The organism is Curtobacterium sp. MCPF17_021, from assembly GCF_003234605.2.
Classification (GTDB): Bacteria; Actinomycetota; Actinomycetes; order Actinomycetales; family Microbacteriaceae; genus Curtobacterium; species Curtobacterium flaccumfaciens.
The window spans coordinates 1-114,954 of sequence record NZ_CP126252.1 but is presented as its reverse complement, the minus strand read 5'-3'; the positions used below and the strand labels follow the sequence as shown (position 1 = coordinate 114,954).

99 protein-coding genes, 3 tRNA genes and 1 pseudogene (1 of these 103 only partly in view) are annotated in these 114,954 nt (G+C 70.3%); 44 read left to right on the top strand and 59 right to left on the bottom strand.

Annotated features, from left to right (window positions below; genetic code table 11):
* From DEJ29_RS00515 to DEJ29_RS00505, 3 genes are all read right to left on the bottom strand, one after another.
* Nucleotides 1–323, bottom strand: the 5' end (the start) of a protein-coding gene (locus DEJ29_RS00515; protein WP_258375991.1) for an S-methyl thiohydantoin desulfurase family protein. 838 nt of this gene lie to the left of the window's left edge; the window shows 323 of its 1,161 coding nt (coding positions 1–323); its start codon is at nt 321–323; the stop codon falls past the left edge of the window.
* Entirely contained in the window at nt 320–1,876 is a 1,557-nt protein-coding gene (locus DEJ29_RS00510) for a hydantoinase/oxoprolinase N-terminal domain-containing protein (protein ID WP_042538007.1), read from the bottom strand. The genes DEJ29_RS00515 and DEJ29_RS00510 overlap by 4 nt, the downstream gene beginning before the upstream one ends.
* A 164-nt stretch (nt 1,877–2,040) precedes the next feature.
* On the bottom strand, nt 2,041–3,438 hold the full coding sequence (locus DEJ29_RS00505; RefSeq protein WP_111094182.1) for a purine-cytosine permease family protein: 1,398 nt from the start codon (nt 3,436–3,438) through the stop codon (nt 2,041–2,043).
* Nucleotides 3,439–3,613: 175 nt separating this feature from the next.
* Here DEJ29_RS00505 and nucS point away from each other — a divergent pair, with 175 nt between their 5' ends.
* From nucS to DEJ29_RS00485, 4 genes and pseudogenes are all read left to right on the top strand, one after another.
* Nucleotides 3,614–4,309: an endonuclease NucS gene (gene nucS, locus DEJ29_RS00500; RefSeq protein WP_017887754.1), complete on the top strand. Its 696-nt coding sequence runs from the start codon at nt 3,614–3,616 to the stop codon at nt 4,307–4,309.
* Nucleotides 4,310–4,410: 101 nt separating this feature from the next.
* Nucleotides 4,411–5,085: an HAD hydrolase-like protein gene (locus tag DEJ29_RS00495; protein ID WP_111094181.1), complete on the top strand. Its 675-nt coding sequence runs from the start codon at nt 4,411–4,413 to the stop codon at nt 5,083–5,085.
* Nucleotides 5,082–6,362: an MFS transporter gene (locus DEJ29_RS00490; RefSeq protein WP_111094180.1), complete on the top strand. Its 1,281-nt coding sequence runs from the start codon at nt 5,082–5,084 to the stop codon at nt 6,360–6,362. The genes DEJ29_RS00495 and DEJ29_RS00490 overlap by 4 nt, the downstream gene beginning before the upstream one ends.
* A 314-nt stretch (nt 6,363–6,676) precedes the next feature.
* Nucleotides 6,677–7,222 (top strand): annotated as a pseudogene (locus DEJ29_RS00485) (ArnT family glycosyltransferase); the annotation flags it as partial.
* Between the two features lie 1,353 nt (nt 7,223–8,575).
* Here DEJ29_RS00485 and DEJ29_RS00480 read toward each other — a convergent pair.
* Nucleotides 8,576–9,409 carry an SDR family oxidoreductase gene (locus tag DEJ29_RS00480; protein ID WP_111094178.1) on the bottom strand — a complete coding sequence of 278 codons (834 nt, stop codon included), beginning with the start codon at nt 9,407–9,409 and terminating at the stop codon, nt 8,576–8,578.
* A gap of 77 nt (nt 9,410–9,486) precedes the next feature.
* The gene (locus DEJ29_RS00475) at nt 9,487–10,128 is read right to left on the bottom strand and encodes a nucleoside/nucleotide kinase family protein (protein WP_111094177.1); all 642 of its coding nucleotides are present in this window, start codon (nt 10,126–10,128) and stop codon (nt 9,487–9,489) included.
* 54 nt (nt 10,129–10,182) lie between these two features.
* Here DEJ29_RS00475 and DEJ29_RS00470 point away from each other — a divergent pair, with 54 nt between their 5' ends.
* Nucleotides 10,183–10,551, top strand: coding sequence for a VOC family protein (locus tag DEJ29_RS00470; RefSeq protein ID WP_071404443.1), 369 nt, complete (start codon nt 10,183–10,185; stop codon nt 10,549–10,551).
* A gap of 39 nt (nt 10,552–10,590) precedes the next feature.
* Here the strand turns inward: DEJ29_RS00470 and DEJ29_RS00465 are convergent, their stop codons facing one another.
* From DEJ29_RS00465 to DEJ29_RS00450, 4 genes are all read right to left on the bottom strand, one after another.
* Nucleotides 10,591–11,031, bottom strand: coding sequence for an NUDIX hydrolase (locus DEJ29_RS00465; RefSeq protein ID WP_027466986.1), 441 nt, complete (start codon nt 11,029–11,031; stop codon nt 10,591–10,593).
* Nucleotides 11,032–11,452: 421 nt separating this feature from the next.
* The gene (locus tag DEJ29_RS00460) at nt 11,453–12,043 is read right to left on the bottom strand and encodes a TetR/AcrR family transcriptional regulator (RefSeq protein ID WP_111094176.1); all 591 of its coding nucleotides are present in this window, start codon (nt 12,041–12,043) and stop codon (nt 11,453–11,455) included.
* A 77-nt stretch (nt 12,044–12,120) separates the two neighbouring features.
* Nucleotides 12,121–13,443, bottom strand: a complete 1,323-nt coding sequence (locus DEJ29_RS00455) for a carboxylesterase family protein (protein ID WP_111094175.1) — start codon at nt 13,441–13,443, stop codon at nt 12,121–12,123.
* 116 nt (nt 13,444–13,559) lie between these two features.
* Entirely contained in the window at nt 13,560–13,871 is a 312-nt protein-coding gene (locus tag DEJ29_RS00450; protein WP_071404437.1) for a hypothetical protein, read from the bottom strand.
* 152 nt (nt 13,872–14,023) lie between these two features.
* Here DEJ29_RS00450 and DEJ29_RS00445 point away from each other — a divergent pair, with 152 nt between their 5' ends.
* Nucleotides 14,024–14,539, top strand: a complete 516-nt coding sequence (locus tag DEJ29_RS00445) for a MarR family winged helix-turn-helix transcriptional regulator (RefSeq protein WP_181438111.1) — start codon at nt 14,024–14,026, stop codon at nt 14,537–14,539.
* 124 nt (nt 14,540–14,663) lie between these two features.
* Here the strand turns inward: DEJ29_RS00445 and DEJ29_RS00440 are convergent, their stop codons facing one another.
* Nucleotides 14,664–15,962: an MFS transporter gene (locus tag DEJ29_RS00440; protein WP_111094173.1), complete on the bottom strand. Its 1,299-nt coding sequence runs from the start codon at nt 15,960–15,962 to the stop codon at nt 14,664–14,666.
* 250 nt (nt 15,963–16,212) lie between these two features.
* On the opposite strand from DEJ29_RS00440, the gene DEJ29_RS00435 reads away from it, so the two are divergent.
* The 3 genes from DEJ29_RS00435 to DEJ29_RS00425 all read left to right on the top strand — a co-directional run bounded on the left by DEJ29_RS00435 (nt 16,213) and on the right by DEJ29_RS00425 (nt 19,511).
* Nucleotides 16,213–17,013 carry a sugar phosphate isomerase/epimerase family protein gene (locus DEJ29_RS00435; RefSeq protein WP_171907779.1) on the top strand — a complete coding sequence of 267 codons (801 nt, stop codon included), beginning with the start codon at nt 16,213–16,215 and terminating at the stop codon, nt 17,011–17,013.
* Nucleotides 17,010–18,125 carry a Gfo/Idh/MocA family protein gene (locus tag DEJ29_RS00430; protein ID WP_111094172.1) on the top strand — a complete coding sequence of 372 codons (1,116 nt, stop codon included), beginning with the start codon at nt 17,010–17,012 and terminating at the stop codon, nt 18,123–18,125. The genes DEJ29_RS00435 and DEJ29_RS00430 overlap by 4 nt, the downstream gene beginning before the upstream one ends.
* Before the next feature lie 192 nt (nt 18,126–18,317).
* Nucleotides 18,318–19,511 carry a carboxylate-amine ligase gene (locus tag DEJ29_RS00425; RefSeq protein ID WP_181438110.1) on the top strand — a complete coding sequence of 398 codons (1,194 nt, stop codon included), beginning with the start codon at nt 18,318–18,320 and terminating at the stop codon, nt 19,509–19,511.
* Here DEJ29_RS00425 and DEJ29_RS00420 read toward each other — a convergent pair.
* On the bottom strand, nt 19,492–19,782 hold the full coding sequence (locus tag DEJ29_RS00420; protein ID WP_146248281.1) for a hypothetical protein: 291 nt from the start codon (nt 19,780–19,782) through the stop codon (nt 19,492–19,494). The genes DEJ29_RS00425 and DEJ29_RS00420 overlap by 20 nt on opposite strands.
* A 186-nt stretch (nt 19,783–19,968) precedes the next feature.
* Here DEJ29_RS00420 and ctaD point away from each other — a divergent pair, with 186 nt between their 5' ends.
* Entirely contained in the window at nt 19,969–21,666 is a 1,698-nt protein-coding gene (ctaD, locus tag DEJ29_RS00415; protein WP_258369935.1) for an aa3-type cytochrome oxidase subunit I, read from the top strand.
* A gap of 118 nt (nt 21,667–21,784) precedes the next feature.
* Here the strand turns inward: ctaD and glgX are convergent, their stop codons facing one another.
* From glgX to DEJ29_RS00390, 5 genes are all read right to left on the bottom strand, one after another.
* Entirely contained in the window at nt 21,785–23,803 is a 2,019-nt protein-coding gene (gene glgX / locus DEJ29_RS00410) for a glycogen debranching protein GlgX (protein WP_111094169.1), read from the bottom strand.
* Nucleotides 23,804–23,862: 59 nt separating this feature from the next.
* On the bottom strand, nt 23,863–24,477 hold the full coding sequence (locus DEJ29_RS00405) for a TetR/AcrR family transcriptional regulator (protein ID WP_027466979.1): 615 nt from the start codon (nt 24,475–24,477) through the stop codon (nt 23,863–23,865).
* A gap of 134 nt (nt 24,478–24,611) precedes the next feature.
* Nucleotides 24,612–25,148: a MarR family winged helix-turn-helix transcriptional regulator gene (locus DEJ29_RS00400; protein ID WP_111094168.1), complete on the bottom strand. Its 537-nt coding sequence runs from the start codon at nt 25,146–25,148 to the stop codon at nt 24,612–24,614.
* A 19-nt stretch (nt 25,149–25,167) separates the two neighbouring features.
* Nucleotides 25,168–25,350, bottom strand: coding sequence for a hypothetical protein (locus tag DEJ29_RS00395; protein ID WP_111094167.1), 183 nt, complete (start codon nt 25,348–25,350; stop codon nt 25,168–25,170).
* Between the two features lie 70 nt (nt 25,351–25,420).
* The gene (locus DEJ29_RS00390; protein WP_111094166.1) at nt 25,421–25,882 is read right to left on the bottom strand and encodes a MarR family winged helix-turn-helix transcriptional regulator; all 462 of its coding nucleotides are present in this window, start codon (nt 25,880–25,882) and stop codon (nt 25,421–25,423) included.
* Between the two features lie 50 nt (nt 25,883–25,932).
* Between DEJ29_RS00390 and DEJ29_RS00385 the strand changes: the two genes are divergently transcribed.
* A complete protein-coding gene (locus tag DEJ29_RS00385; RefSeq protein WP_111094165.1) occupies nt 25,933–26,667 on the top strand; it encodes an alpha/beta fold hydrolase in 735 nt (244 codons plus the stop codon).
* A 42-nt stretch (nt 26,668–26,709) separates the two neighbouring features.
* On the opposite strand, the gene DEJ29_RS00380 is transcribed toward DEJ29_RS00385, so the two are convergent.
* The 3 genes from DEJ29_RS00380 to DEJ29_RS00370 are packed head-to-tail and all read right to left on the bottom strand — an operon-like array spanning nt 26,710 to nt 30,848.
* Nucleotides 26,710–27,270 (bottom strand): hypothetical protein, encoded by a 561-nt coding sequence (locus DEJ29_RS00380; RefSeq protein WP_111094164.1) that lies wholly within the window; start codon nt 27,268–27,270, stop codon nt 26,710–26,712.
* Nucleotide 27,271: 1 nt separating this feature from the next.
* Nucleotides 27,272–29,305: a primary-amine oxidase gene (locus tag DEJ29_RS00375; RefSeq protein WP_111094163.1), complete on the bottom strand. Its 2,034-nt coding sequence runs from the start codon at nt 29,303–29,305 to the stop codon at nt 27,272–27,274.
* A 49-nt stretch (nt 29,306–29,354) separates the two neighbouring features.
* Entirely contained in the window at nt 29,355–30,848 is a 1,494-nt protein-coding gene (locus tag DEJ29_RS00370; protein ID WP_111094162.1) for an APC family permease, read from the bottom strand.
* A 193-nt stretch (nt 30,849–31,041) separates the two neighbouring features.
* On the opposite strand from DEJ29_RS00370, the gene DEJ29_RS00365 reads away from it, so the two are divergent.
* The 4 genes from DEJ29_RS00365 to DEJ29_RS00350 all read left to right on the top strand — a co-directional run bounded on the left by DEJ29_RS00365 (nt 31,042) and on the right by DEJ29_RS00350 (nt 34,115).
* On the top strand, nt 31,042–32,559 hold the full coding sequence (locus tag DEJ29_RS00365) for an APC family permease (protein WP_111094161.1): 1,518 nt from the start codon (nt 31,042–31,044) through the stop codon (nt 32,557–32,559).
* Nucleotides 32,556–33,209 carry a helix-turn-helix domain-containing protein gene (locus DEJ29_RS00360; protein ID WP_258375880.1) on the top strand — a complete coding sequence of 218 codons (654 nt, stop codon included), beginning with the start codon at nt 32,556–32,558 and terminating at the stop codon, nt 33,207–33,209. Before DEJ29_RS00365 ends, DEJ29_RS00360 begins: the two co-directional genes overlap by 4 nt.
* Before the next feature lie 109 nt (nt 33,210–33,318).
* Nucleotides 33,319–33,777, top strand: coding sequence for an Hsp20/alpha crystallin family protein (locus tag DEJ29_RS00355; RefSeq protein ID WP_071404425.1), 459 nt, complete (start codon nt 33,319–33,321; stop codon nt 33,775–33,777).
* Between the two features lie 11 nt (nt 33,778–33,788).
* Entirely contained in the window at nt 33,789–34,115 is a 327-nt protein-coding gene (locus DEJ29_RS00350; protein ID WP_071248763.1) for a hypothetical protein, read from the top strand.
* A gap of 78 nt (nt 34,116–34,193) precedes the next feature.
* Here DEJ29_RS00350 and DEJ29_RS00345 read toward each other — a convergent pair whose 3' ends face one another.
* Complete coding sequence (locus DEJ29_RS00345) at nt 34,194–35,075, bottom strand: manganese catalase (RefSeq protein WP_111094160.1); 882 nt, start codon at nt 35,073–35,075, stop codon at nt 34,194–34,196.
* A gap of 341 nt (nt 35,076–35,416) precedes the next feature.
* Between DEJ29_RS00345 and DEJ29_RS00340 the strand changes: the two genes are divergently transcribed.
* The gene (locus tag DEJ29_RS00340) at nt 35,417–36,628 is read left to right on the top strand and encodes a sensor histidine kinase (protein WP_258375879.1); all 1,212 of its coding nucleotides are present in this window, start codon (nt 35,417–35,419) and stop codon (nt 36,626–36,628) included.
* Complete coding sequence (locus DEJ29_RS00335) at nt 36,625–37,299, top strand: response regulator (protein WP_111094159.1); 675 nt, start codon at nt 36,625–36,627, stop codon at nt 37,297–37,299. Before DEJ29_RS00340 ends, DEJ29_RS00335 begins: the two co-directional genes overlap by 4 nt.
* On the opposite strand, the gene DEJ29_RS00330 is transcribed toward DEJ29_RS00335, so the two are convergent.
* From DEJ29_RS00330 to DEJ29_RS00295, 8 genes are all read right to left on the bottom strand, one after another.
* The gene (locus DEJ29_RS00330; protein WP_111094158.1) at nt 37,296–38,054 is read right to left on the bottom strand and encodes a triose-phosphate isomerase family protein; all 759 of its coding nucleotides are present in this window, start codon (nt 38,052–38,054) and stop codon (nt 37,296–37,298) included. The genes DEJ29_RS00335 and DEJ29_RS00330 overlap by 4 nt on opposite strands.
* On the bottom strand, nt 38,051–39,757 hold the full coding sequence (locus tag DEJ29_RS00325) for a dihydroxyacetone kinase family protein (protein WP_111094157.1): 1,707 nt from the start codon (nt 39,755–39,757) through the stop codon (nt 38,051–38,053). Before DEJ29_RS00325 ends, DEJ29_RS00330 begins: the two co-directional genes overlap by 4 nt.
* On the bottom strand, nt 39,754–41,145 hold the full coding sequence (locus tag DEJ29_RS00320) for an MFS transporter (RefSeq protein ID WP_111094156.1): 1,392 nt from the start codon (nt 41,143–41,145) through the stop codon (nt 39,754–39,756). The genes DEJ29_RS00325 and DEJ29_RS00320 overlap by 4 nt, the downstream gene beginning before the upstream one ends.
* A 120-nt stretch (nt 41,146–41,265) precedes the next feature.
* Nucleotides 41,266–42,051, bottom strand: a complete 786-nt coding sequence (locus DEJ29_RS00315; protein ID WP_111094155.1) for an SDR family NAD(P)-dependent oxidoreductase — start codon at nt 42,049–42,051, stop codon at nt 41,266–41,268.
* Nucleotides 42,052–42,067: 16 nt separating this feature from the next.
* Entirely contained in the window at nt 42,068–43,021 is a 954-nt protein-coding gene (locus DEJ29_RS00310; RefSeq protein WP_111094154.1) for a 3-hydroxyacyl-CoA dehydrogenase family protein, read from the bottom strand.
* Nucleotides 43,018–44,040 (bottom strand): sugar phosphate isomerase/epimerase family protein, encoded by a 1,023-nt coding sequence (locus tag DEJ29_RS00305; RefSeq protein ID WP_111094153.1) that lies wholly within the window; start codon nt 44,038–44,040, stop codon nt 43,018–43,020. Before DEJ29_RS00305 ends, DEJ29_RS00310 begins: the two co-directional genes overlap by 4 nt.
* A 93-nt stretch (nt 44,041–44,133) precedes the next feature.
* Complete coding sequence (locus DEJ29_RS00300; RefSeq protein ID WP_017887786.1) at nt 44,134–44,850, bottom strand: GntR family transcriptional regulator; 717 nt, start codon at nt 44,848–44,850, stop codon at nt 44,134–44,136.
* A 766-nt stretch (nt 44,851–45,616) separates the two neighbouring features.
* Complete coding sequence (locus DEJ29_RS00295; RefSeq protein ID WP_111094152.1) at nt 45,617–45,934, bottom strand: ArsR/SmtB family transcription factor; 318 nt, start codon at nt 45,932–45,934, stop codon at nt 45,617–45,619.
* A gap of 86 nt (nt 45,935–46,020) precedes the next feature.
* On the opposite strand from DEJ29_RS00295, the gene DEJ29_RS00290 reads away from it, so the two are divergent.
* A complete protein-coding gene (locus DEJ29_RS00290; protein WP_284173948.1) occupies nt 46,021–47,184 on the top strand; it encodes an MFS transporter in 1,164 nt (387 codons plus the stop codon).
* A gap of 145 nt (nt 47,185–47,329) precedes the next feature.
* Here DEJ29_RS00290 and DEJ29_RS00285 read toward each other — a convergent pair whose 3' ends face one another.
* Both DEJ29_RS00285 and DEJ29_RS00280 read right to left on the bottom strand, forming a co-directional pair.
* Entirely contained in the window at nt 47,330–47,506 is a 177-nt protein-coding gene (locus tag DEJ29_RS00285; RefSeq protein WP_181438109.1) for a hypothetical protein, read from the bottom strand.
* A 1,194-nt stretch (nt 47,507–48,700) separates the two neighbouring features.
* Nucleotides 48,701–52,498: a beta strand repeat-containing protein gene (locus DEJ29_RS00280; protein ID WP_284173947.1), complete on the bottom strand. Its 3,798-nt coding sequence runs from the start codon at nt 52,496–52,498 to the stop codon at nt 48,701–48,703.
* Nucleotides 52,499–52,956: 458 nt separating this feature from the next.
* On the opposite strand from DEJ29_RS00280, the gene DEJ29_RS00275 reads away from it, so the two are divergent.
* Nucleotides 52,957–53,793 carry a helix-turn-helix domain-containing protein gene (locus DEJ29_RS00275; RefSeq protein ID WP_111094149.1) on the top strand — a complete coding sequence of 279 codons (837 nt, stop codon included), beginning with the start codon at nt 52,957–52,959 and terminating at the stop codon, nt 53,791–53,793.
* A 33-nt stretch (nt 53,794–53,826) separates the two neighbouring features.
* On the opposite strand, the gene DEJ29_RS00270 is transcribed toward DEJ29_RS00275, so the two are convergent.
* Nucleotides 53,827–54,402: a DUF6941 family protein gene (locus DEJ29_RS00270; RefSeq protein ID WP_111094148.1), complete on the bottom strand. Its 576-nt coding sequence runs from the start codon at nt 54,400–54,402 to the stop codon at nt 53,827–53,829.
* 54 nt (nt 54,403–54,456) lie between these two features.
* Here DEJ29_RS00270 and DEJ29_RS00265 point away from each other — a divergent pair, with 54 nt between their 5' ends.
* Both DEJ29_RS00265 and DEJ29_RS00260 read left to right on the top strand, forming a co-directional pair.
* Nucleotides 54,457–54,630: a hypothetical protein gene (locus DEJ29_RS00265; protein WP_181438108.1), complete on the top strand. Its 174-nt coding sequence runs from the start codon at nt 54,457–54,459 to the stop codon at nt 54,628–54,630.
* A 102-nt stretch (nt 54,631–54,732) separates the two neighbouring features.
* Nucleotides 54,733–55,587: an aminoglycoside phosphotransferase family protein gene (locus DEJ29_RS00260; protein ID WP_111094147.1), complete on the top strand. Its 855-nt coding sequence runs from the start codon at nt 54,733–54,735 to the stop codon at nt 55,585–55,587.
* Nucleotides 55,588–55,608: 21 nt separating this feature from the next.
* Here the strand turns inward: DEJ29_RS00260 and DEJ29_RS00255 are convergent, their stop codons facing one another.
* The 4 genes from DEJ29_RS00255 to DEJ29_RS00240 form a co-directional block, all read right to left on the bottom strand.
* Nucleotides 55,609–56,526, bottom strand: coding sequence for a GNAT family N-acetyltransferase (locus DEJ29_RS00255; protein ID WP_220037313.1), 918 nt, complete (start codon nt 56,524–56,526; stop codon nt 55,609–55,611).
* Nucleotides 56,527–56,691: 165 nt separating this feature from the next.
* Nucleotides 56,692–58,638: a S9 family peptidase gene (locus tag DEJ29_RS00250; protein ID WP_111094146.1), complete on the bottom strand. Its 1,947-nt coding sequence runs from the start codon at nt 58,636–58,638 to the stop codon at nt 56,692–56,694.
* Nucleotides 58,635–60,455, bottom strand: coding sequence for an N-acetylglutaminylglutamine amidotransferase (locus DEJ29_RS00245; protein ID WP_111094145.1), 1,821 nt, complete (start codon nt 60,453–60,455; stop codon nt 58,635–58,637). Before DEJ29_RS00245 ends, DEJ29_RS00250 begins: the two co-directional genes overlap by 4 nt.
* Nucleotides 60,455–63,019 (bottom strand): carboxylate--amine ligase/circularly permuted type 2 ATP-grasp protein, encoded by a 2,565-nt coding sequence (locus tag DEJ29_RS00240; RefSeq protein WP_111094144.1) that lies wholly within the window; start codon nt 63,017–63,019, stop codon nt 60,455–60,457. The genes DEJ29_RS00245 and DEJ29_RS00240 overlap by 1 nt, the downstream gene beginning before the upstream one ends.
* A gap of 86 nt (nt 63,020–63,105) precedes the next feature.
* Here DEJ29_RS00240 and DEJ29_RS00235 point away from each other — a divergent pair, with 86 nt between their 5' ends.
* Together DEJ29_RS00235 and DEJ29_RS00230 are read left to right on the top strand one after the other, a co-directional pair.
* On the top strand, nt 63,106–63,822 hold the full coding sequence (locus DEJ29_RS00235; RefSeq protein WP_111094143.1) for an ABC transporter ATP-binding protein: 717 nt from the start codon (nt 63,106–63,108) through the stop codon (nt 63,820–63,822).
* Nucleotides 63,819–65,108 (top strand): ABC transporter permease family protein, encoded by a 1,290-nt coding sequence (locus DEJ29_RS00230; RefSeq protein WP_111094142.1) that lies wholly within the window; start codon nt 63,819–63,821, stop codon nt 65,106–65,108. Before DEJ29_RS00235 ends, DEJ29_RS00230 begins: the two co-directional genes overlap by 4 nt.
* Before the next feature lie 317 nt (nt 65,109–65,425).
* On the opposite strand, the gene DEJ29_RS00225 is transcribed toward DEJ29_RS00230, so the two are convergent.
* The 5 genes from DEJ29_RS00225 to DEJ29_RS00205 are packed head-to-tail and all read right to left on the bottom strand — an operon-like array spanning nt 65,426 to nt 71,122.
* On the bottom strand, nt 65,426–66,304 hold the full coding sequence (locus tag DEJ29_RS00225) for an ABC transporter permease (protein ID WP_111094141.1): 879 nt from the start codon (nt 66,302–66,304) through the stop codon (nt 65,426–65,428).
* On the bottom strand, nt 66,301–67,242 hold the full coding sequence (locus DEJ29_RS00220) for an ABC transporter permease (RefSeq protein WP_146237652.1): 942 nt from the start codon (nt 67,240–67,242) through the stop codon (nt 66,301–66,303). Before DEJ29_RS00220 ends, DEJ29_RS00225 begins: the two co-directional genes overlap by 4 nt.
* Complete coding sequence (locus DEJ29_RS00215) at nt 67,239–68,459, bottom strand: ABC transporter substrate-binding protein (RefSeq protein ID WP_220034107.1); 1,221 nt, start codon at nt 68,457–68,459, stop codon at nt 67,239–67,241. The genes DEJ29_RS00220 and DEJ29_RS00215 overlap by 4 nt, the downstream gene beginning before the upstream one ends.
* A complete protein-coding gene (locus DEJ29_RS00210; protein ID WP_502866884.1) occupies nt 68,456–69,637 on the bottom strand; it encodes an ABC transporter ATP-binding protein in 1,182 nt (393 codons plus the stop codon). The genes DEJ29_RS00215 and DEJ29_RS00210 overlap by 4 nt, the downstream gene beginning before the upstream one ends.
* Before the next feature lie 30 nt (nt 69,638–69,667).
* Complete coding sequence (locus DEJ29_RS00205) at nt 69,668–71,122, bottom strand: aminobutyraldehyde dehydrogenase (protein ID WP_111094139.1); 1,455 nt, start codon at nt 71,120–71,122, stop codon at nt 69,668–69,670.
* A gap of 133 nt (nt 71,123–71,255) precedes the next feature.
* Here DEJ29_RS00205 and DEJ29_RS00200 point away from each other — a divergent pair, with 133 nt between their 5' ends.
* From DEJ29_RS00200 to DEJ29_RS00160, 9 genes are all read left to right on the top strand, one after another.
* Entirely contained in the window at nt 71,256–71,738 is a 483-nt protein-coding gene (locus tag DEJ29_RS00200) for an Lrp/AsnC family transcriptional regulator (protein WP_035809531.1), read from the top strand.
* Nucleotides 71,735–73,192 (top strand): aspartate aminotransferase family protein, encoded by a 1,458-nt coding sequence (locus DEJ29_RS00195; protein WP_084740608.1) that lies wholly within the window; start codon nt 71,735–71,737, stop codon nt 73,190–73,192. Before DEJ29_RS00200 ends, DEJ29_RS00195 begins: the two co-directional genes overlap by 4 nt.
* Nucleotides 73,193–73,194: 2 nt before the next feature.
* On the top strand, nt 73,195–74,559 hold the full coding sequence (locus tag DEJ29_RS00190) for an NAD(P)/FAD-dependent oxidoreductase (RefSeq protein WP_111094138.1): 1,365 nt from the start codon (nt 73,195–73,197) through the stop codon (nt 74,557–74,559).
* Nucleotides 74,559–75,902 carry a flavin monoamine oxidase family protein gene (locus tag DEJ29_RS00185; protein WP_111094137.1) on the top strand — a complete coding sequence of 448 codons (1,344 nt, stop codon included), beginning with the start codon at nt 74,559–74,561 and terminating at the stop codon, nt 75,900–75,902. Before DEJ29_RS00190 ends, DEJ29_RS00185 begins: the two co-directional genes overlap by 1 nt.
* 43 nt (nt 75,903–75,945) lie before the next feature.
* Nucleotides 75,946–76,599 carry a DUF1345 domain-containing protein gene (locus tag DEJ29_RS00180; protein ID WP_111094136.1) on the top strand — a complete coding sequence of 218 codons (654 nt, stop codon included), beginning with the start codon at nt 75,946–75,948 and terminating at the stop codon, nt 76,597–76,599.
* A 39-nt stretch (nt 76,600–76,638) separates the two neighbouring features.
* Complete coding sequence (locus tag DEJ29_RS00175) at nt 76,639–77,673, top strand: nitrilase-related carbon-nitrogen hydrolase (protein WP_111094135.1); 1,035 nt, start codon at nt 76,639–76,641, stop codon at nt 77,671–77,673.
* Entirely contained in the window at nt 77,670–78,680 is a 1,011-nt protein-coding gene (locus DEJ29_RS00170; RefSeq protein ID WP_111094134.1) for an agmatine deiminase family protein, read from the top strand. The genes DEJ29_RS00175 and DEJ29_RS00170 overlap by 4 nt, the downstream gene beginning before the upstream one ends.
* A 133-nt stretch (nt 78,681–78,813) precedes the next feature.
* Nucleotides 78,814–80,226, top strand: coding sequence for an APC family permease (locus DEJ29_RS00165; RefSeq protein ID WP_110863667.1), 1,413 nt, complete (start codon nt 78,814–78,816; stop codon nt 80,224–80,226).
* 22 nt (nt 80,227–80,248) lie between these two features.
* Nucleotides 80,249–81,613: an NAD-dependent succinate-semialdehyde dehydrogenase gene (locus tag DEJ29_RS00160; protein WP_111094133.1), complete on the top strand. Its 1,365-nt coding sequence runs from the start codon at nt 80,249–80,251 to the stop codon at nt 81,611–81,613.
* 325 nt (nt 81,614–81,938) lie between these two features.
* On the opposite strand, the gene DEJ29_RS00155 is transcribed toward DEJ29_RS00160, so the two are convergent.
* The 4 genes from DEJ29_RS00155 to gabT all read right to left on the bottom strand — a co-directional run bounded on the left by DEJ29_RS00155 (nt 81,939) and on the right by gabT (nt 86,458).
* On the bottom strand, nt 81,939–82,097 hold the full coding sequence (locus DEJ29_RS00155; RefSeq protein WP_155896911.1) for a hypothetical protein: 159 nt from the start codon (nt 82,095–82,097) through the stop codon (nt 81,939–81,941).
* Nucleotides 82,098–82,173: 76 nt separating this feature from the next.
* Nucleotides 82,174–83,544, bottom strand: a complete 1,371-nt coding sequence (locus DEJ29_RS00150) for a flavin monoamine oxidase family protein (protein WP_111094132.1) — start codon at nt 83,542–83,544, stop codon at nt 82,174–82,176.
* On the bottom strand, nt 83,541–85,028 hold the full coding sequence (locus DEJ29_RS00145; RefSeq protein ID WP_111094190.1) for an NAD-dependent succinate-semialdehyde dehydrogenase: 1,488 nt from the start codon (nt 85,026–85,028) through the stop codon (nt 83,541–83,543). Before DEJ29_RS00145 ends, DEJ29_RS00150 begins: the two co-directional genes overlap by 4 nt.
* 68 nt (nt 85,029–85,096) lie before the next feature.
* A complete protein-coding gene (gene gabT, locus DEJ29_RS00140) occupies nt 85,097–86,458 on the bottom strand; it encodes a 4-aminobutyrate--2-oxoglutarate transaminase (RefSeq protein WP_111028827.1) in 1,362 nt (453 codons plus the stop codon).
* Between the two features lie 92 nt (nt 86,459–86,550).
* Between gabT and DEJ29_RS00135 the strand changes: the two genes are divergently transcribed.
* Nucleotides 86,551–88,086, top strand: coding sequence for a PucR family transcriptional regulator (locus DEJ29_RS00135; RefSeq protein ID WP_111094131.1), 1,536 nt, complete (start codon nt 86,551–86,553; stop codon nt 88,084–88,086).
* Between the two features lie 20 nt (nt 88,087–88,106).
* On the top strand, nt 88,107–88,724 hold the full coding sequence (locus tag DEJ29_RS00130; RefSeq protein ID WP_111094130.1) for a TetR/AcrR family transcriptional regulator: 618 nt from the start codon (nt 88,107–88,109) through the stop codon (nt 88,722–88,724).
* Here DEJ29_RS00130 and DEJ29_RS00125 read toward each other — a convergent pair.
* Nucleotides 88,707–89,393, bottom strand: a complete 687-nt coding sequence (locus DEJ29_RS00125) for an NUDIX domain-containing protein (protein ID WP_111094189.1) — start codon at nt 89,391–89,393, stop codon at nt 88,707–88,709. The genes DEJ29_RS00130 and DEJ29_RS00125 overlap by 18 nt on opposite strands.
* 90 nt (nt 89,394–89,483) lie before the next feature.
* On the opposite strand from DEJ29_RS00125, the gene DEJ29_RS00120 reads away from it, so the two are divergent.
* Nucleotides 89,484–89,963, top strand: coding sequence for a hypothetical protein (locus DEJ29_RS00120; protein ID WP_071404146.1), 480 nt, complete (start codon nt 89,484–89,486; stop codon nt 89,961–89,963).
* An 85-nt stretch (nt 89,964–90,048) separates the two neighbouring features.
* Here the strand turns inward: DEJ29_RS00120 and DEJ29_RS00115 are convergent.
* A tRNA-Leu gene (locus tag DEJ29_RS00115) sits at nt 90,049–90,135 on the bottom strand.
* Nucleotides 90,136–90,221: 86 nt separating this feature from the next.
* Here DEJ29_RS00115 and DEJ29_RS00110 point away from each other — a divergent pair.
* The 7 genes from DEJ29_RS00110 to pknB all read left to right on the top strand — a co-directional run bounded on the left by DEJ29_RS00110 (nt 90,222) and on the right by pknB (nt 99,407).
* Entirely contained in the window at nt 90,222–90,902 is a 681-nt protein-coding gene (locus DEJ29_RS00110; RefSeq protein WP_111094129.1) for an FHA domain-containing protein, read from the top strand.
* Nucleotides 90,899–91,450 (top strand): FHA domain-containing protein FhaB/FipA, encoded by a 552-nt coding sequence (locus DEJ29_RS00105; RefSeq protein ID WP_111094128.1) that lies wholly within the window; start codon nt 90,899–90,901, stop codon nt 91,448–91,450. The genes DEJ29_RS00110 and DEJ29_RS00105 overlap by 4 nt, the downstream gene beginning before the upstream one ends.
* 6 nt (nt 91,451–91,456) lie before the next feature.
* The gene (locus tag DEJ29_RS00100; protein WP_071404143.1) at nt 91,457–92,809 is read left to right on the top strand and encodes a Stp1/IreP family PP2C-type Ser/Thr phosphatase; all 1,353 of its coding nucleotides are present in this window, start codon (nt 91,457–91,459) and stop codon (nt 92,807–92,809) included.
* Nucleotides 92,806–94,251, top strand: coding sequence for an FtsW/RodA/SpoVE family cell cycle protein (locus DEJ29_RS00095; protein WP_071404142.1), 1,446 nt, complete (start codon nt 92,806–92,808; stop codon nt 94,249–94,251). The genes DEJ29_RS00100 and DEJ29_RS00095 overlap by 4 nt, the downstream gene beginning before the upstream one ends.
* Complete coding sequence (locus tag DEJ29_RS00090) at nt 94,248–95,702, top strand: peptidoglycan D,D-transpeptidase FtsI family protein (RefSeq protein ID WP_110863675.1); 1,455 nt, start codon at nt 94,248–94,250, stop codon at nt 95,700–95,702. The genes DEJ29_RS00095 and DEJ29_RS00090 overlap by 4 nt, the downstream gene beginning before the upstream one ends.
* Entirely contained in the window at nt 95,699–97,465 is a 1,767-nt protein-coding gene (locus DEJ29_RS00085; RefSeq protein WP_111094127.1) for a serine/threonine-protein kinase, read from the top strand. Before DEJ29_RS00090 ends, DEJ29_RS00085 begins: the two co-directional genes overlap by 4 nt.
* Before the next feature lie 121 nt (nt 97,466–97,586).
* On the top strand, nt 97,587–99,407 hold the full coding sequence (gene pknB / locus DEJ29_RS00080; protein ID WP_258375877.1) for a Stk1 family PASTA domain-containing Ser/Thr kinase: 1,821 nt from the start codon (nt 97,587–97,589) through the stop codon (nt 99,405–99,407).
* Between the two features lie 272 nt (nt 99,408–99,679).
* On the opposite strand, the gene DEJ29_RS00075 is transcribed toward pknB, so the two are convergent.
* Nucleotides 99,680–100,324 carry an anthranilate synthase component II gene (locus tag DEJ29_RS00075; protein WP_111094125.1) on the bottom strand — a complete coding sequence of 215 codons (645 nt, stop codon included), beginning with the start codon at nt 100,322–100,324 and terminating at the stop codon, nt 99,680–99,682.
* 81 nt (nt 100,325–100,405) lie between these two features.
* On the opposite strand from DEJ29_RS00075, the gene DEJ29_RS00070 reads away from it, so the two are divergent.
* The gene (locus DEJ29_RS00070) at nt 100,406–100,660 is read left to right on the top strand and encodes a cell division protein CrgA (RefSeq protein ID WP_071404137.1); all 255 of its coding nucleotides are present in this window, start codon (nt 100,406–100,408) and stop codon (nt 100,658–100,660) included.
* A gap of 349 nt (nt 100,661–101,009) precedes the next feature.
* Here DEJ29_RS00070 and DEJ29_RS00065 read toward each other — a convergent pair whose 3' ends face one another.
* Together DEJ29_RS00065 and DEJ29_RS00060 are read right to left on the bottom strand one after the other, a co-directional pair.
* Nucleotides 101,010–101,864, bottom strand: a complete 855-nt coding sequence (locus DEJ29_RS00065; RefSeq protein WP_111094124.1) for a rhomboid family intramembrane serine protease — start codon at nt 101,862–101,864, stop codon at nt 101,010–101,012.
* A gap of 7 nt (nt 101,865–101,871) precedes the next feature.
* Nucleotides 101,872–102,411: a peptidylprolyl isomerase gene (locus DEJ29_RS00060; protein WP_027466924.1), complete on the bottom strand. Its 540-nt coding sequence runs from the start codon at nt 102,409–102,411 to the stop codon at nt 101,872–101,874.
* 115 nt (nt 102,412–102,526) lie between these two features.
* On the opposite strand from DEJ29_RS00060, the gene DEJ29_RS00055 reads away from it, so the two are divergent.
* The gene (locus DEJ29_RS00055; RefSeq protein ID WP_051597033.1) at nt 102,527–103,102 is read left to right on the top strand and encodes a hypothetical protein; all 576 of its coding nucleotides are present in this window, start codon (nt 102,527–102,529) and stop codon (nt 103,100–103,102) included.
* A 459-nt stretch (nt 103,103–103,561) separates the two neighbouring features.
* On the opposite strand, the gene DEJ29_RS00050 is transcribed toward DEJ29_RS00055, so the two are convergent.
* From DEJ29_RS00050 to dnaA, 10 genes are all read right to left on the bottom strand, one after another.
* Nucleotides 103,562–103,634 (bottom strand) — tRNA-Ala (locus DEJ29_RS00050).
* A 56-nt stretch (nt 103,635–103,690) separates the two neighbouring features.
* Nucleotides 103,691–103,767 (bottom strand) — tRNA-Ile (locus DEJ29_RS00045).
* Nucleotides 103,768–103,842: 75 nt separating this feature from the next.
* The gene (locus DEJ29_RS00040; protein ID WP_027466922.1) at nt 103,843–104,250 is read right to left on the bottom strand and encodes a DUF3566 domain-containing protein; all 408 of its coding nucleotides are present in this window, start codon (nt 104,248–104,250) and stop codon (nt 103,843–103,845) included.
* Complete coding sequence (gene gyrA, locus DEJ29_RS00035; protein ID WP_071404135.1) at nt 104,243–106,900, bottom strand: DNA gyrase subunit A; 2,658 nt, start codon at nt 106,898–106,900, stop codon at nt 104,243–104,245. Before gyrA ends, DEJ29_RS00040 begins: the two co-directional genes overlap by 8 nt.
* A 114-nt stretch (nt 106,901–107,014) precedes the next feature.
* Nucleotides 107,015–109,018: a DNA topoisomerase (ATP-hydrolyzing) subunit B gene (gene gyrB, locus DEJ29_RS00030; protein WP_071404134.1), complete on the bottom strand. Its 2,004-nt coding sequence runs from the start codon at nt 109,016–109,018 to the stop codon at nt 107,015–107,017.
* A gap of 133 nt (nt 109,019–109,151) precedes the next feature.
* A complete protein-coding gene (locus tag DEJ29_RS00025) occupies nt 109,152–109,652 on the bottom strand; it encodes a DciA family protein (RefSeq protein WP_027466919.1) in 501 nt (166 codons plus the stop codon).
* The gene (recF, locus tag DEJ29_RS00020; protein WP_111094123.1) at nt 109,652–110,956 is read right to left on the bottom strand and encodes a DNA replication/repair protein RecF; all 1,305 of its coding nucleotides are present in this window, start codon (nt 110,954–110,956) and stop codon (nt 109,652–109,654) included. The genes DEJ29_RS00025 and recF overlap by 1 nt, the downstream gene beginning before the upstream one ends.
* Before the next feature lie 31 nt (nt 110,957–110,987).
* Nucleotides 110,988–111,875, bottom strand: a complete 888-nt coding sequence (gene gnd, locus DEJ29_RS00015) for a phosphogluconate dehydrogenase (NAD(+)-dependent, decarboxylating) (protein WP_110863683.1) — start codon at nt 111,873–111,875, stop codon at nt 110,988–110,990.
* Between the two features lie 71 nt (nt 111,876–111,946).
* A complete protein-coding gene (gene dnaN, locus DEJ29_RS00010; RefSeq protein WP_111094122.1) occupies nt 111,947–113,092 on the bottom strand; it encodes a DNA polymerase III subunit beta in 1,146 nt (381 codons plus the stop codon).
* Between the two features lie 407 nt (nt 113,093–113,499).
* A complete protein-coding gene (gene dnaA, locus DEJ29_RS00005) occupies nt 113,500–114,954 on the bottom strand; it encodes a chromosomal replication initiator protein DnaA (RefSeq protein WP_071404155.1) in 1,455 nt (484 codons plus the stop codon).

Below are 114,954 nucleotides of genomic sequence, written 5' to 3'. Positions count from 1 at the left end.
AGGAACGCCGACAGGCTGCGGATGGCCTCGGCGAACTGGCCGGCGGACGGCAGCTTCTCGACCATCACCGTGGGAGCGCCGATCATCGCGACCGAGAGCACCACGGCGTCGTCGGGCAGGTCCTCGACCTGGACGATCTCGACCGGGCCGTGGGCGCGGACGGCGGCCTCGGCGAGCAGGCGGCCGATGTAGGGGTCACCGCCGCCGCCGGTGCCGAGGATCGCGGCGCCGCGGGCGAGGGCGGAGCAGTCGGCGCCGATGGCGGTGAGGGGTGCGGCGGCCGGCGTTGTGGCGGCGCGGGGCGCTGCTTGCGTGGCGCTCATCGGACCAGCGCCCCGAGTGCCAGGTCACCGACGGCCTTGGCGCGGATCCGCGTCGCGTTGCCCGGCAGGTACGGGATCGGCACCTCGTCGAAGTCCACGATGTCCACCGAGCCGGGGTCGGCCCCGGCAGCGATCGCACGGTCGACGGCCTCCTGACGGGCTTCGTCCACGACGGCGGACCGGCGGCCGTCGCTGATCGCGTAGACCTTGTCGACCTCACCGCTCACCTGCGCGATCGCCGCACCGATGGCGTTGGCGACCGAGTAGTGCTCCGGGCGGTGCACGGTGCCGAGTCCGGGCAGGGTGTCCGGCAACAGCACCGAGCCGCCGCCGACCGCCACGACGGGCAGCGGATCGGACGAGGTGCGCATCCGCTCGACGATGTCGGCGACGCGCTCCGCGATGACGTCGAGGGCGCGTGCGGCGACCTCGGCGGGCACCCCGGCGACGAGCGACGGGTCCCCGATCGCGCCGCGGCCACCGCGGACGGCCACGTCCGTGGCGGTCAGGGTGGTGCCGCCGAAGACCAGGCCCTCCTCGGTCAGGCGGTACCCGACGGAGTCCGGCCCGACGACGCTGCCGTCCTCGCGGATGCGGGAGCCGCCGCCGATGCCGACGGACAGGACGTCGGGCATCCGGAAGTTCGTTCGGATGCCGGCGACGGCGACCTCGCCCGTGGCCTCACGCGGGAAGCCCGCGGTCAGGACGCCGACGTCGCTCGTCGTGCCGCCGACGTCGACGACCGCGCAGGTGTCGAAGCCGGACAGCACCGCTGCGCCGCGCATCGAGTTCGTCGGGCCAGAGGCGAACGTCGCGACCGGGTAGCGACGGGCGTACTCGACGTCCATCAGCGTGCCGTCGTTCTGGCTCAGGAAGAGCGGTGCGTCGATGCCGCTGCCCGTGACGGACCCGGACAGGCCGTCGACGATGCGGTCGGCGAGCTCACGGAGCGCCGCGTTGATGATCGTCGCGTTCTCGCGCTCGAGCAGGCCGATGCGACCGATCTCGGACGACAGCGAGAACGCCACGTCCGGCCCGAGCTCGGCGGCCATGATCTCCTGCGCACGCTGCTCGAACTCGTCGTTGATCGGGGAGAACACCGACGAGATCGCGACGGAGCGGATGCCCGCGGCCGCGATGGCACCGGCGTGCCGCTTCAGTTCCTCGGGGTCGAGCTCCGAGATGACGCGGCCGTCGAACTCGTGGCCGCCGTGGGCCAGGAACGGCTGCGCGTGCACGGCCGACACCAGGTGCGCGGGCCAGTCCGTGAACGGCGGCAGCGACGCCGTCGCCGGCAGGCCCAGGCGGACCGCGGCCGTCGGGGCGAGGCCGCGTGCCTCCACCAGGGCGTTGATGAAGTGGGTGGTGCCGATCATCACGCCGTCGATGTCCGTGGGGCCGAAGGCGTGCTGTTCGCGCAGACCGTCGAGCGCGGCGACGATGCCCGAGGTGACGTCGGGGGTGGTGGACCGCTTGACCGCCGCACGGACGGTGCTGCCGTCCATCAGGACGGCGTCCGTGTTGGTGCCGCCGACGTCGATGCCGATGCGCATGGGGGTTCCCTTCGGTGGTGCGGGTGCGGGTGCGGTGGTGCGGGTGCGGGGTGTTCGCGGGGTGGTGCTGGGTCGTGGGGTGGTGCTTCTTGGGGGGGACCGGCCGCGCCGTCGCGCGGATCAGGGGTGCGGCGATGCGACCGGCCGTTCGGGGAGCGCCCGGGTCAGGCGGCGGGGGTGGCCGGTGCGGCGGGGGCTGCGGCGACCGGGGCGGACGTGGCAGCCGGCACGGCCTCGGTCCGACTGACCCCGACGCCGCGGATCAGCCCGACCTTGCCGGTGACCACGTAGAGCACGAAGGCGATGACCACGGAGTTGATCGACGGGATGCCGACGGCGACGAAGTACCCGATGAGCGAGGCGACCGCCCAGATGACCAGGGTGGCCGGCACCCAGGTGGGCGAGGTCGCCGGGATGTTCTCGGCGTCGCTCAGCTCGCGGCGCCAGCGCTTCACGACGAAGTACTCCGCCACCATGATCCCGGCGATCGGCGGGAAGACGACCCCGAGCACGGACAGGAACGGTGTGAGGGCCCCGAGGAACCCGACCGCGGCGAGCACCGAGCCGACGACGCCCATCACGAGCGTCACGAGCCCGCGGTTCACCTGCTTGCCGAACACCGCGTCGATGAAGTTCGTGACGCCGAGGCTCGAGCTGTAGATGTTCCAGTCGTTGATCTTGAACGTGCCGAGCAGGATCACGAGGATGCCGACCCAGCCGACGCTCGACGTGATCACGCGGGTGATGTCCGCGGAGCCGACGGCGTGTGCGAGCAGGACCCCGGCCAGGCCGATGACGTACTCGCCGAGCGTCACGCCGAGCAGCGTCTGCTTCACGACGTCGCCGACCGACCGGTTGAAGCGCGTCATGTCCGGCGTGATCACCGCACCGACGATGAATCCGCCGGCCACCAGGGTGGTGCCGGCCACGAAGCTCAGCTCCGGACCGGCCGGGGCACGCGCGGCGAGCTCGGCGATCGAGTGGCGGCTCAGCTCGACGATGACCGCCCAGCCGACGAGCACCAGGAACAGCGGCACGGTGACGTTCGCCAGCCACTGCATCGAGTGGAACCCGCGCAGGACGATCGCGGTGACGAGCAGCCCGAACACGAGCGACCACGCCCAGGCGGGCAGGATCGGCAGGATCGAGACCAGTCCGGCCGCCGAGACGCCCGACTGGATGCCGAACCAGCCGATGAGGCTCAGCCCGATCGCCAGCCCGACCAGCGCGGAACCCGCCTTGCCGAACCCGGTCCAGCGGGCGATGACCGAGGTGTTCAGGCCCTCCTTGACGCCGATGACGCCGACGAGCACCGAGACGATCTCCAGGATCACGGCGCCGAGGGTGATCGCCCAGAAGGCGTCCCAGAAGCTCATGCCGAAGCCGAGCGTCGCACCGAGCAGGAACTGGGACAGCGCCGAGATCTGCCCGAAGCGCTGCACGGCGACCTGGAACCAGCCGTAGCGCGCGGACATCGGGACTCGGCTGAGCGAGTAGTCGTCGACGGCGACCGACTCGGAACGGGGGGTTCGTGGTGCTGACACTGCGGTCTCGCTGGCCATCGTGGCTCCTCGGGGAGGGGTGTCGGCGTGGGCCGATCGGGGTGTCAGCCACGGTAGGACGGCATCGGATTGCGGTACATGTGCAGAACGTCGTTACGGGCGTGTGAATCCGTGCGCGCTGCACAGGCCGCGCGCCTCGTCCGGTCGGCGACACCGCGCCGGTTAGGCTTCCGGGGTGCGTCTCGTCATCGCCCGGTGCTCCGTCGACTACGCGGGCCGGCTCTCAGCCCACCTGCCGCTCGCGACCCGCCTGCTCATGCTGAAGGCGGACGGCTCCCTGCTCGTGCACTCCGACGGTGGCAGCTACAAGCCGCTGAACTGGATGAGCCCGCCCTGCTCGATCGAGATCACCGAGCCGGACGAGGAACAGTCGGTCGCCGGCATCACGCAGGTGTGGACGGTGACGCAGAAGAAGACGCAGGACAAGCTCATCGTCTCCCTGTACGAGGTCGTTTCCGACGAGACCCACGACCTGGGCGTCGACCCGGGCCTGGTGAAGGACGGGGTCGAGGCGCACCTGCAGCAGCTCCTGGCCGAGCAGATCGAGCTCCTCGGTGACGGCCACACCCTGGTCCGTCGCGAGTACATGACGGCGATCGGGCCGGTCGACATCCTGGCGCGTGACGACGCAGGGGCGAGCGTCGCGGTCGAGATGAAGCGCAACGCCAACATCGACGCGGTCGAGCAGCTCACCCGGTACCTCGAGCTCATGAACCGCGACCCGCACCTGCGTCCGGTGCAGGGCGTGCTCGCCGCGCAGACGGTGGCACCGCAGGCACGCACCCTCGCCGAGGACCGCGGCATCCGCGTCCTCGTGCTCGACTACGACGCGATGCGCGGCATCGAGGGCGGCCACACCCGCCTGTTCTGAGCCGCGTCGGGCCGTCCGGCCTGGAGGCACGGCGCACCCCCGCCCCGCCGCCGACGGATCCCGGATGGTCGCCGCCACGGCCCGGCTAGGGTGGACAGGACATGACCAGCCCGTTCTCCGCCATCCTGTTCGACCTCGACGGCACCATCAGCGACTCCGCTCCGGGCATCCTCGAGAGCCTGACGCACACCTTCCGCACCGTCGGCGTCCCGGTGCCGGACCACGACACCCTGATGTCGTTCGTGGGCCCGCCGATCATGGACACGTTCCGGATCGCGATGGGCATGGACGACGAACTGGCCGACCGCACCCTCGCCGTCTACCGCGAGCACTACTTCTCGCACGGGGCGCTCGACTCCGCGATGTTCCCGGACATCGACGTCGTGCTGCACACCCTGCACCAGGCGGGGCTGCCGATCTCGACGGCGACGAGCAAGCCGGAGACCCCGGCGACCTACATCCTCGAGCACTACGGGCTCACCGGGGACATCGACATCATCACGGGCGCGAGCGACGACGAGGTGCGGTCGAGCAAGGCCGACGTCGTCGAAGAGGCACTGCGACGCCTCGAGGCCCACGGCTTCGACACCAGCCGCCCGGTGCTGATCGGCGACCGGAAGCACGACGTCGAGGGCGCGACCGTGCACGGCGTCCCGGTCGTCTTCGCCGAGTGGGGCTACGGCTCCCCCGACGAGGCCGAGGGCACCATCGCCCGTGCCGCCACCCCGCTCGACCTGCTGCCGATCCTGCTGCCGTCCGCGACGCCGTCCGCATGAGCGGCGACGTCGCACGTCGGGGCCTCCGCGGCGCCGCCTGGCTGCTGCCGGCGGCCATCGTCCTGATCGCGCTGAACTTCCGCGGTCCGATCGTCGCGACCGCCCCGGTCATCGGGGACGTCCGCGCCGACCTCGGCCTGACCGCGACGATCGCCGGGCTGCTGACGACGATCCCGGTGCTGTGCTTCGCCCTCGCGACGCCGTTCGCCAGCTGGGTCATCGCGAAGGCCGACCCCGAGCGCGCGGTCTCGCTGTCGCTCGTCATCGTGCTCGCGGGCACCGTCGTGCGCTCGATGCCCTCGTCGGCGGCGCTGCTGATCGGCACCGCGGTCATCGGCATCGGCATCACGATCGGCAACGTGGTGATCCCGGTGGTCATCCGGCGGGACACCTCACCGGAACGCGTCGGCCTGGTCACCGGCGTGTACACGTCGGCGCTCAACGTCGGGTCGATGATCACGTCGCTCGGCACCGCTCCCCTGGCCGCCCTGTGGGGGTGGCCGGTCGCCATCGCGATCTGGGCGGTCTTCGCACTCATCGCCGCCGCTGCCTGGACCTACACGGTCGGTGCTCGCGCCGCCTGGCGACGCCCGCTGCCCTCCGAGCGGGACGAACCGCTGCCCGTCACCGGCCCGATCGACCAGGTGCTCGACACCGGGGCGATCCGGACCGCCCGCGCCGCCGAGGCCGCACGGGTCGCCGTCGCCGAGCCGATCCGGCCGGCACGACGGCTCATCACCTGGGGCCTGACACTCGCCTTCGGTGGTCAGGCGTTCTCGTACTACGCCCTCACCGCGTGGATCCCGACGCTGCTGCACGACGAGATCGGGTTCTCGAAGGCGTCGTCGGGTGCGAGTTCGTCGGTGTTCCAGATCCTGGCCGTCGTCGGGGCGCTCGGTGTCCCGCTGCTCGCGACCCGGTGGCGTCCGGCGGCGATCATCGCCCTGGTCGGCACCCTGTGGCTGGCGATGCCGCTCGGGCTGCTGTTCGCCCCGCAGCTCTGGTTGCTGTGGTCGGTGCTCGGCGGTGCGGCCCAGGGCGGCGGCATCACCGTGATCTTCATCGTCATCGTGCGGATCGTCTCGAGCGACGCCGACGCCCGCCGGATGTCCGCGTTCGTGCAGGGCGGCGGGTACCTGCTCGGGTCGGCCGGGCCGCTCGTCGCCGGCGCGCTGCACGGTGCGACGGGGAACTGGACGGCGCCGCTGCTCGTCGTACTCGTCGCGGTGCTCACCCTCGGCGTCGTCGGGACGTTCGCCGCGCGACGGGTGTCCTGACCCCGAACCCGAACGCCGGCTGAGACCCCGCTCCGGCTCGACCCCCGAGGCGCTGACCGACGGGGCCCGCACCCACACGACCCCTCAGCGCGCGGACCGGCTTCGCGGCCAGCTGGCGGCACGGTCCCGGCCGGTCGTCATCCCGGACGGCCAAGGTCCGGAGAGTGGACATCCGACGACCCGCCCGGTGGCGGGACCAGCCGCTCGCAGCACGGCTCACCCTGCTCGTGATCGCGGCCGGCACGACCGTGCTGCTCGCCTGGAACCTGGGCCGTGGCGGGGACTTCAGCTTCTACCAGGCGTCGGCGCGGTCGATGTCCGAGTCGTGGCCAGCGCTGTTCTCGGGCGCATTCGACCCCTCCGCGACGGTGACGCTCGACAAGCTCAGCGGCTTCACCGTCCCGCAGGCGCTGAGCATCCGGCTGTTCGGGCACTCCACCGCCGCGCTCGCGTTCCCGCAGGTCGTCGAGGGGCTCGTCACCCTGTGGGCCTGCTCCCTGGTCGGACTCCGCTGGGCCGGCGTCGGGACGGGCCTCGTCGCTGCCGCAGCAGCGGGGTCGACGCCGGTCTTCGTGTCGATGTTCGCGCACCCGATGGAGGACGGCATGGTCACCGCCGCGCTGGCCGTCGCCCTGCTGTGCTGGCAGCACGCGGCACTGACCGGGCGCTGGTGGCCGCTCGTCACCGCGGGCCTGGCCGTCGGTGTCGGGTTCCAGGCGAAGATGGTGCAGGCCTGGTTCGTCCTGCCGGCGCTGCTGCTCGGCACGCTGCTGGCCTCGGCCCGGCACGACGGCCGTCCCTTCCGCTTCGGCACCCGGGTGGTCCGCGCCGGGGTACTCGGGATCGTCGCAGTCCTGGCGTCGGTGTCGTGGGTCACCGCGCTGGCACTCACCCCGTCGGGTTCGCGGCCGTGGGCGGACGGCTCCACCGACGACAGTCCGCTCGCGATGGTGTTCGGGTACAACGGCATCGACCGGTTCCTGCCCGGCGCGGTGCCCGGGTCCGTCCGGTCGTTCACGGTGCCGTTCGGTCCGCACACCTGGCGCGGTGGTCCGGCCGGGTTCGGCAAGCTGCTCGGACCGCACCTGGCGTCACAGGTGGCCTGGCTCCTGCCCGCGGCGGTGTTCGGCGTGGTGGTTGCGGCCGTGGTGCTCGTCCGCCGCCGTGCGGAGCGCCCCGGCACCCTCGGCTCCCCGTTCGGGAACGCGTTCGACACCCGTGCCAGCGCCGCCACCCTGGCCGTCCTGGTGGTCTGGTTCGGCACCGCGGCGGCCGTGCTCTCGGTGGCCGCCGTGCCGCACACCGCCTACGTCGCCGCGATCGGCGTGCAGCTGGCCCTGCTCGCAGCCCTCGGGTGGCGCGGTGCGGTCGGGCTCGTCCGGGCGCAGGCTCGAGGGCTCCGGGCGCTCCCGGTCGTCCTCGCCGCGGCGCAGCTCGGCTGGGTGGTGTTCCTCGCCCGGGGCACCGCGATGCCGAGCGTGCTCGCCGTGCCCGCTATCACCGTCTCGACGGTCGCCGTCGTCGCGACGCTGGTGGCGGTGTGGTGGCGACCCCGCTGGGAGGCGACGCGCGGGCCGGACCGGCACCGGGCCTCCAGGACGGTCATCGCGCTGGCAGCCGGGCTCGCGCTCGTCGCCGGCCCCGCCGCGTTCTCACTGCAGGCCCTCGACGCGACCCGCGACGGCAGCGGCGTCGACGCGTCGGTCGGGCCGTGGCCCGCGCGCTGGCCGATCCCGGTCGGCAGTCCGGACGTCTTCCACGTGTCGCGCCCGGACCCGTGGGGCGGGTCGACGCCCTACCCGCGTGCCCTCAGCCGGCTCGTCGCGACCGCGCGACGCCTGGAGGGGTACCGGCACGACGAACCGCTCTTCATGACGGACACGTGGCACATCTCCGCACCCGTCATCGACGCGACCGGACTCCCCGTGCTGACGGACGGCGGGTTCTCGGGCACCGTGCCCGTCTTCACGACGAACCAGATCCGCCGGAGGATCGCCGACGGCCTGCGCGTCCTCGTCGTCGAGGCCCACGCGCCCCGCACGGACCCGGTCCTGCGCGCCGCACTGGTCGGGGGCTGCCGAGCACTCACCAGCGGCACCCGGCACGCACGCCTGCCGATGCAGCCGCGCCGGGCGGACGGCATCGCCTGGACCGTCTGGCACTGCGGGCTGCCCGGGCCGTCCGTCGGACCCGGTGCGCACCGCCACCACGGGTCAGCTCGCGGCGAGCACCTCGCGCAGGGACATCGGCGGACGCCCGGTGATGCGTTCGACGTCGCCGGACACGTGCGCGAGCGCCCCCTCGGCGATGGCCGTGTAGGTGCTCACCCAGGCGTCGGCCTGCCACGGCTCCGGGTTCCACTGCGCACGTGATGCGTACGCCTCGTCGAGGGTCTCCGGGTGGTAGCTGACCGTCCGGCCGCGGACCTCGGACACGATCGCCGCCGCCTGGGCGAGGGTGATCGCCTCGGGGCCGGTCAGCTCGTACGTCTGGTCGCGGTGGGCGTCCGGGTCGCGCAGCACCGCGGTCGCGACGCGAGCGACGTCGGCACGGGCCACCGCGGCCATGGCGCCGTCGCCGGCCGGCCCGCGGATCACGCCGTCCTCGCCGACCAGGTCCTCGACGAAGTCCAGGTAGAAGCTGTCGCGCAGGAACGTGAAGGCCATCCCGCTCTCGCGGATCGCCTGCTCCGTCGCCCAGTGGTCGCGGCCGAGCGTGAAGGTCGCGTCGGGAGCCGCGCCGAGGAACGACGTGTAGACGACGTGCCGCACGCCCGCGTCGGCCGCCGCGGCGACGAACGCCCGGTGCTGGTCGAGGCGGTCCTGGGCCTCGGCCGCCGAGACCATGAGCAGTACCTCGACGCCCTGCAGGGCGGTCCGGCTCGCGTCGGCGTCGGCGAAGGTCGCGACGGCGACCTCGGTGCCCGGGAGCTCCGGCGCACGCGAGGCGTCGCGCACGAGCATCCGGAACGACACGGCGTCCGCGGCGAGCGCCGCGCTCACGGCGCCCCCGATGTTGCCGGTCGCTCCGGTGATGGCGATGGTCATGGTCGCTCCTCGTGTCGGTGTCGGTGTCGGTGTCGGTGTCGGTGTCGGTGTCGATTTCGCGTCGCGTTGGTCGGTGGTCACGTCCACACCGTCGTGGAGGCCCGGATCACCGTGGGCGCGACCCTCGCGGCGTTCACGCCGTCCACCTCCACCGCCCACGCGCGGGCGGCGTCGTGGTCGCGGCCGTGCCGCATGTGCCGTCCGACCAGGCGGTCGAGCCGCACGTCGTCGGCGACGGCGCAGAACCAGGTCTCGGTGAAGAGCGTCGGCAGCGTCGACCACGGTGCGGTGTCGTCGAGCAGGTAGTTGCCCTCGGACACCACGAGGCGGGCGGCGCGGGGTACCGCGATGCTGCCGGCGACGGGTTCGTCCACGCGACGGTCGAAGTCCGGCGCCCACACCACGTCCTCGTCGGCGGCGACGAGTCGGCGGACGAGCGCGACGTACCCGTCGGCGTCGAAGGTGTCCGCCGCGCCCTTGCGGTCGTGCCGGCCGAGGGCGTCGAGCGCCGCGTTCGACAGGTGGAAGCCGTCCATCGGGACCTGCACCGCCGTGCCTGCACCCAGGCGATCGTCGACGGCGGTGACGATGCGACGGGCGAGCGTGGACTTGCCGGCGCCCGGTGCTCCGGCGATCCCGAGCACCGTGCGCTCGCTCGAACGGGCCAGTTCGACGGCGCGTTCGACGGCCTGGTCGACGGTCGTGCCGGAGTCGCTCACGGCTTCATCCTCGCAGAGCGCACCGACGCCGGGCCGCGGTGGTTCACTTGCCGCATGGTCGATGCGACGAAGGCGTTCAGCGGGTTCTCGGTGCGCGACGTGCCCGAGGCGAAGGCGTTCTACCAGGACGTCCTGGGCGTCGAGGTCACCGAGGACCACGGCATGCTCTTCCTGCAGCTCGGCGGTGGACACCAGGTGCTCGTCTACCCGAAGGGCCCGGGTCACGAACCGGCGGCCTTCACGGTGCTGAACTTCCCGGTGCCGGACATCGACGCCGCGGTCGACGAGCTCACCGCGAAGGGCGTCGTGTTCCTGCAGTACGAGGGGATGACCGACGACCGGGGTGTGAACCGGAAGGGCGGCCCGCTCATCGCCTGGTTCACCGACCCGTCGGGCAACGTCCTCAGCGTCATCGAGGAGTGAACGTGTTGTGTTCCGGAAGCTGACCGCCGGGTGATGCGATCAGCGGGACAGGGCACCCGCCCAGCCGAGGGCGATCGGCACGAGCAGGCCGTGGCGGTGGTGGGGGAGCTCGGCGACGGGGATCCACCGCGACTCGTCGGTCGAGCCGTCGAGCTCGTGCCGCAGGGCTCCCCCGGTGATGGTCGCCCGGAACACGACCTGCACGGCCTTCATCGGGCGACCGTTGGCGTGGATGCGACGTTCGGCGGGGACGATGTGGTGTCTGACCCCGAGCAGGGCACCGGCCTGGGCCTCGTACCCGGTCTCCTCGCGGATCTCGCGCACGACGGCCTGCTCGACGGTCTCGTCGAACTCGACCCCGCCGCCCGGTAACGTCCACGTGCCCGCGTCGGGGTGACGCAGCTTCGCCAGGAGCACGCGGTCACCGTCCGTGATCACGCCGTAGGCGGCGAGCCGGGTGTCGTAGTCCGTGTACTCCATGGGCCGACCATGCCAGGTGGGTGCACCCACGTCTGCCAGCCGCGCCGGGCCTCCAGGCCGTGGACCGGGGTGGTGCGGACGCTCACCAGCCCGCCGACCGGTCACGACCCCCCGCGGCCCGCACGCCGAGCGGTCACAGACCGTCGGCACCGCCGCCCGCAAACGACAGAACGCGACCACGCGACGCAGCCCGTGCGGGGAGTCGTGACCACCCCGCGTCCACGCCGGACGGCCGGCGCGCGCGGTCAGGACACCCCGATGGCTGCCCGCCGAGCGGTCACAAACCGTTGCTTGCGGCACCGCCAGACGACTGAACGTGACCACGCGACGCTGCACGCGCGGGGAGTCATGACCGCTCGCCGCTCGAGGACCCGGACCCGGGGTGGTGCGGACCGGACCCGACGTGCGCGCCCGACCCGGATCAGGCGTTCACGCGTGCCGCTGCCCAGCCCACGCGCATCCGAGCGACCGCCCGGTCGAAGGCGCTGAGCGGTTCCCCGTCGTCTCGGATCACGGACTGCAGCTGGAGCCCCTCGTACAGCGCCATGAGCTGCTCGGCTGCGTGCCGGGGCGATGCGCCGCGGGGTTCTCTGCCAGCGACGACGTCGCGGACCAGGGCGAGGGTGACATCCTCGAACGCCCGCGTGTACTGCGTGCGGAACCATCCGGCGGCGGGGTGGTCGGGGTTCGAGGCGGCACTGAGCACGGCGACCCGGAGTCGCACGAGGGCCGGGTCCTTGACGCCCGCGGCGAGCCGGGCTCGCAGGTAGGCGACCGTGCCGTCCCGCTCCGCGATCGGCCAGAGCTGGCGCCGGCTGCCGTTGTTCCACTTGTCCATGACCGCGACCACCAGGAGTTCCCACATCGGGTACGCCCGGTGGAACTCGTCGGCCGTGACCCCGGCGTGCTCGGCGACCTCGTCGGGCCCGACACGGTGGAAGTCCGCGGCTCGGTAGGCACTGATCGCCCCGGCGACGATGCGTGCGCGGAGGTCGACATCGGTCGTGGGCATGCTGACGATTGTGCGGGGCCGGTCAGCGGCCCGCGACCGCCAGTTCAGGGGGCGCGGCCACCGTCGCCGGCTCTGGGTCAGCCGCGGTCGAACGTCAGCGTCTCGTCATCGGGGGCCCGGACCTCGCCGGTGCGGGCGAAGTCGGCCCAGATCGCCCGGAATGCCCGGCCGCGGCGCTCGACCTCGGGCCAGTCGCGTTCGGGGACGAACCGGGTGCCGGCCCAGGCCTCGCGGCCGCCGAGCAGCAGCGGCAGGTCGCTCATGTGCACGGCTCCGGTCGGGGCGCTCGTGACACCGCGGTGCAGTCGGTACGAGGTCGCGCGGCCGCCTGCGCGTCGGTGCCGTTCGGTGAACCGTCGGGCATCGCGCCCGTAGATGACGTCGGACAGCGGACGCACGACCCACCACCGCAGGGCCGACCGCAGCACCCGTGACCGGGTGACCCGACGCAGGCCCGGCACGAGCGGCACGTACATGCCGGCCTCGTCGGAACCAGACCCGATCAGCACGTCGACGTCGGGGGCGACCCGGCTCCACGCGGCGTCGAGGTCGCGCTCGGCGGGCAGCGGCGCGAACCCGTACTGGGTGCCGAACGGCATGCCGGCGGCGAGTCCGTACGGCGCGGCGGCACGGGTTCCGAGTGCCTGACGGTCGAGCAGGTCCTCGAGCGGGGTGTCCGCGTGCACCGTGCCGACCGCCCGGACCATCGCGCGGTTCATCCGTGCCCGACCGCGGGACAGCCCGAGCGGAGCGCTCTGGATGATCGCGCGGCGGAAGAGCCCTTCGGCGTCGGCACTGATCATCAGGTGCGCGGCCGCGTCCCCGCCGGCCGACTGCCCGAAGACGGTGACCAGGTCGGGGTCGCCGCCGAACGCAGCGATGTTCGCGCGCACCCAGCGCAGCGACTCGACCAGGTCGAGGAGCCCGAGGTTGGCCGGGATCGTCTCGCCGTCACCGAGGAACCCGAGCACGCCGAGCCGGAACGTGACCGACACCACGATCACGCGCTGCTCGGTCACCAGGTCGCGGGCGTCGTAGATCGGCAGGTCGCCGCCGCCGATGACGTACGAGCCACCGTGGATCCAGACCATCACGGGCAGCTGCTCGCCTGGACGGACGTCGGCGGGCAGCGTGATCGAGAGCCGCTGGCAGTGCTCGTCGACCTCGATGCCCTGGATCGGGTTGAGCAGCAGGTCGACGAACTCCTCGTGCGGCTGCGGTGCGACCGGCGACGGGGTCGACGCGTGCAGCTCGCCATCGAACGGTGGCATCGGCTGCGGCGGGGCGAACCGTTCGGCCCGCGCGTACGGGATCCCGAGCACCCGGACCACGTCGCCGTCGACCGTCCCGACGATGCGGCCGGCGGGGGTGTCGAACGGGGCAGGCGTGGCGTCGAGCATGGGGTTCACGGTATCGGTGCGGCGACGACACGAGCGGACGTGACGAGAGGCCGTCCCGATGTGATCGGGACGGCCTCGCTCCGGCTGTGGGAGCCGAGTGCACGTGGTGCTCGGCGTCAGTTCGAACGGCCGTTGACGTCGCGTCGGTCGTCGTCGTTCCAGTCGGGCTTGCGCACGCCGGACTTCGCGATGCCGCGGCTGACGACGTAGGCGGCCGTCACGATCGCGACGTACAGCCAGGCCTGGTCGGCGCCGAAGCCGGTGTGGCCCTCGTCCGCGTTGTCCACGACGGCCGACGCGACGAGGATCGCGATGGACACGACCAGCCAGGCGTAGAACTCCGTGGTCTTCAGCGCGGACTTGGTCTCGTTCCAGGTGGCACGCACGACCGAGTCGTTCCGTGCGGGACGTCCTGCAGTGTTCGACATGGTCTCTCCTTCTGATCTCCGCCACCGGGCTTCGGTGGCGCCGTGTGGAGAGATTTGTCTCGCTCGGCTGATTACTCGCTCAGTTTGGGTTCTCAGGCAGGGGGTGGAACATGGCGTTTGTCCACAGAACGACAGGACCGGACGGGGCGACGATGCACGACGAGGACCACCCGCAGCGCGGATCCGATGTGTTCGAGCGGCAGCCGCGCACCACGGAGGGCGCCGCTGCGATCGCGAGCCTGCAGGCGCTCAGTGACAGCGTCCACGAGGCCGACGAGCAGGCGCTCCGCACCCTGGGGATGTTGCCCGTCGACGCACTCGCGCTGCGGCACCTCGTGCTCGCGGACCGAGACGGACGGCTGGTGAACCCGACGCAGCTCGCGCGGGCGTTGCGGCTCTCCACCGCCGGGATCACGAAGCTCATCGACCGCCTGGTGCGTGACGGGCGGGCGGAGCGGCGGGCGAACCCCGAGGACCGCCGCGGCGTCATCATCACGGCGACCGGCTCCGCCGAGCAGGACCTCGCACGTGCCTACGGGCACATCCACGCGCCACTCATCGAGACCATCGACGCGCTGAGCGTCGACGAGGCGACGGCGGTCCGCCGGTTCGCCTCCCGCCTCGCCGAGGCGCTTCGGCAGGAGCTGCCCTCCCCCGGCGCCCCCTGACGCCGGCCCGGCGCGGTGGGTCGGTGGCTGCGACGGACGGGAGGCCCGTGACGGCGTCGCCACGGGCCTCCAGTCCGTCCTCTTGTCGCGTTGCGCGACGGGTGGTCGCGTTGCGCGACGGGCGCTACCGCACCCGCTTGATGGGGATCACGACGAGTGCGCCGATGATGGCGATCGCGCCGGCGGCCCAGCACATGAGCGTGTAGTTGTCGGCGGCGTCCCCGGACCCGATCTTCAGGAAGAACAGGGCGACGGCCGGGGCGAGCGACTGCGGCAGGGCGTTGGCGATGTTGATGACGCCGAGGTCCTTGCCGGGACGGTCCGCGTTCGGCAGGACGTCGACGACGAGTGCGGTGTCGATCGCGGAGTAGATGCCGTAGGCGAAGCCCATGATGACCTCGGCGACGTAGAAGCCGTTCACCGTGTCGGCGTGCGCCAGCACGATGAGTCCGACCGCGAACATCGCCGTGGAGCCACCGACGAACACCTTGCGGCGACCGAGCTTGTCCGACGCCCAGCCGGACAGCGCCGCACTGACCAGCAGCGCGATCGTGTAGAGCAGGACGCCGAAGGCGACGGCGGCCGTCGCCTCCTTCGCGCTCTCGATGCCGAGGTGCTGCTCCATGTAGAGCAGGCGGTACGTCGTGAACATGAAGGTCGCGAAGATGATGAGGAAGCGCGACCACCACGCGAACGCGAAGTCCGGGTTCTTGACCGGGTTCGTCCAGAACGACGCGATGAGGTTCAGGAACGTGAACTTCTTGAGCTTGTACGTGGGCAGGTCGTCCCGCGCGACGACGGCGTACACGGCGACCAGGATGATCGCCAGGATGCCGGGCGCGATGAACAGCACCGGCAGGTTCGCGACGAAGAAGACCGACAGGTAGGTGCCGGCGAGCACGGCGATGTTCTGCGCGAGCGCGATGATGCTCGAGGACCGGCCGCGCTGCAGCTGCGGCACGTTGTCGGCGAAGCTCGCGAGCAGGGTGGCGAGCGTGGCGTTCGCGGCGAGCTGGGCGAGCAGCCAGGCCAGCGTCAGGTTGAGGACGTCGGGCGAGTAGGCGATCCAGGCGAGGGCGATCGTGAAGACCACGACACCGCTGAGCAGCCAGGGGCGACGACGGCCCCAGCGCGTGCGGGTGCGGTCGGACAGGGCACCCGCGAGGGGGTTCATGATGAGCGCACCGAACGCGCCGATCGGCAGCACCGAGCCGATGACGTTCGCAGCGTCGTCGCCGACCAGGGCCTGCGCCTTGAGCTGCATGCTCACGTAGACGGGCGCCATGAGCGCGACGAAGAGGCCGAACTGCCCGAGGAACAGGGCGATCTGGTAGCCGACGCCCACCTTGACCGTGCTGACGGGCTGGGTGATGCCCTCTTCCGGGTTGAGCAGTGCCGGGCTGCCGGGTTCGGGTGTGCTCATGACGCCTCCTTGAGTCGATGAAAACCTTGCCTGACAAGGTTTTTCCGACGCGAGCATACATCGACACGTGTTGTCTGCAACACCGGTCGCGTCGAGAGCCGTGACGCGCGGGGCATCCGGGCCGCGTCACACGGGGCAGCAAAAACTACACACCGGGTGGTTTTTGGGGTAGCGTCGTCATCGATCTCGCCGCGGAGCATCGCTCCTCGACGGGCCGCGACACCCAGACAGGATCGAAGGAGCCTCTGCAATGCCCACCACTTCTGTGCAGCTGTACTCGCTGCGCGACGCCATCGCCGAAGACCTCGACAAGGCCATCGCCCGTGTCGCCGAGATCGGGTACGAGAACGTCGAGCCCTACGCGTTCGTCGAGCGCGCCACCGACCTCGAGCGTGCGTTCGCGGCCACCGGCCTCAAGGCTCCGTCCGGCCACGTCGCCGTGATCGACGCCGAGGACACCGCGCCGATCTGGGACGCCGCCGAGCGCCTCGGCATCCGCACCGTCATCGACCCGTTCATCCCGACCGACCGCTGGCAGACCGCCGACGACGTCGCGAAGATCGCCGAGCGCGTCAACGAGCTGACCGCCGAGGCCGCCGGCCGTGGCCTGCAGTTCGGATACCACAACCACCAGTGGGAGTTCACGAACAAGGTCGACGGCCGCACCGTCTACGACCTGTTCGTGTCGCAGCTGTCGCCGGAGACGGTCCTCGAGGTCGACACCTTCTGGGCGACCGTCGGTGGCGCCGACGCCCCCGCCGTGCTCAAGGGCCTGGGCGACCGCGTCGTCGCGATCCACGTCAAGGACGGCAAGGTCGACGGAGACATCCGCACTGCGCTGCCCTCGTCCGAGAGCGCGCTCATCGTGCCCGAGGCGCTGCAGCGCGCCTTCGAGAACCAGACGCCGGCCGGTCAGGGCGACGTCGACGTGACCGCGATCCTCGCCGCCGCACCGCAGGCGATCCGCGTGGTCGAGTTCGACGCCTACAAGGGCGACGTCTTCGAGGGCATCACCGAGTCCCTCACCTGGCTCAAGGACAACGACAAGTGAGCCGTGTCGGGATCGGCATCATCGGTGCCGGCAACATCTCCACCCAGTACCTCGAGAACCTGACCAAGTTCGCCGACGTCGAGGTCCGCTTCGTCGCCGACGTGCTGCTCGAGCGTGCCGCTGAGCAGGCGGCTGCGTACGGCGTCGCCTCGTCGGGATCGGTCGAGGAGCTCCTCGCCCGCGACGACATCTCGATCGTGATCAACCTGACGATCCCGGCCGCGCACGCCGAGGTCGACCAGCAGATCATCGACGCCGGCAAGCACGTCTGGAGCGAGAAGCCGATCGCGACCGACCACGCGTCGGCCGCCGCGGTGCTCGAGTCGGCGAAGGCCAAGGGCCTGCGCGTCGCGACCGCTCCGGACACCGTGCTCGGCGCGGGCATCCAGACGGCGCTGCGGGCCATCGCCCGCGGTGACATCGGCGAGCCGCTGTCCGCGACGACGCTGTTCCACGTCCCCGGACCCGAGGCGTGGCACCCGAACCCGCACTTCCTGTTCGCCACCGGTGCCGGGCCCCTGTTCGACATGGGCCCCTACTACGTGACGACCCTGGTGCACGCGTTCGGCACCGCCTCGCGCGTGCAGGCAGTCTCGTCGAAGTCGCTCGACCGTCGCACGATCGCGTCCGGCCCCCGCGCCGGCGAGACGTTCCCGGTCGAGGTCCCGACGCACCACGCGGCCCTGATCGAGTTCGCCGGCGGCCAGTCCGCCCAGTCGACGTTCTCGTTCCAGCACGCCCTGCCGCGCATGGGCTTCGTCGAGATCAACGGCACGCTCGGCACCATCTCGCTGCCCGACCCGAACACGTTCGAGGGCTCGTCGCAGCTCTGGCGCTACGGGCAGGACGAGCCCGAGACGCTCGAGGCGGTCGGCTCCACCTGGGGTCGTGGCACCGGTGTCGTCGAGCTCGCCCGCGCCATCGCCGAGGAGCGCCCGGAGCGTGCCTCCGGCGCCGTCGCGCTGCACGTGCTCGACGTGCTGCTCGGCATCCGTGACGCCGCCGAGTCGGGGTCCGCCGTCGACATCACGTCGACCGTGGACGCGATCCCGCCGCTGCCCGAGGACTTCGACCCCGCGGCAGCCGTGCTGACCGCGGGCGCGAACGCCTAGGAGCGCCGCGCGCACCACTTCGTGAGCAGGAATGGTCGGGTCCCGAACGGGGACCCGACCTTTTCTGCTCACAGGAACCCGTGACCCGCTCCGTTCTGCGCTCCGTGGACCGGATCGCGCCCTTCGGCCAGCACATCCGCGCTCGTCGGCCATCTGGAACGGTCCGCAGTCGCACCCTCCTTCACTCGGGTGATGAGAACAATGGGCGTTGAAGAGGAGTTGCTCCTCATCGACCGGTCGACGGGTGCCCCCGTGCCGGTCGCGGACGGTGTGCTGGCCGGCGCGATGGCGACGCGCGTGCCGGACCCCGGCGGCGTCGTCGGCGAGATGCAGCGCGAGATGATCGAGGTCACCACCCGCCCGCACACCTCGCTGGCGGCGCTCGGCGGGCAGGTGCTCGACAACCGGGCACTCGTCGAACAGGTCGCGAACGGGTTCGGCGCGCACGCGGCCCCGCTCGCTGCGTCGCCGACCCCGGTCACACCGCACGTCAGCGACAGCGCCCGGTACCACCGGATGCTGGAGCGGTACGGGTGCATCCCTCGGGAGAGCCTGACGTGCGGTCTGCACGTCCACGTCGCCATCGACTCGCCGGCAGAGGGCGTCGCAGTGCTCGACCGGATCCGGACGTGGACGCCGGTGCTCCTCGCGTTGAGCGCCAACTCCCCCTTCCACGGTGGGGTCGACACCGGGCATGCGAGTTTCCGATCGATCGCTTGGAACCAGTGGCCCTCCGCCGGTCCGATGGAGCGGTTCGGCTCCGAGGAGCGCTACCGCACCGTCATCCAGAGCATGCTCCGGACCGGTGCCCTGCTCGACGAGGGGATGCTCTACCTGGACGCGCGACTGTCAAGGAACCACCCCACCGTCGAGGTCCGGGTGGCGGACGTGCCGCTCGACCCCGGCGTGACGGTCACGATCGCCGGCCTGGTCCGCGCCCTCGTCGACACCGCCGCCGAGGAGTGGCGATCGGGGTCGATGGAACGGGACACCCCCGCGTGCACCATCCGACTGGCCAATTGGCGTGCCGCCCTCGAGGGCCTCGAGGGCGAGCTGGTGGACCCCCTGACCGGCCGCGCGGCACCCGCACGCGAGGTCGTCATGCTCCTCCTCGCCCACGTGCTGCCGGCGCTGACGGCGAACGGCGACGACCAGCTGGTCGAGCGCGGACTGGCCGACCTGTTCGCACGCGGAACGGGCGCGGCACGACAGCGTGCCGCCTTCGCCGAGACGGGTGACCTCGGTCGGGTCGCCCTGGCGGCGGCGATGACGAACCTGCGCGCCCGGACCGGTCGTGCCACCGCCGGTGTGGGATCGGATGTCGGGACGGGACCCGTCCTCGCCGGCGGGTCGGTCCCCCGCGACGTCACCGGGGCGGCCGGCTGATGGGGTCCAGGCGGCAGCCGACCCCGCGGATCGCCCGTCGGCACCGCGGTGTCATCGCGGTCGTGAACTCGATCTCGAACGCCTCGGCCCAGCCGGTGTTCGCGGACTCGACGTCGAGCAGGAACTCGACAGGCGTCCACTCCGGGTCGTCGCAGCCTGCCGGACGCACCGGCAGGACGCGGGTGGAGAAGCCCGCGATCCACGCCCGGCGCAGCACACCCGGCAGGCTCCGCGCCAGGACCTCGCGGGGCAACACGACCCGTATCCACATCTCGCTGCCTTCCACCCGTTCCTTCGGACACTTTGCGCACCCGATGGACAGAATCAACGCGACCGCACCTCACGGTCAGATCAGCCTCGCGCTTTCCGAACGATCCGATGGGAGCACCCCGTGACCGACCTCGAGAACCCGCCCGTCCTCGGCGAACACCCGGCGGACGTCGGCCCCGGACGTCCGGTGAAGCTCGGCGCGCGATTCGTGCACTGGCACACCACCACCGACCACAAGACGATCGGCAACCTGTACCTGGTGACGTCGTTCGGGTACTTCTGCCTGGCGGGGGTGATGGCGGTGGTGATGCGGACGGAGCTCTTCACACCGGCGCTCGATGTGCTCGAGACCCGCGAGGAGTACAACCAGCTGCTCACGATGCACGGCACCGTCATGCTGCTGCTGTTCGCGACCCCGCTGTTCTCCGGTTTCGCGAACGCGATCATGCCGCTGCAGATCGGTGCCCCCGACGTCGCGTTCCCCCGGCTCAACGCGTTCTCGTACTGGCTCTACGCGATGGGCAGCCTGGTGACGATGGGCGGGTTCCTGACACCGGGCGGAGCCGCTGCGTTCGGGTGGACGGCCTACGCACCGCTGTCGGACACCACCTTCGAACCGGGCATCGGCGGGCACCTCTGGGTCGCCGGCCTGAGCATGACCGGCTTCAGCACGATCCTCGGCGCCGTGAACTTCATCACGACCGTCATCACCATGCGTGCCCCGGGCATGACGATGTTCCGGATGCCGATCTTCACGTGGAACGTGCTGATCACGTCGATCCTCGTGCTGATGGCGTTCCCGGTGCTGGCGGTGGCGCTGTTCGGCCTGCTGCTCGACCGGGTCTTCGACGCGCAGATCTTCAACCCGGCCAACGGTGGGCCCCTGCTGTGGCAGCACCTGTTCTGGTTCTTCGGCCACCCCGAGGTCTACGTGATCGCCCTGCCGTTCTTCGGCATCGTGTCCGAGGTGTTCCCGGCCTTCAGCCGGAAGCCGATCTTCGGCTACAAGACGCTCGTGTACGCCACGATCTCGATCGCGGCGCTGTCCGTGTCGGTGTGGGCGCACCACATGTTCGCGACGGGTGGCGTCCTGCTGCCGTGGTTCTCGCTCATGACGATGCTGATCGCCGTGCCCACCGGCGTGAAGATCTTCAACTGGGTGGGCACGATGTGGCGCGGGTCGGTGACCTTCGAGACGCCGATCCTGTGGGCGATCGGGTTCCTCGTGACCTTCACGTTCGGCGGGCTGACCGGCGTGATCCTGGCGTCGCCGCCGCTCGACTTCCACGTCCACGACACCTACTTCGTCGTAGCGCACTTCCACTACGTGGTCTTCGGGACCGTCGTCTTCGCGATGTTCTCGGGGTTCTTCTTCTGGTGGCCGAAGTTCACCGGCAAGATGCTCGACGAGCGACTCGGCAAGGTGCAGTTCTGGATGCTCTTCATCGGGTTCCACATGACGTTCCTGATCCAGCACTGGCTCGGTGTGATCGCCATGCCCCGCCGGTACGCGAGCTACCTGCCGGAGGACGACATCACCTGGCTGCACCAGGTCTCGACGGTCGGTGCTGTCCTGACGGCGGCGTCGATGATCCCGTTCTTCCTGAACATCGTGCAGACGATGCGGAAGGGCCAGAAGGTGCTCGTCAACGACCCGTGGGGCTACGGCCGGTCACTCGAGTGGGCGACCAGCTGCCCGCCGCCCCGGCACAACTTCACGTCGGTACCGCGGATCCGGTCGGAGTCGCCGGCGTTCGACCTGAACCACCCCGAGGCCGGCGTCCCGGTCGGGGTGGGTCCGGCGATGGACGCCCCGGACGCAGCCACCCACGACCAGGCGACGGGCAAGACCCGGCACCCGAAGGAGACCGACCAGAAGTTCTGACGGCACCACTTCGTGAGCAGCGATGGTCGGGTCCCGAACAGGGACCCGACCATTGCTGCTCACCAAGCGAAGCAGCGCGACACGAACAGCGTGACGCGAACCGCAGCCCCCGAACCCGTCAGACCAGCGCGGTGAAGGACGCGTCGCGCACGAGCAGCGTCGCCGCGTCGCCCACCACGGCCTGGTCGGGGTCGCTCGACAGCCCGAGGGACCAGCTGCCCCCGCCCGGACGCTCCGGCAGCGTGAACTCCACCGTGGTGTCCGACGCGTTCAGCAGCACGGCCACGGTGTCGTCCCCCTGGTGCAGCACGAGCGTCACGGCCCGGTTGCCGCCGTCCGCCCAGTCGCCGTCCTCGAACCCGGCGGCGTCGGCACGGAGCAGGGTCACCGTCGACTCCGAGTCGCCGGGCGCGGTGCGGAACCACTCCGGACGCAGCGCCTGGTGCGCTCGGCGGAACGCGATCGCCGCCGTCGTGAAGGCGAGCAGGTCCTGGTCGGCGGCGGCCCAGTCGAACCACGAGATCTCGTCGTCCTGGCAGTACGCGTTGTTGTTGCCGCCCTGCGACCGGGCGAGCTCGTCGCCGCCGAGGATCATCGGGACGCCGGCGGAGAGCAGCAGGGTGCCGAGGAAGTTGCGGCGCTGCCGGTCGCGGTAGTCGTTCACCGCCCCGTCGTCGGTCGGCCCCTCGATCCCGCCGTTGAACGAGGTGTTGTCGCTCTCGCCGTCGTTGTTGTCCTCGCCGTTCGCCTCGTTGTGCTTCTCGGCGTACATCGTCAGGTCGGCGAGGGTGAACCCGTCGTGGGCGGTCACGAAGTCGATCGAGCAGAGCGGGGAGCGCCGCGAGCCCTCGTAGACGTCCGGGCTGCCGAGGACCCGCTGGACGGCGTCGCCGAGGGCGCCCTCGTCGCCGCGCCAGAACGCGCGCAGGTCGTCGCGGTACTTGCCGTTCCACTCGGACCAGTCGGCCGGGAATCCGCCGACCTGGTAGCCGGCGGTGTCCCACGGCTCGGCGATCATCTTGACCTCGCGCAGCACGGGGTCCTGGTGGATGATGTCGAGGAACGCGGAGTGCTTCTCGGCCTCGCCGTCCTGGCGGGTGAGCGTCGTGGCCAGGTCGAACCGGAAGCCGTCGACGTGCATCTCCTCGACCCAGTAGCGGAGCGAGTCCATGATGAGTCCGAGGGCCGCCGGGTGCCCGACGTTCAGGCTGTTGCCGGTGCCGGTGGTGTCGAAGTAGTTCGCCTCGTCACCCTCGACCAGCCGGTAGTACGACTGGTTGTCGATCCCCTTGAACGACAGCGTCGGGCCCATGTGGTTGCCCTCGGCGGTGTGGTTGTAGACGACGTCCATGATGACCTCGAGCCCCGCGGCGTGTAGGGCCTTCACCATCTCCTTGAACTCGGCGACCTGCTGCCCGGCGGTGCCGGAGGACGAGTACTCGTCGTGCGGCGCGAAGAAGCCGATGCTGTTGTAGCCCCAGTAGTTGCGGAGGCCCTTGTCGAGGAGCGTCGAGTCCTGCACGAACTGGTGCGTCGGCAGCAGCTCGACCGCGGTGACCCCGAGGTCGGTGAGGTGCTTGATGGCTGCCGGGTGGGCCATGCCGGCGTAGGTGCCGCGGATCTCCTCGGGGACGTCCGGGTGCTGCTTCGTGAAGCCCTTGACGTGCACCTCGTACACGACGGTGTCGGCGAGCGGGGTCCGCAGCAGGGTGTCACCGTCCCAGTCGAAGGACCGGTCGGCGACGACGGACTTGGGCATCGCGCTGGCCGAGTCGGTCTCGTCGATCTGCTCGGGCTCGTTCATGTCGTGGCCGAACAGGGCCTGGCCCCACTCGTAGGTGCCGTCGACGGCGGTGGCGTAGGGGTCGAGCAGGAGCTTCGCGCCGTTGTGCCGCAGGCCGTTCGCCGGGTCCCACGCACCGTGCACGCGGAAGCCGTAGCGGGTGCCGACGGTCACGCCGGGGACGACGTCGTGGAAGGTGTAGCCGGTGCGGTTGCGGAGCTCGGTGCGGTGCTCGGTGCCGTCGTCGTCGAAGGTGCAGAACTCGACCCGCTCGGCGGTGCTCGAGAACAGGGCGACGTTGGCGCCCCCGTCGACGAGCGTGACGCCGAGCGGGGTGCGCGTGGAAGTGGTCATGCTGCCCTTCTACCGGCCGGTCGCTGTGCCACCGGCGGTCTGGGCGTACCCCTGGCCGCTCAGCGCACCGGCGGGACGAGCTGCTCGAGCAGCCGCAGCACCCGCTCGCCGTCGACGGCGTCGGGGTCCAGCAGCCACTGGACCTGCAGTCCGTCGGATGCCGCGATGCTCAGGCTCGCCAGGTCGACCGGGTCCAGGTCTGCGCGGATCCGGCCACTCGCCTGGTCCGCCTCGATCAGTTCGGCGAGTTCGGCACGCAGGCGGGCGAAGCGTTCGCGCATGAAGTCGCGTGTGGCCGGGTGGCCCTCCTGCACGGCGTCGGCCGCGAGGGTCGTGTACAGCTGCACCAGCCCCGGCACGGCCCGGTTGCGCGATGCGCTCTCGCGCATGTCGCCGATCGCCGACTTCATCCGGTCGGGCGCGCCCTGCTCGCGGACCTCGTGCTCCCGGTAGACGGCGAGCAGCAGTTCGTCACGGCTCGGGAAGTAGTGGCGCAGTGCCGCGTGCGTGATCCCGAGGGCCTCGGCCACCGAGCGGAGCGACGATGCGTCGACCCCCTGCTCCGCGACCATGCGGATCATCTCGTCGAGGATCTGCGTTCGCCGCTCGGCGCCCTTGCGGTACCCGCCGCGGCGCGGCTGGGCCGCGTCGGCGTCGTCCGCGGGGTGGGTCATGCACCCAACTTACCGCTGGAAGGTTTTCTCGCCACCGTCCGGACTGGAGGCCCGTGGCGGGCGCACCACGGGCCTCCAGTCCGTATCGGGGTCGCGTCGCACCCGCCGGGTCGCGTCAGCCGGGCGCGCTCGCGTCAGTCCTGGTCGTCGACCGTGTACTCGTCAATCGGCGCGGGCGTGCCCGCGGCGAGCGCGTCGACGATCTTCGTGAGCGAGTCGGCGAGGACGGCGTTGTCCGCGTCCGGCAGTTGCTCGAGCACCTCGACGACGGCCGCGTGGAAGCGCGCGTACGAGTCGTCGATCTTCTCGACGGCCTGGTCCGTCGGGGCGAGCACCTGCGCCCGCCGGTCGGTGGGGTGCGCCGTGCGGGACAGCAGTCCCTTCTGCACGAGCCCGTCGACGATCTTGGTGACCGAGGCGTTCGAGACGGCGAGCATCACGGCGAGGTCCTTCGGGCCCATCGTCCGGCCGTCGCGGTGCGCCTGGAGCATGTAGCGGACGGCGAGGAACTCGTTCTTCGACAGCCCGCTCTCGATGCGGGCGGACTCGATCTGCTGGTCCTCGGCGTGCTGCAGGCGCAGCAGCGCGTCGACGGCGGTCTTCGCGACCCGGGACTCGGGTTCGCGGGCGTAGAGGTGGACGTGCTCTCGACGGACGACGGTCAACGGCATGGGGTCGTGCGCTCCTTGCTCAGTACCCGGGCGTGGTGAAGAAGTCCGCGTAGGACGGCTCGGTCCGGCCGGCGAGCAGTGAGGGGTCCTGGATGCGACGCTCGACGTAGGCGTCGATGATCGCCGGGTCGGTGAGACCGACGCGCGTGTGGCTCCCGCCGATCCGCGCCGTCCGAGGCATCCCGGAGTACGTGCTGTGCATGTCGTGTCCCGCCCTTCGTGCTTGCCGTGTGTCCCCTGCGGACGGCTGAACTCTTTCACAAAGTGAACGGTCAGCTCAACGAACTATTCGCACTGTGTACGTTTTGCGCGCCGAACGGTTCGGAGTCGTCGGTGAGGGTCGTGAGGAGCTGCAGGAGCGCCGCTCGTCGCGGATCGTCGAGCGGCGCGAACAGTGCGTCCAGCACCCCCGTGGCGACGCGGTTGCCCTCGTCGAGCACGCGGCGACCGTTGTTGGTGATCGCGTGCTCGAGCCGCCGACCCCGGCCGGCGGTCCGGGTGATGAGCCCGCGGTCGACCAGCCGGCTGGCGAGGGTGCCGAAGGCCTGGTCACTCTGGAACGTCGCGACGGCGAGGTCGTGCCCGGAGGCGCGGGGCATCCGGTCGATCGCGCGCAGGGCGTCCCACTGCACCAGCGTCACGCCGAGGTCGCGCAGGGCGGCGTCCATCGTCCGGTGGTTGCGGTACTGCGCCCGCTTGACGGCGTGGCCCAGGGCTTCGAGGTCGGTCGGCATGGTGCTACGGTATCAACACTCGTACATAAACCTGTTGATACGGAGCATCCATGACCGACACCCGCACCCGCACCGCGCTCGTCCTGCACGGTGGCGGCGGCCCCCGGACCGTCGCACCGATCGTCGCGCACCTCGCACCCGCCTTCCACGTCGTCGCTCCGACGCACCCCGGATGGGACGGCACCCCGCGCCCGGACGGCATCGACTCCATCCCGGCCCTGGCGACCGCGTACCTCGAGCAGCTCCTCGCCGCCGGGGAGCAGGACGTCGTGCTCGTGGGGTCCTCCATCGGCGGTTGGATCGCCCTCGAGATGGCCGTGCAGGCTGCTGCCGACGACCGGTTCGCCGGGGTCGTCGGTGCCGTCGTCGACATCGACGGCGTGGGTGCGGTGGTCGAGGGCGAACCGATCGCCGACTTCTTCGCCCTCGATGCCCGCGGGCTGGCCGAGGTCGCCTGGCACGATCCCGCGCGGGGGTACCAGGACCCGGCGTCCGTCACCGAGGAACAACGGGCGGTGCAGCGGTCGAACGGGCAGACCATGGTGGTCGTCGCCGGGCGGTCGATGAGCGACCCGACGTTGCTCGATCGACTCAGGGCCGTGCGGGTGCCGACGCTCGTGGTGTTCGGCGCGAGCGACCGGGTCGTGACCCCGGCCTACGGTCGCGCGGTGGCCGCGGCCGTGCCGGGTGCGGTGTTCGCCGAGGTCCCGGCGGCTGGGCACCTGCCCCACCTCGAGGCCCCCGACGCGACGTGGGCGGTCATCGACCCGTTCCTCGCGCGCTGAGCAGGACGGACCACCACCGGCACGCGGCAGGCGGCAGGCGCCTCAGACCATCGCCGCGGACATCACCGCGACCGCGACCCCCATCGCCAGGGTCTCGACCAGCGGCAGCGGACGCGAACGTCGCCGGACGCCGTCACGGAGCATGTGGACGGTGAGCACCAGGTACCCGAGGGTCAACCCGCCGAGCACCACCTGCCACGTCACCGCGACCACCCCGAGGTGCTGGTGCATCCCCGCGGCGCCGGCGTCGTGCGCCATGCCGACACCCATCGCGCCCATCACGAGCAGGCCCAGGGCAGCGTGCAGTCGCCCGTACTGGCCGTGTGCGGAGGCCGCGCCCGGCGGCTGAGCCGGCCCGCGCCTCCAAGCGGACGTGGACTGCAACCGGTGCACCCCGGCGACCACCACGGCGAGGAACGCCAGCACCAGGAACCAGAGGACACCCGGCAGGACCCGGGGTCCGAACGCCCCGTCGACCATCGCCGCCACCATCGCGACCGCGGCGACCACGTCGACCGCACGGCCGGGGCGCCACGCCCCGACCGTGCAGCAGGCCCCGGCCGACGCCGGCACGATGGCCGCGAGCCCGAGCAGATCGGTCACGTCAGTGCCCGTCCCCGTGGTCGTGCCCGTGGTCGTGCTGGTGCTCGGCTGCGTCGTGTGCGGCCTCGACGGCGCCGGAGACGTGGTGCGAGCAGTGCGACCCGGCCGACGCCCCGATCGACGCCGGCACGTTCAGGGCCGGGTTCCGCGGGAAGAACCCGTACGGCTTGAGCGTGAACTTGGCGTAATCGACCGGCATGACGGGCCAGTCCTCGGGCCGGGGGAAGTGCGTGGGACCGAAGGTGTGCCACAGCACGATGTCCTCGCCGTCGAGCGGACGGTCACCCTGCACGTACCGGGCGACACCGTCCCCGCCGGGGTTCTGGTGCACGAAGTCACCGGCGGCGAAGCGCTCGGCCGGGTCGTACTGCGTCACATAGAGGTGCTTCCGTGCGAACTCGGCGCGTGCGGCCACCGACGACGAGTCGTCCGCGAGCAGCACCGGGGCGTCCTGCGGGTACAGCACGTACCCGGTGGGGCGGTCGAGGTGGTTGCGCTCCTCGGTGTTCGAGATGAACCACGTCCGGGCCTTCGACGCGTCGGCGAGACGGCCGGAGGACGACTCGGACGACAGCCGGGTGACCGACTTCGTGAACGCGTTGCCGTGCTCGTTGCCCGGGCCGACGGGGACCCGGACAGCGTCGACCTCGTCCACCGCGTTCGACAGCCCGTCGACCATCATGTCCAGCCGCGCCGAGAACAGGTGCTGGTGGTACGGGGCGCCGAGTCCGGGCGCGACCTCGGAGGCGTACGGGTAGTCCGCACCGGACTCAGTCCGACCCGGGTACGACGAGGTGAAGAGGACACCGGTGAGCTTCGCCTCGCACTCGATCGTGCCGTCGAGGTACAGGTACCAGTAGAACCCGTAGTCGTAGTTGCCGACGGTGGTGAAGAACGAGATCACCAGCCGACGGGAGCGCCGGACCTCCTGCGACCCGGTGTAGATGTCCCCGTGCTTCCACAGCGTGCCGAAGTCCTCCTCGTGCATGCAGATGCCGTTCCGGATGGTCTGCGGGTTGCCGAGCTCGTCGGCCAGGACGGCGTCGAAGTACTTGATCTCGCCGACGCAGTCGCAGCCGAGCTCGAGCGAGTTGGTGAAGCGTCCGAACAGGTACTCGCCGGTGTCGAAGTAGTTCTGCCAGAACCGCACCGGCGACGGGTCGCCGTAGGGCACGAGCATCTCGTCGATCGAGGCCCGGTAGACGATCGGCCGCAGCCGCGCACCGTCCTGCCACGACAGCTGCCGGAGCACGAGCCCCTCGCGGGCGTCGAACCCGACCTGGAACCGCCAGTTCGCCCACTCGACGAACTCGCCGTCGACCGAGAACGACGGCCCCTCGGGCTGCGTGATGACGATCGGCTTGAGGTCGAGCGGTTCGCCCTGCACCGCCGGGTCGTCGAAGTTGCCGGACGTGGCGGGCACGGGCATCTCCGCGACGTCCACGATGCGGGTCACCGCGCGGTTGGCGGCGTCGACGTACACGGACAAGCCGTCCACGGGGTGCGCCCAGACGTGGTCGGCGGGGTGGTCCTGGCGGAAGGCGAGCACGCGGAGGATCCGGCGCCCCTCCTCCTCGGGGTAGTCGTAGTACCCGGCCGACAGCGGGACGCACTTCACCTCGTCCGGCGTCAGGCCGCGCTTCGCCAGGGCGGCGACCCAGCGCTCGTCCGCGTTCGCGATCTCGCCGACGGCGTCGAACTCCTCGATGAGGACGGGCAGCTGTCCACGGGACCCGTCGAGCACGTCGGTGGACAGGACGATCCGGTCGGTGATCGAGACGACGCCGTCCGTGGAACGTCCGGTCGCCATGTCGAGGAGCATCACGCGGGCACGGCGGTCCGGCAGGGGACCGTCGCCGGCCTGCCAGGCCAGGACCTGCTGCTTGTGCGGCTCCTCGAGGCCGACGTAGACGAAGCGCGTGGTGTCGGTCAAGTCCGGCTGCGCCGTGACGACGTCGCGGACCGCGGTGAACTCGTCGGGGCTCAGGTTCGCGAGCGGGTGGGTGGTGGCGGTGACGGGATCGGTGAGGGTCATGCTGGTGGTTCCTTCGGTTCGGTCTGGAGGCGCGGGTCGGGTGGGTCGGTCAGCCGTCGCTGGCGAGACGGTCGAGCATCTGGTCGTAGCGGCGGCGGTCGCGCCGGCGCAGCACCACGGCCTGCAGGACGCCGACGGCGGGCACGACCACGACGAGGCCGGTGAGCACGGTGCTGACGACACCGAAGACGCTCGCTCCGGAACCGTCGACGTCACCGACGAGCGTCGGGAAGTTCGCCCAGATCAGGACGGCCGAGGCGACGAGCCCGACGAACCCAAGGACCGGGGCGATGACGGTGTTCCAGATGCGGCGGTCGGCGCGGTTCCGGCGGAAGTAGACGATGACGGCGAGGCTCGTCGCGGCCATCAGGATCGCCACGCCCAGGGTGGCGACGCCGGCGAACCAGCTGAAGACCTGCAGGACCGGGTCGAGGCCGAGGACGGCGAACAGGACCATGAGCACGGCGGCGGTGACGGTCTGCACGACGCTCGAGGTGTGCGGTGACTCGTGCTTGCGGTGCACCGTGCCGAGACGACCGGGCAGGAGCGAGGCGTTCGCCATCGAGTGCTGGTACCGGGTGATGACGTTGTGGAAGGACAGGACGCAGGCGAACATGCTCGTGAGCAGCAGCACGTTCATGACGGCCTCGCCCGCGGTACCGATGTACTGCGCCGCCGTGGTGAGGATGAGCGCGCCCGGGTCCTTCGCGGCCTCGGCGAGCACGCCGTCCGGACCCCAGGCCATCACGAGTCCCCACGACGCCAGCGTGTAGAACACGCCGATGCCGATGACGGCGGTGTAGGTGGCCCGCGGGATCGTGCGCTCCGGGTCCTTCGCCTCGTCGCGGAAGATCGCGGTGGCCTCGAACCCGATGAACGCCGCGATGGCGAACATGAGGCCGACGCCGGGCGAGCCGGACATGACGTGGATCGGTTCGAACGGTGCGAGCGAGAGCCCGTCGGCACCGCCGCGGAACACGATCGCGGCCACCAGGACGAGCACGATCCCGACCTCGCCGACGAGCAGGACGCCGAGGACCTTGCTCGACAGGTCGATGTGCCGGTAGCCGAGCACCCCGACGAGCGCCACGACGACCAGGGACCACACGTACCAGGGGATGTCCGGCCCACCGAGGCCCGTGACGGTCACCCCGAGCAGGTACCCGATGTAGCCGTGCACGCTGACCTGGATCGTCGTGTAGGTCAGCAGCGCCAGGGTGGCCGCCCCCGCACCGGCCGGACGACCGAGCCCGTGGCCCACGAACGTGAAGAAGGCGCCGGGTCGTGGCAGGTGCCGGGTCATCGCCGCCAGCCCCACCGAGAACAGGAGCAGGATCACGGCGGACGCGGCGTAGAGCGACGGGAACCCGACGCCGTTGCCGAGCAGCATGCCGAGCGGGGCGGCACCGCCGACGACGGTGAGCGGGGCGGCGGCCGCGACGACCATGAACACGATCGCGGTGACGCCGAGCGAGCCGCGCATCGTCCGCTGGGGTGCGGGTACGGCTCCGAGTGACGCGGGGTCCTTCGTGATGCTGGACATCGTGGCCTTCCGGTTCGGGTGACGGGGTCGGGGTGGGACCACGGTCCCGCGCTGCCGTTGCGCCCCCGTTCCACGGGTGTGAAACCCGCACGCACCCGAATGGGACGGCCCGGACGAGGCGTCTCATTTGCCCGAGACCACCGCGAAACACGACCGAGACACCGGGGCAACGCAGCCCCCGTACCGTTGCCGCATGACCGCGCTCGACCGTGCCATCGCCGACCCGCCACGGGTGCCGGGCATCGGCACGCGCTCCCCCGTCGACGGGCTGTCCCGGCGGAGCATCGGCCCGGTCGACGTGCTGGCGCAGTCGGTGTCCGCGGTCGCACCGTCGGCGGCGGCCACCACGATCCCGGTGCTCGTCGCGACCGTCGCCGGGCAGGGCGCGACGTGGTCCCTGCTCGCCGCGATGGCGCTGTCGTTCCTGGTCGGACGCACCGTGAACCAGTTCGTCCGACGCGTGGCGGGCACCGGCTCGCTCTACACCTACGTCTCGCTCGGCCTGGGGCCGGCGGCCGGTGTGGTCGCGGGCGCTGCTCTGCTGCTCGGCTACGGGTTCATCGCGATGTTCTCGCTCACCGGCAGCGGCTACTACCTCGACTACCTGCTGTCCCGGTTCGTCCCGTTGGCCGGCACCGGCTCCCTGGTCACGGTCGTGGTGATCACCGTCATGGGCGCCGCGGTGTTCGCCGTCATCGCCCTCGGGGTCCGGTTGTCGACGCGCCTCACCCTGCTCGTCGAGACCCTGTCCGTCGCCGTCATCGTCGTGCTGATCGTCGCCCTGGTCGCACGGCTGCACCCCGTCGACACGTCCGCCCTCGCGCTCGGTCCGACTGCACCGGCACCCTTCGCGGTGGGCACGGCGCTCGCGGTCACCGCCTTCGTCGGGTTCGAGAGCGCGTCGGTGCTCGGCGTGGAGGCCCGGCGTCCGTTCCAGGCGATCCCCCGCGCGATCTCGTGGACCGTCCTGGTCGCGGGCGTGCTCTACGTCGTGAGCGCTGCCGCCCAGCAGACCGGGTTCGCCGCGATCGGCGCCGACCTCGCCACGAGCGCGTCGCCGGTCAACGAGCTCGCCACGGCCTTCGGCATGCAGTGGGTCGGGTGGGCGCTCGACCTCGGGATCGCCGCCTCGTTCGCCGCGTGCGCGATCGCCTCGACGACGGCGCTCGTCCGGGTGCTGTTCGCGATGGGCCGTGAAGGGGTGCTGCCCGCAGCGCTCGGGCGGGCGTCGCCACGGTTCCGGACACCCTTCGTCGCGGGCGTGCTGGCGTGCTCGGTGCTGACCGCGCTGCCGGTCCTCGGGCTCCTCACCGGCATCCCGACCTGGTCCCTGATGGAGGCCGAACTGGTCGTCGCGGCACTCGGGTACCTGACGGCGTACGCGATGACGTGTTTCGCGGCCCCGGTGTTCCTGCGCCGCATCGATGAGTTGACGACCGGGGTGGCGACCACCGCGGTGACGACCGGCGTCCTGCTCACCGCCGTGCTGCTCACCTACGCCGGGGTCGAGGCCGCATCGCCCCGGTGGCCGGCCGTCGTCCTCGCCGTCGGGACGGTCACCGCGGTCGTCGTCGCGTTCCTGGTGGCGACCCGTCGGCGACCCTGGCGACGGGGTCGGAGCCGGGCGGTGTACGACGTGCCGGTCGAGGCGGACCTGCTGGGCGCCTCCCGGCCGTCCGCCGGACCCGGCCACGGGACGGGGGTGCGGTGAGCGAACCCGGTCTCCGCGCGCGGCAGCCGAAGGCGATCCAGAACGCCCTCGCGGTGCTCGAGGCGGTCGCGCACGCCGGGCCCGGCGTCACCGCCCAGCAGATCTCGGACGCGCTCGGGATGCCGCGGGCGACCACCTACCGGCTCATCACGCTGCTCGTGGAGGACGAGTACCTGGTGCGGCTGCCGGACCTGCGCGGCTTCGCACTGGGGCACAAGGTCTCGGAGCTCGCCGGCGTCGCCCCGGCCGCGGCCCCGTCGGTCCCACCACTCCCCCGAGCCGTCCGGTCCGTGCTGTCCGACGTGCGCTCGGCGGTCCGCGCCGGGGTGCACCTGGCCCGGTACGACGCCGACGGGATCTGCGACGTCGACGTCGACCCGGACTTCCCGCTCCTCGACGCGACCGCCCTGCGATCGGCACCTGGGTCGAGCGCGATGGGGCGGCTGCACGCGGCCGGCGGTGCCTCGGCGTCGCAGGTCGGTGCCTTCGTGCGGGGTTTCGGGTGCCTGGCCCTGCCCGTCCGCGGCGAGCGCGGTGAGCTCGTGGCGGGGCTGACGTTGTCCGCGCCCGCGGCCCGGGTGGAGTCTCCTGGCCAGGCCCTGGTGCACCTGCGGGCGGCGGTCGCGCGGCTCGAGCCCCTGCTCGGCTGAGTTCTCGGCGTCCTCCGAGCGATCTTTTGGCACTCACCAGGGTCGAGTGCTAAAACGGTGGCAGTTGAGTCGAGGGGACTCAACGAGAACCACGAAGGAGTTGATTTCGATGACGATGAACTTCGATCCGTTCCGCGAGCTCGACCGACTCGCGGGTTCGCTCCTCGGCACCGCCGCCGGCCCGCGCTCGATGCCGATGGACCTGTACCGCACCGGGGACCACTACGTCCTCGACGTCGACCTGCCCGGCATCGACCCGGGCTCGGTCGACATCGACGTGGACGGTTCCGTCCTGACCATCCGCGCCGAGCGCACCCTCGGCGCACCCGAGGGCTCGCAGTGGCTCACCCGTGAGCGCCAGCCCGGCACGTTCGTCCGGCAGCTGACGCTCGGCGACGGCCTGGACGCCGAGCGCATCACCGCCGGGTACGACAACGGTGTGCTGAGCGTCACGATCCCCGTCAAGGAGTCCGCGAAGCCGCGCAAGATCGCCGTCACCGTCGGTGGCGCGTCCGAGCAGCTCGCGGTCGGCTCCGGCGCCGCCGGTTCCGGCGCCGCCGCAGAGTGAGGAGCTGAGCGATGACGTCCGTCCTGCTGAACGCGGTGGTCGCGGTCCTCGTCGTCACCGCGGCGCTCGCGCTGACGAGCCTGGACCGGCGCACCGCCGTGCTCCTCGGGGCGACCGGCAGCCTGACCGGCACGTTCCTGACCTGGGTCGCCGCGCCCCGGCTGTTCGAGCAGTCGCTCCTGGCGCCCTGGGTCGCGGCGGTCCTCGGCACGGCCCTGCTGATCGCGGGGTGGAGCGCGGTGCGCGCCTACTCCGGCATCTTCGAGGCACCGCGCGACGAAGAACCCGAGACGGGGGCACTGATGACCGTGGGCGGGTCCGCCCCGTCGGTGCGGTGACCCCCTGACGGACAGGAGGCCCGGTGCACGTCGTGCGCCGGGCCTCCTGTCGTTCGGTCGCGCCGGCGACCGTCCGGACTACTCCTTGTTCAGCTTGTCCTGCACCAGGCCGGCCGTCTTCTCGACGACGTTCGGGATCTCGGTGGTGCCGTAGAGCCGGACGTCGGGGTGCGTGGGCGGCGGGTACGCGGCCGAGGTGGTGGGGCCGTCGTGGTACGAGTACTCGCCCTTGCCGTCGAACGACGGGCCGGACGCCCACGAGCCGTTCTTCGCCTCGGCGCCGTCGGAGAAGTTGAGGTACTGGTAGTGGACCTCCTGGTTCTCCTTCGACTGCGGGAAGTTGCTCGGCACGGGGAAGCCCTCGACGCCCTGCTCGCGCAGCTCGGCCGCGGCGGTCGCCCACATGTTCTGGTGCATCGTGTCGCGGGCGATGAGGAACGACAGCAGGTCACGGACGCCGTGGTCGTCGGTCATGTGGTAGAGCCGCGCGGCCTGCACACGACCCTGCATCTCGGCGTTCTCGTTCGCCGTGAAGTCGGCGAGCAGGTTGCCGCTGGCGGTGATGTACGAGCCCTGCCAGGGGTTGCCGTTGCTGTCCACCGGACGGGCGCCCGCACCGGCGACGATCGCGTGCTGGACGTCGGTGCCACCGACCACCGCGGCGACCGTGGGGTCGTCCTGCAGGGCGTCCTCGGTGATGCCGAGCGGGGACTTCTCGAGCAGCTGCGCGATCATCGTCGCGAGCATCTCGACGTGGCCCATCTCCTCGGCACCGATGCCGAACACCATGTCGCGGTACTTGCCGGGGATGTGCATGTTCCACGCCTGGAACTGGTACTGCAGCGCGACGGAGATCTCTCCGTACTGGCCGCCGAGCACCTCCTGCAGCTTGCGGGCGTAGATCGCGTCGGGCTTGTCGGGCGTTGCCTTGAACTGGAGTTCCTGCTTGTGGAAGTACAAATCGTGCTCCTTCGTCTCGATCGAGCGATTGCACGGCCGATGGTTCGCCGGGGGCACTGAGCGGCCGTCCAAGGTGGCCGGATCACGCAGAGGGTGTCCCGGATGCGCCGTTCCACGGTTCCGGGTCCACCGTCGGCTTCACCCGGCAGGACGAGGCCCTTCGGTCGGCCGCCCGATGCCCTCGGCCGTCCGGCTGCGCAGGCTGGGAGCATGCAGACCTCGACCAAGCACACGATCGCCACCCTGCTGCTCTGCGCGGCGATCGTGGTCGCCACCGTCATCGCACTGATGGCCATGGCCCCGCCCGCGTGACGCCGGTACGGCATGGGAGGATCGCTCTCGTGACCGAACGGGGCAGGTTCCTCCGGCCGCTCGCCACCCGGTCGATCGTCATCGACGTGGCCTGGGCGGTCCTGGCGGCGTTCGTCTTCCTGCTGCCCATCGACCTCGAGCTCGAGCACGCGAGCCTCGCCGCGGTCCTGTCGGCCTCGGTGGCGATCGCCCTGCGTCGCATCTCCCCGTCCGCCGCGATGGCCATGGTCGTCGTCCTCGGGGTGATCCAGGTCGGCGGCGGCGAGCGCCCGTCGCTGGTGGACCTCGCGCTCTTCGTCGTGATCGGCACCGCCGCCGTCGTGGGCACCCGCACCGAGGTCGTCGTCTCGGGCGTGCTCGCGGTCGTCGCCGGGGCGGGTGCCACGGTCTACCTGGCGTCGACCGGCTTCCGGTTCCTCGTGCTCATCAACGGCCCGCGCGACCAGGCCTTCCTGGCGATGGCCGCCCCGGTGACCGCGCTGCTCGGGGTCTGGGCGGGCGGCGTCGCTGTCCGGGCCTTCCGCTCCCGCGACCGCGAGTCGGAGCGCCGTGCCGATGCCGAGGCCGCAGCCTCACGTGCCGAGGCCGTCGCCACCGAGGCCGAGGCCACCGCCACCCGCGCGATCGACGTCGCCGAGTCCGAACGCATCCGCGCGGACATCGCCCGCGACGTGCACGACGTCGTCGGCCACTCGCTCGCGGTCATCATCGCGCAGGCCGACTCGGTGCCGTTCCTCGACGACGAGGCGCGCATCCGAGCGGTCAGCGCCACCATCGCGAGCACCGCCCGGAGCTCCCTGGTCGAGGTCCGACAGGTCCTCGGGCACATCGACGGCTCCGCCGAGGCGACCGGCCCGGGCTCGCTCGAGGAGATCGTGCAGGGCATCCGCGACGCCGGGGTCGACGTCGACCGCACGGTGCGCGGGGTCCCACTGGCCCTGCGCCCGGACACCGGCACGGCCGCCCGCCGCGTGCTGCAGGAGATGCTCACGAACGCCCTGCGCCACGGCGCCCCGGGCAACCCGGTGGTCGTGCGGGAGACCTGGCGGAGCGCCGACCTGGTGCTCGAGGTCGAGAACGTCGCCGGCGACGGCACCACCGCCGGCTCGGGCCGCGGGATCGACGGCATGGACTCGCGCCTCGGCGCCCTCGGTGGGTCGTTCGACGCCGCCGTGCTGGACGACGTGTTCACGGCACGCGCCCGCATCCCGTTCGACGTCCAAGGGGGACCCGTCCGATGACCGAACCGATCAGGATCCTGCTCACCGATGACCAGGCGCTGTTCCGCGCCGGGCTCCGGGTGGTGCTCGACGCCCAGGACGACATGCGCGTGGTCGGTGAGGCCTCCGACGGCGCCGAAGCGCTCGCGCTCATCCCCGAGGTGCGCCCCGACGTGGTGCTGCTCGACATGCGGATGGCCGGCATGGACGGCGTGGAGACCGTCCGCCAGCTCTACTCCGGCGTCGTCCCGGGCCCGCTGCCCCGCGTCGTCGTGCTCACCACCTTCGGGCTCGACCCGGCGGCGGCGACCGCGATCCGGCTCGGCGCCAGCGGGTTCCTGCTCAAGGACACCACGCCGCCGTTCCTGTTCGCCGCGGTGCGGGCCGTGCACGAGGGCAGCTCGGTCATCGCACCGAACGACCTCGCGCAGCTGTTCGGCACCGACGTGGCGCGGGCCCCCGCACCGCAGCCGCCGGAGTTCGCGACCCTGACCGAGCGGGAGCGCGTCGTGTTCGGGTGGGCGTCCCGTGGGCTCTCGAACGCCGAGATCGCCACCAGGGAGTACGTCACCGAGTCGACGGTGAAGACCCAGATCTCGAGCATCCTCGGCAAGTTGTCACTGCGCGACCGGGTGCAGCTCGTCGTCTACGCACACGACCACGGGCTGGCGGGCGCCCGCGAGGGGTCCTAGCCCGCTGCGACCTCGTCGAGGATCGCCTCGACCGCTGCGGGGTCGTGGGCGAACCGTCCGAGGAACAGCCCGCCGATCCGCCCCTGCCCCCGGGTGAGCAGGCCGGGTCCGGCACTGCCCCCGTAGAGCACGGTGCTGCCGTGCAGCTCGGGCCGGGTGGCGAGGTGCTGCTCGATCCCGTCGAGCACCGTGACGATGTGCTCGTCGGGTGCGGGCGCCGGGGCGCCGATCGCCCACACCGGTTCGTAGGCGACGGTCAGGGGTCCGGCGAGCCCGTCCGCGACGGCGGCCGAGACGGCCCGGTCGAGCTGCGCGGTCACCGCCGCCATGGCCTCGGTCGGATCGGAGGCCCGGTCCGGCTCCCCGACGCAGACCAGCGGACGCAGGTGGTTGCGGAAGGCCGCGTGCACCTTCCCCGCGATCGTCGCGTCGTCCTCGTGGAACAGGGAACGCCGTTCGGCGTGCCCGATCTCGACCAGGTCGACGCCGATCTCCCGCAATTCGGCGCCGGAGACCTCGCCGGTGAACGCGCCCGCGTCGGCCCACGACAGGTCCTGCGCAGCGAGCTGCACCCCGGTGCCGGCGAGCAGGTCGCGCACCGGGACGAGGGCCGGGAACGTCGGCGCCACGAACAGCGTCGCCGCTCCCGAGCGCACCGCGGGGTGCCGCCGGGCGATGTCGGCGACCTCGGCCGCCCACTCCAGCGTCCGGGCGTGCGAGAAGTACGTCTTCAGCGACACCCCGACGGTGATCACGGCGCGACCGTCTCCACGACGAGGGCGAAGGACAGCGCGCCGGGGTCCGCGGTGCCGACCGCCTGGTCGGCGTGCGTCCGCGCCCGGCCCATCTTCGGCACCAGGGACTCCGTGGCGTCGGCCGCTTCGCGGGCGGCACGGACGGCGTCACCCCAGGCCTCGGCGAGCGCCGCACCGGCGTCGAGCCGGGTGCGGAGCACCTCGTCGAACGGCACCAGGGCGTCCACCATCGTCTTGTCGCCGACGGTGGCGCCGAACGCGAGCACGGCCTCGGTGGCCGCGCGGACCCCCTGCGCGACGGTGGCACCCGACGGACGCGAGTCGTCCCCGACCACGCGACCCAGTGCCTCCAGGGCGGCACCCCAGATCGCACCGGACGTGCCGCCGGCCTTGTCGGACCACGCATCCGCGGCGATCAGCAGGACGGTGCCGGCACCGGCACCGCGGCTGACCGCGTCGGCGGCTGCGACGTCGGCGGCGTGCGATCCGCGCTGCATCCCGATGCCGTGGTCGCCGTCACCGGCCACGGCGTCGATGCGTCCGAGTTCGTCGGCGTGCTCGTCGAGGACGGCGCGGACCGCGGCGAACCCGGCGGCGACCTGCTCGGCGACCGCACGGGACTCGTCGGTCGCCGGGCCGATGCCGACGCCCTCGGCGTCCGCCGCCACGGTGGACGGGTCGACCCGCTGTTCGGCGACCGCACCGCCCTTGCGGTAGGCGGGCGTGTCCGCGGGTGCTGCCCAGAGTTCCTCGAGCTCGTCGTCGAGCCAGAACAGCGTCAGGGAGACCCCGGCCATGTCGAAGCTCGTGACGAGTTCGCCGACCTCGGGCTCCACGATGACGACCCCGGCGTCCGCCAGGCGCCGCTGCACCGAGCGGTAGACGACGAAGAGCTCCTCGTACTTGACCGAGCCCAGGCCGTTCAGGATCGGGACCACCCGCTGGCCCTCGAGCGTCACGCCGTCGGGCAGTTCGTCGAGCAGCCGGGACACCAGCAGCTCGGCCAGACCGTCGGCCGACGGCACGTCCGTCTCGTCGATGCCACGCTCGCCGTGGATGCCCATGCCGACCGCCATCCGGCCCTCGGGCACCGTGAACAGGGGTTCCTCGGCGCCCGGCAGCGAGCACCCGGAGAACGCGACGCCGAAGCTGCGCGTCCGGTCGTTCGCCCGTTCGGCGACGGCGGTGACCGTGTCGAGGTCGTCCCCGCGCTCGGCGGCGGCGCCGGCGACCTTGAAGACGCAGAGGTCACCCGCGATGCCGCGGCGCTTCGCGCGCTCGTCGGCCGGGGCGCTCGTCACGTCGTCGGTGACGCGGACCGTCCGGACCGGGATGCCGTCGGCCTCGAGCGTGCGCGCCGCGGCGTCGAAGTTCAGGACGTCACCGGCGTAGTTGCCGTAGCTGAGCAGCACCCCGCCACCGTGCTCCGCGGCCTTCGCGACCCCGGTGACCTGCTGGGCGCTGGGGCTGGCGAACAGGTTGCCCATCGCGGCACCCGCGGCCAGTCCGTGTCCGACCAGTCCGCCGAACGCGGGGTAGTGGCCCGAGCCCCCGCCGATCACGACCGCGACCGTGCCGTCGGGGCTCGTGGTGGAGCGGGCGACCCCGCCGTGCACCCCGCGCACCCACCGCTCGTTCGCGGCGACGAAGCCGTCGGTCGCCTCGTCGGCGAAGTCCGCCGGGTCGTTGAACAGTCTGGTCATCGCTTGCTGCCCTTCGGGTCGGTGGTGCGGACGTGCGAGGTGTCGAGCAGTTCGTCGGCCTTGGCCCCGCGGAAGAACTTGGTGCAGAAGATCATCACCGCGGCGACGAACGCCAGGACGCCGAGCGAGACGATGCCGAACGCACCGCTGTCGGTGGGCACCACCTCGTTGATCGCGGTGCGCATGATCGGGGCGACGAACCCGCCGAGGTTGCCGAGCGAGTTGATCAGGCCGATGCCCGCTGCGGCTGCGGCACCGGTCAGGAACGCCGTCGGGTACGCCCAGGTGATCGGGCCGACGGCCAGGAAGCTCGCGACGGCCAGGGTGATGAACAGGATGCCGAGCACCGGCTGCCCGTTCGCACCCGCCCACGCCGAGCCGAGGATCGACAGGCCGGTCGTGACGTAGAACAGGGTGCCCCAGCGACGACGGCGTCCGACGGAGTCCGCACGCGACCCGATCAGGTAGCAGGCGACGAGTCCGACGAGCCACGGGATCGCGGACACCAGACCGACCTGCCAGCCGACGTCCTGCCCGAGCAGCGAGGACACCTGCTGCGGCAGGTAGAACGTCGTGCCGTACACCGCGACCTGCAGGCAGAAGTAGATGATCGTGAAGTACCAGACACGCCCGCTGCCCATCGCGCGCCAGATGCCCTTCGGGCCGTCCTCGCTGCGGGCGGTGTCCTCGCGCTCCATGGCCGCGGTGAGCGACGCCTTCTCGCCCGGTTCGAGCCACTTCGCCTGCTGCGGACTGTTCGTCAGGAACACCAGGGCCGCGATGCCCGCCAGCACCGCGAGGATCCCCTCGCCAGCGAACATGACCTGCCAGCCGTGGAACGGCGTGACCTGGTCACCGACGCTGATGAGGCCGCCGGACAGCGGGGCGCCGATCATCTGCGAGAACGGCTGCGCCAGGTAGAAGATCGCGAACATGCGCACGCGCACCTTGTTCGGGAACCACTCGGACAGGTACATGATCACGCCCGGGAACAGCCCGGCCTCGGTCACGCCCAGGATGAACCGCAGGATGATGAACATCGTGTCGTTCGTCGTGAAGGCGAACAGTGCGGCGACGATGCCCCACGTGACGGCGATCCGGGCGAGCCAGAAGCGCGCACCGAACCGCTTGAGCAGCAGGTTCGACGGGATCTCGAAGATCGCGTAGCCGATGAAGAAGATGCCGGCGCCCAGGGCGAAGGCGGCGTCGGAGATGCCGCGGTCGACGCGCAGGGCCTCTTCGGCGAAGCCGACGTTCGTGCGGTCGAGGAACGCGACGAAGTACAGGATGACGAGCATCGGCATGAGGTGCTTCGTCGCCTTGCCGATGGCGGACTTGAGGCCGGGGTCGTTCGTCGACCCGAGCGCGGGGGCAGGGGGTAGTGACACGGGTTCGCTCCTTTGCGAGCACGGTGCGGTCGTTCTGGCGTCCGGCGGTCGGTTCGGTCGTCCGGACGGGAGGCACGGATCGCGTCGCCCGGTCGGCGCGCGTTCCGTGGGCGGCTGGCCCTAGTGCATGTACAGGCCGCCGTCGACGTTGAGCGTCTGGCCCGTGACGAACCCGGCGTCCTCGCTGATCAGGTACGCGATGGCGGCAGCGATGTCCCGCGGGGTGCCGATGCGCGGCAGGACGCCGTCGGCGGCCATCTCGGTCTTCCGTTCCTCGGACAGGGTGCCGCCCATGATGTCGGTGTCGATCGGACCGGGGGCGATGGCGTTGACCGTGATGCCGCGCGGGCCGAGCTCGCGCGCCAGGCCACGGGTCAGGCCGATCACGCCGGCCTTCGCCACCGTGTACGGGGTCTTGCTGAAGGTGCCGCCGCCGCGCTGGGCGGAGACCGACGACAGGTTCACGATGCGCCCGTAGCCGGACCGCACCATCGACTCCGCCGCCCGCAAGCTGGCGAAGTGCACACCGTCGAGGTTGATCGACAGCACGCGGTGCCACTCCCCCTCGGGCAGGTCGAGGTAGGCGTGCGCGGAGGAGACCCCGGCCAGGTTCACGAGCGCGGTGATCGGCCGGAGTTCAGCCTCGATCGTGTCGAAGGCGGCACGGACGGCGGACTCGTCGGCGACGTTCGCACCGACACCGACGGCCCGCACGTCGTGCTGCTCACGGATCTCGGCGGCGACCTGCTCGCTCGCCGTCTGGTCGAGGTCGATGATCCCGACGTCCCACCCGGCCTCGGCCAGGTGGTGGGCGGTGGCGCGGCCGATGCCCCGCGGCGAGGCGGCCCCGGTGAGGACGACGGTGCGGTCCTGGTGCTGGCCGGCTGACTGGTTCTGCGTGCTCATGGTTCGTGCTCCGGGCTCAGTGGATCGGTGCCGGGCCGAGCTCGTCGAGGAGCTTCTGCATCGCCACGTACGCCTTGTTCCGGTAGGCCACGAGCTCGGGCGTGCGGTCGGCCGGCACGTCGAGGTACCCGGCGCCGGACTTCGTGCCGAGCTCACCGGCGTCGACGTGCTGCTGCAGCGACGGCGGGGTGGCGAAGCGCTCGGGCCAGCGGGTCTGCAGCGACTCGAAGCAGAACGCGTAGACGTCGAGCCCGGCCATGTCGGCGATCGCGAACGGGCCGAAGAACGGCAGGCGGAACCCGAACGTGGTCCGCACGATGGTGTCGATGTCGTCGGGGCTCGCGATGCCCTCGTCGGCGATCTTCGTGGCCTCCTCGAACAGCGCGTACTGCAGGCGGTTCAGGACGAACCCCGTCGAGTCCTTCACCCGCGCCGACTGCTTGCCGGTCGCGGCGACGACGGTCTCGCCGACCCCGATCGCGTGCTCGTTCGTGGTCGGGTGCGGGATGAGCTCGACGCCGGGGATGAACGGTGCCGGGTTCGAGAAGTGCACGCCGAGGAACCGCTCCGGGCCCACGACCGCCTCGGCCAGCGACTCGATCAGGATCGTCGAGGTGTTCGAGCCGATCACGGCGTCGGGGCGAGCGGCCTCGCTGATGCGGCGCAGCGTCGCGTGCTTGATCTCGAGCTTCTCCGGCACGGCCTCCTCGATGAAGTCCGCGTCGGCGACGGCGGCCTCGATCGACTCGGCAGCGCTCAGGTGTGCGCGGACCCGTTCGACGGCGTCCTCGGGGAACAGCCCGTCGGCGACGAACTGCGCGGTCTCGCCGAGCAGCCGCTCCAGGTTCTGCTCGGCGATCTCGGCCGAGACGTCGGCGATCCGGACGGTGTGGCCGGCGAGGGCGAGGACCTGGGCGATCCCGCCGCCCATGTAGCCGGACCCGACGACGGCGATGTCGAGGGTGCTCATCGGATTGCTCCTTCGTTGCTGGTTGCTGCAGTCGGGGTCGCCGTCGCATCGAGCTTCGTCGTCGCGAGGACGGATCGGATGTACTGCTGGTTGGTGGCGCAGACGCCGAGGCTGTCCCCGCCGTACTGCTCGGTCATGACGATCCCGCGGAACCCGTCGGCGACGGCGTCGCGCAGGACCTGGCGGTAGTTGATGAAGCCCGTCTCCATCGTGCTCGGCGCACTCGTCGCCCAGCTGCCGTCGCCGGCCTCGTCACGCGTGTAGTTCTTCACGTGCAGGTAGTTGGTGTGCGGCATGGTCTTCGCGAACAGCTCCCGCCAGTCCTCGACGGGACGGTGCAGGCGGATGAGGTTCGCGACGTCCGCGTTCAGGCCGACGTTGTCGAGCCCGATCTCCTCGACCAGGCGGACCGCGCTGTCGGCGGTGCCGAGGTACGTGTCCTCGTACAGCTCGAGCGCCATCGGCAGCCCGACGCTCGCAGCGTGCTCGCCGAGCTCCCGCAGTCGCTTGACCGCAGCGGCCCAGATCTCCGGGTCGTCCGGGTCCTTCGGGCCCGGCGCCGTCCAGAACCACAGCGCCCGCTTCTGAGCGTCGGTGAACGGCTGGTGCAGCCCGGTCGAGAAGACCTGCATGCCCCACTCGGCCGCCGCGTCGATGGTGCGGTGGGCGTAGGCGAGGTTCTCCTCCTCGTGCCCGGGCTGGATGACGCTCTTGCGCTGCAGGTGCACCGAGGGAATCCCGATGCCGTGCGACTTCGCGACGGCGAACAGCTCGTCGCGGCGCGAGGCTTCGAGGTCAGCGGGCCGGATGTGGCTGTCGGCGAGCTCGGCGAGCGAGAAGCCGACGGCCTCGATCTGCGCGAACACCTCGTCCCACACCTCGGTGGGGGCGTCGTGGAAGGCCGTCCCGTCGCGGGTGACCTGCGCGAACCCGTGCAGGCAGGCGGCGATCGGCCAGGTCCCCGACGTCCAGGTGGTGGGGTCCCAATCCTGGTCGACCCAGTCCTGTGGAGTGGTCACGGAATGCTCCCTTGCATGTCGTGGTGGTTCAGCATTGAACCTCTTTCCTATAGGAAAGATACTCGCACGACGCCGGAACGCAACCCCTCCGCCTCAGCTCGTGTGGGACGCGTCCGCGCGCGAACGCAACCGGACGGCGTCGATGTGGAGCCGCATCGCGGCGACGGCCGACGTCGGGTCCGCAGCCAGCGCCTCCAGGATGGCCCGGTGTTCCTGGACCGCACGATCCGTGTCGTCCCCGCCACCCTCGACGATCTGCCGCATGCGGTGCACGCGCGTCGTGATGATCTCGGACATCTCCTCGAGGAACGGGTTCCGTGTCGCGTCGAAGATCAGCTGGTGGAACTGCCAGTCGCTGCGGAAGAAGCGGGCCATCAGTTCTTCCGGAGCGTGCGCAGCACCGACGGACGCGACCTCGGCGGCCACCGCAGCCTGCTCGTCGAGCGCTGCTGCCAGTCGCTCGCGCAGGCCGTCGACGTCGCCGCGGGCCGCGAGCTCGACGGCGCCGCTCTCCACGATGAGTCGGGCGTCGAACAGTGCCTCGAGTTGGTCGCCGGCCAGGGGTGGGGAGACCCGGTATCCCTTGTTCGCTTCACGGGTGACGAGGCCGGTGCGTTCGAGTTGGACCAGGGCTTCGCGCACCGGGGTCGGGGACACCCCGAGACTGCGGGCGAGGCCGTCGATCGACAGTCGCATGCCCGGTTCGACATCGTGGCCCATCAGGACCTCGAGCACCCGGTCGTAGACGCGGTCGCGCAGGCCGAGCTGCGTGATGCGCTCCGTCCCGAAGCCGGGCATGGTCGTGGACATGGGTCGATCCTAGAGAATCCACGACTCGGGCTCGGTGCGAGGGCCCCGGGCCGGGCTGCGCCGTTGCCGGGCACCACTCCTGCGATCGACTCGCACGACCAGGCCCACGACGGATTTACTCGGCGCAGCACAGCCCTTCAGTCCCTTGACCTGCTTGCTCGCAACCTCCGCCGCACTGTCGCGCGACGCCCATTGCTGAGCACCGCGAGGTTGAGCGCAAAACCGTGGAGCGTTCAGCGCCCCTTCACCGGGCATTTTTGCGGGACAGTCATACGGGGATACCCCTGTTCAGACAGCAGGAGACAACGGAGCGCTCTGAGCGCGACAGTTGTCGTGTAGCGGTGAACGACCCGCTTGCGGCACTGTTTCCATGGCCCGTGAGTAGTGTCCATTCAGACAAGCGGGGACGCGCGGCTCGACGGAAACGACGGACGTGCCGCTGAGCGATCCTCGGCTGAGCCCACGGACACGTGCCGACACCCGTTCGCGCCGACGAATCGACTACGCCGTGCAGAGTCGGAGGTAGAAGGAATTTGCCTGGCGGACGGTGCCGGACGGCGACTCGGCGATCTTCTAAAGGTGGGCCGCATACACGTCAACCTTCGCCACGGTCGATGACGCCATGGCTACCAGGCTGACCAACGCCTTGTAGCCCTCGGGATTCCAGGTGCCTGAAATCGACTGTTCCGTGAGGGTCGCGAGTTGCGTCGGATCATTGGGCATCGTCCAGTCGCACGAGGCCGGTCGCGCCGCTCTCGTCTCGTCGTCAATCAGAGCGGCTGTCGCCCGATGCCACCGCCAGCAGCAGGCCGGGGAACCGCAGGTTGAGCTCCTCGACGCGCAGGCGGATGTCATGCGTACGGCCGTGGACCTCGTACACCACGATGCCTGCCTCGCGGAGGGTCTTGAAGTGGTACGAACAGGTCGCCTTCGACGCGGCGAACGCTGCCCAGACGTCGTTCTTCGGCAACGGCGCACCGTCGGCGAGCATCCGGACGATCTCGAGGCGTGTGGGATCGCCGAGCGCCTTCAGGATCGTCTCGAGCGGGATGTCCGCGAGGTCGGCGCTCGGGTACTCGGGCATTGCGCATCCAATCGTTCGATAAACGCCTAACGGTCCACTAGCGTGTCCGTATGACATCCTTCGAACGATCGTATCCGGCCCGTGGCATGGGCGCTCCTGCGCTGGCACGCCTGTGGGTTCTCGCTGCTGCACTGTTCGTGGTCGGGACGAACGCGTTCGTGATCGCCGGCGTCCTGCCGGACCTCGCCGTGGGACTGCGCACCTCCACCGCGACGGTCGCCACGGCGATCACCTGGTACGCCGCCGTCGTCGCGCTTGCGTCGCCCCTCGTCGCCACGTTCCTGGCGGTGGTCCCGCGCCGGGGCCTCCTGACGACCGGGATGGCGTTGGTCGCGATCGGCACCGCGGTCACGGCGGTGGCGGGGAACGTCGACGTGTTCATCGTCGGACGGGTCGTCGCCGCGCTCGGCGGTGCGGCCCTCGTGCCGCCCGCCACCGCGGCTGCCCCGACGCTCGTCGAGCCGCACCACCGCGGACGCGCGATCGCTATTGTCACCGCAGGGTTCGCCGGCGCGATCGCGTTCGGGTCGCCGCTCGGTGCGGCGGTCGCTGCTGGGATCGGGTGGCGGGCCGCGCTCGCTGGCATCGCGGTGCTCGCCGGGCTCCTCGCGGTCACGATCGGGTTGACGATGACGGGGATCCCCAGTGCTGCCGCACGGTCGCTGCGGGAGCGCGTCAGCGTCCTCGCGGATCGCCGGATCCTCCTCGCGCTGGTCGCGATGGTGTCCTACATGGTGTCGTTCAACGTGCTCTACGTCTTCACCTCGGATGTCCTCGCGCCGGTCGTCGGCGGGCGCCCAGGTGTGCTCGCCATCGTGCTGCTCTCCTTCGGGCTCGCGACCCTGGTGGGGACATGGCTCGGTGGGATCGCGGTGGATCGGCGAAGCGGCGTGTGGGCCACCGTGCTCGGCCTCATCGCGATGACAGGGGTCTACGCGGCGCTGTCCGTGTCCACCCGATCGCTGCTCGGCGCGATCCTCCTCTACGCCGTGTGGGGCCTCGTCGCCATCGCGCCACAGATCGGGATCCAGGCCGTGCTCGTCGCGGCGAACCCGGCAGAGGTCGGCGTCTCACTGTCGTGGTACTCGACGGCGACGTACGTGGGCATCGCAGTCGCCCCTGTCCTCGGTGCAGGTGCACTCCACCTCGGCGCGTGGGCGGTGCTCCTCGCGGCGGGCGTGGCCGCACTCGTCGCGCTCGCGCTCGTCGCCGTCTCGTCGCGGGCCGGCGACGGACGATCGGCGGCATGATTCGCCGCCCATGCATCCGACACCGATACACACCAGCGCCCAACCGGGCTACTCGAACGCCCAACAGGCTCTGCGGACACCGAAGCGCCCATGGAGTCCACGACTCAGCAGCCGATCGGCTATCGAAACGCTCGGCACCCCTTGGTCACAGCTTGGAACGTCTGTAGCCCAACAAGGCGCTCGCCATGATGACGATTGCGCTGACGAGTGTGATCCATCCGAACGGCCTCGATGATTCGTGCGCGAACAAGGCGGCTGTGACTCCAAGGAACACCACGCCCAGCAGCGCGAACGTGAGCCACAGGGCGTTTGAACGGTTCATGAGGTCACCGTACCTCTGGCCGTCCCAGTAGCGGATCGGCTACCGGGACGGAGCGGGCTGGGCTGCTGATGGTAGACAGACGCATGCGCATCCGCCCCTGGACTCTCACGCTCCTGATCGTGCTCGCAGCCTGTGGCGTTGCACTGTTCGTGGTGCCACCCGGAGTGCCGACGAAGGTCCTCGGGGCAGTGCTCATTGTTGTGGCGTTCGTGGTGTTGATCGTCTCGGAACGAGCTGGTCGGTCGGGACGCTGATGGCATCGGCGGGTGATCCATTCGCCGTCCGCTGACCGATCCGCTTCCGGACGGTGTCGACATCGTTCGCAGGGGAGCAGCTGTCACGACGGTCTCCGTCCTGAGGCCTGGTTCGCCCGCTGGCAGCTGCGGGCTGCGGATAGCCGGCCGGCGGAGGTGCACTGCTGCGCGGGGTATGGCTTCTCAGGCGCCTCTCCCGATTCGGAGGGCTGCTCCTCCGATCGCGATCGGGACCCCGACCAGGAGGAGCACGGCGGACAGGATCCCGCCCATGAGGGCCCAGGCGGCCATTGCGGCGACGATGAGTATTACGCCAGCGACGAGAAGGCTCGTGCTCGCATCCGGCGTCGCGGTTGAGCGTGTGGGCACGTTGTTCCTCGTTCGTTATGCGGGGTCAGGGCATGGCTGCTGCGTGCGGCGCTGTTCCCGTTGATGCTTCAACCGGGAGAGCAGCTGGGATTGGAACGGCGCAGGGGTTCCGGTCACCAGTTCCGCGGGTTTGGTTGAGGTGCTCGAGTGCGACGGAGACGACACGTTCCGTCCCGCTGAGCTCGGCAGCGTTCCCGTCGGCGTTTGCGGCGACGGTCCGGGGCGGCATGGTCAGCGACGGCTCGTGCGACGATGATGAGCGCGAGGGCCCGTTCGGCGGGGTCGGAGGTGTCCCGGAGGAGACGCCGTGTTCGAGCGGCGAGGGCCGCGAGCCGGAGCTTGCGTGCAGTCAGAAGAGTTCCGCTCTCATGCGATGACGGGTGGACATGACGATCGGCGGGCCGTTAGGGGGCGGCCCGCCGATCGCGTGTCGGGATTGGTCAGGTCCCAGTTTCATCAGCCCGAAGCTGATGGGGTGTCACCGTCTTCCCGGGATCAGTCGGGTCGACGGTGATTCATGGCCGGCCGGTGTCGCGCTGTGCGAAGCGCGCTCCGACCGGCCATGAATTCGTTAGGCGTTGTCGATCTCGTCGCCGTGCTGGTTGCGGCGGCGTCGGATGATCAGCAGCCCGCCGCCGAGAGCGAGGAGCAGCAGTGCCAAACCGATGCCGGGGCCGACGAGCTCCGTGCCCGTGAACGCCAGACCCGGGATGACCGGCGTCACACCGGCCGGGGTGTCAGCGATCGGCGTGTCCGTTTCACAGGTCCCCGCGGGGTCGCAGGAGCCGTCAACGAGCGGGTCGACTGTGTTGACCAGTGCACCGTTGCCAGCGCCGGCGGCCTTCACTGTCACGGAGTACTTCACCGCGATGGTCTGCCCGGCCCCGAGCGGACCCGCCCAGTTGAGCGTCGTCCCGGTCAGCTTCGCTCCGTTGGTTGCGTCACCGTTGTAGGTGGCGTCATCCAGAACGTCCGACATGTCATCGGCGAAGGATGCCGGGGCGGCCGTCGTGAACGCGACCGCTCCGGTGTTCTTCACCGTGACGGTGTAGCCGACCTTGTCGCCGGGCTTGACCGCATCGGTGGTCGAAACGGTCTTGGTGACCGTGAACGACTTCACCGGCGTGTGCGTGATGCACGAGCCCTCCGGGTCGCACGTTCCACCCTCAGCAGTCGGGACGACCGCGTTGACGAGGTTGAGGTTTCCGGCGTCGTTCTTGTCGACCGTGACGGAGTAGACGATCTTGATCGTCTGTCCGACTGCGAGAGGACCGGACCAGGTCAGCGTGTTCCCGTCGACCTTCGCGCCCTGGTTGACGTCGCCGTTGTACTTGGCGTCGTCGAGGACGTTGGTCAGGTCGTCACGGAACGACGCCGGCTTCTCGGCCGTGTACGCGGTCTTGCCGGTGTTCTGCACCGTCACTGTGTACGTGACCGTGCCGCCGAGCTTGACAGCCTTCGTGTCCGCGGACTTCGTCACCGTGTACGACCCGGAGGGGATGTTCGCGGTGCACGCAGCGTTGTCGGTGTTCGGCTCGCAGTCGCCGCCGAGACCGGCCGGGGTGACGACAGTGTTGTTCAGCTGCTTGTCGCCGGTGTCCGGGTCGTTGACCGTCACCGAGTAGGTGATGGTCTCCGTCCCACCTGCTGCGAGCGGGCCCGACCAGGACAGCGTCGGAGCGTCGTACGTGGCACCGTTCGACGCGTCACCGTTGTAGGTGGCGTCGTCGAGGACCTCGGACAGGCTGTCCGTGAAGGACGCCGGGTCGGTGGCCGTGTAAGCAGCCTTCCCGGTGTTCATCACCGTGACGGTGTACTTCACGGTGCTGCCCGGGGTGACCTCGGTCTGGTCAGCGGTCTTGGTAACGCTGAACGCCTGCAGCGGGCTCGTCGTCGTGCAGCCACCCGCGGTGGCGCAGCCGCCACCGTTGCCAGGGTCGCCGGTGACGACGTTCGTCAGGGTCCCGTCGCCGGTGCCAGCGGGGCCAGCCTTCACCTTGTAGGTGATCGTCTGCGTGCCACCGACCTCGAGAGCGCCCGACCAAGTCAGCGTCGTGCCGGAGACCTTCGCACCGTTCGTCGCGGAGCCCGCAACGTAGGTGGCGTCATCGAGGACCTTGGAGAGGTCATCGGTGATCGTCGCCGGAGCAGCGGCCGTGTACGCGGCGGTGCCGGTGTTCTTCACCGTCACCGTGTACGTGACCGTGTCGCCCGCGTGCACGGGACCCGTGGCGGATGAGGACTTCTCGACCGTGTACGTGCCGACCGGGTTCGACGTCGTGCAACCATCCTCGGTGGCGCAGGTGCCACCGTCGCCCGCGACTGCGGCGTTGGTGAGGATCTTGTCGCCGGCGTCCGGGGTGTTCACCGTCGCCACGTAGGCGACCGTGATGGTGTCGCCGACGGCGAGAGCTCCGGACCAGGACAGCGTGTTCCCGGTGATCGTGGCGCCGTTGTTCGGGCCGTCGGTGATCGTCGCGTCATCGAGGACCTTCGAGAGGTCATCGGTGAACGTTGCCGGGTTGGCGGTGGTGAACGCGGCGGTACCGGTGTTCTTCACCGTCACCTTGTAGGTGACCTCATCGCCCGGGTGAACAGTGCCGCCCGGAGTCGAGGTCTTCGAGATGGTGAACGCACGCACCTCAGTGGTGGTAGAGCAGTCCCCATCCGGGTCGCAGGAGCCACCGTCACCGGTGGGCCGCACCGTGTTCTTCAGCACGTTGTCGCCGGTGTCGGGCGAGTTGACCTTCACCGAGTAGGTGATGGTCTGCGTCGCACCGATCGCGAGCGGGCCGGACCAGGTCAGCGTGTTGCCGCTGACCGTGGCACCGTTCGATGCGTCACCGTTGTAGGTGGCATCGTCGAGGACCGACGTGAGGTCGTCGCTGAGGGAGGCCGGGGAAGCGTCCGTGTATGCGACGCTTCCGGTGTTCGTCACCGTCACCGTGTAGGTGACGTTGTCGCCAGCGGTGACGGTCGCGGTCGAGGCGGTCTTGGCGACCGTGTACGAACCCGACGGGATGTTCACCGTGCATGCCGGGTTGTCCGAGTCGGTGTCGCAGTCGCCGCCGTTGCCGACCGGCGTGACGACGGTGTTGTCGAGCTGCGAGTCGCCGGTGTCGGGGTCGTTGACCGTCACCGAGTAGGTGATGGTCTCCGTCGCACCTGCTGCGAGCGGGCCCGACCAGGACAGCGTCGGGTCGTCGTACGTGGCGCCGTTCGATGCGTCACCGTTGTAGGTCGCGTCGTCGAGGACGGAGGACAGGTCATCGGAGAACGACGCCGGTGCGGCGACGGTGTATGCGGCGTTGCCGGTGTTCTTGACGGTCACCGTGTACGTGATTTTCTGGCCGGGGACGACCTGAGTGCGGTCGGCGGTCTTCGTCACGGAGTACGACTGCACCGGTGTTGTCGTGGTGCAGGTGGCGTCGGGGTCACATGTGCCGCCGTCGCCGGTGGGAGTGACGGTGTTCGTCAGGGTGCCGTCACCGGGGTCAGGTGATCCGACCGTCACGGAGTAGGTGATGGTTTGTGTCGCGCCAGCGGCGAGTGGACCAGACCAGGACAGCGTGTTCCCGGTGACGGTTGCACCGTTCGACGCGTCGCCGTTGTAGGTGGCGTCGTCGAGGATCTTCGAGAGGTCATCGGAGAAGGAGGCCGGGTTCGCGGCCGTGTACGCGGCCCCGCTCGTGTTCGTCACGTTCACCGTGTAGGTCAGCGTCTGACCGGGGTGCGCAACTGCTGCGGATGCGGTCTTCGAGACTGTGTAGGTGGGGCAGAGCGCGTCGGACTGCACCTCGGCGTTGAAGCCCTCAGCGGTGTAGAAGCTCTTCACCTGCACGAGGATCGTGTTCAAGCCGGTCTGCCACGAGCCCGCCATTGACGTCGACGCTGCAGCCCCGGCGAGGAACCCGCCGCCGATGTAGGGAGTGTCCGGGGACTGCGGCAGGTTGGCACCCGCCTGAGCGACGTTGTTGACCCACACGCCAGCGACGGAGTTGTCCGCGAGCCAGGACATGTCGAGCCGGAACGTCGACGGGTCAACCTGCGGGGCGAGGTTGAACTGGTACCGGTAGTACCAATCCCCATACCCCGTCGCCTGGTTCTGGCCTGCGGTGGTATCAGCAACGATCCACTGCGACTTCCCGGACTGCGAGTCGGCCCACGCAGGCGTGACCTTCCCCGCGTACGCCGCCGCATACGTGGTTCCCGCTGGCGGCAGCGCCGCGGGAGAAGGACCGGTGGGTGCGGTAGTCGTGTTGACGTAGTTGAGGCCGGTGTACCCGCCGGCGACGGTCCAGCGCTCATCTTCAGCACCGTTGGCGGTCTGACCATCGGTAGCCGTGTTGTAGCCGGTGTTGAAGATCACCGGATCGGTCGTACACGTCACGGTGGGGATCGTCGCCGCCTCCGCAGGTGCGGCCGGCGCCGTCAGGACGGCGGTACCGCCGAGGACCGATCCGACAAGCGCGAGCGCCCCGATCGATGCTCCAACTCCAAGACGCCGCGACCGAAGCCGCGGCAGCACTGAACGTGCTCCGTGATGTGCGGAGCGACGCGACGCTCCAGGCCAATTGAGTTTCAACCTGATCCCTAACTCTCAACCACTGCGTCCGGACGCGTACCCCACGCCTGGACGCCGGCTCCAGTGCCGACGGTCTCAGTTTTCGGTCAGGTTGAGTGCTTTCCCAGGCCTCGGACCCAAGTCAGCACAAATGGACCGTTTTCTTGCACAAAACGGCACTCGACGCCCCCCAAACGGGGCACGCACCGTAGCGGTTCAGCGCTCAGGACGGGCAAGATACGTCAGGAGGTGGCGTATTGAAGATGGGTATCGAAGCCGCTGAGCGGTGCGACGACTTCGGGTGGCACCCCCACGGGCAGATCGATACGACCCTCGTCGCCGAGATCGCGCAGCATCCCCGATTCGGGATGGGGCACGCCTGGTCGAGGTCGGCGGAGTACAACCTCACCACCGCTCCCGAACGCACCTACCTGGTCCTGACGATGGAGGGCGGCTTCGAGTTCACCGTCGACGGTGAAGCCGTCACCGCGGAAGCCGGCTCGCTGATCCTCCTGAACGGGGAAGTCCCCACCACCGCCAAGACGCTGACGGAGACCGCACGGTTCGTCTGGCACCTCGAGCCGACCATGCTCCACCCGGGACGGTCCCGCTTCAAGTACGGCGAACCCATCAGTACCGGCGGAGCCTCCGTGCAAGCGCTGACGGGGATGACGAACGCGCTGCTGCAGGCACCATCGCCGACGACTGAGACGGCACGGCACTACCTGGCCCTGTCGTTCGAGAACGCCCTCGCCGCCGTGGTCGACGAAAGCGGTCACCGGCAGCACGGCCCAGCCCATCACCGTGACGGCCTCTTCATGGCGGCACTGGCGACGATCGGCGCGCAGTTCCGCGACCCTGCGTTCACCGTTGCGCGCCTCGCCCAGGAGCTCTCCGTCAGCGTCCGGACGCTGCACACCGCTTTCAGCAGCATGGGCACCACGCCCCGCCGCGAGATCGAACGGCGCCGCGTCGCAGAAGCCGACCTGCTCTCCGCAGAGCACACGATCACTCTCGCTGACCTTGCCGCACGGTCCGGGTTCTCCTCGACCAGGCTCCTCACCCGCGCACTGGTCCGAGCAGCCCACAGCAAGCAGTGACGCTCACCTTCCGGTAGCCGTCTTCGTCCCGGATCAGGCAGCGCCGCCGGGCGCCTGCCGGACGACGCGCATCGGGAGACGGTGCATGATCGCCCCGTCGACCTCGATGACCCACGAGTAGCCGCCCACCCGATCGAGGAGCAGGTCGTTGATGGTGAACGTCACCGGGTGCGTCTGAGCGTCCCCCGCGCGAACCAGGGTTCCCCGGCCGGTCGTGAAGCGGTGTCCGATCGCGGCGACCGCTGTCCCTGGCGGCATGCCTGCGGCGTGACGTGCAAGCGGAACGGGGTCCCCGTCTTCGGTCTCGAGTCGGAGCGTGACATCGTGCTCCACTTCGCTGTCGTTCCAACCCACCTGCACCAACACTCCGACAGCCACGCGTTGCTGCACCGCCGGGACCTGGGACACCACCAGCATGTCCCACCCCGCGCCCAACACGTAGAGCTTGCCGTTCACCGCCTCAGCGCTGTCAGCAAGGAACGCAGTGATCCCGATCGTCATCCCGAACGGTCCCACACCATCCCCCGCACACGCCGAGAACAGCCGAAACCGGACGACGCACCGCGCTGTCAGCCCCGATAGCTCATCGCCACAGTCCACGGTGATCACGACACCGAGCGATGCTGCTCACAACGTCGACACACCGCGAGGGGAGGCGTCCGATTGACGATCGACCTCGGCCACCGCTCGAGTCAGACCCTCGGATACCGTGGGCGCGTTCTGTTCGCCATCGCCGCCCTGGGGCTCTTCGGTTCTCTCGAATACGTCTTCGTCTACAAGATCTATCAGCAGATGGCCGGTCGACGCGCGCTTCGCGCAGAGCGCGACGACCATTGAGAACCAGATCCCGGGCGTTCACCCGTCCGTAGGCCGATCGGCTACCGAGACGTGGTCGAGGGGTTCCAGTGGTCGGAGCAGGACGGACGGTAGCGTGCCGCCATGCACTGGGGGGACACCGGACTCGACGACGAGCAGATCGCGTTCGTGCAGCAGACGCTCCCCGATGCCGTCGTCGTGGCCGATGAGTCGTGGGGGCTCCTCGACACGAGGGTCCTGCACGTCCGCGCTGGCGACGACGGCTTCACCGTGAAGGCCTCCGGCCCGACCAACACGCACTTCCCCCGCGAGCTCGACGCTCACCGCACCGCCACCGCTGCACTCCGAGCCAGCGGGGACGCCGGTGCCCTCGTCGCCGCGAACGAGGAGGACCGCATCCTCGTGCTGGAACGCGTTCCCGGGCACCTCGCCCTCGGGACCCCGGACGAGCACGATCCCGATGTCCACCGACAGGCCGGAGCACTGCTCCGACGGCTGCACGACCAGGACACCCGCCACGACCCGACGTTCATACTGCACGAGCAGGCGAAGGCACTGGCCGCGCTCGACGCCCCGCACCGGATCCCGGACGACGTGGTCGCCCGCGCACGAGCGGCACTGCGCGCGCTCACGACCGACCACCCGACGCAGCCCCTCGTCCCGACCCACGGCGACTTCCACCCACGCAACTGGATCGTCGACGGCGGCCGACTGCGCGTCATCGACTTCGGCCGGTTCGGCTGGCGCCCCGCGTCCTTCGACCTCACCCGCCTCGCGGTGCTGCACTGGCAGCACGATCCCGGGCTCGAAGCGGCGTTCTTCGACGGGTACGGCGACGATCCGCGCACTCCGGACGCGTGGCGCTGGCTCCAACTCCGCGAAGCAGTGGGGACGGCGACCTGGGCCTACGCGGTCGGCGACGAGGGCTTCGAGGCCCAGGGCCACGACATGCTCCGCCGCGCCCTCGCCGCGTTCTGACCCGTCAGACCAGGACGCAGCTCACGGCACCCGCACGAACCGCGGCGCCCCACGGTCCCGCAGTCGGAACCCCAGGTGCTGGTACAGCCCGATCGCCCCGGTGTTCCCGGCGGCCGCGTGCATCAGCGGGGTCTCGCCCCGCTGCCGGATGCCGTGCGCGACGGCGAGCACCAACCGGCGCCCGAACCCCTGCCCCCGGTACGCCTCGTCCGTGCACACCGCGCTGATCTCGGTCCACCCCGGCGGGTGCAGGCGCTCCCCCGCCATGGCGACGAGCCGCCCGTCCCGCCGGATGCCCAGGTACGTGCCGAGCTCGATCGTCCGCGGCAGGAACGGCCCCGGCTTCGTCCGCTCCACCAGGGCGGTCATCTCCGGCACGTCGTCGGGCGTCAGCACGACGGCTTCGGGATCCGGCGCACCCTCGATCGCCTCGCCGGTCAGCTGCACACCGCCGGCACCCTCGACGAGCTCCCACCCCACGGGCAGGACGGCAGCCGCACCGACGCCGAGCATCCCGCCCGACCCGAGCAGCGCCCGGACGTCCTCCCAGTCCTGCGCGGTGGGCTGCTCGGGGATCCCCGTCCACACCGACACGTCGGTCTGGTAGCGGACGACGTCGCCGCGCCGCTCGGCGAACCGCGCGTGGTGGCTGTTCAGCGCGGCCATGGCGGGCGCGTCGAGCACCCGCGTCGGGGTGCCGTCGTCGGCGATGGTCAGGTCGAGGGTCCGGAGCGCATCGCCGCGGGAGTCCCCGCCGCGGAACCCGAGGTCCTCGATCCGCCGTCGATCGCCGTCCGCCCACCCGGCGGTGTCCGCGACGACACCGGAGGCGTAGTGGTTCGTGGCACGGTGGACGACCAGCTCGACGTCCGCTGCCGAGGCCACGAGGACCTCTCCGGGTCGGGGCAGCGCGGTCGAGGTCGGCGCAGTCGTCGTCATCCCACCATTCTCCGCCCGCGGCGAGCGCCGTCGGCGCATCGTTGCACCCGGTGACGGCACGGTGCGAAGTTGACCACCCGGTGCAAGGAAACAACCTCGCACCGAGCGTGCAACCTCGCACCACGAAGAACCCGCGCGAGCACCAGACCGAGCGCCCCGCCCCGACTACCCCAGCCGGGCCGCCACGAACTCCACCATCCGCCGCACCAGCAGCGCCTGCGACGACGCTCGCCGGTACTCGTGCCCCTCACCCTCGAGCTCCAGGTACTCCACGTCGCGCGCCCGCTCCCGCAGCGCCGCGACCACCTGGTGCGCCTCACCGATCGGCACGTTCGTGTCGAGCTCCCCGTGCACGACGAGCAGCGGCGCCGTGACGTCCTCGATCGCGCGCATCGGTGACAGGGCAGCAAGCAAGGCTTCGTCCTCGACGGGGTGGCCGTACTTCGTGGCGGCAGCGGCCGCGATCCACGGTTCGGTGTCCCGGTAGAAGGTCGCGAAGTCGCTCATCCCGCACACCGCGACCCCGGCCGCGAACACGTCGGGCGTGAACGCCAGGGACGCGAGGGTCGCGTACCCGCCGTACGAGCGCCCCTCGCCGGCGACCCGGAAGCGATCCGCGTACTCGTTGGTCACCAGGAACCGCGCGCAGTCGACGACGTCGGCGAGCGCGTTCCACCGCAGCGCCAGGTCGTCGGCGTGCACGAACTCGTGCCCGTACCCGCTGGAGCCGCGGATGTTCGGTGCGAACACGGTCACCCCGGCGGCGGCGAGCGCCTGGTGCTGCGGCGAGAACGTCGGTCGTTCCTGCGACTCCGGTCCGCCGTGCAGGTGGACGAGCGCTGCGCGGCCGGGAGGCACGGCACCAGCACCAGGGTCGGCGTCCGCCCCCGACGCGGTCGCCTCCACGGCCCGGTACAGCCACCCGGTCAGCTCCAGTCCGTCGCGGGCGGCGAACCGCTCGAGCGTCGGCTCGACCAGCTGCACGTCCGGCAGCACCGGCACGTCGGTGACCCGGCTCCAGGTCAGCGCGTTCGTGTCGAGTCGCCAGAGTTCGCGCGGCCGGGTCGGTCCCTCGACGGCGAGCAGCACGCTCCGGCCGTCACGGCTGAGCACGGGGTCGGTGACGACGTACCCGGGCAGGTCCGGCACGGGTGTGCGCGAGGCGTCGTGCGTGTTGATGAGGTCGAGTTCACTGCGGCCGTCGACGTTCCAGACGAGCAGCAGGGTGCGGCCGGCGTCGTCGGCGTCCAGGTACTCGAGTTCGGCGTCGTCACGCTCGACGATCCGCCGCGGTGTGCCGCGCCAGCCGTGCGGCCCGACCGGCTGCGCGACGAGTCCGCGGCGGGGCAGTCCGGCCTCGGTGGCGACGTAGGCGACGAGCGGACTGGTCTCGCTCGCGGGTGAGGGCCGCAGGAACGCGATCTCGGCGGACCCGTCGGGGTCGTCGGCGAACAGGGCGTGGCTCTCGTCGGTCAGCCGGTCGACGACGACCACGAACTCCTGGCCGCGCTGCCCGTCGCTCAGCACGACGAGCCGTTCCTCCACCGACAGGTCGAGGATGTGGATGAGCTCCCCCACGGCCAGGTCGTCGCGGTCCCCGGTGACCGGGTCGACCAGGTACGCACGGGCCGGCTGCTCGGGCTCGGTCGAGGGCAGGGTGATGACGACCCGGTGGCCGCTGCGGCTCCACGGTCCGAGTTCGGCGTGCTGGTACCGCGAACCGGCGATCTGCGCGGCGTCGGAGCCGTCCGGCCGCACCACCCAGACCTGTTGCTTCACGCCACCGTCGGTCGCGAGCGCGACGGCGAGCCACTCCCCGTCGGACGACCACGACACCCGGATCACGGGGTCGTCGGAGAGCGCGATCCGCACCGGTTCCGGCACCCCGCCGTCGACGACGACGTCCTGCACGAAGACCTCGGGGGTGCCGTGCCGGTCGCTCACGAACGCCACGCGCCGGGCGTTCCGGGTCATGGTCGGTCCCCACGATCCCCAGGCGGCGGTGAGCTGCGCACCCAGGTCGGCCGCGGCCCTGGTGGTGACCGACGGCTCGACGGTGGCCGACGACGCGACGCCCTGCGCGCCTCCAGTCCGGACGGAACCCACGGTCACCGCACCCCCTGCTGCTGCAGCCACATCTCGATCAGGCCGAGCTGCCAGAGCGCGTTCGCGCCGATCGCCGTCCTGGTGCTGTTCGGGTCCTGCAGCATCCGCTCGACGGTGGCGGGGTCGAAGAGCCCGCGCTCCCGCGCCTCGGGTGCGTGCAGCGCGTCGCGGACGCGCTCCAGGTACGGACCCTCGAGTTGCCGGATGGCGGGGACCGGGAACGAGCCCTTGCTGCGGTCGATGACGGCGTCGGGCACGATCCCGCGCGAGGCGCGCTTCATCACGCCCTTGCCGCCGTCGGTGAGCTTCATCGACGGCGGGATCGCGGCGGCGAGCTCGACGAACTCGTGGTCCAGGAACGGCACGCGGGCCTCGAGCCCCCACGCCATCGTCATGTTGTCGACGCGCTTCACCGGGTCGTCGACGAGCATGATCGTGGTGTCGCTGCGGAGCGCGGCATCCACGCTCGTCTCCGCGCCCGGCCGTGCGAACTGGCGGTCCACGAAGGCCGACGGGGTGTCGTCGTCGCTCTTCCACCGCTCCCCGAGCAGGCCCTGCAGCGCCGGCCACCGGCGGTCCATGAACACGGAGCGGTAGGCCTCGGCCGCCTGGTCGCGCGGCACGTCGGCGAGTGGCGGGTACCAGTCGTACCCGGCGAGCACCTCGTCGGCGCCCTGGCCGGACTGCACCACCTTGACGTGCTGCGAGACCTCCTGCGACAGCAGGTAGAAGGCGACGCAGTCGTGGCTGGCCATCGGCTCGCTCATGGCGGCGACCGCACCGTCGATGCCGTCGAGCAGCCGCGACGAGGGGATGTGGATGCGGTGGTGGTCGGTGCCGAAGTGCGCAGCGACCTGGTCGGAGTACTCGAACTCGTCACCGGACTCGCCGCCCGCCGCCTCGAACCCGATGCTGAACGTGGCGAGGTCCTGCTGCCCGGCCTCGGCGAGCAGCCCGACCACGAGCGAGGAGTCGATCCCGCCGGAGAGCAGCACCCCGACGGGGACGTCGGCGACCATCCGACGCTCGACGGCGGTGCGGAGCGAGCCGATGAACGCCTGCTCCCAGTCCCGCTCGGACCAGTCGGACTTGGCTGGGTCACGCTCGAAGCGGGGCTCCCAGTAGACGGTGTCGTGTGCGGTGCCGTCGGGGTCGATCACGCGGAGGGTCGCGGGCGGGAGCTTGCCGACGCCGGCCAGGATCGTGCGGGGGGCGGGGACGATCGAGTGGAAGCTCATGTACGAAGCGAAGGCGACGGGGTCGATGGACGTGTCGACTTCCTTGGTGCCGGAGCCGCTCGTGCCTCCGCTGCCGGCGTCGCCGGCCAGGATCGCCGGCAGGGACGAAGCGAACCGGAGCCCACCCGGGACGGGCGCGACGTAGAGCGGCTTGATGCCGAGCCGGTCCCGCGCCAGCACGAGTCGGCCGCTGCCGTGCTCCCAGATGGCGATGGCGAACATCCCGATCAGGTGGTCGACGAACGCGGTGCCCCACTCGGCGTACGCCAGGGCGATGACCTCGGTGTCCGACGTCGACGCGAACCGGTGCCCCTTGCCGTGCAGCTCGTCGCGGAGCTGCCGGTAGTTGTAGACCATCCCGTTGTAAGCGATCGTCAGCCCGGCCTCGGCCAGCACCATCGGCTGCGCGCCCGCGGTGGACAGGTCGACGATGGACAGCCGTCGGTGCCCCAGGGCGACCGGGCCGCGAGCCCACAGGCCGTCGCCGTCCGGGCCGCGGTGCGTCATGCAGCCGGTCATCCGGGCGACCGCCCCGACGTCCGGCGCTCGGCCGTCGAACCGGATCTCACCCGCGAGTCCACACATCAGCGCTCTCCCTCGGTGTCCGCCGGGGCGTTCCCGACGATCCACGTGTCCTTCGCGCCGCCGCCCTGCGACGAGTTGACGACCATGCTGCCCTCGGGCGCGACGCGCGTCAGGGCGACGTCGGCCAGGTGCACGTCGTCCGGTCCGGTCCCCGTCGCGTAGACGAAGGCCCGCAGGTCCACGTGCCGCGGGTCGAGACCGGCGGGTCCGATCGTCGGGTGCGAGGACAGCTGCACCACCTCCTGCCCCACCCACCCGGCGGGGTCCGCGGCGATCTCGCGCCGTCGCTCGGCCACCTCGGGGGCGCTCGCGCTCGGTCCGATCAGGACCCCGCGGCCACCCTCGCCGTCGACCGGCTTCGTGACGAGTTCCCCGACGCGGTCCAGGACCGACAGCCGTTCGACCTCGATGCTCGTGCGGTACGTCGGCACCGATGCCAGCAGGGGTTTCTCGTCCAGGTAGTACCAGATCAGGTCCGGCACGGTGACGTACATCGCCTTGTCGTCGACCAGCGCGTTGCCCGGCGCGTTCGCCAGGTAGACCCGTCCTGCCTCCGCCGCGTCGAGGATCCGCGCACCGAGGTCGGGAGCGTGCTCCGCCGTCAGCGCGCTGACGTCGCGGTCGATCCGCAGGTACAGCCCGTCGAGCACGTCACCCGTCGTCGCGTCGACCACGCGTCCGTCGCGGACCTCCAGGTCCGACCCGGACAGGAGGCGCAATCCGGCCCCGTCGGCCAGCCTGCGGTGCTCGAACCACGCGCCGGCGGCGGGGCCGTCGCTGACCAGTGCGATCACGGGGTCGGTCGCGCCCGTCACCGCGGTGGTGTTCGCGCAGAGGGTCCGGCGCAGCCGGTCGATCACGCCGTGCGGGTCGCGCAGGTGCGCCGGCCGCGGGGCGTCCGGCACGACGTCGTCCATCAGCTCGCGCAGGGCGATGCCGTACGCGACGCCCGAGGGCGAGCGGACGTTGTCCTCGAGCACCCGCCAGCCGCCGAACTCGTTGCGCACCAGGTCGAACCCGAGCACCGGCGCACGGACGGCGGTCGCCGGCAGCCGGGTGGCGTCCGGGTCCCAGCCCTTCGCGCCGACGAAGTGGTCCGCGTCCAGCACGCCGTCGGCCACGATCCGCCGGTCGCCGTACGCGTCACGCAGGAACAGCTCGATCGCGCGGGCACGCTGCCCCAGGCCACGCTCGAGCTGCGACCACTCGTACGCGCTGATCGTCCGGGGCACCAGGTCGCAGCCGAACTCCTGCGCCCCGCCGTCCACCACGAAGCCGACGTGGTGCTCGCGCGTCCAGACGTCGCGGGCGGTGCAGCGCTCGATCGCGGTCTCGGCGTCCCAGCCGTCGAAGAAGGCCGCCAGGTCACGGAACGCCGGACGGGGGCGCGCCCCGGGGCCGACCGCCTCGTCACCGGCACGGACGCGGTACCCGGGGATCGGGACCACCGGGTCCTCGTCGCGTCCGGACGGGAGCCCCGCGGTGTCCTCCACCACCAGGGCGACGACGTCGTCCATCTCCCCGCGCTCGGCGTAGGCGGTGCGCTGCCGGTCGGTGGAGTTGCCGCGGGCCAGGGTCGCGTCGAGCAGCTCCGTCACCGTGCCCCAGTCGCCGAGCTCCTCGAGCTCCGGGCGCAGCCGGGACACGAGCTGGCGCACCGCGACCTCGGCGGGCAGCCGTTCTGGGTGCTGCCCGAGGCCGACGAGTTCCCCGCTCAACCCAGAGCGGGCGGCCTGCCACATCGCTGCACGGTGCAGGGGTTCACTGCGCGGGTGCCACTCGGCGCCCGACACGACCGACTTCTCGGCCTTGCGCACGGCGGCGCGGAAGAGTCCGGCGATGAGCACGGCGTCGTCCACCACCGGCGTCGCGTCGCAGACCCGCAGCTCGAGCGTCGGCGCGTGCGACGACGGCCGCACGTCGAAGTAGGCCATCTTCTTGTCGGCGATCACGCCCGAGGCGATCAGGTCGTCGAGGACCCGGTCGTACTCGGCGGCGTCCGCAACAGGGCCGAAGCTGCCGGCCGACGGCCACCGCTGCCAGATGATGCTCCGGAACGAGGCGTACCCGGTGTCCTGCCCGTTCCAGAACGGACTCGACGCACTCAGGGCCAGCAGGACCGGGAGCACCGGCGCCACCCGCTGGGCGATCAGCACCGCCAGGTCGCGGTCGCTCACGCCGACGTGCACCTGCAGGCCGCAGATGAGTTGTTCGTCGACGAGCATCCGGTACTGCTCCTGCATCCGGCCGTACCGACCGCCGGCGCTCAGCTCGAAGTCGGCGTACTCCGACCTCGGCGCGGTGCCGACGGCGGCGATGGTGACGCCGGCCGGGGCGATCGCGGCGCTGAGCTCACTGCGCAGGTCGACGATCACCCGCCGCAGGTCGTCGAGGGTCCGCACCACCGGGGTGTTCGTCTCGATCGTCGTGCGCTGCAGCTCCGCGCCGAAGCGATCCGTGGGCAGCTTGGGCAGAAGGCGCGGGGCCTTCGCGGAAAGTCGGCCGGACTCGAGGTCGATGAGGTGCAGCTCTTCCTCGGCGCCGAGCGTCAGCTCTGCACTCATGGCTGGAACCTACGCGTGTGCCCTGTGGCGTGTCCGCCGCCGCTCCGCCCGACTCACGCTCGTAACATATGTCATATATTGGCGTGATGACTCCCCTCCTTGAGACCTCGGCGCTGACGCGGCGGTTCCGCAGCGCAGCAGGCCATGACGTGACCGTCCTCGAAGACGTCTCCGTGAACGTCGGCCGCGGCGAGTTCGTCACCGTCGTCGGTCCGAGCGGCTCCGGCAAGTCGACGCTCCTGCAGTGTCTGTCCGGGCTGGACTCGCCGACCAGTGGCACCGTCCGGATCGCCGGCACCGACCTCGCAACCCTCCGGGGCGACTCGCTGGCTGCCTTCCGACGCGACCACCTGGGGTTCGTTTTCCAGTCGTACAACCTCATCCCCGCGCTGACCGCGTTCGAGAACGTGGCGCTGCCGCTCCGGCTCGCGACCGGGTCGGTCGATCCCGTGGTCGTCCGGAACGCCCTCGAAGCGGTCGGTCTCGGCGCGGTCGCCCAGAACCGCCCCGGCCAGCTCTCCGGCGGTCAGCAGCAGCGCGTGGCGATCGCCCGGACCATCGTCACCCAGCCGGACGTCGTGTTCGCCGACGAACCGACCGGCGCCCTGGACACCGAATCTGGAGCACGGGTGCTCGGACTCCTGCATGCGGCGGCCACGGGCACGCGTTCGGTCGTGATGGTCACGCACGACCTCGAGGCCGCGGCACTCGGCGACCGCGTGCTCGTCCTGCGCGACGGACGGCTGCACCGGGAGCTCGTCACCCCCTCGGTGCCGGACATCCTCGAGGCGGTGTCCCGGTGATCACACGTCTCGTCCTCGCCGAGGTCGTCCGGGCTTGGCGGCTCTGGACCTCGACGTTCGTCATCATGGTCCTGACCGCCGTCGTCGCGCTCGTCTGCGCGGGTGACGTCTCGACCGCCGCTGCGATCACCGACACCGTCGACGCAGCCGGCCTGCGCAACCACGCGATGGTCTTCGGAGCGATGAACGCCATCGTGGTCATCGGCGCACTCAACGTGCTCGTGACGTTCGCGATCCGCGTCCAGCGCCGGACGTACGCGCTGTGGCAGTTCGGCGGTCTCGGGCCTGCGCTGATCCGCCGGGTCGTGCTCGCACAGGCGGTCACGCTGTCCCTCGTCGCGTTCGGAACCGCCCTGGCGCTGATGCCTCTCACACTCCGGAGCCTGATGGCCTTCCTCTCTGCGCCCCTCCGGAACCCCGGTGCGCCAGCCCTCGATCCGCGCCTCGGCGTGCTCGAAGCAGTCACCGCCTTCGTGGTGTTCGAGCTCGTGGTGCTCCTCAGCGCACTCGGGGCTGCACGTTCGGCGTCGACGACCCCCGCCCTGGACGCCGTCCGTGAGCCCGAATCCGAGCCCGCCCGTCCCAGCCGCGGCCGGAAGACCACCGCCTGGGTGCTCGGCGGCGTCACCGTCACGATGTACGCGATGACGCTGCTCGGCGCGCGAGGCGTCACGATGCTCTTCCTCGTGCCCGCGATGGGGTTCGTGATCACGGTCGCACCCTGGTCGTGCCGAGCGCTCGTGTCGGCGTGGACTTCGGTGCTCCCCGGGGCTCCGGCGGCGTGGTTCCTCGCGCGCGAGTCGCTGACGTACCACGTCGCTCGGAGCCACTCGGCGATCGCACTGCTCGCGGTGGCGATGCTGCTGGGCTCGCTCACCGGCCTGGCCGGCGTCTGGGACTCGCCCGCGTACTACCTGGGCGGCCTGGCCATCTTCGGCGGACCGGTCCTGATCGTCCTCTTCACCGGTGCCGCCACCGTGGTGATGACGACGATGGGTCGACGACGCGGCGTTGCCCTGCTCGTCGCCGCTGGCGGGACCTTCCGGACCGGGCTCGTCGCTGCACTACTGGAAGCCGTCGCGGTGGTCGTCACCGCGGCGCTCATCGCAGTACCAATCGCGATCGCGACCATCCCAGCGGCCCTGACGAGTTGGACGGACCCGCTTCGTCCCGTGCCGTTCGTGGTCGCCGTCGGACTCGTCATCATGGTGGTGGCGACGACCGCACCGGTCCTGCAGGCTCGGCGTCGACCGTTGGGTCCACAACTCGTCGACGCCGGAGTCTGAGCCGCATCCGCCGGTCGAACACCAACGGGGCCGAGCACCGTGCACAACTCCCCAACCCGTGCGAGCTTCCACGCGCCGTGCCCGGTCACAAGCCCGCACCCAGCACCCAACCCCGCACCGGGCCACGAAACCGGCACCGTGCGGACGGGAGGCCCGACACCCATCCGGCACCGCGCCTCCCGTCCGCACCGTGCGCACCTCGCCACCCCGTGCGAGCTTCCGCGCACCGTGCGCCGCTACAAGCGCGCACCATGCGCGCAACCGCGCACCAGCCCACGCACCTCGCACGGTGCGACCCGCGCGCCAGCGCCGCAGCGCTACCCGCGCGTCCGCGCCAACCGCCGGTTGAGCGCCCCGTTCAGCAGCGCCACGAGCAGCCCCACCGCGAACACGAGCGTCCCGAAGCACAACACCTGCGGCGGCATCCCGGCCTTCGCGGCACCGTAGACGAACAGTGGGAAGGTGACCGCTGGCCCGGCGACGAACGAGGTGATCACGTAGTCGTCGATCGACATCGCGAGCGCGAGCAACCCCGCGGCGAGCATGCCCGGTGCCAGCAGCGGCAGGGTGACGAGCCGGAACGCCTGGAACGGCGTCGCCCCGAGGTCACCCGCGGCCTCCTCGAGTGCACGCGAGGTCCCCGCGATCCGCGCCCGCAGCACGACCACCACGTAGGCGACGTCGAACGCCACGTGCGTGATGAGCACGGTGAGGAACCCGGTGCCGAGCCCCACCGACAGGAAGAAGGAGAGCGACGCGGAACCCACGACGATCGACGGGGCCGCGATGTCGGCGAACACCACGGTGTTCACGACACCGCGACCCGGGAACCGGTACCGCTCCAGCGCCAACGCGAGGGGCAGCCCGATCGCGACCGAGATGATCGCGGCGAGGAACGCGACGACGACCGACGTGACGAACGCGGCGCCGAGCCCGGACACGTTCACCAGGTTCGCGTACCAGTAGGTCGTGAAACCGTTCCAGGCGAACGACAACCGGTTGGTGGGGGCGTCGTTGAACGAGTACACGATCATGTAGACGATCGGCACCAGGGTGATCGCGATCGTCACCCAGTACACGATGGCGAGCCAGGGCCCGCGGCGGTTCACCCCGTGGCGGCGCGGACGGCCGGCGACGGAACCCGTCACGGGCGAAGCCGGAGCGGCGGCGGAACGGGACGGTGCGACGGCAGTCATACGAGGTCCTCGAGGTCGTCGGTGCCGGAGACGCGGGCGTAGATGAACAGGATGATGCCGAGCACGACCATGAGCACGGTCGACAGGGCCGCGGCGACGTTGTACTGCTGGTTGCCGGAGTAGGCGTCCTGGATCGCCTGCCCGATCGTGTACGTGTTCGTGCCGCCGAGCAGCGCCGAGTTCACCGGGTCACCGACGCTGTCGATGAAGACGAGCAGCACCCCGGCGAAGATGCCCGAGCGGGACAGCGGCAGCGTGGTGTGCCAGAACGCCCGGAACTTGCCGGCGTACAGGTCGTTGGCGGCCTCGCCGAGTCGTGGGTCGATGCGCTCGAGGGCGGCGTAGATCGGCAGGACCATGAAGGCCAGGTCGTTGTAGGCGTCACCGAAGATCACTGCGCCCCCGGTGCCGAGGATGTGGAAGTCCTTGCCGGCCAGCCCGAGCGCCTGCAGCGTCGTGACGACCGGCCCCTGCGACGCCAGCACGAACGCCCACATGTCGGTCCGGATGATGAACGACACCAGGAAGCTGATGAACACCAGCATGAGCAGCGGGTTCTTCCACCGCGGGGACACCCGGAACGCGATGAAGTACGCCACCGGATACCCGACGACGATGCAGGCGATCGTGGCGGCGGCGCCGTACCAGAGCGACCGGAGCAGGAACGTCAGGTAGGGCACCTGCGGGTCGACGAACAGCGAGCCGTAGATCCCGAAGTTCCAGGTGAACGTGTAGCCGTCGTCCGGGTTGCCGGTCATGAGCGAGACGATCAGCCCGGACACCAGCGGGATGACGAAGAACACGCAGAGGTACGCGGTGCCGACGAGCGCCAGGAAGAACGGCGTGCTCCGACGGCGTCCCCGCCGCACCGGCGCGGAACCGGAAGGACCGGCGGAACCACCGGGACCGAGCCCCGGTGCCACTCCGACCGCGCTCACGACTGCACCACCGCGTTGAAGATGCCGTTCCACTCCGAGTACTCGTCGTAGTTCTCGAACACACGGAACTCGTGCGACTGCTCCAGCACGTCGGCAGAGGGGAACACGAGCGGGCTGTCCGCCACGGTGGCGTCGTCGAGTTCGTCCCGCACGTAGTCCTCGGCAGCGGGCACCGGGCAGACGTAGTTGACCCAGTCCTCGACGATCCCGGCGATCTTCGGCGTGTAGTAGAAGTTCATCCACTCGAGCGCCGACACCGGGTTCTCGGCCTGCCGTGGGATGAGCATGTTGTCGTGCCAGGTCATCTGCCCCTCTTCCGGCGTGACGAACTCCAGGTCGGGGAACCCGGACTGCTGCGCCTGGAACACGTCGCCCGACCACGCCTGGGTGATCCAGGTGTCGCCGTTCTCCAACCGGTTGATGTAGCTCTGGTCGTAGAAGCCGGTGACGCTCGGCCGCAGTTCGCGCAGCCAGGCCTGGGCCTTCCGCCAGTCGGCGGGCGTCGAGGTCTCCGGGTCGATGCCGAGCGCGAGCAGTCCGAGCGACCCGAGTTCGGTGTTGTCGCTCATCAGCCCGATGCGGCCCTTGAACGCCGGGTCCTGCAGGTCCTTGAGCGAGGTGATCTTCCGCCCGGTGTACTTCGGGTTGTAGGCGAGCCCGGTGAACCCGGTCTGCCACACGACGGAGTGCTTGTTGCCCGGGTCGTAGATGGGGTCCTTCACGGAATCCGAGGCGTTCGCGGCGAAGTTCGGCAACCGCGAGTGGTCGAGCTCGCACACGAACCCGTTCTTGATCATCTGGGTCAGCTCGAACCCGTTCGTCATGACGACGAGGTCGTAGCCGGTCGCACCGTGCGCCCGCAGGATCGGTGAGACGGTCGCGTAGAAGGTCGCGTTGTCCTGGATCACCGCCTGGTAGTCGACCGCGATGCCGGTCTCCTTCTTGAACAGCGCCAGGGACTCGGACTTGCCGTGGTCGGAGTCGATGTACAGCGGCCAGTTCGCGAAGTTCAGGGTGCCGGTCGCCTTCGCGTCCTTCCAGAACGCCGCCCAGTCGACGGTGTCCTCGGCGCCGGCGGCCGCGGAGCCCTTGATGCTGCACCCGGTGAGCAGGGCGGCCAGCGCGGCGGCCCCGCCGCCGGCCAGCAGGCCGCGTCGGCTGACGCGGGCCGACGTCAGCCCGCGCAGCAGGTCCGGACCGGGCACCGCGCCGGTCACGCGAGCGATCCTGCCGTGGCGGGGACGCTCTGGAGGCCCGGGTCGTCCTGGGTGGTGACGGTCGCGTCGGACGCGGGGTGCGCCTCCAGACCGAAACCGTGGTCGACGCCCCACGTGAGCCAGACCTCGGTACCGGTCGCGATCCGCGGCCCGCCCTTCGAGTTCTGCGCGAACACCGAGACGCGACCGGCACCCGGCACGTCGACCAGGTACTGGGTGCTGACGCCGGAGAACGAGACGTCCACGACGCGACCCGGGCCGAGGATGTTCCGTTCGGCCTCGGGGGTCGGTTCGGCGGTGCGGATCTTGAGCTTCTCGGGCCGGACGCCGACGACGACGCGACCGGTCGTGGCGACGGCTCGGTCGGCCGGCACGGCGACCGAACCGGCCGCGGTCGCGACGACGAGCAGGCCGGCATCGGTGCCGCGCACCTCGCCCTCGAGCAGGTTCGACTGGCCGAGGAAGTTCGCGACGAAGGCCGTGCGCGGCAGCTCGTACAGGTCCTGCGGGCTGCCCATCTGCTCGATCCGACCGCCGTTCATGACGGCGACCGTGTCAGCCATCGTCATCGCCTCTTCCTGGTCGTGGGTGACGTGCAAGAACGTGAGCCCGACCTCGGCCTGGATCGTCTTCAGCTCGAGCTGCATCTGGTGGCGGAGCTTCAGGTCGAGGGCGCCGAGGGGCTCGTCGAGCAGCAGCAGGGCCGGCCGGTTCACGATCGCGCGGGCCAGGGCGACGCGCTGCTGCATGCCGCCGGAGAGCTGGGCGGGCCGCTTCGACGCCGACCCCTCGAGCTCGACCAGCCGTAGCGCTTCCGTGGCCTTCGTCATCGGGTCCGGGATCCGGCGCCGCTTCAGCCCGAACGCGACGTTGTCGAGCACGCTCATGTGCGGGAAGAGCGCGTAGTTCTGGAACACCGTGTTGACGGGCCGCTGGTACGGCTTCGTGTCGGTGACGTCCTGGCCGCCGATGGTGATGGTGCCGCTCGTGGGTTCCTCGAGCCCGGCGACGAGCCGCAGGGTCGTCGTCTTGCCGCAGCCCGACGGACCGAGCAACGCGAAGAACGAGCCGGCGGGCACCGTCAGGTCGAGGCTGTCCACCGCGGTGTGGCCGGGGAAGGACTTCGTGATCTGGTCGAGCCGGAGATCGGCTCCCGATTCGGCGAACGTTCCGGTCATTGCCATGGTGCCTCCAGGGGGTGGTCGGCCTCAGCCGATGTAGGACATGACGTGCTTGATGCGGGTGTAGTCGTCGAAGCCGTACTGGGACAGGTCCTTGCCGTAGCCGCTGTGCTTGAACCCGCCGTGCGGCATCTCGGCGACGATCGGGATGTGCGTGTTGATCCACACGCAGCCGAAGTCCAGGTCGCGGGCGAAGCGCATCGCCCGCGCGTGGTCGGTCGTCCACACCGAACTCGCCAGGCCGTACTCGACGCCGTTCGCCCACGTCAGGGCCTGCTGTTCCGTCGAGAACCGCTGCACGGTCTGCACGGGGCCGAAGATCTCCTGCTGCACGGCCCGGTCGTCCTGGCGCAGGCTGGCGACGATCGTGGCCTCGTGGAAGTACCCGCGGTCGCCCTGTCGTGCACCGCCGAGCTCGATCGTCGCGTGGTCGGGCAGCGTGTCCAGGAACGACTGCACGTGCGCGAGCTGGTTCGCGTTGTTGACGGGGCCGTAGTGACCGTCCGTCCCGGTTCTCGCGTTGACGCGTGCCTCTGCTGCGAGCGCCGCCACGAACTCGTCGTGGATGCCGTCCTGCACGAGCAGCCGGGTGGCGGCGGTGCAGTCCTGTCCGGCGTTGAAGAACCCGGCGGCGACGATCCCGGCCACCGCCGAGGGGATGTCCGCGTCGTCGAACACGATCACGGGTGCCTTGCCGCCGAGCTCCAGGTGGGTGCGCTTGAGGTCACCCGCGGCGGCACGGGCGACCTCCATGCCGGCACGGACGGATCCGGTGATGGACACGAGCTGCGGGGTGGGGTGGTCGATCATCGCTGCGCCGGTGGTGCGGTCCCCCACCACGACGTTCAGGACCCCCGGCAGCAGGAACTCGGCGGCGACCTCGGCGAGCAGCAGGGTCGACAGGGGCGTCGTGTCGCTCGGCTTGAGCACGGTGGTGTTCCCCGCGGCGAGCGCCGGTGCGAACTTCCACACCGCCATGTTGAGCGGGTAGTTCCACGGGGTGACCTGGGCGACGACACCGATGGGCTCACGCCGGACGAACGAGGTGTGGTCGGCCAGGTACTCGCCGGCGCTCCGGCCCTCGAGGTTCCGGGCGGCCCCGGCGAAGAAGCGGATCTGGTCGACGGACAGCAGGATCTCGTCCTCGACCAGGGTGGCGCGGGGCTTCCCGGTGTCGAGCGACTCGAGGTCGGCGAACTCCGACGCCCGCTGCTCCATCGCGTCGGCGATCCGGAACAGGGCGAGCTGCCGTTCGCCGGGGGTGGTGCGGCGCCAGGTCTCGAACGCGGTCGCGGCCGCACCGAAGGCGGCGTCGACGTCGGCGGGGGTGGACACCGGGGACGTGCCGTAGACGTGCTCATCGGTCGGGTCGACCAGGTCGAACGTGGTGTCGGCGGTCGACTCGACGGAGGCGCCCCCGACGAAGTTCCGCAGGACCCGGGTGTCGGTGTCCGCCGTCGCCGTGCTCTGTGCGTCCAGCATGGCGGTGATACTGACACGGATTCCGGCGGTGCGGAAGAAGGATCCGGAGGTTGTGGAGAACTGTAACAACGGAAATCGTCGCGAAACACGGAGTTCACAACGGAATCCCTTGTGCACCCCGAACCTCGCTGCCATGCTGTCCGGCATGGCGGCAGCACCACGACGTCCGGGACCGATCGACGACACCTCGAAACGGATCATCGAGCAACTCCAGGCGGACGGGCGTCGCCCGTACGGCGAGATCGGCAAGGCCGTCGGTCTCAGTGAAGCGGCGGTCCGGCAGCGTGTGCAGAAGCTGACCGAGACCGGCGTCATGCAGATCGTCGCGGTCACCGACCCGATGCAACTGGGCTTCCACCGCCAGGCGATGATCGGCATCCGGGTCAGCGGCGACACCCGAACCGTCGCCGATGCCCTGGAGCAGCTGCCGGCGGTCGACTACCTCGTGATGACCGCCGGCAGCTTCGACCTGATGGTCGAGGTCGTGTGCGAGGACGACGACGACCTGATCGAACTGCTCAACGGCACCATCCGGGCCATCCCGGGCGTCGCCGGCACCGAGACCTTCGTCTACCTGCAACTCCGCAAACAGCTCTACGACTGGGGAACGCGATGACCATCTCCGAACAGGCCACAGGCCGGACCACGACGGGCCCGGCCGCCCGCCTCCACTCCTACGACCCGTTCGCACCGGTCGACGACGCCGACCTGCAGCGGAAGTCCCGGGACCACCTGTGGATGCACTTCGCCCGGCACGGTGCGAACCAGGCTGGCGCCGACGTGCCGATCATGGTGCGCGGCGAGGGCCACCACGTCTACGACAGCCACGGCAAGGAGTACATCGACGGGCTGTCCGGCCTGTTCGTCGTCGCCGCCGGGCACGGGCGGAAGCGCCTGGCCGAGATGGCCGCGAAGCAGGCGGAGACGCTGAGCTTCTTCCCGATCTGGTCGTACGCGCACCCCGCGGCGATCGAGCTCGCCGATCGGCTGGCCGAGCACGCCCCCGGTGACCTCAACAAGGTCTTCTACTCCACCGGCGGCGGCGAGGCGGTGGAGACCGCCTTCAAGCTCGCGAAGTACTACTGGAAGCTCCAGGGCAAGCCGATGAAGCACAAGGTGATCTCCCGCGCGGTCGCCTACCACGGCACCCCGCAGGGCGCCCTGGCGATCACCGGCATCCCGGCGATGAAGGAGATGTTCGAGCCCCTGACCCCCGGCGGCTTCCGGGTGCCGAACACGAACTCGTACCGCGCCGAGGAGATGGGCTTCCCCGGGGGCACCGAGGAGCAGTTCGGCTTCTGGGCGGCGGAGCGGATCCGCGAGATGATCGAGTTCGAGGGCCCCGACACCGTCGCCGCGGTGTTCCTGGAGCCGGTGCAGAACTCCGGCGGCTGCTTCACCCCGCCGCCCGGGTACTTCCAGCGGGTGCGCGAGATCTGCGACGAGTACGACGTGCTGCTCGTCTCGGACGAGGTCATCTGCGCCTTCGGCCGGATCGGCACGATGTTCGCCTGCGACACGTACGGCTTCGTGCCGGACATGATCACGTGCGCCAAGGCGATGACCTCCGGGTACTCCCCGATCGGCGCGACGATCATCAGCGACCGGCTGTTCGAGCCGTTCTCCAAGGGCGACACGACCTTCTACCACGGCTACACGTTCGGCGGGCACCCGGTGTCGGCCGCCGTCGCGATGGAGAACCTCGACATCTTCGAGGAAGAGGGGCTGCTCGCCAACGTGCAGCAGAACGCCCCGCTCTTCCGCGCCGAGCTCGACACCCTGCTCGACCTGCCGATCGTCGGGGACGTCCGCGGAGACGGCTACTTCTACGGCATCGAGCTCGTCAAGGACAAGGCCACCAAGACGACCTTCGACGACGACGAGTCCGAGCGGCTGCTGCGCGGGTTCCTGTCGAAGGCGCTGTTCGACGCGGGGCTGTACTGCCGGGCCGACGACCGCGGTGACCCCGTCGTGCAGCTCGCACCGCCGCTGACGATCGGGCAGCCGGAGTTCCGCGAGATGACGTCGATCCTGCGGAGCGTCCTGTCCGAGGCCTGGACGAAGATCTGACCGTGGGCGGCTACCGGGGCGTCTCGTTCTGGCTCGACCAGCTCGCGTCCACCGGACGCGACGACCTGACGCCCCGGCCGCCGCTCGACGGCGACACGACGGCCGACGTCGTGATCGTGGGCGGTGGACTGACGGGTCTCTGGACCGCGTGGTACCTGCACCAGGCCGACCCGGGCCTCCAGATCGTCGTCCTGGAACGCGAGATCGCCGGCTTCGGCGCCTCCGGTCGGAACGGCGGCTGGTGTTCGGCGCTGTTTCCGCGGTCCGCCTCGGCGATCGCCGAGGAGCACGGGCGCGACGCCGCGCTGGCGCTGCGGGCCGCCATGCGCGACACCGTCGACGAGGTCGGCCGCGCAGCGTCCGAAGCCGAGGTCGACTGCGACTACCTGAAGGGCGGGACCGTCCTCTACGCGCGCTCCGCCGTGCAGGAACGCGCCGCCCACGACGAGGTCGCGTCCTCCGCGGCATGGGGCGACGACATGACGTGGCGGACCGCTCGACCGGGTGACGCCGCCGGATCGGCGGGTGTGGCGTGGACCCCGGACTGCGCGCGCGTGCAGCCCGCCGCGTTGGTGCGTGGCCTCGCGGCCGCCCTGGAGGCCCGTGGCGTCCGGATCGCGGAGCACACGCCCGTCTCGTCCTGGGATCGCGGGCGTGTGGTCACGTCGCGCGGCACCGTCACGGCAGGTGCCGTGGTGATCGCGGTCGAGGGCTACGGCGCCCAGCTGGAGCAGACGAAGCGGCGGATCCTGCCGCTGTACTCGCTCATGATCGCGACGGCCCCGCTGCCGGCGTCCGCGTGGGAACGCATCGGTCTCGAGCACGGGCAGACGTTCTCCGACTACCGGCACCTGCTCGTGTACGGGCAGCGCACGGCCGACGACCGGCTGGCGTTCGGCGGCCGCGGAGCCCGCTACCACTGGGGGTCCTCGATCACGCCCGGGTACGATCGGGTGCCGCGGGTCTTCGAGCACCTGCGGAAGGCCCTGGTCGACCTGTTCCCGGTCGTCTCGGACGCCCCGGTCACCCACACGTGGGGCGGCCCGCTCGGGGTGCCGCGCGACTGGTGCGCCTCGGTGACCTGGGACGGACACGTCGGCAGCGCTGGCGGGTACGTCGGGGACGGCCTGTCGACGACGAACCTGGCCGGACGGACCCTCGCCGACCTCGTGCGCGGGGAGTCGACGGCACTGACCGCGCTGCCGTGGGTGAACCACCGATCGCCCGACTGGGAGCCCGAGCCACTGCGGTTCCTCGGCGCGAACGCGGGACTCGTCGCGACCGACCTGGCCGACCGCGAAGAAGCACTGACCGGGCGGCCGAGTCTGGCCGCTCGGCTCATGGCACCACTGACCGGAGGACACTGATGGCTGCTGGTCTCGACGCCGACGTCCTGGTCGTCGGGGCGGGGATCGCCGGGCTCGCCGCCGCCCGGGCGCTCGCACTCGGCGGGCAGCGGGTCGTCGTGCTCGAGGCCCGCGACCGGATCGGCGGGCGCACCTGGACCGATGCGTCACTCGGGGTGCCGGTCGACCTCGGCGCCTCGTGGATCCACGGGGTCGACGGCAACCCGCTCTGGGCCCTGGCGTCGGCGTTCGGCATCGACACCGTGGAGTTCACGGTCGGCAGCTTCCAGTTCGACGGCCGGCCGATCGCCTGGCACGACCCGTCCGGCGCCGCACTCTCCGCCGAGGACACGTCGGCGTTCGTCGCGGACCTGCACACCGTCGACGCGGCGCTCGACGCCGTCATCGCGCACGCTCCCCCGCCCTCGACCTACGCGGCCGCCGTCGACACCGTGCTCCGTTCGCTGCGGTGGCAGGGCGACCGGGCCGCACGCGTCCGCGAGTACACGGCCCACCGCTCCGAGGACCTCTGCGGTGCCCCGGTGACCGTCCTCGACGCGCACGGACTCGACGAGGAGCACGTCCCCGGCGACGAGGTGGTGTTCCCCGGCGGCTACGCCCAGTACGCCCGCGCGCTGGCCGAGGGTCTCGACGTCCGGCTGTCGTCGGTCGTGCGGTCGGTGACCCAGGCCGGCGACTCGGTGACCGTGGGGCTCGCCGACGGAACCACCGTCGCCGCCCCGCAGGTGGTCGTCACCGTGCCGCTCGGGGTGCTGCAGGCCGGCGACGTGGTCTTCGACCCGCCCCTGTCCGCGCCGGTGGCCGGAGCGCTCGACCGGCTCGGGATGGGCACCTACGACAAGGTGTTCCTGCGGTTCCCCACACGGTTCTGGGGCGACTCGTGGGTGGTCCGGCAGCAGGGGTCCGCCGGCGTCGACTGGCACTCCTGGTACGACATGTCCCGGGTGACCGGTGCGCCGGTGCTCGCCGCCCTGGTCGGTGGTGCCGGAGCCCGTCGGCTCGAGACCCTGCCGGACGCCATGGTCGTCGACGAGGGGGTGGCGGCGCTGCGGAAGATGTTCGGCCCGTCCGTCCCCCAGCCCGAGGCGTTCCGGATCACCCGGTGGGCCGAGGACCCGTTCTCGCGGGGCTCGTACTCGTACCTCCACGTCGGGGCGTCACCCGACGACCACGACCTGCTCGGCACCCCGTCCGGCCGGGTGCAGCTCGCCGGCGAGGCCACCTGGAGCGACGACCCGGCGACGGTGCACGGTGCGCTGCTGTCCGGGCTGCGGGCAGCCGGGCGGTTGCTCGGCACCCAGGTCGAACCGCTCTCGCTCGCCGACCCGCTGTCCAGGCCCTGAGCGCCACACCCCCGCTGGTGTCGGCCCGTGCGACACTCGCTCCGTGACCCCGACGAGGACCCGACCGCGACACGAACACCGGGCACCGGTCGCCGTCGCGGTCCTGGTGAACCTGGCGCTGAGCCTGTTCCTGCCCGACGAGGTGCTGTTCTTCCCGTCGTGGGTGGTGCCCGTCCTGGGCGTCCTGCTGCTCGCCCCGCTCATCGTCTTCAACCCGCGGCGTCTGACGCGCGAGACCACCTGGTCCCGGTGGCTGTCGTTCGCACTGGCGGCCCTGCTCACCGTCGCCAGTCAGCTCACCGTCATCCGGACCATCACCGAGCTGCTCGGCGGGCACGCGGACGGTGCGGCCGTGCTGCTCACCGCGCTGCAGGTCTGGGTGAGCACGATCATCGTGTTCGGGCTCGTCTACTGGGAACTCGACCGCGGGGGTCCGGTGGCACGGCGGCGCCCCGAACTGTGGGCGACTGCCGAAGCGGACTTCCAGTTCCCGCAGGAGACCGACCCGAAGACCGCGGACTGGCGGCCGGTCTACCTCGACTACCTCTACGTGGCGATGACGAACATGATGGCGTTCAGCCCGACGGACACGATGCCGATGACCGTCCGGGCGAAGATGATCATGGCCTACCAGGCACTGAGTGGGTTCATCCTGCTGGCGCTGGTCATCTCGCGCGCGGTCAACATCATCAGCTGAAGGCCTTGCGGTAGTTGATCACCCGATCAACAATGGCGCATGGACGTCGTCACCACACCCTCGCTCCCGTCGCCGCTGCATGCCGACACCGGGGCACCCCGCCGATCGCTCCGCGTCGCCCTCGTGCAGATGCGGTGGCTCCCCGACCCGGACGAGCACCTGGCCCAGCTCGCCGACGGCATCGCGACCGCCGCAGCGCACGGAGCCACCGCGGTGTTCCTGTCCGAACTCACGCTGCGCCGCTACCCGGGCGACACCCCGGCGAGCGGGACCCCGAAGGACCTCGCCGAGTCGCTGCAGGACGGCCCGACCGTCGCCTTCGCCCGTGCCCAGGCGATCGAGCACGGGGTGTTCGTGCACGCCTCGCTGTACGAGCGGCCGGGCGACGACGACCAGCCCGACGACCCCCGCGGCTACAACACCGCGGTCCTCGTCGCTCCCGACGGCACCCTGGTCGGCCGGACCCGGAAGACCCACATCCCGATCAGCGCCGGCTACCACGAGGACACGTACTTCCGCCCGGGGACCGACGACGATGCCTTCCCGGTGTACGAGCCGGCCGGACTCGGCGCGCGCCTCGGGCTGCCGACCTGCTGGGACGAGTGGTTCCCCGAGGTGGCCCGGTCCTACGGCCTCGCCGGGTCCGAGGTGCTCGTGTACCCGACGGCGATCGGCTCCGAACCGACCTTCCCCGACTTCGACACCGCGCCGATCTGGCAGCGGGTGATCGTGGCGAACGGCATCACCGCCGGGCAGTTCATGGTCGTGCCGAACCGGTGGGGTGACGAGGGCGACATCACGTTCTACGGCTCGTCCTTCATCTCGGACCCGTTCGGCCGGGTGCTCGTCGAGGCGCCCCGTGACGCGAGCGTGGTGCTCGTCGCCGACCTCGACCTCGACGCCCGGACGGAGTGGCTCCGGCTGTTCCCCTTCTACCTGACCCGGCGCCCCGACCTGTACGCCGGGCTCGTCGACCCCGTCGACGAGGAACGCCACGCGTACGGCGCACGCGACGCGATCGACGCGGCCCTGGCCGTGGGACCGGCCACCGCCGGGCGCGAGGCGCGCGCATGACCTGGGTGATGCCTCCCGAGACGGCTCCGCAGGAACGCACGTGGATGGCGTTCCCGCGCCCCGGCCTGACGCTCGGCGACGACGCGGCGAGCGCCGACGCCGCGCGTCTGTCATGGGCGACCACGGCCAACACGATCAGCGAGCACCAGCCGGTCACCGTCGTCGTGGACCCGGTCGCACGGGCGGATGCCGGTCGCCTGCTGTCGTCCGGCGTGGACGTGCTCGAGGCGCCGCTCGACGACTTCTGGATGCGCGACATCGGCCCGACGTTCGTCGTCGACGACGTGACCGGTGCACTCGGTGCCGTCGACTGGGTCTTCAACGGCTGGGGCGCGAACTCCTGGTCGACCTGGACGCGTGACGCTGAGGTCGCCGCCACGGTCGCCGATGCTGCGAGAGCCACGCGGATCCCGTCGTTGCTCGTCAACGAGGGCGGGGCGATCCACGTCGACGGCGCCGGCACCGTCCTGGTGACGGAGACGGTGCAGCTCGACCCGCGACGGAACCCGTACGCCGACCGGGAGCGCGTCGAGCTGGAGCTGGCGCGCACGATCGGCGCCACACGGGTGGTCTGGCTGCCCCGCGGTCTGACGCGCGACTACGACGGCTTCGGCACCCGGGGCCACGTCGACATGGTGGCGACCTTCGCGGATCCGGGCACGGTCCTGCTGCACGCCCAGCCGGATGCCGGCCACCCGGACCACCTGGTGATGCCCCAGATCCGGCGAGCGCTCGAGCAGGCGACCGACGCGACGATCATCGAGTTGCCCGCCCCCTCGACGCTGTCGGACGTCGGTGGACCGGTGGACTGGAACTACGTGAACCACGTCGTGGTGAACGACGCCGTGATCGCCTGCGCCTTCGGCGACCCGGTCGCTGACGACCGCGCCAGGGGCATCCTCGCCGAGGTGTACCCGGGCCGACGGGTCCGCTCGATCGACGCGCGACAGGTGTTCGCGAGGGGTGGTGGGCTGCACTGCATCACACAGCAGCAACCGGTGGCCTGAACCACTGCCGCGGTGTACAGCAACCAGGCATCACCTGTACACCGCGGCCGGTCCGCCCACTGCCGACCCGTCGGTATGGTGCTCCGAACTGATCCGGGCGACGCTGCCCGGCCCCGAAGAGCAGGGAAGTCACATGGCATCACCGATCGCGGTCACCGCGCCGGCAGCACCGGTGCGCGGCGGGTCGCTGAAGCGGAGCCTCGGGCTCTGGGCGATCGTCGGACTCGGCCTCGGCTACATGACCCCGACGGTCGTGTTCGACACCTTCGGCATCGTCTCCGGGCAGACCGACGGCGCGGTGCCGAGCGCGTACCTGATCGCCCTCGTCATCATGGCGCTCACCGCGATCAGCTACGGGAAGATGGTGCGCGTCTACCCCGCGGCCGGTTCCGCGTACACGTACGTCCGGGAGTCGATGCACCCGAACCTCGGCTTCATGGTCGGCTGGGCGTCACTGCTCGACTACCTGCTGCTGCCGATGGTGAACGCCCTGATCATCCGGCTCTACCTGGAGCAGGTGTTCCCGGGGCTGCCCCCGTGGGTGACCGTCGTCGTGTACACGGTGTTCGTGACGACGGTGATCTGCCTGTCGATGCGCGGCACGTCGAACCTCAACATGGTGCTGCTCATCGGTGCGGTCCTGGCGATGATCGCGTTCGTGGTCTTCACCGTCATCGAGCTCACCCACGGTGCGGGCGCGGGCACGATCGTCAGCGCCGAACCCTTCGTGCACGACGGCGTGACGATGTCGGCCCTGCTCACCGGAGCGACGGTGGTGTGCTTCTCGTTCATCGGCTTCGACGCCGTGACGATGTACACGGAAGAGGCGAAGTCGATCAGCATCATGCCGAAGGCGATCATGCTGACCGTCCTGCTCGGCGGCGCGATCTTCCTGGTCTCCGCCTACTTCGCCCAGCTGCGCTTCCCCACCAACGCACCGTTCGGTGAGTTCACCGACGACCCGCTCCCCCAGATCGGCCTGCTCGTCGGCGGTCCGGTGTTCCAGGCGGTCCTGGTGTCGGCCGGGTTCGTCGCCGCACTCGCCTCGGGTCTCGCGTCGCACGCCAGCGTCGCCCGCATGCTCATGGTGATGGGGCGGAACAACGTGCTGCCGAAGCGGGTCTTCGGCTACGTGCACCCCCGCACGCACACCCCGGTGTTCAACGTCGTCTTCGTCGGTGCGGTCACCCTGCTGGCGATGAGCTTCTCGCTCGACACGATCGCGGCCTACATCAACTTCGGCGCACTCATCGCGTTCACCTTCGTCAACGCCACTGTGATCGTGCACTTCGCGATCCGGAACGGGCGCCGTCACACGGCGGGCGACCGCTGGCGCTACATCGTGCTGCCCGGGGTCGCGATGCTCCTGACCGGGGTGCTCTGGTCACAGCTCCATGCCGACGCCCTGATAGCAGGAGGAGTGTGGGCGGCGATCGGGTTCGTCTACCTGCTCGTCATCACCAAGGGCTTCCGGGTCGCACCGAAGGGCTTCGACGAGAACCAGCCCGTCACCGGTGTGAACAAGCAGCTGACCGACCAGGCCTGACCGGCCACCACGAGAGGACGCCATGTACGCCGTCACCGACCCCACCACGGGCACGACCCTCGAGACCTACCCGACCATCACGGACGCCGAGCTGCACGATGCCGTCGCAGTCGCCGACCACACGCACACCGAGTGGTCACGGACGACGACGGTCTCCGACCGTGCAGCCCTGCTCCACCGGGTCGCGGACCTGTACCGGGAGCGGCACGCCGAGCTCGCCGCCACGATCGTGCGCGAGATGGCGAAGCCGATCGACCAGGCCGAGGGCGAGGTCGACTTCTGCGCCGACATCTACGACTACTACGCGGATCACGCGTCGGAGTTCCTGGCGGACCAGCCGATCACCCTGGCGGACGGGTCCGAGGGGTCCGCGTTCATCCGCAAGGCCTCCATCGGCGTCGTGCTCGGCATCATGCCGTGGAACTTCCCCGCCTACCAGATCGCCCGGTTCGCCGGACCGAACCTGGTCATCGGCAACACCGTCCTGCTGAAGCACGCACCGCAGTGCCCGGAGTCCGCCCTGGCCATCGAGCGGATCTTCCACGACGCCGGCTTCCCGGCCGGGGCCTACACGAACGTGTTCGCGACGAACGACCAGGTCGCCGACGTCATCGCCGACCCGCGCGTGCAGGGTGTCTCGCTCACCGGTTCGGCGCGCGCCGGTGCCGCGGTCGCCGAGATCGCCGGCCGGAACCTGACGAAGGTGGTGCTCGAACTCGGCGGCTCCGACCCCTTCATCGTGCTGTCCACCGACGACCTGGACGCCGTCGTCGAGTCCGCCGTCACCACCCGGCTCGAGGGCAACGGCCAGGTCTGCAACGCCCCGAAGCGGTTCCTGGTGGTCGACGGCCTGTACGACGACTTCCTGGCGAAGTTCACCGCGGCGATGTCGGCGGTCGAACCGACGGACCCGAGCGTGCCCGGTGCCGAACTCGGTCCGTTGTCGTCCCCGGCCGCAGCCGATCGGCTGCAGGAACAGCTCGCGTCCGCCGTCGAGCAGGGTGCGACTGTCGTCACGGGCGGCGACCGCCAGGGCAACGCCTTCCTGCCGACGATCCTGACCGACGTCACGCCGGACAACGACGCCTACCGCGAGGAGTTCTTCGGCCCCGTCGCCACCGTGTACCGCGTCGCCGACGAGGACGAGGCGATCGCCCTGGCCAACGACACCCCGTACGGCCTCGGTTCGTACCTGTTCACCACCGACGCCGACCAGGCACTCCGGGTCGCCGACCGGATCGAGGCCGGCATGGTCTACGTGAACATCGTCGGCGCGGACAGCCCGGAGCTGCCGTTCGGTGGCGTCAAGGGCAGCGGCTTCGGCCGCGAGCTCGGCCCCCTGGGGGCCGACGAGTTCGTGAACAAGAAGCTGATCCGCATCGGCTGACCGGCGCGGAGACGCCGGCGTCTCCGCCAGACGCCGCCGAATCCGCCGGCGTCTCGCCGACGGGACGGCGTCCGATCAAGACGCCGGTGTGTTGCAGCCGGACCCACGACGGACGGGAGGCGCGGTGCAAGCTGGCACCGCGCCTCCCGTCTGCTCGTCGGTCGCCGCTCCCACGTCGCCACCGGAAGACGCCGTCGTCACGCTTCGACGCCGCGGAACGCGCGAGACGCCGCCGGATCCGGCGGCGTCTCGCTGACGTGGAGGCGTCGAGCGAACACGCCGGCGTCTCACGCCGCCGCACCACCGCGCCGCCGTGCGGTCGCCGCTACTGCTGCGGGTCGGCGGGCTCGCCGCCGGAGTCCGTGTCGCTGTCCTGCTGCGGGTCCTCCGTCGCGTCGCCCGTGGGCGACCCGTCCGGCAGGTCCTCGGTGTACTGCTCCTGGTCCTTGGTGGGGTCGCTGGACCCGTTCGCTGCGTCACTCATGGCCCGGACGGTACGCGCGAGCGCCTGGGTACGTCAGTACCTGGACAGGTCACCCAGCCGTGACCCACCGAGGTGGTTACCGCGTCGCAGCGGCCTGCGGAACGACCGCCAGGATCTCCTCGGCGACCTCGCGCCCGATGCGCACGGCACCGTCGACGTGCTGGTAGCCCTGCCCGGCCAGGTCGCTCGAGGCGAAGCGGATCGGACCGACCGCGGCACGCTGGTCGGTGCCGTAGCGGACGAGCCCGCCCAGGTCGAAGCTCGCCGCGTAGGCGCCGCGCGTCCACTCCTCGGTGCCCCAGTCGCTCTCGTAGTAGACGACCGGCGACAGGGCCTCGTCACCGTAGTAGTGCGCCAGCGAGGCGAGCACCCGGGCTCGCCGTTCCTCGGTCGGCAGCGCGAACAGGTCGTCGGCGTGCTGGTCGGAGACGAACCCGACCAGGGTCCCCTGCTCGGAACCGTGCGAGGTGTTGTCGTACGCCTCGTGCACGACCTCGTACGGGCTGAACGCGGTGCCGGACAGGCCCGCCGCACGCCAGAAGGGACGGTCGTAGACGGCGTGCACCTTGATCACGAAGCCCATCGACAGGTGCTGGTGCAGCTGGTGCTGGCGTCGGGGCAGCGGCGGCTCGTACGAGATCCGCGAGTACAGGGGCGGCGGGACCGCGACGAGTGCCTGTCGGGCGTGCACCTCGATCCCGCCGTCGGCGAGCGCGACGACCCCGTCGTCGCCCCAGCGCAGCGTCCGGACCGGCGCGTTCAGGTGCACGTCGTCGCCGAGGCGCTCGGCGAGCCGTTCGGACACCTGCTGCATGCCGCCGACGACCCGCTTGTCGAGGATGAAGTCGGCGTCGACCAGGTTGGTGAAGCTGCCCGCGGACGCCGCCATCAGCAGGGCCTGCAGCGCCGAGAACGCGTGCGCGGGCTTCGTGAGCATGGCGCCGGCGATGAACAGCTCGACGTTGTCGGTCGCGACCCGGTCCGGGCTGAGGTCGTGCAGCCAGGCGCGGAACGAGACTTCGTCGAGGGCGGCTGCGTCCGGGGTCTCCCAGGGGCGCGCCGGGTCGACCTTCGCGACGTACTCGTCGACGACGGCGACGAGCCGTTCGATCTCGTTCGCCGTGGCCTCGGGCAGGGGGAAGATGTCGCCGGTGTACTCGGTCCGGGTGCCGTCGGCGTCGACGTAGACGCTGGAGCCCTCGCGGTACCGGTCGTACGTCTGCAGGCCGAGCTCGTCGAGGGTCTCGAGCAGTGCGGTCTGGTCGGGCGAGACCCACTGCCCGCCGATCTCCAGGGTCACCCCGTCGATGTCGTTCGTCCAGGTGCGGCCCCCCACGCGGTCGCGGGCCTCGAGCACGGCGACCCGCAGGCCGGCAGCCCGCAGGCGGTTCGCGGCGGTGAGACCGGCGACACCGGCTCCGATGACGACGACGTCCTTCTCGATCATCGAGCTGCTCCTTGTGCGGTCGTGGTGCTGTCGGTGTGCCGGAACGGGTCCGGGGTGAGCGTGTACATGGTCTCGAGGTACTCGGCGATGCCCTCGCCGCCGCCCTCGCGACCGAGGCCGGACTGCTTCACGCCGCCGAACGGTGCCGAGGCGTTCGACACGACCCCGGTGTTCAGCCCCAGCATGCCGGTCTCGAGCCGCTCCATCAGGCGCTGCCCGCGTGCCGGGTCCTCGGTGAACGCGTAGCCGACCAGACCGTACTCGGTGTCGTTCGCGGCGGCCACGGCCTCGTCCTCGGAGCGGAACGTGCGGATCGCGAGCACCGGCCCGAAGATCTCGTCGTCGAGGATCGCGCTGCCCGGCTGCACGTCGGTCAGGACGGTCGGCGCGTAGAACGTGCCGGGCCCGTCGACCGGGTGCCCGCCGGTCCGGACCGTCGCCCCGCGCTCGACCGCGTCGGTGACCAGGCGGTGCGCCTTGTCCACGGCGCGGGCGTCGATGAGCGGCCCGATGACGACGCCGTCCTCGGTGCCGCGTCCGACTCGCATGGCCTCGACGCGCTCCGTGACCCGGCGCGTGAACTCGTCGACGACGTCCTCGTGCACCAGGAACCGGTTCGCCGCGGTGCAGGCCTGTCCGGTGTTCCGGAACTTCGCGGCGAGCGCGCCCTCCACCGCCAGGTCGAGGTCGGCGTCGGCGAACACCAGGAACGGGGCGTTGCCCCCGAGCTCCATGCTCGTCCGGAGCACGTTCTGCGCCGCCTGGCCGAGCAGCGTCCGTCCGACCGGCGTCGAACCGGTGAACGACAGCTTCCGCAGGCGGGGGTCGGCGATCACGGGCGCGGAGACGTCGGCGGCGTGCGTGGTCGGGACGACGTTGACCACCCCGGCGGGCACGCCGGCCTCGACGAGCAGGTCGGCGAACAGCAGGGTGGTCAGCGGCGTCAGTTCGGCAGGCTTCACGACGACGGTGCAGCCGGCGGCGAGCGCCGGAGCGATCTTGCGGGTCGCCATCGCCAACGGGAAGTTCCACGGCGTGATCAGGAACGCGGGCCCGACGGGCTTGTGCGAGACGGTGGCGCGGCCGGTCCCCTCGGGGTTGGTGCCGTACGAACCACCGATGCGGACCGCTTCCTCCGAGAACCAACGGAGGAACTCGCCGCCGTACGTGACCTCGCCGCGGGCCTCGGCCAGGGGCTTGCCCATCTCCAGCGTCATCAGGAGCGCGAACTCCTCGCGTCGCTCCTGCAGCAGGTCGAACGCGCGGCGCAGCACCTCGGCGCGCTGCCGCGGGTGCGTGGTCGCCCAGCAGTGCCGTGCGGCGACGGCGGCGTCGAGCGCCTTCCGGCCGTCCTCGTGTGAGGCGTCGGCGATGTGCAGGAGTGTTTCGCCGGTCGCAGGGTCGACGACGGCGAAGGTCGCATCGTCGGCCGCCGGCTGCCAGACGCCGCCGACCAGGAGGCCCGTGGGGACGCGGTCGAGCACCGCCTGTTCGGCGGCTGGTCCGGTGGCGTCGGGGACGCTGGGCCAGGCTGTCGCGGGGATGGTCGCGCTCACGACGCGGCCAGCCCGTCGAGGACGACGGTCAGGCCGTCGCGGAGCAGGTCGTCGTCGATCGACAGCGGCGGCAGGAAGCGCACGACGTTGCCGTACGTGCCGGCCGTGAGGGCGATGACGCCGTGCTCGAACGCGTACCGCACCACCCGTCCCGTGAGCCCAGGGTCGGGATCGCCGGTGGCGGGGTCGACGAGCTCCATCGCGACCATGGCACCGCGGCCGCGGACGTCGCCGATGCGGGGGTCATCTGCCTGGGCGCTGCGCAGGGCGTCGAGCAGGACCGTGCCGATCGCCCCGGCGCGCTCGACGAGTCCGTCGTGCTCGAAGGCGTCGATGGCCGCGAGTGCTGCGGCGCAGGCGATCGGGTTGCCGCCGTACGTCCCGCCGAGGCCACCGACGTGGGCGGAGTCCATGATCGCCGCACGCCCGGTCACGCCGGAGAGCGGGAGTCCGCCGGCCATGCCCTTGGCGGTCGTGACGACGTCGGGCACGATCCCCTCGTGCTCGCTGGCGAACATCGCCCCGGTGCGGGCGAACCCGGTCTGCACCTCGTCGGCGATGAACACGACGCCGTTGGCGGTGGTCCACTCGGACAGCGCGGTCAGGAACCCCGGTGCCGGGACGACGAAGCCGCCCTCGCCCTGGATCGGTTCGATCAGGACCGCGGCGGTGTTCTCGGCGCCGACCTGCTTCTCGATCTGGCTGATCGCACGCTTCGCCGCTTCGGGCCCCGACAGCCCGTCGTGGAACGGGTACGACATCGGGACGCGGTAGACCTCGGGTGCGAACGGCCCGAAGCCGTTCTTGTAGGGCTGGTTCTTCGCGGTCAGCGCCATCGTCAGGTTCGTGCGGCCGTGGTAGGCGTGGTCGAATACGACGACGGCCTGCCGACCGGTGTGCTTCCGGGCGATCTTGACAGCGTTCTCGACGGCCTCGGCCCCGGAGTTGAACAGCGCCGTCCGCTTTTCGTGGTCGCCGGGGGTCAGACGGTTGAGCGCCTCGGCGACGGCGACGTACCCGTCGTAGGCGGCGATGGTGAAGCACGTGTGCGTGAAGGCCGCGACCTGCTCGGTGACGGCGGCGACCACGCCGGGGTGGGCGTTGCCCACCGACGTCACGGCGATCCCGGACCCGAGGTCGACGAACGAGTTGCCGTCGGCGTCGACCACCACGCCGCCACCGGCCGCGACGACCGCGATGGGCACGGCGACGCCGACCCCGGCCGCGACGGCGCCGGCCTTCCGGGCAAGCAGCTCCTGCGATCGCGGACCCGGGACGGCGGTGACGAGCCGTCGTTCCTGGGGCAGCGACGGGCCGCCGGTGGTCGCTCGGGTCGCGGACGCTGCGGTGGAGGACATGCCGCGATGGTAGGAGCCACCACCGCACACTCGTACTGTCCACGGCGTACATCGACCCCCAGGCGGATCGACCCGGTGGATAGGGTGACGGCATGCCCGCAACGCTGCGCTCCCTGCTGCACCGGCGTGAACTCCACCTGCGCCCACTCACGGACGCGGACGAGCACTCCCTCGATGCCCCGCTGTCCTGGCTGCACAGCTCGGACCTCGAGGACCCGACGCCGTTCCTCGCCGAGGGACAGGGGCTGCTCACGACCGGCACGCAGTTCGGTGCCGAGGTCGACGTGCGCGACGACGTCGCCGAGGCCTACGTCCGCCGGCTCGTGGACCGCGGTGTCGTGGCACTCGGGTTCGGCACCGAGGTCGTCCGCGCCGGCACCCCCGACGCCCTGGTCACCGCCTGCAGTCGGCACGGACTGCCGCTGTTCGAGGTCCCCTACGAGACCTCCTTCATCGCGGTCGCGCAGGCCAACGCCGAAGCGGTCGCGCGGGACGCCAACGCGCGCGGCGCCTGGGCCCTCGCCGCGCAGCGCGCCATCTCCCTCGCCGCGATGCGACCGGACGGACTCGGCGCGACCATCGCCGAGCTCTCCCGCCAGCTCGACGGGTGGGTCGGCCTGTTCGACGTCTCCGGTCGGCTCGACCGCGGACACCCCGCCGACGGGCTGCCCGCTGCCGACCTCGACCTCCTGCGCACCGAGGCGCTGCGGCTGCTGCGCTCCGGGCAGCGGGCCAGCCTGCCGGTCGCCACGGACCGCGGCGACGGGTACACCCTGCAGACGCTCGGCAGCGGCGGGCACCTGAGCGGCGTGCTGGCGATCGCGAACGGCGGAGCACTCGACCGGGCCGGACGCGAGGTCGTCACGGCCGTCATCGCTCTGGCCGGCCTCGCCCTGCAGCAGAACCGCGAGCTCGCCCGTGCCCGCGGACTCCTGCGGACCGGACTCCTCACGATGCTGTCCGTCGGCGAACCCGAGGTGGTGCAGGCGACGTCACGTGAGGTGTGGGGGCCGCTGCCCGCCGAACCCGTCCGGATCGCCGCTGTCGACGTCCCCGACCACGACCTCGACACCGTGGTGGACCTGCTCGAACTGTGGGTGCAGGACCGGCCGGGCCACCTGTTCTTCGCGGTCGACGACGCCCTGTTCCTCTGCGTGAACGCAGACGACACCGGGATCGTCGCCGAACTCGTCGACCGCTTCGACCTGCGCGCCGGCCTGTCCGACGGCGCGGCGTACCGGTCGTTCGGGCGCGCCCGCACCGAGGCCGTGCAGGCACTCGACCGACGCCGTGAGGGACGCCCGGGCACCACCGAGTTCGGCGACCTCGCCCGAGAGGGGGTGCTCGCCCACCTCGCCCACGTCGACGTGGACGCCGGTGCCGTCGCCCGCGCGTTCCTCGCCCCGCTGCTCGACCACGACCGCACGGCCGGCACCGAGCTCACGGGCACCGTCCGGACCTGGCTGCAGGAGAACTGCGAGTACGACCGCGCCGCACGGGTCCTCGGCATCCACCGGCACACCGCCCGCGCCCGGGTGGAGCACGCCGGTCGGCTCCTCGACCGTGACCTCTCCGTCTTCTCGACCCGGGCCGACCTCTGGGCAGCCTTCGTGGTCGAGGGCGCGTGACGCGCGGATACGGTGGGACGATGCCGTCGACACCGGCCCGCCGGCGCCTGAGCCCGGCCGAACGCGGATCCCAGATCACGGCAGCCGCCGTCGAACTGGCGCGAGCCGAGGGCCTCGCGGCGGTGACGCTCCGCGGGGTCGCCGCCGTGATCGGGGTCGCGCCCTCGCTCGTCGCCCACTACCGCCCGAGCATGGAGGACCTGGTCGGCGAGACGTTCCGCACCGTCGCGGACGCCGAGGTCGCCGAGGTCCGCGCGATCGTCGCCGCTGCGGCCGACCCCGTCTCCGGCCTCAGCACCCTGCTCGGCTGCATCGCCGACCCCGCCCGCGACGACGTCGCCACCCTGTGGGCCGACGCGTGGAGCATCGGCCGCACGAACGCGGCACTGGCGACCGCGGCACGGGACGTCATGGACGACTGGCAGCTCCTCGCGACCACCGTCGTCGTCGACGGGGTGCGCGCGGGGGTGCTGCACACCGACGACCCGGACGGCGTCGGACGCCTGCTCTTCGCGCTCGTCGACGCCACCAACGGGTACGCCCTGGTCGACTACCTCGACCGCCCGACCCGCGAGGCCCTGGTCCGCACGACGATCGCACGAGCGGTGGGCCTGGACGGGTCAGCCCTGTCGGGGTGACACCCGCCGCAGCGCCACCCACTGCAGCAGCATGATCGTCTTGCCGTCGGCGATCCGACCGTGCGCCACCATCGCGAGCGCCTCGTCGAGCGGCACCTCGAGCACCTCGATGTCCTCGCCCTCGTCCTCGATGCCGCCCCCGGCCTCGACCCGGTCGGTCGGCGTGTACGCGCCGAGGTAGAAGTGGACCCGCTCGGTGACCGAACCGGGGCTCATGAACACGTCGCCCAGGTGCTCGAGCGCGCCGAGCCGGATGCCGAGCTCCTCGGCGGCTTCACGCCGGACCGCGGTCTCGGGGTCGTCCTCGTCGAGCAGTCCCGCCGCGGCCTCGATCAACATCCCGTCCGGGTGTCCGTTCACGTACGCCGGCCACCGGAACTGCCGCGTGAGCAGGACGGTGCCGCGCTCGGCGTCGAACGGCAGGACCGTCGCACCGTTCCCGCGGTCGTAGGTCTCGCGCTGCTGCCGGTCCCACCGACCGTCACGGCGCCGGACGTCGAGGGTCGTGCGGCGGAGCACGTGCCACCCGTTCGACACCACCTCGACGTCCCGCACGACGACGTCGGGGTTGCGGTCGAGGGCACGGCCCACGGCGTCGAGGCCCGTCCGACCACGGTCGTCGGGGACGTCCACTCCGGGACGCTGGACGGTGGTGCGTTCGTCGGTCACCCGGTCACCGTAGCGGGGCACCTCGGCAGGACTCCGTCCGCTCGGTACGCTCGACGTGCCGCACCAGGGAGCGGCAGAGGACGGTGCAGCATGACCAGGACGTTCATCCTCCGACGACCGGACCGACCGCAGGTGGTCACCGTGTCCTTCGTGCTGTGGTTGGTGTGGGTGGCAGCCTGCGTCGCGGCCACGGTGCTCCAGTTCTTCGCGACGGACGCGGCGGTCGGCCAGGCGCCGGTCCTCGCCGGGATCGTCGCCCTGGTGCTCTGGGCCCTGGTGACGTGGGCGGTGTTCCGGATGGCCGCGGGCTCCCGCGTCGCGCGCATCGTGCTCGTTGTCGTCGCGGCCTTCCGCGCGCTCCTGAGCGTCACCGGCGGCGAACTCGCGGTCCTGACGATCGCGCTGTCGGTCGTCGCCGCGGTCCTGCTGTTCCTGCCCAGCGCGCGCCCGTTCTTCGCCCCGCAGCAGGCCCGGAGAGCCGACCACGGGTTCGACGGAACCGGCGTGTCGGGGCCGAGCCGTGCCTCCAGGCCGGATGCCGACCACACGACGGACGCCGACCGGGGCTGAGGCCGGACGCGTCGACGGCCGTCCCCGGCCCGGCCCGAGAAACAGGAAAGGCCCCGGATTCCTCCGGGGCCTTTCCTGTTTCGCCTGGTGCGCGAGGGGGGACTTGAACCCCCACGCCGTTTCCAGCACACGGACCTGAACCGTGCGCGTCTACCAATTCCGCCACTCGCGCCAGCCCCGAAACACTACCACGCACAGACGGGTGTCAACGCCAACCACTACCATGCAGTGGTTGACGACCGACGACACGGGAGACGCATGGGCCTGCTGGACAACTTCGAGCGAGGGTTGGAACGCGCCGTCAACGGCGCGTTCGCGAAGACCTTCCGCTCCGGGGTGCAGCCCGTCGAGATCTCGAGCGCCCTGCGGCGCGAGCTCGACACGAAGGCCGCGGTGGTCTCCCGCGAGCGCATCCTCGTGCCGAACGAGTTCACCCTGCGCCTGGCACCGCCGGACTGCACGCGCATGAACGACGTCGGTCGCCCGCTCATCGACGAACTGACCCAGATGGTGCACCAACACGCCGTCGCGCAGAACTACTCGTTCTCCGGCCCGGTCACCATCCGGCTCCAGCAGGACGGCACGCTCTCGACGGGCATCCTGCAGGTCGACTCCACCACCGTGCAGCGCGACGTCGCCTGGATCCCGGTGCTCGACATCGGCTCGCAGCGACACCGACTGCACCGCGGACGCACGGTGATCGGGCGCGGCAGCGACGCGGACATCACCATCGCGGACACCGGGACGAGCCGGAAGCACGTCGAGGTGCTGTGGGACGGCAAGCACGCCCAGGCCACCGATCTCGGCTCCACGAACGGCTCGAAACTGAACGGTCAGCACTTCCAGCAGGCGATCGTTGAGCCGGACTCCACCATCGAGATCGGTCGTACCCGTATGGTGTTCCGGGTGATCCCGGAGAACGACGGAGGTGCTCGATGACCACAGGCCTGACCCTGCTCGTCCTGCGCTTCGCGTTCCTCGCGGTGCTCTGGCTGTTCGTCTTCGTGATCGTGTTCGCCCTGCGCAGCGATCTCTTCGGCCAACGCGTCCGCACGATCCCGACGGATCCCAAGTCCGCGCCGTCCGGGCCCAGCACCCCCACCGTCCCCGCTGCCGCGGCCCCCAGGCCCGCCTCGAGCGGTGCGTTCACCGACGTGATCGGTCAGCCGAGTGGTGGGCAGCGGCCCGCTTCGCCGGCCGCGGCCCGACTCGTCATCACCGAGGGAGCGCGCGAGGGCATGGAGATGCCGCTGGGTGGCGGCCCCATCACGATCGGGCGTTCGAGCGAGTCGAACGTCGTGATCCGTGACGACTACACCTCGACCAACCACGCCCGCCTCGACCTCCGCGCCGACGGCTGGCTCCTCACCGACCTCGAGTCCACGAACGGCACCTTCGTCAACGGTCAGAAGGTGAGCGCTCCCGTCCTCGTGGCAGAGGGCACGCCCATCACGATCGGGACGACGACGTTCGAGCTGCGGCGGTAACCCGGCATGACCGCTCGCACGCTGAGCGCCGCTGTGTCCCACGTGGGGCGCATCCGCGCGAACAACCAGGACTCCGGCTACGCCGGGGCGCACCTGTTCGCGGTGGCGGACGGCATGGGCGGCCACGCCGGCGGTGACGTCGCCTCGGCGATCGCGATCCGACGCATCCGCGAGGTCGACCGCGAGTTCCCGTCGGCGCACGACGCCGAGTTCGCGCTGCAGTCGGCGCTCATCGCGGCGAACCAGCTGATCACCGAGACCGTGTTCGAGCACCAGGAACTCACCGGCATGGGCACCACGGTGTCCGCGATGATCCGCGTCGGCGAGCAGATCGCGATCGCGCACATCGGCGACTCCCGCATCTACCGTCACCGCGACGGCGAGCTGCAGCAGATCACGTCGGACCACACCTTCGTCCAGCGGCTGGTCGACAGCGGCCGGATCACGCCGGAGGAAGCCGCGGTCCACCCGCGTCGCTCCGTGCTGATGCGCGTGCTCGGCGACGTCGACGCAGCACCTGAGGTCGACACGGCGATCATGGACATCCAGCCGGGCGACCGCTGGCTGCTCTGCTCCGACGGCCTGTCCTCGTACCTGGCCGAAGAGCGCATCCGCCACGCCCTGGCGTCGAACATGGACGCCAACCAGGTCACGCAGCGCCTGGTGAAGGAGACGCTCGACCACGGCGCCCCCGACAACGTCACCGTCGTGGTGATGGACGTCACGGACACCGAACCCGAGGACGACGACGACGCGGCCACCACGGTCGGCTCCGCCGCGGCACCGCTCACCTTCGAGGCGTCGACCGGCCGCAAGCCGATCCGCCTCCCCACGATCCTGCTGCACCCGCTCAAGGTCACCACCGCGCCCGAGGACTCGCACTTCGAGCCCGAGTCCGACCAGTTCTTCGCCGAGCTCATCGCCGAGGACCGCCGACGCCGCATCCGCCGTCGGGTGTCCTGGACCGTCGCGCTCGTGGTCGCGGTCGCCGTGCTCGTCGGCGCGGTGTTCGTCGGCTGGCGGATCACGCAGGACCACTACTACGTCGGCACCGACCGGGGCACCGTCGCGATCTACAAGGGCGTGCAGCAGTCGATCGGGCCGTTGGCGCTGTCGGACGTGTACGAGGACAGCGACATCACGGTCTCGTCGCTGCCGGACTACACCCGCGAGAACGTCCGCTCGACGATCAACGCGCAGTCACTCTCCGACGCCCGTGACATCGTCGAGCGCCTGCGCAAGGCCGCCGCGACCGGTGAGGACCAGGCCGGCACCGGTGGGGACGGCGACGCCAGCTCGTCCCCGTCGCCCTCGCCGACCCGATCGCCGTCGCCGAGCCCCACCCGGAGCCCGCGATGAGCAACGCCACGGCCGCCCAGTCCTTCACCCAGGCGATCACGATCAAGCTCCGGGAGCCCGCCCGCGCGCGGAACCTCGAGCTCTTCCTGCTCGTCATCGCGTGCGGCATCTGCGCGGGTGCGATGGTGCTCGTGCAGCTCGGCACCAAGGGCCGGCTGTTCGACCAGTCGGTGCTCTGGGTCGGCGGCGGCATCCTCGGCCTCGCGCTGGTCATGCACGTGGTGCTGCGGGTCGTGGCGAAGAACGCCGACCCGTTCATCCTGCCGATCGCGCTCGTCCTGAACGGCATCGGCATCGCGGAGATCTACCGCATCGACGTCCACAACGGCCTGTCCGGCTGGGACGCCATCGGCGTGAAGCAGATCGTCTGGACGATGCTCGCGATGGTCCTGGCGATCATCACGCTCGTCGCCGTCCGCAACCACCGGTTCCTGCAGCGGTACCGGTACATCTTCATGGCGCTCACGATCGTCCTGCTGCTCCTGCCGATGCTGCCGGGCATCGGCACGAACATCGGTGGCGCGCGGGTCTGGATCAAGATCGGCCCGTTCTCGTTCCAGCCCGGTGAGCTCGCGAAGATCACCATGGCGCTGTTCTTCGCCGGGTACCTCGTCACCGCCCGCGACTCGCTGTCGATCGTCGGCAAGAAGTTCCTCGGCATGACGTTCCCGCGTGCCCGTGACCTCGGCCCGATCCTGGTCATGTGGGGCGCTGCGATGGCCGTCCTCGTGTTCCAGCGCGACCTCGGCACCGCCCTGCTCTACTTCGGCCTGTTCCTGGTGATGATCTACGTCGCCACGGCACGCATCAGCTGGGTCGCGATCGGTCTCACGCTGTTCATCGGTGGAGCCCTCGTCGCACAGAGCGTCCTGGAGTACGTCCGCGGTCGCTTCGAACAGTGGCTCGACCCGTTCAACCAAGAGGTCTTCAGCCGCGACACCCAGGCGAGCTACCAGCTGGTGCAGGGCCTGTTCGGCTTCGCGAACGGCGGCATCACCGGCACCGGGCTCGGGCAGGGCCGGCCGTACATCACGCCGGTCGCCAACGCCGACTACATCGTCGCGTCGCTCGGTGAAGAGCTCGGCCTGATCGGCGTCTTCGCGATCCTCGCCCTCTTCATCGTGTTCGCCTCGCGTGGCATCCGCGTCGGGTTCATGGCGCAGGACGACTTCGGCAAGCTGCTCGGTGTCGGCTTCGGCTTCATCATCGCCCTGCAGGTGTTCGTCGTCGTCGGTGGCATCACCCGGATCATCCCGGTGACCGGTCTGACCACGCCGTTTATGGCCGCCGGTGGTTCCTCGCTCATCGCCAACTGGATCATCGCCGCGATGCTGCTGCGACTCACCGATTCCATCCCAGCCGAACAACGCGTCCAGCAGGGCGCGATCCCCGCCGCGAGCGGGCGGTCTGCGCGCGCGACCAGGAAGGAGCGTCGTCGATGAACCGACAGCTCCGCGGTGTCTCGACCGTCATCGTGCTCATGTTCGTCGCACTCTTCGTGTCGACGACGTCGATCCAGTTCTTCGCGGCCGACTCGTTGCGCGCCGACTCCCGGAACTCCCGAACCATCTTGGACAGTTACTCCACCAAGCGTGGCGCGATCCTCGTCGACGGCAGCCCGATCGCCGAGTCGACCCCGGTGGACGACCAGTACCAGTACCAGCGCAAGTACACGAACGGTGACCTGTACTCCGCGGTCACCGGGTACTTCACGATCGGGCAGGGCAACACCGGCATCGAGAGCGCGGAGAACACCGTGCTCTCGGGCAACTCGGACGCCTCGTTCTTCCAGAACCTCAACTCGATCCTCACAGGCCAGGACGTCCAGGGCGACAACGTCAACCTGACCATCGACCCGGACGTGCAGCAGGCCGCGTACGACGCGCTCGGCACCAACAGCGGCGCCGTCGTCGCGATCCAGCCGAAGACCGGCAAGATCCTCGCGATGGTGTCGAAGCCGAGCTACGACCCGAACTCGCTCACCTCGCACGACACGGCCGAGGTCAAGCGGCAGTACGACGCGCTGCTCGGGGCCGACACCGCTCCGCTGCAGAACCGTGCCATCGGCGGCGACCTGTACACCCCCGGATCGGTGTTCAAGCTCGTGGTGGCCTCGGCGGCACTCGAGGGCGGCAAGTACAACCTCGACTCCACGTTCCCGAACCCGTCGCGACTGCAGCTGCCGGGCACGAGCTCGTACATCAACAACGCCGAGGGCGGCACCTGCGGCGGCGGCGACAAGGTCAAGCTCCGCACGGCGATCCAGTACTCGTGCAACATCCCCTTCGCCGAACTCGGCCAGAAGCTCGGGTACGACGCGATCAAGAGCATGGCCGACAAGTACGGCTTCGGCGACGCGATCGAGATCCCGATGGCGGCGACCGCCAGCCAGTACCCCGACGTCGACTCGACGGCCCAGCTCATGCTGAGCGCCTTCGGCCAGGCGAGCGTCCGGGTCTCCCCGCTGCAGATGGCGATGGTGTCGGCCGGCATCGCGAACGGCGGCAAGGTCATGCAGCCCTCACTCGTCGACTCGATCACCACGAGCGACCTGAAGACGGTCGAGTCCTTCTCCCCGAAGCAGTACAGTGATCCGCTGTCGTCCTCCGAGTCCGCTGACCTCACCGAGGCCATGCAGAGCGTCGTGAGCGCGGGGACCGGTACCAATGCCAAGATCGACGGTGTCGACGTCGCCGGCAAGACCGGCACGGCCGAAGGTGGCACCGGCGATCCCTACACGCTCTGGTTCACGGGGTTCGCCCCCGCCAAGGACCCGGAGGTGGCCGTCGCGGTCGTCGTCGGCAATGGCGGCGGGCTCGGGCAGTCCGGAGTCGGCAACACGGTCGCGGCCCCGGTCGCGAAGAAAGTCATGGAGGCGGTGCTGAACAAATGAGACCCACCAGCGGACTCACCTTCGGTGGGCGGTACCAGCTCTCCTCCCGGGTCGCCATCGGCGGCATGGGCGAGGTGTGGCAGGCGACCGACCTCGTCATCGGCCGAACCGTCGCACTCAAGATCCTCAAGGACGAGTACCTCGGTGACCCCGGCTTCCTCGAGCGCTTCCGCGCCGAGGCCCGGCACGCCGCCCTCGTCAACCACGAGGGCATCGCCAACGTCTTCGACTACGGCGAGGAGGACGGCAGCGCCTACCTCGTGATGGAGCTCGTCCCCGGCGAGGCCCTGTCGACCATGATCGAGCGCGAGCACACGCTCCCGGTCGACAAGGTGCTCGACATCGTCGCGCAGACCGCGAACGCCCTGCAGGCCGCACACGCGGTCGGCCTGGTGCACCGCGACATCAAGCCCGGCAACCTGCTCATCACGCCCGACGGCCGCGTCAAGATCACCGACTTCGGCATCGCGCGCATCGCCGACCAGGTCCCGCTCACCGCGACCGGTCAGGTGATGGGCACGGTGCAGTACCTGTCGCCCGAGCAGGCGAGCGGCCACCCCGCATCGCCGTCGACCGACATCTACTCGCTCGGCATCGTCGCGTACGAGGCCCTGGCGGGTCGTCGTCCGTTCACCGGTGAGTCGCAGGTCGCGATCGCGATGGCGCACATCAACGAGCAGCCGCCGCCGCTGCCCGGGGACATCCCCGAGCCGGTCTCGGCCCTGGTCATCTCGTGCATCGCGAAGAAGCCGGCAGACCGTCCCGCGACGGCCGCGAACCTCGCCCGCGCCGCACAGGCGCTGCGTCGTGGTGACGTCGCCGCGGCCACCGTGGCCGTCCCCGCGATCGCGCAGAACGGCACCGTCGCGTTCAACCCGCCGCAGGGCCAGGGGAACGACGCCGCGACCGCACTCCTCGGCACCCAGGCCGGAGCGATGGCCGGCGGACCGGGCACCCCCCGCTCCCCCGTCTCCGACGAGCCCGAGGAACCGAAGAAGAAGCGCGCCTGGATCTGGTGGGTCGTCGGCATCATCGTCGTGCTCGCCATCGCCGCCGGCGCCGCGTACGCCCTGAACGCGAACAACGCCCCGGAACCCGAGCCCACGAAGTCCTCGAGCACGCCGAAGGCGACCCGTACGCCCACGCAGACCCCGTCCCCCGAACCGACCGAGACCCGCGTCACGGTGTCGGCGGCGGACTACCAGGGGCAGGACGCCGAGCAGGTCGCGAACCAGCTCCGCGCCCGGGGCCTGCAGGCCGAGGTCGTCGCCGGGTCGAACGCGACGTCGTCCGACCAGGTCGGCACCGTCGAGTCGCTCAGTCCCGAGGGCAGTCTGGCCCCCGGGACCCTCGTCACCGTCAAGGCGTTCGGCGACGTGCTGACCGCAGCGGCGCCCGAGCGTGCCACCGGCGGGACCGTCAGCGAGTCCGGTCGTGTGACCTTCAGCTGGCCCGCGTACACGAGCTGCCCCGCCGGGTACTCGGACGTCAGCTACACGTACACGATCGACAACGGCACCGTCCCCTCGAACGGCAGCAGCTCCGGCTCCACCTCCGGTACCGCGGTGACCGTCGCCGGCGCCCAGTACGGCAAGGTGACCCTGTCGTACAAGGTGACCTGCAAGTCGCCGCAGTCCGATTCCTCGGTGGTCTCGGAGTCCTCGCCGGGCGCCCAGGTCGAGTGGACCGAGCCCACGGACCAGGAGACGACGAACCCGGACGACGGGATCAACCCCACCGAGACCCCGCAAGACGACCTGTGAACGACCCCCGGAAGGGGACTGTCGACACCGTTCGGTAACGGTTCGGTCGACCCATCCCCGACCAGCGTCTCACCAGGTGGTGCTGCCGTACACTAGCCCGGACGAACAGACGGAGGAGTACGTGCCAGAAGGTGTGACCGCGGGGATCACGCTCCTCGCCAATCGCTACGAGATCGGTGACGTCATCGGTCGGGGCGGCATGGCGACCGTGCACCTCGGCAACGACACCCGCCTCGGCCGCAAGGTCGCGGTGAAGCTCCTCAAGCCGAGCCTCGCCAACGACCCGGCCTTCCGCACGCGGTTCCGGCAGGAAGCCCAGGCCGCTGCACGCATGGCCCACCCCACCGTCGTCCGCGTGTACGACGCCGGCGAAGAGACGGTTTCCGAGCCGTCGGGCGCCGAGGTGCAGGTCCCCTTCATCGTCATGGAGTACGTCGAGGGCCGTCCGCTCTCCGACATCATCGCCGAGGGCGCCGTCGCCCCGGACGAAGCCGTGCGCATCACCGAGGGCATCCTCACCGCGCTCGAGTACTCGCACCGTGCGGGCGTGGTCCACCGCGACATCAAGCCCGCCAACGTCATGGTCACCCACACCGGCCAGGTCAAGGTCATGGACTTCGGCATCGCCCGGGCCATCACCGACACCTCGGCGACGGTCGCGCAGACCACGTCGATCCTCGGAACCGCCTCGTACTTCTCACCGGAGCAGGCCCGCGGCGAGACCGTCGACGCCCGCACCGACCTCTACTCCACCGGCGTCGTGCTCTTCGAGCTCCTCACCGGTCGCGCACCGTTCCTCGGGGACACCCCGGTGGCGGTCGCCTACCAGCACGTCAGCGAGCAGCCGGTCGCACCGTCGACGATCTCGCCCGACGTGTCACCGGCCCTCGACGCAGTGACCCTCCACGCCCTGGTCAAGGACCGCACGCGCCGGTTCCAGAACGCGGCCGAGTTCCGCTCGGACCTGCAGCAGGCCGCAGCCGGCCGGGTGCCCGCGTCCACGAAGAAGCAGCAGCAGAACGCGGCGAACGACGCCTCGACCGTGCTCTTCGGCGTCGACCCCCGCACGACGACCAACGCCGCATCGGCGTTCCGTGAACTCGACGACGACACCGCCGAGCACCGACCCCAGCGCACCCAGAACCGACCTCCGGTCGCGTGGATCTGGGTCGGGATCCTGCTCACCGTCGCGGTCATCGTCGCCGTGGTGTTCTTCGTCGCGAACCTGCAGCCGGGCAAGCCGCCGGTGTCGTCCTCGGTCAGCGTGCCCAACGTGGCGGGGTCGACCTACAGCGCCGCGGCCAGCGCCCTCGACAAGAAGGACCTCAAGCCCGTCAAGGTCGAGGAGAACTCCGACAGCGTCGACAAGGGCACGGTCATCCGGACGGACCCGGGCTCCGGGGTGAACGTCGGGCGCAACCAGAACGTCAACGTCGTGGTCTCCCTCGGTCCGGAACGCGTCCCCGTGCCCGAGCTCAACGGGCAATCGCAAGCGGCTGCGCAACAGTCCCTCGACGACGCCGGATTCCGTCTCGGAGCGATCTCGAGCGACTACTCGGCCGACGTCCCCGAGGGCACGGTGCTGAGCTCCGACCCCGAGTCGGGTTCCCTGCACACCAAGGGCATCGTGATCAACCTCACGATCTCCAACGGCAAGGTGCAGCTGCCCGACGTCACGCAGCAGCAGTACTCGGCGGCGAAGGCCACCGTCGAGCAGCTCGGGCTCACCGTGAACCCGGCGCCGTCCTACTCGTGCACCGGCGGACTCGTGACCCAGCAGGACACCCCTGCCGGAGACGTCGCCCAGGGCAGCGCTGTCACGCTCACCTACTGCGCACGAGCTGCGGCGCCGCCGAAGGCACCCTCGTCGAGCAACAACAACGACAGCGGCGACAGCGGGAAGAACGATCGCGGCGACGACCAGGGTGACGACGGCCGCTGAGCCGACCGTCTCGTGACGCGACCGTCCTGACGGACGGGTGACGGGCCTCCCGTCCGCCCTCCGTGCCCACAGGCACGTTTGCTCGTCGCCTCCGCTCCTGACGGCCTGGAGGCACGGTGCCCGCCCGCAACCGACCGCACGTCACGCAGACGGTGCGATCCAGTGCCCGGGAGACGCCGTCGTGTCAGCAAGACGCCCCCAAACGCACGAGACGCCGCCGGATCCGGCGGCGTCTCGGTGACACGACGGCGTCTGCCGCCATGGGACGCTCGTCAGGCGCGGTGCGTCGCGATGAGCGGCCCGAGGTCGGCGGCGCGCTCAGCTGCGCCGGACAGCCCGGTGGTCTCGAGCCAGTTGCCGACCATGCGGTACCCGCCCTCCGTCAGGACCGACTCCGGGTGGAACTGCACGCCGAACACGGGGTGCGCCCGGTGCTGGACACCCATGATGACCCCGCCCTCGGTGCGCGCGGTCACGGTGAGTTCGTCGGGGACGGTGCCGTCGACGATCGCGAGCGAGTGGTACCGCGTAGCCGTGAAGGGGTGCGGGACACCTGCGAAGAGCGCGCTGTCGTCGTGGTCGACCTCGGAGGTCTTGCCGTGCATGAGCTCCTCGGCGTGCGTGACCGTGGCGCCGAGCGCCTCCGCGATGGCCTGGTGTCCCAGGCAGACGCCGAGCAGCGGGGTCTCGGCGGCGATGGCCGCGTGCACCGTGGCGATCGAGACGCCGGCAGCCGCCGGTGTTCCCGGACCGGGCGACAGGAGCACGCCGTCGTACTCCGCGATGCGGTCGGCAATCTCGGACTCGGGGAAGGCATCGTTGCGCACGACGTCGGTCTCGGCGCCGAGCTGCTGCACGTACCCGTTGAGCGTGTAGACGAAGCTGTCGTAGTTGTCGACGACGAGGATCCTGGTCATGGCGGTTCACCGTACTCGTGGGGGATGTGTGCGGCGGTCCGCGGGCCGATCCACACACGTGGTCACGGTAGGATACCGGCCATGGCCAAGGACAAGGACCGCACCAAGCCCGCCCGGACGACCCGAGCTGACTCGGTCGACACCGCGGGGGACGCCCCGAACCCGGTGTGGTTCAAGCCGGTCATGTTCGGCTTCATGCTCATCGGTCTGGTGTGGGTGATCGTCTTCTACATCTCGAACGCCACGCTGCCGGTTCCGAGCCTCGGCTCGTGGAACATCGTCGTCGGCTTCGGCATCATGTTCGTCGGCTTCCTCATGACCACCCGCTGGCGCTGACCCTCAGCCCGCTGTTCTCCCGACGCCCGTCGCACCGCAAGGTGCGGCGGGCGTCGTCGTTCTCCACAAGCTCAAGCGCTCCTGGAACGCACATCCTCGAGGATCCCACCGTTCTCCACACTTTTCCCCATTCTCCACACCGTCATCCACATCCCGACCCCGGAGTTATCCACAACCGATTCCACAGTGGGGATAATCACACTGGTGTAACTCACCGACTTCTCCACACCCGTGGATAACTCGCAGCAGCGCTGTGGACAGCTGTGGACGAGCAGGACACGGACAGCCCTGTGAACGACGAACGCCCCGCCGCAGTGCGACGGGGCGTTCGGGGAGCGTTGTGCCCGCGTCAGCCGATCGTGACCGCGTACCCCACAGCGGTGAGCGCGATGCCGAGCACCGCCGCGCCGATGATCAGCGCGATCTGCAGCGGACGCTTCCGGATGTTGCGCGTCTGTGCGAAGACGAACCCCATCAGGAAGCCGCCGATGATCCCGCCGACGTGCGCCTGCCACGAGATGTTGACGCCGGGCAGGAACCCGATGACCAGGTTCAGTCCCATGAGCACGAGGAGCTGCACGGCATTGTTCCCCAGGCTGCGCTGCAGCACGAAGAACGCGGCGAACAGCCCGAAGATCGCACCCGAAGCACCCAGCACGGTCGTCCCCGGCGCGAGGAAGGTGACGAGCATGGACCCGAAGATCCCCGTGATGAAGTACAGCGCCACGAACCGCCAGGTGCCGAGCATGTTCTCGAGCATCCGACCGAAGATCCAGAGCGCCCACATGTTGAACAGGATGTGGAAGATGCCCGAGTGCACGAACAGCGAGGTCACAACACGCCATGGCTGCGTCGGCAGCAGCAGCGAGTTGTAGGCGAGCAAGCTCGTGAAGAACCGCCCGCTGACCTGGTCGAGCAACCAGATCGCCACCGTGATCGCCACGATGACGGTCGTGCCCTTCTGGTCGAGCATGGCGAAGCGCCGCCGAGCGACCGTGAGCCCACTGGGGGCTCCGGACGCTCGGCGGTTCGCTGCGAACTGTGCGCGCTGTTCACGCACGCACTCCGGGCAGTGCACCCCGACCGCCGCCGGCGTCTGGCACTCCGGGCAGATCGTCCGCCCACAGCGCTGGCAGAGCACGAAGCTCTGCCGGTCCGGATGCCGGTAGCAGGTGTTGTTCGGGTTGTACGCCTGGTCGGTCACGTGCTGGTCAGACGCCTTCGACGTCGATGCTCTGGATGACGACGTCCTCGACGGGCTTGTCACGACCGTCGGTCGGGACGCCCTCGATCGCGTCGACGACCGCACGGGACTCGTCGTCGGCGACCTCACCGAAGATGGTGTGCTTGCCCTGCAACCACGGCGTCGCCACCGTGGTGATGAAGAACTGCGAGCCGTTGGTGCCGCGGCCGCCCTGGATGCCGGCGTTCGCCATGGCGAAGATGTAGGGGTTCTGGAACGTGAGCTCCGGGGAGATCTCGTCGTCGAAGCGGTACCCGGGGCCACCGATGCCCTGGCCGAGCGGGTCGCCGCCCTGGATCATGAAGTCCTTGATGATGCGGTGGAAGATCACGCCGTCGTAGAGCTTGTCGGTCGAGACCTTGCCCGTGCCGGGGTGGGTCCACTCCTGCTGGCCCGTGGCGAGGTCGACGAAGTTCTTGACGGTCTTCGGTGCGTGGTTGCCGAACAGGTTGACGCGGATGTCGCCCTTGTTGGTGTGGATCGTTGCGACAGCGGTGTGCAGAGACATGTTCCGATTCTCGCATGTACTCCTGACCGCGGACGGATTGCACAGCTGCGGTTCCGTGACCTGTCAGGCAGTGTGGTGGCAGGATGGGGTCACGCCGATCCGATGGAGGTACCAGATGACGACGATCGAGATCCCGCGAAAGCGTCGGAAGCAGATCAAGAAGCTCAAGGGCCAGACCGCCTCGCTCCTCGGCGAGCAGCGCAAGGTCCTCGAGCACGCGAACGCGATCCTGGCTGAGGCCCGGTCGAACGCCGCGGACGCAGCTCGCAAGGACATCGCACCCCGCGTGCAGAACGCGATCGACAACGGGATCCGTCCCGCGTTCGCCACCGGCGTGCACGCTGCCACCTCGGCAGCGCAGAGCGCTTCGCACAAGTTCCAGTCCGAGGTGGTCCCCGGACTCGTCTCGACCGCTGGCTCGGTGCTGAGCGTGACCGACCTCGCGAAGGACCCCCGGGTCAAGAAGATCGTGAAGAACGCGCAGAAGAAGAGCAAGAGCGCGAAGAAGGCTGCCGCGAAGTACGTCCCGTCGCAGCAGAAGAAGGGTCTCGGCTTCGGCGGAGTCGCACTCATCATCGTCGGCGTCGTCGCCGTCGCCGGTGCTGCGTACGCCGCGTACCAGACGCTCCGCGCCGACGACGACCTCTGGGTCGCCGACGACGCTGACACGGCGGAGAAGCCCGCCGCCTGACCTCCCGGTTCGTACGAAGGGCCCCGGCTGCTGCCGGGGCCCTTCGTCGTTCCCGGGCAAACGCTGAACCGGCGCACCGCGTGCCGTGAACGCACCCACCCACCGACCTGGAGGCCCGTACCGGCCTGGCCCCGCGCCTCCCGTCCGCCATGCGCTCACGCAACACGCCCCGGTGACGCCGCCGAGAGGTCGCAACCTGTCGTGCGGAGGACGCGCAGACGACAGTTCCGGCGACCTCGGCGAACCACACGCGGCATGTCGTGACCACTCGAGAAGATGCCGGCCGCACGGCGAGTGGAGGTCCCAGCCATCGCGGAGCGGCGCGTCGCCGAAGGCACGCAGACCAGCACGACGACCGAGCCGCCCGCGACGATCGCGCCGCAGGGGCGGCGGCGCGCATGGGCACAGAACGAAGCCCCTGGGAAGACGACGGAGTCGGCAACCAGGGGCTGATGCGAGTGGAGCCTGGGAGAATCGAACTCCCGACATCCTGCTTGCAAAGCAGGCGCTCTACCAACTGAGCTAAGGCCCCGAGTGCCACCTAGGTGATCGGCGACAGGATGGGATTGTCGTGCTGTTCCGGAGAACTGGTGGGGCTACAAGGACTTGAACCTTGGACCTCTTCGTTATCAGCGAAGCGCTCTAACCGCCTGAGCTATAGCCCCTCAGACCGGATGAAAGCCTACCGTACGATCCCGCCGGAACGAAATCGAGCAGTGGGCCCATCCGGCCCGGGTGTGTCAGTTGTTCGTGAAGCCCACGAGCAGACCGCCCGTGATCCGAACACTGAGGTTGTAGAGCACGCTCACGATGGCGCCGAGCACGGTGCCGACGACCACGTTGAGGATGCCCACGACGATGGAGAACCCGAGGACCTGGCCCAGCGAGAACTGGTCCATGATCGAGTAACTGTTCTGCCCGGTGACGTCCTTCAACAGGGCGTCGACCTGGGTGAACACACCCGTCTGGTTGAGGATGACCCACACCAGTGCCGTGGCGACCACGATCACGATGCTGCCGGCCAGGGCGATGAGGAAGCTCAGCTTCACCATCGACCAGAAGTCGACGTAGACCAGTCGCAACCGCACCTGGCGGGTGCCGACGGGTCGCTTCGCCTTCTTCTGGAGCTTCTCGGCGACACTACTCATTGCTTGACTGGTCCTCTCCGGCCTCGTCTGCGACGGGCTCGGTGTCGATGGGATCAGTGGAATCCGGGGCCGCTTCGGCAGGGCTGACCGTCTCCACCGGGCCCGCGGGCTCGATCTCGGCGTCGTCCTGGTCGTCCAGGTTCCGCTCGGTGTTCCGGGCCACCGCGATGATCCGGTCGTTCTCCGCGAACCTCGCGAAGACGACGCCCATCGTGTCACGGCCCTTGGCAGGGACCTCGGCCACGGCAGACCTTACCACCTTGCCCGATTGCAGCACGACGAGCACCTCGTCGTCCTCGCCGACGATGAGAGCGCCCACAAGATCGCCTCGGTCGAGCGCCAACTTGGCCACCTTGATGCCCAGACCACCACGGCCCTGCACCCGGTACTGGTCGACCGCGGTGCGCTTGGCGTAGCCACCCTCGGTCATCACCCAGACGAAGCCGTCGTCGGAGACGACGCGGGCCGCGAGCAGCGAGTCGCCGTCGCGGAAGGACATGCCCTTCACACCCGAGGTCGAGCGACCCATCGGACGCAGGGTGTCGTTCGTCGCCGTGAACCGGAGCGACATGCCCTGGCGGGACACCAGGAGCAGGTCGTCGTGCTCGTCGACGAGCAGCGCCTGCCGGAGCTTGTCGCCGTCGCGCAGGTTGATCGCGATGATGCCGCCGGTGCGGTTCGTGTCGTACTCGGTGAGCGCGGTCTTCTTGACCAGACCGTGCTCGGTCGCGAGGACGAGGTACTGCGCCACCTCGTAGTCGCGGATGTCGAGCACCTGCTGGATCTGCTCGTCGGGCTGCATCGCGAGCAGGTTCGCGACGTGCTGGCCCTTCGCGTCGCGGCCGGCCTCCTGCAGCTCGTACGCCTTGGCGCGGTAGACCCGGCCCTGGTCGGTGAGGAACAGGAGCCAGTGGTGCGTCGTCGTGACGAAGAAGTGCTCGACGATGTCGTCGGCGCGGAGCTGGGCCCCGCGGACACCTCGGCCGCCACGGTGCTGCGAGCGGTACTGGTCGCTGCGCGTGCGCTTGACGTAGCCACCGCGGGTGATGGTGACGACCATCTCCTCTTCGGGGATCAGGTCTTCCATCGACATGTCGCCGTCGTAGCCGAACATGATCTCGGTACGGCGGTCATCGCCGAAGCGGTCGACGATCTCGCTCAACTCGTCGCGGATGATCGAGCGCTGGCGGCTCTCCGATCCGAGGATGTCCTGGAAGTCGGCGATCTTGCGCTCGAGCTCTTCGGCCTCGTCGTGGATCTTCTGACGCTCGAGGGCGGCGAGACGACGGAGCTGCAGCTCGAGGATCGCGCGCGCCTGGATCTCGTCAACGGACAGCAGGTCCATCAGGCCGGTGCGGGCCTCTTCGACGTCGGGCGAGCGACGGATGAGCGCGATGACCTCGTCGAGGGCGTCGAGCGCAGCCAGGTAGCCACGCAGGATGTGGGCGCGCTTCTCGGCCTCGCGCAGCCGGAACTGCGTGCGGCGGACGATGACGTCGACCTGGTGGGCGACCCACGCCGAGATGAAGCCGTCGAGCGGCAGGGTGCGGGGCACCCCGTCGACGATCGCGAGCATGTTCGCGCCGAAGTTCTCCTGCAGCTGGGTGTGCTTGTACAGGTTGTTCAGCACGACCTTGGCGACGGCGTCACGCTTCAGCACGATGACCAGGCGCTGCCCGGTGCGGCCGGAGGTCTCGTCACGGATGTCGGCGACACCGGCGAGCTTGCCGTCCTTGACCAGCTCCGCGATCTTGATCGCCAGGTTGTCGGGGTTGACCTGGTACGGCAGCTCGGTGACGACGAGGCAGGTGCGACCCTGGATCTCCTCCACCGAGACGACAGCACGCATCGTGATCGAACCACGGCCGGTGCGGTAAGCGTCCTGGATGCCCTTGGTGCCGAGCACCTGTGCACCCGTCGGGAAGTCCGGGCCCTTGATGCGCTGCATGAGCGCGGCGAGCAGCTCTTCACGGGTGGCGTCGGGGTTGTCGAGCGCCCACTTGGCGCCCTCGGCGACCTCGCGCAGGTTGTGCGGCGGGATGTTCGTGGCCATGCCGACCGCGATGCCGACCGAGCCGTTGACGAGCAGGTTCGGGAACCGGGCCGGCAGGATCGCCGGCTCCTGGGTGCGGCCGTCGTAGTTGTCCTGGAAGTCGACGGTGTCCTCGTCGATGTCGCGGACCATCTCGAGCGCGAGCGGCGCCATCTTCGTCTCGGTGTACCGCGGAGCGGCGGCGCCGTCGTTGCCCGGCGAACCGAAGTTGCCCTGGCCGAGCGCGAGCGGGTACCGGAGCGACCACGGCTGCACCAGGCGGACGAGGGCGTCGTAGATCGCCGAGTCACCGTGCGGGTGGAACTGGCCCATGACGTCACCGACGACGCGGGAGCACTTCGAGAACGCACGGTCCGGGCGGTAGCCGCCGTCGAACATCGCGTAGATCACACGGCGGTGCACCGGCTTGAGGCCGTCGCGGACCTCCGGCAGGGCACGACCGACGATGACCGACATCGCGTAGTCGAGGTACGAGCGCTGCATCTCGAGCTGCAGGTCGACCTGCGAGATGCGGTCACCGGAGACGACGATGTCCCCGCTGTCGCCGTGGACGATCTCGGGCTGCTCGTCGGCGCCGTTCTCGTTGTCGTCAGCCATGTGGCTTCGTTCCCTTTCTGGACAGCCTGGAGGCTGTGGTTCCGTTGGTCGCGCCGGGCGCGACCACAGGTGGTCAGGACTGGTCGACGCGGCTCACGCCGCGCCTCCTGGCCGTTAGATGTCGAGGAAGCGGACGTCCTTGGCGTTCTGCTGGATGAACTGGCGACGTGCGTCGACGTCCTCACCCATCAGGGTCGAGAAGGTGCTGTCGACCGCAGCGGCGTCCTCGAGCGTGACCTGCAGGAGCGTGCGGGTGTCCGGGTTCATGGTGGTGTCCCAGAGCTCCTTGTAGTCCATCTCGCCGAGGCCCTTGTAGCGCTGGATCCCGTTGTCCTTCGGGATCCGCTTGCCGGCTGCGAGGCCGGCCTGCATCAGGGCGTCGCGCTCCCGGTCGCTGAACACGTACTCGTGCGCCGAGTTCGACCACTTCAGGCGGTAGAGCGGCGGCTGCGCGAGGTACACGTAGCCGTGCTCGATGAGCGGACGCATGTAGCGGAACAGCAGCGTGAGCAGCAGCGTGGTGATGTGCTGGCCGTCGACGTCGGCATCGGCCATCAGCACGATCTTGTGGTACCGGGCCTTGTCCGGGTCGAAGTCCTCACCGATGCCGGCACCGAACGCCGTGATCATCGACTGGATCTCCTGGTTGGCGAGGGCGCGGTCGAGCCGGGCCTTCTCGACGTTCAGGATCTTGCCGCGCAGGGGCAGGATCGCCTGGGTCATCGGGTTGCGGCCCTGCACGGCGGAACCGCCGGCGGAGTCGCCCTCGACCATGAAGATCTCCGACACGGTCGGGTCCTTCGACTGGCAGTCCTTGAGCTTGCCGGGCATGCCGCCCGACTCGAGCAGCCCCTTGCGGCGGGTGGTCTCGCGCGCCTTGCGGGCGGCGAGCCGCGCCTGCGACGCCTGGATCGCCTTGCGGACGACGTCGCGTGCCTGCGTCGGGTTGCTCTCGAACCAGTGGGTCAGCTCGGTGCCGACGACGCGCTGCACGAACGACTTCGCCTCGGTGTTGCCGAGCTTGGTCTTCGTCTGCCCCTCGAACTGCGGCTCGCCGAGCTTCACGGAGATGACGGCCGTCAGCCCTTCGCGGATGTCGTCACCCGTGAGGTTGTCGTCCTTCTCCTTGATGATCTTCGTCTCGCGCGCGTAGCGGTTGACGAGGGTCGTGAGCGCGGCACGGAAGCCCTCTTCGTGGGTGCCGCCCTCGTGCGTGTTGATCGTGTTCGCGAAGGTGTGGACGCTCTCCTGGTACGAGGTGTTCCACTGCATCGCGACCTCGAGCGCGATCTTGCGCTCCGGGTCCTCGGACTCGAAGCCGATGACGTCCGGGTGGACGAGGTCGGCCTTCTTCTGCGCGTTGATGTACTCGACGTAGTCGGCGAGACCACGCTCGTACATGAAGGTGTCGTTGCGGGCCTCTTCCCCTTCTTCCGGGGCGCGCTCGTCGCGGAGGTTGATCCGCAGGCCCTTGTTCAGGAAGGCCATCTGCTGGAACCGCGTGCGCAGGGTTTCGTAGTCGAAGACGACGGACTCGAAGATCTCGGCGTTCGGCCAGAACGTGATCGTCGTGCCGGTCTCGTCGGTCTCTTCGTCCTTGGAGACGGGCGCGACGGGGACACCGTCGGTGTAGCTCTGGCGCCAGACGTGGCCCTGGCGACGGACCTCGACGTCGAGCTCGGAGCTCAGCGCGTTCACGACGGACGAACCGACGCCGTGCAGGCCACCGGAGACGGCGTAGCCGCCACCGCCGAACTTGCCGCCGGCGTGCAGGACGGTGAGGACGACCTGCAGGGTCGAGACCCCCTCGGCCGCGTGGACGTCGACCGGGATACCACGGCCGTTGTCGACGACGCGGACGCCACCGTCTTCACGGATGCTCACGTCGATGGTGTCGCAGTACCCGGCGAGGGCTTCGTCGACGGAGTTGTCGACGATCTCCTGGACCAGGTGGTGCAGGCCGCGGGGGCCGGTCGAACCGATGTACATACCCGGGCGCTTGCGGACGGCCTCGAGCCCCTCGAGCACCTGAATCTGGTCTGCGCCGTAGGACGGTTCGCTCTGCGGGGTCTCCGCGCCGAGCGGGTTCTGCCGGTCGTCTTCAGATTCTGCTGCCATGTCGAGCGTGCTCCTGCCTGCGCGCGGAACGCCCGCGCACTGCACCTCCCAGTCTACCGCAGAGCCCCCTCTTTCGAGGGCTCATCTGCCCCGCAGACGGGCTTTTCTGGCACTCCAGGACGATTTCGTCGCCTCAACCGTAGGTGTCGCGAGGACCGCGCCCCTGGACCGTCCTGGGGCCGCGTTTCCACGTGGGGGCGTCCGGGCCGGAAACCCTGATCGACTCGACCCCGGCTTCGGGGTGCCGTTCCGCGATGGTCGTCGTGACCGTCGCACGCATCAGTCGGAGCTGGGTCGCCCAGGCCGTCGAGTCGCACCGGATGACGAGTGCGCCGTCCTCGATGGTGACCGGTCGGGAGTGCTTCGCCAGCTCCTCGCCGACGACGCTCGGCCAGTCCACGAAGAGCTCGGAGCGGGCGAGGGGTTCGGTCCAACCGAGTTCCTGAGCGAGCGAACCGACGATGTCCGCGAGGCCCTTCGGCTCGCGGCCGCGCCCGTACGGCACGGTGTCGGCGTCGAACTCGCGGGCACGGCGGCGGCGGGCATCGGTGCCGCGCTTGGACGGGTCGCCGAACACCGCGCGCAGGTGGCGGTACACCTGCGAGGGTTCGGTGGGCTTGCGGGGCTTCGGCATCAGGCGTCGGCTTCGGCGGGGGTGGGGGTGTCGGTCGGGTCGGTCTTGCTGTCCGCGTCCGTCGGCTCCGTCGCGTCGGTCGCGTCGGTCGCGTCCGTCGCGTCCGTCGCCGGACTGGAGGCCCGAGTCGCGTCCGCCTCGTCGGTCACGATCGTGCCCGCCTCGATCCGCACGGTGTGCGCCGCCAGCTTCGGGGGCACGTCGTTGAACACCGCGGCCGTGATGAGCACCTGCTCGTAGTCGGCGACGGCGTTCGCCAGCCGTTCCCGCCGCGATTCGTCGAGTTCGGCGAAGACGTCGTCGAGGATGATGATCGGGTCACCCAGGTTCGACTCGGCGCGCAGGATCGAGGCGCTCGCGAGCTGGATGGCCAGCGCGAAGGACCAGGATTCGCCGTGGCTGGCGTACCCGCGGGCTGGTAACCCGTTGAGCTGGAACAGAACGTCGTCCCGGTGCGGTCCGACGAGGGTGAGCCCGCGGTCGAGTTCGTCCCGGCGACGACGCTCGAGCGCGGCCGCGAAGGCCTCGGCCGCCGACGCGACCGTGACGGGCTCGTCGGGGGTCCCGAGCACGGGGTCGGTGGCTGCCGCGGACTCGGGGTCGCCACCGCGGATCGACAGGACGCCGGTGATCGAGGCGTCGTGGTGCTCGCCGGCGACGGTCGCGTAGGCCTCGGCCACGAAGGGAGCGAGCCGCCGGGTCAGGTGGTCACGGGCCGCGACGATCTCGGCGCCGAGTCCGACGAGCCGGTCGTCCCAGACGTCGAGCGTCGACAGGGCGTTCGCCTTCGCGCCGGTGGCACGGGCTGACTTGAGCAGGGTGTTCCGCTGGCGGAGCGTGCGGTCGTAGTCGGCGAGCACGCCCTGCATCCGCGGTGCGATCTGGCCGAGGAGCTCGTCGAGCATCCGGCGTCGCCCGGCCGGCTCGCCCCGCACGAGGGCGAGGTCCTCCGGGGCGAAGAGCACGCTTGTGCAGTAGCGCGGCAGCTCCCGCGGCTTGATCGCCGACCGGTTCACCTGCGCACGGTTCGCACCGGTGCGGTTGATCTGCACCTCGGCGAGGATGCTGCGGTCCTCGTGCGCGAGTCGAGCCCGGACGATCGCGGCGTCGCATCCTTGGCGGACGAGCGCTGCGTCGGTGGGGACGCGGTGCGAGCCGAGGGTGGAGAGGTACCCGATCGCCTCGACCAGGTTGGTCTTGCCCTGTCCGTTGCGCCCGACGAACAGGTTCGGCCCGCGTGCGAGGTCGACGTCCGCCTCCCGGTAGTTCCGGAAGTCGGACAGTTGGAGATGGTCGACGTGCACGCGGGCCGAGTCCGGGTTCCCCCGGGAAGTCCTAGGACTTCTTGACGGCGTGACCGCCGAACTGGTTGCGGAGCGCCGCGACGGCCTTCATCGTCGGCGAGGCGCTGCCCTGGCGCGAGACGAAGCGCGCGAAGATCGACGCCGAGAGCGCCGGCATCGGCACGGCGAGCTCGATGCCCTCTTCGAGCGTCCAGCGGCCCTCGCCCGAGTCCTCGACGTAGCCCTCGAGCTCGTCGAGCTTCGGGTCCTCGTTCAGCGCGAGCACCATCAGGTCGAGCAGCCAGGAACGGACGACCGTTCCGCGCTGCCAGCCGGCGAACACGGCGGGGACGTCGGTGATCAGGTCCTTGGCTTCGAGGAGCTCGTAGCCCTCGCCGTACGCCTGCATGATCGCGTACTCGATGCCGTTGTGGACCATCTTCGCGTAGTGGCCGGCGCCGATCGGGCCGGCGTGCGAGAAGCCCTCTTCACGGGGACCCTCGGGGCGCAGCGCGTCGAACACGGGCATCGCGAACTCGACGTCCGCGGCGTCACCGCCGACCATGAGGCCGTAGCCGTTGTCCTTGCCCCAGACGCCACCGGAGACGCCGGCGTCCATGTAGCGGATGCCGCGCGCAGCGAGCTGCTCGGCGTGCGTGGTGTCGTCCAGCCACTTCGAGTTGCCACCGTCGATGACCAGGTCGCCCTCGCCGAGGACGCCGGCCAGGTCGGTGATCACGTCGTCGGTGATCTTGCCGTGCGGGACCATGACCCACACGAGACGCTTGCCCTCCGGGAGGGCAGCGGCGAGGGCGCCGAGGTCGGCGACGTCCGAGACGGCGGGGTTCGCGTCGTACCCGGTGACCTCGATCCCTGCGTTGCGGAGACGGGCACGCATGTTGTTGCCCATGCGACCAAGGCCGACAAGACCGATGTGCATGATTTCCTCTTCTGTTCGTCGTCGCGCTGATGCTGCCGGTGGTGTGCGCCAGCGCAGGTTGCCTGTTGCGCCTATCGCAGCAGCAGGTTCGGCTGCAGCAGGTACCGGTATCCATCGGTCGCTGCGGCCTCTTGCGAAGTCTGGCCGGTGATCAGCACCGGGCCCGGCTTGTTGGGGTTCTCCGTCTTGGTGAAGGAGATGCGGACGAACTCGGAGTGCACCGCGTTCAGCCCGTCCAGGAGGAAGGCGGGCTTCAACGAGACCACCGTTTCCTCGCCGGTCAACAACGCACTGATCGACTCTGACGCCTGCGCTTGTTCGGATCCGATCGCCTCGAGCGTGAGCCCGTCGACCGTGAAGGAGAACCGGAGCGCCGCTTCGCGCTCCAGGACGAGGGAGACCCGTCGGACCGCCTCGACGAGCTCCGCGGTGTTGATCACCGCGTGGTCGTTGACGGTCTCGGGGAAGAGCCGGCGGACCGGCGGGTAGTTGCCCTTGATGAGCAACGACGTCACGGTCTTGTCGTCGGCGTGGAACGCGATGAGCTCGCGGTCGGAGTTGCCGCTGATCGAGACCGACACCGTGGACGCCGAACCGAACGTGCGGCCGACCTCCTGCAGGGTGCGGGCCGGGACCAGTGCGTGCAGGGGGTCCGAGCCGACTCGGCCGGAGTCCCACGCGATGGTGCGGACGGCGACGCGGTAGCGGTCGGTGGCGATGAGGGAGAGGTCGTTGTCGCCGACCTCGAGCTGCACGCCCGTGATGACGGGGGTGACGTCGTCGCGGCTGGCGGCGACGGCGACCTGGGACACCGCTTCGGAGAACGCGTCGCCGGGGATCACACCGGTCTGCGGGCCGATCTCCGGCAGCGTCGGGTACTCCTCGACGGGCATGGACAGCAGCGTGAAGTGCGCCGATCCGCAGGAGACGGAGATCTTGGCGTCCTCGGTGGTGAACGACACGGGGGCGTTCGGCAGCCGGCTCGCGATGTCGTTGAGCAGTCGACCGGAGACCAGGACCGTGCCCGGCTCGTCGATCTGGGCCGAGATGGACGTCTGCGCCGACACCTCGTAGTCGAACGACGAGAGCGTCAGGCGAGCTCCGTCTGCGTGGATCAGGACGCCCGACAGGATCGGGAGGGTCGTGCGCTGCGGGAGGAGCTTCACTGCGAAGGAGACGGCTTCGGAGAAGACGTCCCGGTTGACCTCGAACTTCACAGCTGGAACCCCTGTCGATCGGCTTGGACTGTCCGGCCGCCCCATTCTGGCACAGGCGGACGGGGGCCGGATTTCTTGTCATCCCGCCGTCCACAAGGTTGTCCCGCAGAGATTGATCGTTAACCAGGAGTAATGGTGTTAACGCCTGTGCACACTGTGGATAACCCTGTGCATCCCGCTCCGCAGTAGGGAACTACACGGTTGTGACTTGTGAGCGGTGTGTGAGCGTTAACGGGATGAATGAATCTCATCTATCCACTTCCATCCCCAGTCTCCACAGGTGACCCCCCACCTGTGTACAACCGGGCGGCGTGTCCTCCACAGTTATCCACAGGCTATCCACACTGTGAGAAGTCCGGCCCATGGAACCGTCTCAGATGGTGGATGGGGCCGGGAACGGGCCGATCTCAGCGGTAACGGCGGTCCTGCTTGATGCGGCTGGTGAGCTCGGTGACCTGGTTGTAGATCGACCGACGCTCCTTCATCAGCTCGGTGATCTTCTTGTTCGCGTACATCACGGTGGTGTGGTCGCGGTTGCCGAACAGCTGCCCGATCTTGGGCAGGGACAGGCTCGTCAGCTCACGGCATAGGTACATCGCGATCTGTCGTGCCGTGGCGATCGCCTGGGAGCGGGACGACCCGTACAGGTCGTCGACGGAGAGCTTGAAGTACTCCGCGGTGTGGTTGATGATGTCCGTCGGCGCGACGACGTTGTCCTCGTCGAGGGTGATCAGGTCCTTGAGGACCGTCTGCACCAGGGCCATGTCCACGGCCGTCCGGTTCAGGCTCGCGAACGCGGTGACCCGGATCAGGGTGCCCTCGAGCTCGCGGATGTTGCTCGACACCTTCGACGCCATGAACTCGAGGATGTCGTCGGGCACCTGCAGGTGGTCGGACTGTGCCTTCTTGCGGAGGATCGCGATGCGCGTCTCGAGCTCGGGCGCCTGCACGTCGGTGATCAGGCCCCACTCGAAGCGCGATCGCATCCGGTCCTCGAACCCGGTCAGGTGCTTCGGCGCGACGTCGGACGTGATGACGACCTGCTTGTTGTGGTCGTGCAGCGTGTTGAACGTGTGGAAGAAGGCCTCCTGCGTGGAGTCCTTCCCCTGCAGGAACTGGATGTCGTCGATCAGCAGGATGTCGATGTCCCGGTACCGCTGCTGGAACTGGTTCGAGCGGTTGTTCGCGATCGAGTTGATGAAGTCGTTGGTGAACTCCTCGCTCGACACGTACCGGACGCGGATCCCCGGGTAGAGGCTCTCGGCGTAGTGCCCGATGGCGTGGAGCAGGTGGGTCTTGCCCAGCCCGGAGTCCCCGTAGATGAAGAGCGGATTGTAGGCCTTGGCCGGTGCCTCGGCCACGGCGACCGCTGCCGCGTGTGCGAACCGGTTCGACGAGCCGATGACGAAGTTGTCGAAGTTGTACTTCGGGTTGAGTCGCGACTCGGGGCGCCCGCTGGTGCCGGGAGAGTCGATCTGGCTCGGCACGAACGGCGCCTCGATGTACTGGCGCGGCGCGGCACTCTGCTCGACGGCTTCCTGCACGGGCTCGGCGTACTCGGGGACGTTCGGGTCCACCCGCGGCTCCGACGCCATGTCCGGGTTGACGGTGATGGCGAAGTTCGCGACGGAGTCGTCACCGATGCGACCGACCGCCTCGGTGATCGGGATGCGGATGCGCTGTTCGAGCATGCCCCGGGTCAGGTCGTTCGGGACCTCGAGGTACAGGGTGCCGGCGAGCACGCCCTTCGGCTCGACCAGGTTCAGGAACCCGTGGAGCTGCGGCGTGATGCGGGGGTCCTCGGCGAGGAGTCCGAGTACGGATGACCAGAGGTCCTCGACGGGGTCGGCCGGCATCGTCAT

Bases quoted from the DNA above. Each gene is read 5' to 3' on its own strand.
- DEJ29_RS00205 (WP_111094139.1), bottom strand. From the start codon at position 71,122: ATGCTGGACGCACAGAGCACGGCGACGGCGGACACCGACACCCGGGTC.
- DEJ29_RS00165 (WP_110863667.1), top strand. From the start codon at position 78,814: ATGGCATCACCGATCGCGGTCACCGCGCCGGCAGCACCGGTGCGCGGC.
- DEJ29_RS00245 (WP_111094145.1), bottom strand. From the start codon at position 60,455: ATGTGTGGACTCGCGGGTGAGATCCGGTTCGACGGCCGAGCGCCGGAC.
- DEJ29_RS00290 (WP_284173948.1), top strand. From the start codon at position 46,021: ATGGGCGCTCCTGCGCTGGCACGCCTGTGGGTTCTCGCTGCTGCACTG.
- DEJ29_RS00365 (WP_111094161.1), top strand. From the start codon at position 31,042: ATGACCGCGCTCGACCGTGCCATCGCCGACCCGCCACGGGTGCCGGGC.
- dnaA (WP_071404155.1), bottom strand. From the start codon at position 114,954: ATGACGATGCCGGCCGACCCCGTCGAGGACCTCTGGTCATCCGTACTC.
- DEJ29_RS00310 (WP_111094154.1), bottom strand. From the start codon at position 43,021: ATGAGCACCCTCGACATCGCCGTCGTCGGGTCCGGCTACATGGGCGGC.
- DEJ29_RS00450 (WP_071404437.1), bottom strand. From the start codon at position 13,871: ATGTCGAACACTGCAGGACGTCCCGCACGGAACGACTCGGTCGTGCGT.
- DEJ29_RS00135 (WP_111094131.1), top strand. From the start codon at position 86,551: ATGCCCGCAACGCTGCGCTCCCTGCTGCACCGGCGTGAACTCCACCTG.
- DEJ29_RS00075 (WP_111094125.1), bottom strand. From the start codon at position 100,324: ATGACCAGGATCCTCGTCGTCGACAACTACGACAGCTTCGTCTACACG.
- DEJ29_RS00495 (WP_111094181.1), top strand. From the start codon at position 4,411: ATGACCAGCCCGTTCTCCGCCATCCTGTTCGACCTCGACGGCACCATC.
- DEJ29_RS00390 (WP_111094166.1), bottom strand. From the start codon at position 25,882: ATGCCGACCGACCTCGAAGCCCTGGGCCACGCCGTCAAGCGGGCGCAG.
- DEJ29_RS00055 (WP_051597033.1), top strand. From the start codon at position 102,527: ATGACGACGATCGAGATCCCGCGAAAGCGTCGGAAGCAGATCAAGAAG.
- DEJ29_RS00120 (WP_071404146.1), top strand. From the start codon at position 89,484: ATGACCAGGACGTTCATCCTCCGACGACCGGACCGACCGCAGGTGGTC.
- DEJ29_RS00460 (WP_111094176.1), bottom strand. From the start codon at position 12,043: ATGCCCACGACCGATGTCGACCTCCGCGCACGCATCGTCGCCGGGGCG.
- DEJ29_RS00510 (WP_042538007.1), bottom strand. From the start codon at position 1,876: ATGCGCATCGGCATCGACGTCGGCGGCACCAACACGGACGCCGTCCTG.
- DEJ29_RS00350 (WP_071248763.1), top strand. From the start codon at position 33,789: ATGACGTCCGTCCTGCTGAACGCGGTGGTCGCGGTCCTCGTCGTCACC.
- DEJ29_RS00335 (WP_111094159.1), top strand. From the start codon at position 36,625: ATGACCGAACCGATCAGGATCCTGCTCACCGATGACCAGGCGCTGTTC.
- DEJ29_RS00085 (WP_111094127.1), top strand. From the start codon at position 95,699: ATGAGACCCACCAGCGGACTCACCTTCGGTGGGCGGTACCAGCTCTCC.
- DEJ29_RS00355 (WP_071404425.1), top strand. From the start codon at position 33,319: ATGACGATGAACTTCGATCCGTTCCGCGAGCTCGACCGACTCGCGGGT.
- DEJ29_RS00105 (WP_111094128.1), top strand. From the start codon at position 90,899: ATGACCACAGGCCTGACCCTGCTCGTCCTGCGCTTCGCGTTCCTCGCG.
- DEJ29_RS00285 (WP_181438109.1), bottom strand. From the start codon at position 47,506: ATGAACCGTTCAAACGCCCTGTGGCTCACGTTCGCGCTGCTGGGCGTG.
- DEJ29_RS00505 (WP_111094182.1), bottom strand. From the start codon at position 3,438: ATGGCCAGCGAGACCGCAGTGTCAGCACCACGAACCCCCCGTTCCGAG.
- DEJ29_RS00235 (WP_111094143.1), top strand. From the start codon at position 63,106: ATGACTCCCCTCCTTGAGACCTCGGCGCTGACGCGGCGGTTCCGCAGC.
- DEJ29_RS00110 (WP_111094129.1), top strand. From the start codon at position 90,222: ATGGGCCTGCTGGACAACTTCGAGCGAGGGTTGGAACGCGCCGTCAAC.
- DEJ29_RS00100 (WP_071404143.1), top strand. From the start codon at position 91,457: ATGACCGCTCGCACGCTGAGCGCCGCTGTGTCCCACGTGGGGCGCATC.
- gnd (WP_110863683.1), bottom strand. From the start codon at position 111,875: ATGCACATCGGTCTTGTCGGCCTTGGTCGCATGGGCAACAACATGCGT.
- gyrA (WP_071404135.1), bottom strand. From the start codon at position 106,900: ATGGCTGACGACAACGAGAACGGCGCCGACGAGCAGCCCGAGATCGTC.
- DEJ29_RS00260 (WP_111094147.1), top strand. From the start codon at position 54,733: ATGCACTGGGGGGACACCGGACTCGACGACGAGCAGATCGCGTTCGTG.
- gabT (WP_111028827.1), bottom strand. From the start codon at position 86,458: ATGTCCTCCACCGCAGCGTCCGCGACCCGAGCGACCACCGGCGGCCCG.
- DEJ29_RS00040 (WP_027466922.1), bottom strand. From the start codon at position 104,250: ATGAGTAGTGTCGCCGAGAAGCTCCAGAAGAAGGCGAAGCGACCCGTC.
- DEJ29_RS00375 (WP_111094163.1), bottom strand. From the start codon at position 29,305: ATGACCCTCACCGATCCCGTCACCGCCACCACCCACCCGCTCGCGAAC.
- DEJ29_RS00395 (WP_111094167.1), bottom strand. From the start codon at position 25,350: ATGCACAGCACGTACTCCGGGATGCCTCGGACGGCGCGGATCGGCGGG.
- DEJ29_RS00160 (WP_111094133.1), top strand. From the start codon at position 80,249: ATGTACGCCGTCACCGACCCCACCACGGGCACGACCCTCGAGACCTAC.
- DEJ29_RS00130 (WP_111094130.1), top strand. From the start codon at position 88,107: ATGCCGTCGACACCGGCCCGCCGGCGCCTGAGCCCGGCCGAACGCGGA.
- DEJ29_RS00225 (WP_111094141.1), bottom strand. From the start codon at position 66,304: ATGACTGCCGTCGCACCGTCCCGTTCCGCCGCCGCTCCGGCTTCGCCC.
- DEJ29_RS00425 (WP_181438110.1), top strand. From the start codon at position 18,318: ATGAGAACAATGGGCGTTGAAGAGGAGTTGCTCCTCATCGACCGGTCG.
- DEJ29_RS00195 (WP_084740608.1), top strand. From the start codon at position 71,735: ATGACCATCTCCGAACAGGCCACAGGCCGGACCACGACGGGCCCGGCC.
- DEJ29_RS00070 (WP_071404137.1), top strand. From the start codon at position 100,406: ATGGCCAAGGACAAGGACCGCACCAAGCCCGCCCGGACGACCCGAGCT.
- DEJ29_RS00465 (WP_027466986.1), bottom strand. From the start codon at position 11,031: ATGGAGTACACGGACTACGACACCCGGCTCGCCGCCTACGGCGTGATC.
- DEJ29_RS00405 (WP_027466979.1), bottom strand. From the start codon at position 24,477: ATGACCCACCCCGCGGACGACGCCGACGCGGCCCAGCCGCGCCGCGGC.
- DEJ29_RS00295 (WP_111094152.1), bottom strand. From the start codon at position 45,934: ATGCCCGAGTACCCGAGCGCCGACCTCGCGGACATCCCGCTCGAGACG.
- DEJ29_RS00420 (WP_146248281.1), bottom strand. From the start codon at position 19,782: ATGTGGATACGGGTCGTGTTGCCCCGCGAGGTCCTGGCGCGGAGCCTG.
- DEJ29_RS00385 (WP_111094165.1), top strand. From the start codon at position 25,933: ATGACCGACACCCGCACCCGCACCGCGCTCGTCCTGCACGGTGGCGGC.
- DEJ29_RS00170 (WP_111094134.1), top strand. From the start codon at position 77,670: ATGACCTGGGTGATGCCTCCCGAGACGGCTCCGCAGGAACGCACGTGG.
- DEJ29_RS00490 (WP_111094180.1), top strand. From the start codon at position 5,082: ATGAGCGGCGACGTCGCACGTCGGGGCCTCCGCGGCGCCGCCTGGCTG.
- DEJ29_RS00060 (WP_027466924.1), bottom strand. From the start codon at position 102,411: ATGTCTCTGCACACCGCTGTCGCAACGATCCACACCAACAAGGGCGAC.
- DEJ29_RS00470 (WP_071404443.1), top strand. From the start codon at position 10,183: ATGGTCGATGCGACGAAGGCGTTCAGCGGGTTCTCGGTGCGCGACGTG.
- DEJ29_RS00150 (WP_111094132.1), bottom strand. From the start codon at position 83,544: ATGATCGAGAAGGACGTCGTCGTCATCGGAGCCGGTGTCGCCGGTCTC.
- DEJ29_RS00455 (WP_111094175.1), bottom strand. From the start codon at position 13,443: ATGCTCGACGCCACGCCTGCCCCGTTCGACACCCCCGCCGGCCGCATC.
- DEJ29_RS00370 (WP_111094162.1), bottom strand. From the start codon at position 30,848: ATGTCCAGCATCACGAAGGACCCCGCGTCACTCGGAGCCGTACCCGCA.
- DEJ29_RS00275 (WP_111094149.1), top strand. From the start codon at position 52,957: ATGGGTATCGAAGCCGCTGAGCGGTGCGACGACTTCGGGTGGCACCCC.
- DEJ29_RS00155 (WP_155896911.1), bottom strand. From the start codon at position 82,097: ATGAGTGACGCAGCGAACGGGTCCAGCGACCCCACCAAGGACCAGGAG.
- DEJ29_RS00175 (WP_111094135.1), top strand. From the start codon at position 76,639: ATGGACGTCGTCACCACACCCTCGCTCCCGTCGCCGCTGCATGCCGAC.
- DEJ29_RS00255 (WP_220037313.1), bottom strand. From the start codon at position 56,526: ATGACGACGACTGCGCCGACCTCGACCGCGCTGCCCCGACCCGGAGAG.
- DEJ29_RS00095 (WP_071404142.1), top strand. From the start codon at position 92,806: ATGAGCAACGCCACGGCCGCCCAGTCCTTCACCCAGGCGATCACGATC.
- DEJ29_RS00090 (WP_110863675.1), top strand. From the start codon at position 94,248: ATGAACCGACAGCTCCGCGGTGTCTCGACCGTCATCGTGCTCATGTTC.
- DEJ29_RS00445 (WP_181438111.1), top strand. From the start codon at position 14,024: ATGCACGACGAGGACCACCCGCAGCGCGGATCCGATGTGTTCGAGCGG.
- DEJ29_RS00480 (WP_111094178.1), bottom strand. From the start codon at position 9,409: ATGACCATCGCCATCACCGGAGCGACCGGCAACATCGGGGGCGCCGTG.
- DEJ29_RS00315 (WP_111094155.1), bottom strand. From the start codon at position 42,051: ATGAGCACGCAGAACCAGTCAGCCGGCCAGCACCAGGACCGCACCGTC.
- DEJ29_RS00240 (WP_111094144.1), bottom strand. From the start codon at position 63,019: ATGAGTGCAGAGCTGACGCTCGGCGCCGAGGAAGAGCTGCACCTCATC.
- DEJ29_RS00185 (WP_111094137.1), top strand. From the start codon at position 74,559: ATGGCTGCTGGTCTCGACGCCGACGTCCTGGTCGTCGGGGCGGGGATC.
- DEJ29_RS00400 (WP_111094168.1), bottom strand. From the start codon at position 25,148: ATGCCGTTGACCGTCGTCCGTCGAGAGCACGTCCACCTCTACGCCCGC.
- DEJ29_RS00200 (WP_035809531.1), top strand. From the start codon at position 71,256: ATGCTGTCCGGCATGGCGGCAGCACCACGACGTCCGGGACCGATCGAC.
- DEJ29_RS00210 (WP_502866884.1), bottom strand. From the start codon at position 69,637: ATGACCGGAACGTTCGCCGAATCGGGAGCCGATCTCCGGCTCGACCAG.
- DEJ29_RS00440 (WP_111094173.1), bottom strand. From the start codon at position 15,962: ATGAGCACACCCGAACCCGGCAGCCCGGCACTGCTCAACCCGGAAGAG.
- DEJ29_RS00435 (WP_171907779.1), top strand. From the start codon at position 16,213: ATGCCCACCACTTCTGTGCAGCTGTACTCGCTGCGCGACGCCATCGCC.
- glgX (WP_111094169.1), bottom strand. From the start codon at position 23,803: ATGACCACTTCCACGCGCACCCCGCTCGGCGTCACGCTCGTCGACGGG.
- DEJ29_RS00325 (WP_111094157.1), bottom strand. From the start codon at position 39,757: ATGACCAGACTGTTCAACGACCCGGCGGACTTCGCCGACGAGGCGACC.
- DEJ29_RS00025 (WP_027466919.1), bottom strand. From the start codon at position 109,652: ATGCCGAAGCCCCGCAAGCCCACCGAACCCTCGCAGGTGTACCGCCAC.
- DEJ29_RS00300 (WP_017887786.1), bottom strand. From the start codon at position 44,850: ATGTCCACGACCATGCCCGGCTTCGGGACGGAGCGCATCACGCAGCTC.
- gyrB (WP_071404134.1), bottom strand. From the start codon at position 109,018: ATGGCAGCAGAATCTGAAGACGACCGGCAGAACCCGCTCGGCGCGGAG.